Source organism: Streptomyces sp. NPDC001606, from assembly GCF_053596835.1.
The window spans coordinates 1-109,565 of sequence record NZ_JBSFHC010000024.1 but is presented as its reverse complement, the minus strand read 5'-3'; the positions used below and the strand labels follow the sequence as shown (position 1 = coordinate 109,565).

109 protein-coding genes, 1 tRNA gene and 6 pseudogenes (1 of these 116 running past the window's edge) are annotated in these 109,565 nt (G+C 73.1%); 64 read left to right on the top strand and 52 right to left on the bottom strand.

Translation table 11 applies throughout. The annotated features are described in order from the left end of the window. Positions 1-380, top strand: the end of a protein-coding gene (locus ACWCV9_RS33200; protein ID WP_450792172.1) for a collagenase. Its footprint begins 1,543 nt before the window's first position; 380 of the gene's 1,923 nt are visible here — the last part of the coding sequence; the start codon falls outside the window, past its left edge; its stop codon occupies positions 378-380. 73 nt (positions 381-453) lie between these two features. Here the strand turns inward: ACWCV9_RS33200 and ACWCV9_RS33195 are convergent, their stop codons facing one another. Beyond that, entirely contained in the window at positions 454-1,899 is a 1,446-nt protein-coding gene (locus ACWCV9_RS33195; RefSeq protein ID WP_385840959.1) for a glyceraldehyde-3-phosphate dehydrogenase, read from the bottom strand. Positions 1,900-2,084: 185 nt separating this feature from the next. On the opposite strand from ACWCV9_RS33195, the gene ACWCV9_RS33190 reads away from it, so the two are divergent. After that, positions 2,085-3,296 carry a hypothetical protein gene (locus ACWCV9_RS33190; protein ID WP_450792170.1) on the top strand — a complete coding sequence of 404 codons (1,212 nt, stop codon included), beginning with the start codon at positions 2,085-2,087 and terminating at the stop codon, positions 3,294-3,296. A 191-nt stretch (positions 3,297-3,487) separates the two neighbouring features. Here ACWCV9_RS33190 and ACWCV9_RS33185 read toward each other — a convergent pair whose 3' ends face one another. Beyond that, positions 3,488-3,802, bottom strand: a complete 315-nt coding sequence (locus ACWCV9_RS33185) for a hypothetical protein (protein ID WP_450792169.1) — start codon at positions 3,800-3,802, stop codon at positions 3,488-3,490. A 299-nt stretch (positions 3,803-4,101) separates the two neighbouring features. Here ACWCV9_RS33185 and ACWCV9_RS33180 point away from each other — a divergent pair, with 299 nt between their 5' ends. Further along, a complete protein-coding gene (locus ACWCV9_RS33180) occupies positions 4,102-4,932 on the top strand; it encodes a PP2C family protein-serine/threonine phosphatase (protein ID WP_450792167.1) in 831 nt (276 codons plus the stop codon). A 121-nt stretch (positions 4,933-5,053) separates the two neighbouring features. Then, complete coding sequence (locus ACWCV9_RS33175; RefSeq protein ID WP_450792166.1) at positions 5,054-6,064, top strand: MASE1 domain-containing protein; 1,011 nt, start codon at positions 5,054-5,056, stop codon at positions 6,062-6,064. 15 nt (positions 6,065-6,079) lie between these two features. Here ACWCV9_RS33175 and ACWCV9_RS33170 read toward each other — a convergent pair whose 3' ends face one another. Next, positions 6,080-6,430 carry a hypothetical protein gene (locus ACWCV9_RS33170; RefSeq protein ID WP_450792164.1) on the bottom strand — a complete coding sequence of 117 codons (351 nt, stop codon included), beginning with the start codon at positions 6,428-6,430 and terminating at the stop codon, positions 6,080-6,082. Between the two features lie 510 nt (positions 6,431-6,940). On the opposite strand from ACWCV9_RS33170, the gene selA reads away from it, so the two are divergent. After that, on the top strand, positions 6,941-8,248 hold the full coding sequence (selA, locus tag ACWCV9_RS33165; RefSeq protein ID WP_450792210.1) for an L-seryl-tRNA(Sec) selenium transferase: 1,308 nt from the start codon (positions 6,941-6,943) through the stop codon (positions 8,246-8,248). Next, positions 8,248-9,990: pseudogene (locus ACWCV9_RS33160) on the top strand (SelB domain-containing protein); the annotation flags it as partial. The gene selA and the pseudogene ACWCV9_RS33160, both read left to right, overlap by 1 nt. Before the next feature lie 35 nt (positions 9,991-10,025). Here ACWCV9_RS33160 and ACWCV9_RS33155 read toward each other — a convergent pair. Further along, positions 10,026-10,118 (bottom strand) — tRNA-Sec (locus ACWCV9_RS33155). Positions 10,119-10,155: 37 nt separating this feature from the next. Between ACWCV9_RS33155 and selD the strand changes: the two are divergent. Beyond that, positions 10,156-11,176: pseudogene (gene selD, locus ACWCV9_RS33150) on the top strand (selenide, water dikinase SelD). 18 nt (positions 11,177-11,194) lie between these two features. Here selD and fdh read toward each other — a convergent pair. After that, positions 11,195-14,455: a formate dehydrogenase gene (fdh, locus tag ACWCV9_RS33145; protein ID WP_450792163.1), complete on the bottom strand. Its 3,261-nt coding sequence runs from the start codon at positions 14,453-14,455 to the stop codon at positions 11,195-11,197. 268 nt (positions 14,456-14,723) lie between these two features. Between fdh and ACWCV9_RS33140 the strand changes: the two genes are divergently transcribed. Continuing rightward, positions 14,724-15,410 carry a haloacid dehalogenase type II gene (locus ACWCV9_RS33140; RefSeq protein WP_450792161.1) on the top strand — a complete coding sequence of 229 codons (687 nt, stop codon included), beginning with the start codon at positions 14,724-14,726 and terminating at the stop codon, positions 15,408-15,410. Between the two features lie 45 nt (positions 15,411-15,455). Here ACWCV9_RS33140 and ACWCV9_RS33135 read toward each other — a convergent pair whose 3' ends face one another. Continuing rightward, positions 15,456-16,574: an FAD-dependent oxidoreductase gene (locus ACWCV9_RS33135; protein WP_450792160.1), complete on the bottom strand. Its 1,119-nt coding sequence runs from the start codon at positions 16,572-16,574 to the stop codon at positions 15,456-15,458. Positions 16,575-16,627: 53 nt separating this feature from the next. Here ACWCV9_RS33135 and ACWCV9_RS33130 point away from each other — a divergent pair, with 53 nt between their 5' ends. Continuing rightward, a complete protein-coding gene (locus ACWCV9_RS33130; protein WP_450792158.1) occupies positions 16,628-17,317 on the top strand; it encodes a TetR/AcrR family transcriptional regulator in 690 nt (229 codons plus the stop codon). Positions 17,318-17,327: 10 nt separating this feature from the next. Here the strand turns inward: ACWCV9_RS33130 and nrfD are convergent, their stop codons facing one another. The 4 genes from nrfD to ACWCV9_RS33110 form a co-directional block, all read right to left on the bottom strand. Continuing rightward, positions 17,328-18,383: an NrfD/PsrC family molybdoenzyme membrane anchor subunit gene (gene nrfD / locus ACWCV9_RS33125; protein WP_450792156.1), complete on the bottom strand. Its 1,056-nt coding sequence runs from the start codon at positions 18,381-18,383 to the stop codon at positions 17,328-17,330. Then, positions 18,380-19,399: a 4Fe-4S dicluster domain-containing protein gene (locus tag ACWCV9_RS33120; RefSeq protein WP_450792155.1), complete on the bottom strand. Its 1,020-nt coding sequence runs from the start codon at positions 19,397-19,399 to the stop codon at positions 18,380-18,382. Before ACWCV9_RS33120 ends, nrfD begins: the two co-directional genes overlap by 4 nt. Positions 19,400-19,552: 153 nt before the next feature. Next, the gene (locus ACWCV9_RS33115) at positions 19,553-19,996 is read right to left on the bottom strand and encodes an ATP-binding protein (RefSeq protein WP_450792153.1); all 444 of its coding nucleotides are present in this window, start codon (positions 19,994-19,996) and stop codon (positions 19,553-19,555) included. 191 nt (positions 19,997-20,187) lie between these two features. Then, the gene (locus ACWCV9_RS33110; protein WP_385840942.1) at positions 20,188-20,361 is read right to left on the bottom strand and encodes a CsbD family protein; all 174 of its coding nucleotides are present in this window, start codon (positions 20,359-20,361) and stop codon (positions 20,188-20,190) included. Positions 20,362-20,691: 330 nt separating this feature from the next. On the opposite strand from ACWCV9_RS33110, the gene ACWCV9_RS33105 reads away from it, so the two are divergent. After that, on the top strand, positions 20,692-21,858 hold the full coding sequence (locus ACWCV9_RS33105) for an ANTAR domain-containing protein (protein ID WP_450792150.1): 1,167 nt from the start codon (positions 20,692-20,694) through the stop codon (positions 21,856-21,858). A 48-nt stretch (positions 21,859-21,906) separates the two neighbouring features. Here ACWCV9_RS33105 and ACWCV9_RS33100 read toward each other — a convergent pair whose 3' ends face one another. Both ACWCV9_RS33100 and ACWCV9_RS33095 read right to left on the bottom strand, forming a co-directional pair. Then, a complete protein-coding gene (locus ACWCV9_RS33100) occupies positions 21,907-22,554 on the bottom strand; it encodes a DedA family protein (protein ID WP_450792149.1) in 648 nt (215 codons plus the stop codon). Positions 22,555-22,574: 20 nt separating this feature from the next. Next, positions 22,575-22,742 carry a hypothetical protein gene (locus ACWCV9_RS33095; RefSeq protein ID WP_450792147.1) on the bottom strand — a complete coding sequence of 56 codons (168 nt, stop codon included), beginning with the start codon at positions 22,740-22,742 and terminating at the stop codon, positions 22,575-22,577. A gap of 222 nt (positions 22,743-22,964) precedes the next feature. Between ACWCV9_RS33095 and ACWCV9_RS33090 the strand changes: the two genes are divergently transcribed. Further along, on the top strand, positions 22,965-23,774 hold the full coding sequence (locus ACWCV9_RS33090; RefSeq protein ID WP_450792145.1) for a chitosanase: 810 nt from the start codon (positions 22,965-22,967) through the stop codon (positions 23,772-23,774). Positions 23,775-23,783: 9 nt separating this feature from the next. Here ACWCV9_RS33090 and ACWCV9_RS33085 read toward each other — a convergent pair whose 3' ends face one another. Beyond that, a complete protein-coding gene (locus ACWCV9_RS33085) occupies positions 23,784-24,338 on the bottom strand; it encodes a DUF4328 domain-containing protein (RefSeq protein ID WP_450792144.1) in 555 nt (184 codons plus the stop codon). A 213-nt stretch (positions 24,339-24,551) separates the two neighbouring features. Here ACWCV9_RS33085 and pgm point away from each other — a divergent pair, with 213 nt between their 5' ends. Next, positions 24,552-26,192: a phosphoglucomutase (alpha-D-glucose-1,6-bisphosphate-dependent) gene (pgm, locus tag ACWCV9_RS33080; RefSeq protein ID WP_450792143.1), complete on the top strand. Its 1,641-nt coding sequence runs from the start codon at positions 24,552-24,554 to the stop codon at positions 26,190-26,192. Positions 26,193-26,249: 57 nt separating this feature from the next. Here pgm and ACWCV9_RS33075 read toward each other — a convergent pair whose 3' ends face one another. Next, a complete protein-coding gene (locus ACWCV9_RS33075) occupies positions 26,250-27,167 on the bottom strand; it encodes an SGNH/GDSL hydrolase family protein (RefSeq protein WP_450792141.1) in 918 nt (305 codons plus the stop codon). Positions 27,168-27,291: 124 nt separating this feature from the next. Continuing rightward, positions 27,292-27,546: a DUF5133 domain-containing protein gene (locus ACWCV9_RS33070; RefSeq protein ID WP_450792139.1), complete on the bottom strand. Its 255-nt coding sequence runs from the start codon at positions 27,544-27,546 to the stop codon at positions 27,292-27,294. Positions 27,547-27,781: 235 nt separating this feature from the next. On the opposite strand from ACWCV9_RS33070, the gene ACWCV9_RS33065 reads away from it, so the two are divergent. From ACWCV9_RS33065 to ACWCV9_RS33035, 7 genes and pseudogenes are all read left to right on the top strand, one after another. Next, on the top strand, positions 27,782-28,435 hold the full coding sequence (locus ACWCV9_RS33065; protein ID WP_450792137.1) for a maltokinase N-terminal cap-like domain-containing protein: 654 nt from the start codon (positions 27,782-27,784) through the stop codon (positions 28,433-28,435). Positions 28,436-28,794: 359 nt separating this feature from the next. After that, positions 28,795-30,054: pseudogene (locus ACWCV9_RS33060) on the top strand (M1 family metallopeptidase); the annotation flags it as partial. 88 nt (positions 30,055-30,142) lie between these two features. Further along, positions 30,143-30,979 carry a lysozyme gene (locus ACWCV9_RS33055; RefSeq protein WP_450792136.1) on the top strand — a complete coding sequence of 279 codons (837 nt, stop codon included), beginning with the start codon at positions 30,143-30,145 and terminating at the stop codon, positions 30,977-30,979. A gap of 103 nt (positions 30,980-31,082) precedes the next feature. Further along, positions 31,083-32,258 carry a PP2C family protein-serine/threonine phosphatase gene (locus ACWCV9_RS33050; protein WP_450792134.1) on the top strand — a complete coding sequence of 392 codons (1,176 nt, stop codon included), beginning with the start codon at positions 31,083-31,085 and terminating at the stop codon, positions 32,256-32,258. A 137-nt stretch (positions 32,259-32,395) separates the two neighbouring features. Next, complete coding sequence (locus tag ACWCV9_RS33045) at positions 32,396-33,088, top strand: hypothetical protein (protein WP_450792132.1); 693 nt, start codon at positions 32,396-32,398, stop codon at positions 33,086-33,088. Between the two features lie 85 nt (positions 33,089-33,173). Continuing rightward, positions 33,174-33,596, top strand: a complete 423-nt coding sequence (locus tag ACWCV9_RS33040; RefSeq protein WP_450792131.1) for a hypothetical protein — start codon at positions 33,174-33,176, stop codon at positions 33,594-33,596. Further along, positions 33,593-34,342 carry a hypothetical protein gene (locus ACWCV9_RS33035; protein WP_450792129.1) on the top strand — a complete coding sequence of 250 codons (750 nt, stop codon included), beginning with the start codon at positions 33,593-33,595 and terminating at the stop codon, positions 34,340-34,342. Before ACWCV9_RS33040 ends, ACWCV9_RS33035 begins: the two co-directional genes overlap by 4 nt. Before the next feature lie 14 nt (positions 34,343-34,356). On the opposite strand, the gene ACWCV9_RS33030 is transcribed toward ACWCV9_RS33035, so the two are convergent. The 3 genes from ACWCV9_RS33030 to ACWCV9_RS33020 all read right to left on the bottom strand — a co-directional run bounded on the left by ACWCV9_RS33030 (position 34,357) and on the right by ACWCV9_RS33020 (position 36,598). Then, the gene (locus ACWCV9_RS33030; RefSeq protein ID WP_450792208.1) at positions 34,357-35,541 is read right to left on the bottom strand and encodes an RNA polymerase sigma factor; all 1,185 of its coding nucleotides are present in this window, start codon (positions 35,539-35,541) and stop codon (positions 34,357-34,359) included. Between the two features lie 8 nt (positions 35,542-35,549). Continuing rightward, the gene (locus tag ACWCV9_RS33025) at positions 35,550-35,957 is read right to left on the bottom strand and encodes a YciI family protein (protein WP_450792128.1); all 408 of its coding nucleotides are present in this window, start codon (positions 35,955-35,957) and stop codon (positions 35,550-35,552) included. Between the two features lie 104 nt (positions 35,958-36,061). Continuing rightward, positions 36,062-36,598 carry a GNAT family N-acetyltransferase gene (locus tag ACWCV9_RS33020; RefSeq protein ID WP_450792126.1) on the bottom strand — a complete coding sequence of 179 codons (537 nt, stop codon included), beginning with the start codon at positions 36,596-36,598 and terminating at the stop codon, positions 36,062-36,064. A 119-nt stretch (positions 36,599-36,717) separates the two neighbouring features. Here ACWCV9_RS33020 and ACWCV9_RS33015 point away from each other — a divergent pair, with 119 nt between their 5' ends. After that, positions 36,718-37,239 carry a GNAT family N-acetyltransferase gene (locus ACWCV9_RS33015; RefSeq protein ID WP_450792125.1) on the top strand — a complete coding sequence of 174 codons (522 nt, stop codon included), beginning with the start codon at positions 36,718-36,720 and terminating at the stop codon, positions 37,237-37,239. Positions 37,240-37,268: 29 nt separating this feature from the next. Here ACWCV9_RS33015 and ACWCV9_RS33010 read toward each other — a convergent pair whose 3' ends face one another. Continuing rightward, on the bottom strand, positions 37,269-39,218 hold the full coding sequence (locus ACWCV9_RS33010; RefSeq protein ID WP_450792124.1) for a WD40 repeat domain-containing protein: 1,950 nt from the start codon (positions 39,216-39,218) through the stop codon (positions 37,269-37,271). Between the two features lie 114 nt (positions 39,219-39,332). On the opposite strand from ACWCV9_RS33010, the gene ACWCV9_RS33005 reads away from it, so the two are divergent. The 4 genes from ACWCV9_RS33005 (at position 39,333) to tpg (ending at position 42,937) form a co-directional block, all read left to right on the top strand. Then, positions 39,333-39,728, top strand: coding sequence for a VOC family protein (locus ACWCV9_RS33005; protein ID WP_450792123.1), 396 nt, complete (start codon positions 39,333-39,335; stop codon positions 39,726-39,728). A gap of 32 nt (positions 39,729-39,760) precedes the next feature. Continuing rightward, positions 39,761-40,126, top strand: a complete 366-nt coding sequence (locus ACWCV9_RS33000; RefSeq protein WP_450792121.1) for a VOC family protein — start codon at positions 39,761-39,763, stop codon at positions 40,124-40,126. Between the two features lie 102 nt (positions 40,127-40,228). Next, positions 40,229-42,364, top strand: a complete 2,136-nt coding sequence (gene tap / locus ACWCV9_RS32995) for a telomere-associated protein Tap (protein ID WP_450792120.1) — start codon at positions 40,229-40,231, stop codon at positions 42,362-42,364. Between the two features lie 12 nt (positions 42,365-42,376). After that, positions 42,377-42,937 carry a telomere-protecting terminal protein Tpg gene (gene tpg, locus ACWCV9_RS32990; RefSeq protein ID WP_450792119.1) on the top strand — a complete coding sequence of 187 codons (561 nt, stop codon included), beginning with the start codon at positions 42,377-42,379 and terminating at the stop codon, positions 42,935-42,937. 254 nt (positions 42,938-43,191) lie between these two features. Here tpg and ACWCV9_RS32985 read toward each other — a convergent pair whose 3' ends face one another. Next, the gene (locus tag ACWCV9_RS32985; protein ID WP_450792117.1) at positions 43,192-43,926 is read right to left on the bottom strand and encodes a dienelactone hydrolase family protein; all 735 of its coding nucleotides are present in this window, start codon (positions 43,924-43,926) and stop codon (positions 43,192-43,194) included. Between the two features lie 249 nt (positions 43,927-44,175). After that, on the bottom strand, positions 44,176-46,158 hold the full coding sequence (locus ACWCV9_RS32980) for a heavy metal translocating P-type ATPase (RefSeq protein ID WP_450792116.1): 1,983 nt from the start codon (positions 46,156-46,158) through the stop codon (positions 44,176-44,178). Positions 46,159-46,265: 107 nt separating this feature from the next. On the opposite strand from ACWCV9_RS32980, the gene ACWCV9_RS32975 reads away from it, so the two are divergent. From ACWCV9_RS32975 to ACWCV9_RS32960, 4 genes are all read left to right on the top strand, one after another. Continuing rightward, complete coding sequence (locus tag ACWCV9_RS32975; RefSeq protein WP_450792114.1) at positions 46,266-46,670, top strand: ArsR/SmtB family transcription factor; 405 nt, start codon at positions 46,266-46,268, stop codon at positions 46,668-46,670. Between the two features lie 36 nt (positions 46,671-46,706). Further along, positions 46,707-47,108, top strand: a complete 402-nt coding sequence (locus ACWCV9_RS32970; protein ID WP_450792112.1) for a YkvA family protein — start codon at positions 46,707-46,709, stop codon at positions 47,106-47,108. Positions 47,109-47,223: 115 nt separating this feature from the next. Continuing rightward, positions 47,224-48,051, top strand: coding sequence for a ZIP family metal transporter (locus tag ACWCV9_RS32965; RefSeq protein ID WP_450792110.1), 828 nt, complete (start codon positions 47,224-47,226; stop codon positions 48,049-48,051). A gap of 90 nt (positions 48,052-48,141) precedes the next feature. Beyond that, entirely contained in the window at positions 48,142-49,251 is a 1,110-nt protein-coding gene (locus ACWCV9_RS32960) for a DUF4037 domain-containing protein (protein WP_450792109.1), read from the top strand. Between the two features lie 54 nt (positions 49,252-49,305). Here ACWCV9_RS32960 and ACWCV9_RS32955 read toward each other — a convergent pair whose 3' ends face one another. Then, positions 49,306-49,815: a DinB family protein gene (locus ACWCV9_RS32955; protein ID WP_450792107.1), complete on the bottom strand. Its 510-nt coding sequence runs from the start codon at positions 49,813-49,815 to the stop codon at positions 49,306-49,308. 118 nt (positions 49,816-49,933) lie between these two features. On the opposite strand from ACWCV9_RS32955, the gene ACWCV9_RS32950 reads away from it, so the two are divergent. Then, positions 49,934-50,440: a molybdenum cofactor biosysynthesis protein gene (locus tag ACWCV9_RS32950; protein ID WP_450792105.1), complete on the top strand. Its 507-nt coding sequence runs from the start codon at positions 49,934-49,936 to the stop codon at positions 50,438-50,440. Between the two features lie 20 nt (positions 50,441-50,460). Here the strand turns inward: ACWCV9_RS32950 and ACWCV9_RS32945 are convergent, their stop codons facing one another. Next, the gene (locus ACWCV9_RS32945; protein ID WP_450792207.1) at positions 50,461-51,558 is read right to left on the bottom strand and encodes a carboxylate-amine ligase; all 1,098 of its coding nucleotides are present in this window, start codon (positions 51,556-51,558) and stop codon (positions 50,461-50,463) included. 419 nt (positions 51,559-51,977) lie between these two features. Here ACWCV9_RS32945 and ACWCV9_RS32940 point away from each other — a divergent pair, with 419 nt between their 5' ends. Both ACWCV9_RS32940 and ACWCV9_RS32935 read left to right on the top strand, forming a co-directional pair. After that, the gene (locus tag ACWCV9_RS32940) at positions 51,978-52,952 is read left to right on the top strand and encodes a magnesium transporter CorA family protein (RefSeq protein ID WP_450792104.1); all 975 of its coding nucleotides are present in this window, start codon (positions 51,978-51,980) and stop codon (positions 52,950-52,952) included. A gap of 17 nt (positions 52,953-52,969) precedes the next feature. Continuing rightward, positions 52,970-53,557, top strand: a complete 588-nt coding sequence (locus tag ACWCV9_RS32935; RefSeq protein WP_450792103.1) for a dihydrofolate reductase family protein — start codon at positions 52,970-52,972, stop codon at positions 53,555-53,557. 24 nt (positions 53,558-53,581) lie between these two features. Here the strand turns inward: ACWCV9_RS32935 and ACWCV9_RS32930 are convergent, their stop codons facing one another. Then, positions 53,582-54,787 (bottom strand): AI-2E family transporter, encoded by a 1,206-nt coding sequence (locus ACWCV9_RS32930; protein WP_450792102.1) that lies wholly within the window; start codon positions 54,785-54,787, stop codon positions 53,582-53,584. A gap of 172 nt (positions 54,788-54,959) precedes the next feature. Between ACWCV9_RS32930 and ACWCV9_RS32925 the strand changes: the two genes are divergently transcribed. Then, positions 54,960-55,154, top strand: a complete 195-nt coding sequence (locus tag ACWCV9_RS32925; protein ID WP_450792101.1) for a hypothetical protein — start codon at positions 54,960-54,962, stop codon at positions 55,152-55,154. A 9-nt stretch (positions 55,155-55,163) separates the two neighbouring features. Here ACWCV9_RS32925 and ACWCV9_RS32920 read toward each other — a convergent pair whose 3' ends face one another. The 3 genes from ACWCV9_RS32920 to ACWCV9_RS32910 all read right to left on the bottom strand — a co-directional run bounded on the left by ACWCV9_RS32920 (position 55,164) and on the right by ACWCV9_RS32910 (position 56,671). Next, entirely contained in the window at positions 55,164-55,514 is a 351-nt protein-coding gene (locus ACWCV9_RS32920; RefSeq protein WP_450792099.1) for an ANTAR domain-containing protein, read from the bottom strand. A 123-nt stretch (positions 55,515-55,637) separates the two neighbouring features. After that, positions 55,638-56,072, bottom strand: a complete 435-nt coding sequence (locus ACWCV9_RS32915; RefSeq protein WP_450792098.1) for a DUF2267 domain-containing protein — start codon at positions 56,070-56,072, stop codon at positions 55,638-55,640. Between the two features lie 107 nt (positions 56,073-56,179). Then, positions 56,180-56,671 carry a DUF1360 domain-containing protein gene (locus ACWCV9_RS32910; protein WP_450792097.1) on the bottom strand — a complete coding sequence of 164 codons (492 nt, stop codon included), beginning with the start codon at positions 56,669-56,671 and terminating at the stop codon, positions 56,180-56,182. A gap of 237 nt (positions 56,672-56,908) precedes the next feature. On the opposite strand from ACWCV9_RS32910, the gene ACWCV9_RS32905 reads away from it, so the two are divergent. The 9 genes from ACWCV9_RS32905 (at position 56,909) to hypE (ending at position 66,109) form a co-directional block, all read left to right on the top strand. Then, positions 56,909-57,436, top strand: a complete 528-nt coding sequence (locus ACWCV9_RS32905) for a hypothetical protein (RefSeq protein WP_450792095.1) — start codon at positions 56,909-56,911, stop codon at positions 57,434-57,436. 313 nt (positions 57,437-57,749) lie between these two features. Continuing rightward, a complete protein-coding gene (locus ACWCV9_RS32900; protein ID WP_450792094.1) occupies positions 57,750-58,118 on the top strand; it encodes a hypothetical protein in 369 nt (122 codons plus the stop codon). Between the two features lie 66 nt (positions 58,119-58,184). Further along, positions 58,185-59,894, top strand: a complete 1,710-nt coding sequence (locus tag ACWCV9_RS32895; protein WP_450792092.1) for a hydrogenase maturation protein — start codon at positions 58,185-58,187, stop codon at positions 59,892-59,894. Continuing rightward, positions 59,891-60,472 carry a hydrogenase maturation protease gene (locus ACWCV9_RS32890; protein ID WP_450792091.1) on the top strand — a complete coding sequence of 194 codons (582 nt, stop codon included), beginning with the start codon at positions 59,891-59,893 and terminating at the stop codon, positions 60,470-60,472. The genes ACWCV9_RS32895 and ACWCV9_RS32890 overlap by 4 nt, the downstream gene beginning before the upstream one ends. A gap of 58 nt (positions 60,473-60,530) precedes the next feature. Further along, on the top strand, positions 60,531-61,268 hold the full coding sequence (gene hypB, locus ACWCV9_RS32885) for a hydrogenase nickel incorporation protein HypB (RefSeq protein ID WP_450792089.1): 738 nt from the start codon (positions 60,531-60,533) through the stop codon (positions 61,266-61,268). After that, positions 61,265-63,610: a carbamoyltransferase HypF gene (gene hypF / locus ACWCV9_RS32880; protein WP_450792087.1), complete on the top strand. Its 2,346-nt coding sequence runs from the start codon at positions 61,265-61,267 to the stop codon at positions 63,608-63,610. The genes hypB and hypF overlap by 4 nt, the downstream gene beginning before the upstream one ends. A 3-nt stretch (positions 63,611-63,613) precedes the next feature. Beyond that, the gene (locus ACWCV9_RS32875; RefSeq protein WP_385840894.1) at positions 63,614-63,904 is read left to right on the top strand and encodes a HypC/HybG/HupF family hydrogenase formation chaperone; all 291 of its coding nucleotides are present in this window, start codon (positions 63,614-63,616) and stop codon (positions 63,902-63,904) included. Next, the gene (hypD, locus tag ACWCV9_RS32870) at positions 63,901-65,043 is read left to right on the top strand and encodes a hydrogenase formation protein HypD (protein ID WP_385840893.1); all 1,143 of its coding nucleotides are present in this window, start codon (positions 63,901-63,903) and stop codon (positions 65,041-65,043) included. The genes ACWCV9_RS32875 and hypD overlap by 4 nt, the downstream gene beginning before the upstream one ends. Beyond that, positions 65,036-66,109, top strand: a complete 1,074-nt coding sequence (gene hypE / locus ACWCV9_RS32865; protein WP_450792086.1) for a hydrogenase expression/formation protein HypE — start codon at positions 65,036-65,038, stop codon at positions 66,107-66,109. The genes hypD and hypE overlap by 8 nt, the downstream gene beginning before the upstream one ends. Before the next feature lie 19 nt (positions 66,110-66,128). Here hypE and hypA read toward each other — a convergent pair whose 3' ends face one another. The 8 genes from hypA to ACWCV9_RS32825 are packed head-to-tail and all read right to left on the bottom strand — an operon-like array spanning position 66,129 to position 72,508. Further along, positions 66,129-66,485, bottom strand: coding sequence for a hydrogenase maturation nickel metallochaperone HypA (hypA, locus tag ACWCV9_RS32860; RefSeq protein WP_450792084.1), 357 nt, complete (start codon positions 66,483-66,485; stop codon positions 66,129-66,131). Between the two features lie 7 nt (positions 66,486-66,492). Beyond that, on the bottom strand, positions 66,493-66,669 hold the full coding sequence (locus tag ACWCV9_RS32855; RefSeq protein WP_385840889.1) for a hypothetical protein: 177 nt from the start codon (positions 66,667-66,669) through the stop codon (positions 66,493-66,495). A 41-nt stretch (positions 66,670-66,710) separates the two neighbouring features. Then, positions 66,711-66,917 (bottom strand): hypothetical protein, encoded by a 207-nt coding sequence (locus tag ACWCV9_RS32850; protein ID WP_450792082.1) that lies wholly within the window; start codon positions 66,915-66,917, stop codon positions 66,711-66,713. 25 nt (positions 66,918-66,942) lie between these two features. Further along, positions 66,943-67,539, bottom strand: coding sequence for a DUF5947 family protein (locus ACWCV9_RS32845; protein ID WP_450792080.1), 597 nt, complete (start codon positions 67,537-67,539; stop codon positions 66,943-66,945). Further along, the gene (locus ACWCV9_RS32840) at positions 67,536-68,087 is read right to left on the bottom strand and encodes a NifU family protein (RefSeq protein ID WP_450792078.1); all 552 of its coding nucleotides are present in this window, start codon (positions 68,085-68,087) and stop codon (positions 67,536-67,538) included. The genes ACWCV9_RS32845 and ACWCV9_RS32840 overlap by 4 nt, the downstream gene beginning before the upstream one ends. Continuing rightward, positions 68,080-69,873, bottom strand: coding sequence for a nickel-dependent hydrogenase large subunit (locus tag ACWCV9_RS32835; protein WP_450792077.1), 1,794 nt, complete (start codon positions 69,871-69,873; stop codon positions 68,080-68,082). The genes ACWCV9_RS32840 and ACWCV9_RS32835 overlap by 8 nt, the downstream gene beginning before the upstream one ends. Before the next feature lie 59 nt (positions 69,874-69,932). Then, a complete protein-coding gene (locus ACWCV9_RS32830; protein WP_450792075.1) occupies positions 69,933-71,021 on the bottom strand; it encodes an NADH-quinone oxidoreductase subunit B family protein in 1,089 nt (362 codons plus the stop codon). Next, a complete protein-coding gene (locus ACWCV9_RS32825; protein ID WP_450792074.1) occupies positions 71,018-72,508 on the bottom strand; it encodes a hypothetical protein in 1,491 nt (496 codons plus the stop codon). Before ACWCV9_RS32825 ends, ACWCV9_RS32830 begins: the two co-directional genes overlap by 4 nt. A 304-nt stretch (positions 72,509-72,812) precedes the next feature. Here ACWCV9_RS32825 and ACWCV9_RS32820 point away from each other — a divergent pair, with 304 nt between their 5' ends. After that, on the top strand, positions 72,813-73,472 hold the full coding sequence (locus tag ACWCV9_RS32820; RefSeq protein WP_450792073.1) for a glycoside hydrolase family 11 protein: 660 nt from the start codon (positions 72,813-72,815) through the stop codon (positions 73,470-73,472). Positions 73,473-73,487: 15 nt separating this feature from the next. Further along, a complete protein-coding gene (locus tag ACWCV9_RS32815; RefSeq protein ID WP_450792072.1) occupies positions 73,488-74,177 on the top strand; it encodes a polysaccharide deacetylase family protein in 690 nt (229 codons plus the stop codon). A 53-nt stretch (positions 74,178-74,230) separates the two neighbouring features. On the opposite strand, the gene ACWCV9_RS32810 is transcribed toward ACWCV9_RS32815, so the two are convergent. From ACWCV9_RS32810 to ACWCV9_RS32800, 3 genes are all read right to left on the bottom strand, one after another. Continuing rightward, a complete protein-coding gene (locus ACWCV9_RS32810; RefSeq protein WP_450792070.1) occupies positions 74,231-74,809 on the bottom strand; it encodes a hypothetical protein in 579 nt (192 codons plus the stop codon). Positions 74,810-74,891: 82 nt separating this feature from the next. Beyond that, a complete protein-coding gene (locus tag ACWCV9_RS32805) occupies positions 74,892-76,097 on the bottom strand; it encodes a PP2C family protein-serine/threonine phosphatase (protein WP_450792068.1) in 1,206 nt (401 codons plus the stop codon). Further along, on the bottom strand, positions 76,094-77,281 hold the full coding sequence (locus ACWCV9_RS32800) for an FUSC family protein (protein ID WP_450792066.1): 1,188 nt from the start codon (positions 77,279-77,281) through the stop codon (positions 76,094-76,096). Before ACWCV9_RS32800 ends, ACWCV9_RS32805 begins: the two co-directional genes overlap by 4 nt. A gap of 276 nt (positions 77,282-77,557) precedes the next feature. On the opposite strand from ACWCV9_RS32800, the gene ACWCV9_RS32795 reads away from it, so the two are divergent. Further along, the gene (locus ACWCV9_RS32795) at positions 77,558-79,090 is read left to right on the top strand and encodes a hypothetical protein (protein ID WP_450792206.1); all 1,533 of its coding nucleotides are present in this window, start codon (positions 77,558-77,560) and stop codon (positions 79,088-79,090) included. 65 nt (positions 79,091-79,155) lie between these two features. Here ACWCV9_RS32795 and ACWCV9_RS32790 read toward each other — a convergent pair whose 3' ends face one another. Both ACWCV9_RS32790 and ACWCV9_RS32785 read right to left on the bottom strand, forming a co-directional pair. After that, positions 79,156-79,353, bottom strand: a complete 198-nt coding sequence (locus ACWCV9_RS32790; protein WP_450792064.1) for a hypothetical protein — start codon at positions 79,351-79,353, stop codon at positions 79,156-79,158. 157 nt (positions 79,354-79,510) lie between these two features. Beyond that, a complete protein-coding gene (locus tag ACWCV9_RS32785; protein WP_450792062.1) occupies positions 79,511-79,924 on the bottom strand; it encodes an SRPBCC family protein in 414 nt (137 codons plus the stop codon). 235 nt (positions 79,925-80,159) lie between these two features. Between ACWCV9_RS32785 and ACWCV9_RS32780 the strand changes: the two genes are divergently transcribed. Beyond that, on the top strand, positions 80,160-81,965 hold the full coding sequence (locus ACWCV9_RS32780; RefSeq protein ID WP_450792060.1) for an alkaline phosphatase family protein: 1,806 nt from the start codon (positions 80,160-80,162) through the stop codon (positions 81,963-81,965). Positions 81,966-82,060: 95 nt separating this feature from the next. On the opposite strand, the gene ACWCV9_RS32775 is transcribed toward ACWCV9_RS32780, so the two are convergent. Continuing rightward, the gene (locus ACWCV9_RS32775; protein ID WP_385840873.1) at positions 82,061-82,291 is read right to left on the bottom strand and encodes a response regulator transcription factor; all 231 of its coding nucleotides are present in this window, start codon (positions 82,289-82,291) and stop codon (positions 82,061-82,063) included. Positions 82,292-82,443: 152 nt separating this feature from the next. Continuing rightward, positions 82,444-83,256, bottom strand: a complete 813-nt coding sequence (locus tag ACWCV9_RS32770; protein ID WP_450792058.1) for a serine hydrolase — start codon at positions 83,254-83,256, stop codon at positions 82,444-82,446. Between the two features lie 213 nt (positions 83,257-83,469). Here ACWCV9_RS32770 and ACWCV9_RS32765 point away from each other — a divergent pair, with 213 nt between their 5' ends. Further along, the gene (locus ACWCV9_RS32765; protein WP_450792056.1) at positions 83,470-84,489 is read left to right on the top strand and encodes a permease; all 1,020 of its coding nucleotides are present in this window, start codon (positions 83,470-83,472) and stop codon (positions 84,487-84,489) included. Continuing rightward, positions 84,486-85,214, top strand: coding sequence for a TIGR03943 family putative permease subunit (locus ACWCV9_RS32760; RefSeq protein ID WP_450792054.1), 729 nt, complete (start codon positions 84,486-84,488; stop codon positions 85,212-85,214). Before ACWCV9_RS32765 ends, ACWCV9_RS32760 begins: the two co-directional genes overlap by 4 nt. Positions 85,215-85,224: 10 nt before the next feature. Here the strand turns inward: ACWCV9_RS32760 and ACWCV9_RS32755 are convergent, their stop codons facing one another. After that, complete coding sequence (locus ACWCV9_RS32755) at positions 85,225-85,377, bottom strand: hypothetical protein (RefSeq protein ID WP_385840868.1); 153 nt, start codon at positions 85,375-85,377, stop codon at positions 85,225-85,227. 165 nt (positions 85,378-85,542) lie between these two features. Here ACWCV9_RS32755 and ACWCV9_RS32750 point away from each other — a divergent pair, with 165 nt between their 5' ends. After that, positions 85,543-86,667, top strand: coding sequence for a hypothetical protein (locus ACWCV9_RS32750; RefSeq protein WP_450792052.1), 1,125 nt, complete (start codon positions 85,543-85,545; stop codon positions 86,665-86,667). Positions 86,668-86,678: 11 nt separating this feature from the next. Here the strand turns inward: ACWCV9_RS32750 and ACWCV9_RS32745 are convergent, their stop codons facing one another. The 3 genes from ACWCV9_RS32745 to ACWCV9_RS32735 are packed head-to-tail and all read right to left on the bottom strand — an operon-like array spanning position 86,679 to position 88,371. Beyond that, on the bottom strand, positions 86,679-86,870 hold the full coding sequence (locus ACWCV9_RS32745; RefSeq protein ID WP_450792050.1) for a hypothetical protein: 192 nt from the start codon (positions 86,868-86,870) through the stop codon (positions 86,679-86,681). A 44-nt stretch (positions 86,871-86,914) separates the two neighbouring features. Beyond that, positions 86,915-87,616 carry a response regulator gene (locus ACWCV9_RS32740; protein WP_450792049.1) on the bottom strand — a complete coding sequence of 234 codons (702 nt, stop codon included), beginning with the start codon at positions 87,614-87,616 and terminating at the stop codon, positions 86,915-86,917. A 56-nt stretch (positions 87,617-87,672) separates the two neighbouring features. Further along, a complete protein-coding gene (locus tag ACWCV9_RS32735) occupies positions 87,673-88,371 on the bottom strand; it encodes a CBS domain-containing protein (RefSeq protein WP_450792047.1) in 699 nt (232 codons plus the stop codon). A gap of 309 nt (positions 88,372-88,680) precedes the next feature. On the opposite strand from ACWCV9_RS32735, the gene ACWCV9_RS32730 reads away from it, so the two are divergent. The 5 genes and pseudogenes from ACWCV9_RS32730 (at position 88,681) to ACWCV9_RS32710 (ending at position 92,707) form a co-directional block, all read left to right on the top strand. Further along, positions 88,681-89,586, top strand: a complete 906-nt coding sequence (locus ACWCV9_RS32730; protein ID WP_450792046.1) for a universal stress protein — start codon at positions 88,681-88,683, stop codon at positions 89,584-89,586. 25 nt (positions 89,587-89,611) lie between these two features. Next, positions 89,612-89,890, top strand: a pseudogene (locus ACWCV9_RS32725) (alcohol dehydrogenase catalytic domain-containing protein); the annotation flags it as partial. A 44-nt stretch (positions 89,891-89,934) separates the two neighbouring features. Next, positions 89,935-90,810, top strand: coding sequence for a universal stress protein (locus ACWCV9_RS32720; RefSeq protein ID WP_450792044.1), 876 nt, complete (start codon positions 89,935-89,937; stop codon positions 90,808-90,810). A gap of 8 nt (positions 90,811-90,818) precedes the next feature. Then, positions 90,819-91,072, top strand: a pseudogene (locus tag ACWCV9_RS32715) (phosphoketolase family protein); the annotation flags it as partial. A gap of 33 nt (positions 91,073-91,105) precedes the next feature. After that, entirely contained in the window at positions 91,106-92,707 is a 1,602-nt protein-coding gene (locus ACWCV9_RS32710; protein WP_450792042.1) for a PQQ-binding-like beta-propeller repeat protein, read from the top strand. Positions 92,708-92,752: 45 nt separating this feature from the next. Here ACWCV9_RS32710 and ACWCV9_RS32705 read toward each other — a convergent pair whose 3' ends face one another. Next, on the bottom strand, positions 92,753-93,325 hold the full coding sequence (locus tag ACWCV9_RS32705) for an Rv1733c family protein (RefSeq protein WP_450792041.1): 573 nt from the start codon (positions 93,323-93,325) through the stop codon (positions 92,753-92,755). A gap of 110 nt (positions 93,326-93,435) precedes the next feature. Further along, positions 93,436-93,831 carry an STAS domain-containing protein gene (locus ACWCV9_RS32700; RefSeq protein ID WP_450792040.1) on the bottom strand — a complete coding sequence of 132 codons (396 nt, stop codon included), beginning with the start codon at positions 93,829-93,831 and terminating at the stop codon, positions 93,436-93,438. Positions 93,832-94,062: 231 nt separating this feature from the next. Between ACWCV9_RS32700 and ACWCV9_RS32695 the strand changes: the two genes are divergently transcribed. The 3 genes from ACWCV9_RS32695 (at position 94,063) to ACWCV9_RS32685 (ending at position 97,021) form a co-directional block, all read left to right on the top strand. Next, positions 94,063-94,932: an alpha/beta hydrolase family protein gene (locus tag ACWCV9_RS32695; protein ID WP_450792038.1), complete on the top strand. Its 870-nt coding sequence runs from the start codon at positions 94,063-94,065 to the stop codon at positions 94,930-94,932. A gap of 264 nt (positions 94,933-95,196) precedes the next feature. Next, positions 95,197-96,267 carry a zinc-dependent alcohol dehydrogenase family protein gene (locus ACWCV9_RS32690; protein ID WP_450792036.1) on the top strand — a complete coding sequence of 357 codons (1,071 nt, stop codon included), beginning with the start codon at positions 95,197-95,199 and terminating at the stop codon, positions 96,265-96,267. Positions 96,268-96,325: 58 nt separating this feature from the next. Next, positions 96,326-97,021 carry a helix-turn-helix domain-containing protein gene (locus ACWCV9_RS32685; protein WP_450792034.1) on the top strand — a complete coding sequence of 232 codons (696 nt, stop codon included), beginning with the start codon at positions 96,326-96,328 and terminating at the stop codon, positions 97,019-97,021. A 47-nt stretch (positions 97,022-97,068) separates the two neighbouring features. Here ACWCV9_RS32685 and ACWCV9_RS32680 read toward each other — a convergent pair whose 3' ends face one another. Together ACWCV9_RS32680 and ppdK are read right to left on the bottom strand one after the other, a co-directional pair. Then, positions 97,069-97,524 carry a pyridoxamine 5'-phosphate oxidase family protein gene (locus ACWCV9_RS32680; RefSeq protein ID WP_450792032.1) on the bottom strand — a complete coding sequence of 152 codons (456 nt, stop codon included), beginning with the start codon at positions 97,522-97,524 and terminating at the stop codon, positions 97,069-97,071. A gap of 191 nt (positions 97,525-97,715) precedes the next feature. Beyond that, positions 97,716-100,403: a pyruvate, phosphate dikinase gene (ppdK, locus tag ACWCV9_RS32675; protein ID WP_450792030.1), complete on the bottom strand. Its 2,688-nt coding sequence runs from the start codon at positions 100,401-100,403 to the stop codon at positions 97,716-97,718. A 190-nt stretch (positions 100,404-100,593) separates the two neighbouring features. Between ppdK and ACWCV9_RS32670 the strand changes: the two genes are divergently transcribed. From ACWCV9_RS32670 to ACWCV9_RS32660, 3 genes are all read left to right on the top strand, one after another. Then, positions 100,594-102,318: a GAF domain-containing protein gene (locus tag ACWCV9_RS32670; protein WP_450792028.1), complete on the top strand. Its 1,725-nt coding sequence runs from the start codon at positions 100,594-100,596 to the stop codon at positions 102,316-102,318. A 108-nt stretch (positions 102,319-102,426) separates the two neighbouring features. Continuing rightward, complete coding sequence (locus ACWCV9_RS32665) at positions 102,427-103,128, top strand: CBS domain-containing protein (RefSeq protein WP_450792026.1); 702 nt, start codon at positions 102,427-102,429, stop codon at positions 103,126-103,128. 33 nt (positions 103,129-103,161) lie between these two features. After that, the gene (locus tag ACWCV9_RS32660) at positions 103,162-103,764 is read left to right on the top strand and encodes an Rv1733c family protein (RefSeq protein ID WP_450792024.1); all 603 of its coding nucleotides are present in this window, start codon (positions 103,162-103,164) and stop codon (positions 103,762-103,764) included. Between the two features lie 93 nt (positions 103,765-103,857). Here ACWCV9_RS32660 and ACWCV9_RS32655 read toward each other — a convergent pair whose 3' ends face one another. Both ACWCV9_RS32655 and ACWCV9_RS32650 read right to left on the bottom strand, forming a co-directional pair. Further along, entirely contained in the window at positions 103,858-104,511 is a 654-nt protein-coding gene (locus ACWCV9_RS32655) for a CBS domain-containing protein (RefSeq protein ID WP_450792022.1), read from the bottom strand. A 41-nt stretch (positions 104,512-104,552) separates the two neighbouring features. Next, the gene (locus ACWCV9_RS32650; RefSeq protein ID WP_450792020.1) at positions 104,553-105,011 is read right to left on the bottom strand and encodes a cyclic nucleotide-binding domain-containing protein; all 459 of its coding nucleotides are present in this window, start codon (positions 105,009-105,011) and stop codon (positions 104,553-104,555) included. Positions 105,012-105,476: 465 nt separating this feature from the next. On the opposite strand from ACWCV9_RS32650, the gene ACWCV9_RS32645 reads away from it, so the two are divergent. From ACWCV9_RS32645 to ACWCV9_RS32625, 5 genes and pseudogenes are all read left to right on the top strand, one after another. Next, positions 105,477-106,160, top strand: a complete 684-nt coding sequence (locus ACWCV9_RS32645; protein WP_450792019.1) for a beta-glucanase — start codon at positions 105,477-105,479, stop codon at positions 106,158-106,160. Between the two features lie 210 nt (positions 106,161-106,370). Then, on the top strand, positions 106,371-107,243 hold the full coding sequence (locus ACWCV9_RS32640) for a trypsin-like serine protease (protein WP_450792018.1): 873 nt from the start codon (positions 106,371-106,373) through the stop codon (positions 107,241-107,243). A 348-nt stretch (positions 107,244-107,591) separates the two neighbouring features. Further along, positions 107,592-108,140 carry an FAD-binding oxidoreductase gene (locus ACWCV9_RS32635; RefSeq protein ID WP_450792017.1) on the top strand — a complete coding sequence of 183 codons (549 nt, stop codon included), beginning with the start codon at positions 107,592-107,594 and terminating at the stop codon, positions 108,138-108,140. Between the two features lie 302 nt (positions 108,141-108,442). Beyond that, positions 108,443-108,958, top strand: a complete 516-nt coding sequence (locus ACWCV9_RS32630; RefSeq protein WP_450792015.1) for a BBE domain-containing protein — start codon at positions 108,443-108,445, stop codon at positions 108,956-108,958. A 278-nt stretch (positions 108,959-109,236) separates the two neighbouring features. Continuing rightward, positions 109,237-109,565, top strand: a pseudogene (locus ACWCV9_RS32625) (LCP family protein); the annotation flags it as partial.

Genomic DNA, 109,565 nt, shown 5'->3' with positions numbered 1-109,565 from the left:
ACCAGCAGGTCTCGGTGCCGGACGTGTGGTGGATCGAGGGTGTGGCCGAGTACGTCTCCTACAGCTACCGCAACCTGCCCGACGAGCAGGCGGCCCAGGAGGCGGCCAAGCACACCTACACGCTGAGCACGCTGTTCGAGAACACCTACGCCAACAGCGACGTGACCCGCACCTACCCGTGGGGCTACCTGGCCGTGCGTTACATGGCCGAGCGGCACCCCGACGACATCCAGCGCATGCTGGCCCGGTTCCGCGCCGGTGACTACGCCGGCGGCTACGCCGTCTACCACGACGGCATCGGCACCCGCTACGACGCCGACTTCGACCAGTGGCTCACGGCGTGTGCCGCGGGCGCCTGCGCCCGGCCCGCCAGGGCCTGAGCGCACGCGCCACAGCACGGCGGCCGCCGACCGGGACCCCGGTCGGCGGCCGCAGCGTGCATCGGGCCCGGCGTCAGACGGCCGTCGCCGGGTACGTCGGGTACTCCACGCCCGAGACGTGCTGGACGACCCGGACCACCTGGCAGGAGTAGCCGAACTCGTTGTCGTACCAGAGGTAGAGGATCGCGTTGTCGCCGTCGACCTTGAGGGCGCCGGCGTCCACGATCGAGGCGTGACGCGAGCCGATGAAGTCGCTGGAGACCGCGTCGGGCGCCGTGGTGAAGTCGATCTGGCGCTTGAGCGGCGAGGTCAGCGACACCTCGCGCAGGTAGTCGTGCACCTCTTCCTGGGTGGCCTCGCGGGCCAGCTGGAGGTTGAGGATCGCGATCGAGACGTCCGGCACCGGCACCCGGATCGAGCTGCCGCTGATCTTCGCCTTGAGGTCGGGCAGCGCCTTGGCGACGGCGGAGGCGGCACCGGTCTCGGTGATCACCATGTTGAGCGGCGCGGAGCGGCCCCGGCGCTCGGACTTGTGGTAGTTGTCCAGCAGGTTCTGGTCGTTGGTGAACGAGTGGACCGTCTCCACGTGGCCGCGCAGCACGCCGTACTCGTCGTCCATGGCCTTCAGCGGCGGCACGATCGCGTTGGTGGTGCAGGAGGCGCAGGACAGGATCTGCTCGTCCGGCTTGATGGTGTCGTGGTTGACGCCGTGCACGATGTTCGGGACGTCGCCCTTGCCGGGCGCGGTCAGCACGACCTTCTCGATACCGGGGCGCAGGTGCTTGGACAGACCCTCGCGGTCGCGCCACTTGCCGGTGTTGTCGATGAGGATGGCGTCCCGGATGCCGTACTCGGTGTAGTCCACGGCGCTGGGGTCGTCGGCGTAGATCACCTTGATGGCGTTGCCGTTGGCGACGATGGTGCTCTCGGCCTCGTCCACGGTGATGGTGCCCTGGAACTGGCCGTGGATGGAGTCGCGGCGCAGCAGCGAGGCGCGCTTGACGATGTCCTGGGCGCCGCCGCCGCGGACCACGATGGCGCGCAGGCGCAGCCCGTTGCCGGAGCCGGCCTTCTCGATGAGGAGGCGGGCGACGAGCCGGCCGATGCGGCCGAAGCCGTACAGCACGACATCGCGCGGCTCGCGGCGCTCGATCTTGTTGGCGCCGGTCGCGCCGGCGACGGCCTCGGCGGTGAACTCCTCGATGCTCAGGCCGCGGTCGTCGGCCTGGTACTGCGTGGCGAGCATGCCGAGGTCGATCTGGGAGGGCCCGAGGTCGAGGGTGGTGAGGGCCTTCAGGAACGGCATGGTCTCGGTGACGGACAGCTCCGCGCCGGCGATCTGCCGGGCGAAGCGGTGCGTCTTCAGGATGCTGACCACCGACTTGTTCACCAGGGAGCGGCTGTGCAGCAGGACGGTCACGTCCTGCTCGCGGTGCAGCTTCCCGATGAGCGGGATCATCGACTCCGCGATCTCCTCGCGGATCTTCCAGTTGGTGAACGAGTCGTCGTTGACAGTCACAGATCCATCTTTCGAGCTAGGCAGCGCTCAGATGATAACAACACCTCGGAGGGCCCCCGCGGGGGGTGTCCGGGAGCCGGGAGCGGGCCGGGAAGTTTGCCCCGATTCCTGAATCGGGGTGGAAGTGTGTAAGAAACCCGGGTCGCGGTTTGCTCGTCTTACCCGGCGTGTTCAAGGTCAAGAGTGTGACCACCTCATCCGTACCCCGGCCCGAGCCGACCGCCCCGTCCGGTCCCCTCCGCCGTCCACCGGCCCTGCCCCGGATCGCCCGGCGCGGGATCCCCGAGGGGGCACTCCCGGCCCTCGCCCTGTTCGCGGCCGTCCGGCTCGCCGGGGTGCTCACGGTGATCCTCACCAACGCGGCGCGCGGCCACCCGCTGGTCAAGAACCTCGCCCACTCCTGGGACTCCCGCTGGTATCTGCACATCGCCGGCCAGGGCTACGGCCATCTCATCTGGATCACGCCCGAAGGTGCCGTCCAGGTCGACTGGGCGTTCTTCCCGCTGTATCCCGCCCTCATCAAGGCGCTGATCACCGTCCTGCCGCTCACTCCGGGCCAGGCCGCGATGGTCATCGCCTGGATCGCCGCGGGCGTGGCGGCGTACGGCGTCTACGTCATCGGCCACCACCTGTACGGGCGGGGTGTCGCCACCGTGCTGGTCGGGCTGTGGGCCGTCATGCCGCACGCCGTCGAACTGACCATCGCCTACACCGAGTCGCTGTTCGCCGCGCTCGCCGTCTGGTCCCTGTACTGCGTGCTCACCCGCCGCTGGGTGTGGGCCGGTGCGCTGGCCGCGGCCGCGGGCCTCTCCCGGCCCAGCGGGTTCGCGCTGGCCGGCGCCGTCATCCTGGCCGCCGCCGTCGAGGTGGTGCGGCAGCGCGGCCGGGTCCCGGCACGGCTGTGGGCCGGTGCGCTGCTGGCCCCCCTGGGCTGGTTCGGCTATGTGCTGTGGGTCGGCAGCCAGACCGGCGACGTGTTCGGCGGCTACTTCACGGTGCAGAGCGCCTGGGACTCGCGCTTCGACTTCGGTGTCGGCGCCCTGCGCTTCGTCAGAGCCCTGCTGCTGCACGGCGGCGGCGTCGTCTACCCGGCCGCCCTGATGATCGTCGCCGTGAGCCTGCTGCTGTTCGCGCTGCTGTGCCTGGACCGGGCCCCGCTGGTCCTGGTGATCTTCACCGGGATCCTGATCCTGCTCGTGCTCGGCGGATCCGGCTCCTTCTCCTCCAAGCCGCGGTTCCTGCTGCCGGCCTTCCCGCTGCTCATCCCGATGGCCCGCGCGCTCACCCGGACCTGGCGGGTGCGGCCCGCCCAGGCGGTGGTCGTGTACGGCGCCCTCACCGTCGTGTCCCTGCTGTTCGGCGCCTATGTGATGGCGGTGGCCCACTCGCCGCTGTGAGCCGCGCCGGCCCCCGTCCGGTCGTACCGACGGGGGCCGGCGCCCTCCAGCCGCCGAAACGAGGAAAGCCACCGGACGGCCGGTGGCTGGTGCCTGGATTTCCCAGGGCCGGAGGGCACGACACGGGCGGCACGCCGACGCGGGAGCGTCCACGTGCCGCCCGGTTTCCCGGCGGAGCCGGGCCGCGCCGGTCAGCGAGGGTTGAACACCACGCTGGCGAAGTGCCTGCTGTCGGGCGCCGCATGGCCGGGGGCGAGCCGCAGCGCCGCGCCCTGGCACTTCTTCTTCGTGTAGACGACGAGCGGCTTCTTCGTGGAGTTGCGCGGGCCACGCGCCTCCTGGCCCATGTCGAAGCACTTGTTGTCCGGCGGGCTGTCGATGGCGTACGCCTTGCCCTGGGGGCCGATCCACACGAACGTGCCGTCCGCGGCGAGCGCGGAACCCATGGTGGTCACGGAGAGGACGAGCCCGCCGAGGACGGCGACGAGCGGACGACACAGACGCATGGAGATGTCCTTCGTGGTCCTTCGCGCGTGATCCCGCGCGAAAGCGAATGAGTGGGGGAAGCGGTCCGGGGCCGGACCGGGGAGCCGGCCGGGACCGCCACCGCCATCTCACACCCACGGCCCCGCGCATCCCCGGGGCCGACACGGATACGTCCACCGTTCGGGTGAGGACCCACGGCGGGCCGCGCCCGGCCGAGATCGTCCCCTATGGGCGTGATCATCATATATAGGTAAAATCGAGGCGTTTGCCGAATGTTCAGGCGGGTGCTTCCCGGGCCCCGCCCTGTCGGAAGTGACCGATGCCCCGCAAGCGCTCCACGGACGACGGCGACGAGCTGCTGGCCAGACTCGGCTCGCTGACCGCCCAGGCACGTCAGCGCGCGGAGCTTCAGCGCACCCAGGTCGAGCTGGCCATCGCCCTCCAGCGCGGCATGCTGCCCCGGGACCTCCCCACCGCCCCCGGGCTGCACCTCGCCGTCCGGTACGCGCCGGCCAACCTCGGCCTCAACGTGGGCGGCGACTGGTACGACGCGTTCACCCTGCCCGACGGCAGGATCGGGCTGTCCATCGGCGACGTCCAGGGGCACAACATCGAGGCCGCCGCCTTCATGGGCCAGGTCCGGGCCGGGCTGCGCGCACTCGCCACCGTCACCGGTGAACCCGGCGAGCTGCTGGCCCGCACCAACGAGCTGCTGCTCGCGCTCGGCAGCGACCTCTTCGCCACCTGCACCTTCATGCGGCTCGACCCGGAAACCGGCGTGCTGGAGAGCGCCCGCGCCGGTCACATCCCCTTCGTGTGGGCCACGGCCGACGGAAAGTCCGGCGTCGTCGACGACGAGGGCGGACCGCCGCTCGGCATCGAGCGGGGCTTCGAGTACCCGGTCACCCGGCACCGGCTCACCACCGGCGGAGTGTTCGTGCTGGTCACGGACGGAGTGGTGGAGGGACCCTCGCTGGCGATCGAGGCCGGCCTGGACCAGGTGGTGCGCCTCGCGGGCATCGCCGCCGTCGCCGGTCTGGCGGCCCCGGCACTGGCCGCCGCCGTGATCAAGGGCGCCGAGAGCGTCGGACACGAGGACGACGCCGCCGTCCTCGTCGTGGGCCTCGACGGGCCCGGCACGCATCCCTGAACGGGCCGAGGCCGCCCGCCCCGGATCCGCCGCCCGGGCCGGGCGCCGGGTCCACCCATAGGGCCGGACCACCGCGTCTCTCGCCTCGCCGACCCGCGCCCGGCGGTGTGAGATTGCTGCTGTGGTGGGTATCGAGGAACTGCGCCGGCCGGGCGCCTATGCCGTCCAGGTGCTGGCCGTCGCGGCCTGCTACTACGTGGCCGGCCGGCTCGGACTGCTGCGCGAGCTGTCCGTCGAGGGCGCCGTCGTCACCCCCATCTATCCGCCGACCGGCGTAGCCGTCGCCGCCCTGCTCATCCTCGGGCTGAGCTGCTGGCCCGGCATCACGCTCGGCGCCTTCTTCGTCGTGCTCTCCCTCACCACCCCGCACCTCGATGTGATCGGCGTCCTCTTCGGCAGCACCGCCGCACCGCTGTGCGCCGCGCTGCTGCTGCGCCGGGCCCGTTTCCACCCCGACCTCGGCCGGTTGCGCGACGGCGTCGCCCTGGTGTTCCTGGGCGCGCTGGGCGCGATGCTGATCAGCGCGACGGTCGGCGTCGGGCTCCTGGTGCTCACGGACAAGCTGGCCGCCCAGAGCTTCTGGCCCGTCTGGCTCGCCTGGTGGGTCGGCGACGCGATGGGTGTACTGATCGTGACGCCGTTGCTGCTCCTGCTGTACGGCGCGCGTCGGCTGCCGCCGCTGGGCCGCTGGAAGGAGGCGACCGCACTCACGCTGGTCACCTGCGCTCTCGTCCCGCTGGCCGCCTTCAGCCCGATCAGCCTGCTGTTCCTCGTCTACCCGTTGCTCATCTGGGCCGCCCTGCGCTTCCAGCTGGTGGGCAGCGCACTGTGCGCCCTGCTGACGTCCGTGCTGGCGACGGTCGCCGCCACGGACGGCGTCGGCGCCTTCGCCGGGCTCGACCGGATCGAGACCATGGCGAAGCTCCAGGCGTTCAACGGCTCCATGGCCCTCACCGCGCTGCTGCTGTCCGCCCTGATCACCGAGCAGCGCAACACCCGCAACTCGGTGGAGAAGGCTTGCCAGGAACTGGTCGAGGTGCTGGAACACCTCACCGCCGGCGAGCCCCCGCCCCCACGCCCGCAGCCCGGCACCGACGAGCCCTTCGACCGCCCCTGGCCCGGCGGCCCCTAGCGTCCCCCGCCCGGGTCACCGCCGCGAGCGGTTCACCGGCCCCTCGTCGTCACCGCCCGGCTCCGCCGAGCCCGTGCCTTCGGGAGCGTCACCGGACCGCCGTACCGGCGGATGCGCGGACCCGGTCGCGCCGGGCCGACCGCCGCCGGTCGTGCCGTAGCCGCCCGGGATACCCGGCGGCATGTCCGCGGCGGCCTGCGCCTCGCTGACCCGGCGCCGGGCCCGCACCCCCGGCCGACGCTCCGGGTACGGGTACTCGAACGGCTCGGCGGAGGCCCGTGCGCTGTCCGTCTCACGCTGCCGGCGCGCGGCACGCTCGGCAGCGCTCGCGTCGTCGCCCTGTCGGTTGCGGTGCTTGTCGTCCATGCCGCGCCGGGTACCCGGGAGCGCCCGCCGCCAACGCCTCACGGCGTGTCGAACGGCCGCCCGGGGGCACTGGGAGACGATGGAAAGGCCCGGCCACGGGCACGGGCCGGACCGGAGAGACAGGGGCGGCATGGACCAGCGGCGGATGGCCTCGCCTGGTGGCGGGCCTGTGCATCGGGCCGCGCGTGGAGACGGCGGGCGGGGGACCGGCCACGGCAAGGACTGGCAAGCGCCCCCGGCGCCGTGCCTCTACCCCCGGGGTCCGCTGGCGGTGACGGCGTGGTAGATGAGTCCGGCCCGGGCGGCGGCCCTTGGCCTGTGGGCTCCGCCCACGGGAAGGGGCTGGCAGGCGCCCCCGGTGCCGCGCCTCTGCACCCGGGCGGGTCGCAGGCGGGTTCCGTCTCGGGTGGTGCCGCGGGGCGGGCGGCCCGGGACTCCGGTGCGCCGGAGGGCGCCGAGGGGAGCAGCGGGCGTACGCCGTCGGGCCGCGGGGGAGGGGACGTGCGTCGGATGATTCCGCGGACCGATGCGCTGCTGCGTGATCCCCGTCTCGCCGCTGCCGTGGAGCGGCTCGGTGGAGGCGTGGTCAAGGCGGCTGTCCGGCAGGCGCAGGAGCGGGCCCGGGCGGGCGGGATCGCCCCGGGGCAGGTGGCGGAGGCCGCCCTCGCCCTGCTGCCCGTCACCGCGAGCGGTCTGCGGCCGGTGGTCAACGCGACCGGGGTGCTGCTGCACACCAACCTCGGCCGGGCCCCGCTCTCGGCCGCGGCCCGCCGGGCCGTCCAGGAGGCCGCCGGGCCCACCGACGTGGAACTCGACCTGGACACCGGCGTCCGGGCCCGCCGGGGCCGCTCCGCCCTCGCCGCCCTGCGCCAGCGGGTACCAGCCGCGGGCGCCGTGCACGTCGTCAACAACGGCGCGGCCGCACTCGTCCTCGCCGCCACGGCGCTCGCGGCCGGCCGGGAGATCGTCGTCAGCCGCGGCGAGATGGTGGAGATCGGCGACGGTTTCCGCCTGCCCGACCTGCTGGTCTCCACCGGCGCCCGGCTCCGCGAGGTCGGCACCACCAACCGCACCACCGCCGCCGACTACGCCGACGCGATCGGCCCCGACACCGGCTTCGTGCTGAAGGTGCACCCCTCCAACTTCCGCATCACCGGCTTCACCCGGTCCGCCACGGCAGCCGAGCTGACCGGTCTCGGGGTACCGGTCGTCGTCGACATCGGCTCCGGCCTGCTCGCCCCGCACCCCGCGCTGCCCGAAGAGCCCGACGCCGACACCCAGCTGCGCGCAGGCGCCGCCCTGGTCACCGCGAGCGGCGACAAGCTGCTCGGCGGATCCCAGTGCGGCCTGCTCCTCGGCGACCAGGACATCGTCCGCACGCTCGCCCGGCATCCGCTGGCCCGTGCCCTGCGCGTCGACAAGCTCACCCTCGCCGCGCTGGAGGCCACCCTCACCGGGCCGCCCACCCCGACCGCCCGCGCCCTCACCGCCGACCCGGCCCGGCTGACCGCCCGCGCCGAGCGGCTCGCCGCCTCGCTCACCGCCGACGGCATCGACGTACGGGCCGTACCGAGCACCGCCACGGTCGGCGGCGGCGGCGCCCCCGGCGTCACCCTGCCCAGCGCGGCCCTCTCCCTGCCCGAGCGGTATGCCACGGCCCTGCGGACCGGACCGGGCCCGGTGGTCGGACGGCTGGAGGCCGGGCGCTGTCTGCTGGACCTGCGCGCGGTGCCGGAGGAGGACGACGAACGGCTCGCCGAAGCCGTACGGGCGGTGCACGCGCGGTGCGCCGGCCCGGCGGCGGAAGGGCGGACGTGATGCGGGTCCTCGCCACCGCCGGCCATGTCGACCACGGCAAATCGGCCCTGGTCCGCGCCCTCACCGGGATGGAACCCGACCGGTACGAGGAGGAACGCCGCCGCGGCCTTACGCTCGACCTGGGCTTCGTCTGGACCCGGCTCGGCCCGGACGGCGAACACCTCGCCTTCGTGGACGTCCCCGGGCACGAGCGGTTCGTCGCCACCATGCTCGCCGGGGTCGGACCCGTGCCCGCGGTGCTCTTCGTGGTCGCCGCCGACCAGGGCTGGCAGCCGCAGTCCGAGGAACACCTCGCCATCCTCGACGCGCTCGGCGTCCGGCACGCCGTCCTCGCGATCACCCGCAGCGACCTCGCCGACCCGGCACCCGTGCGCGCCGACGCCCTCGAACGGCTGGCCGCCACCTCCCTCGGCACGGTGCCCGCGGTGGCGGTGAGCGCCGTCACCGGCCGCGGACTGGACGCTCTGCGCACCGAACTCGCCCGGCTGGCCGAGGAGTTGCCCGCACCCGACCGGGACGCAGACGTACGGCTCTGGCTGGACCGGGCCTTCACCGTCCGCGGCCACGGCACCGTCGTCACCGGCACCCTCGGCGCGGGCACGCTGCGCGTCGGCGACCGGCTGGCCACCGGGGACGGCGGCGCCGGCCTGCGGGTCAGAGGGCTCCAGAGCCTGCACGAGGAGCGCACCGCGGTCGGCGCCGTCGCCCGGGTCGCCGTCAACGTGCACGGCCCCGGCGACGCGGCCCTGAGCCGCGGGCAGGTGCTGCTCACCCCGGACCGCTGGCGGTGCGCCGAGCTGATCGACGTACGGGTCACCGGCGAGCCCACGGCCGACCTGCCCCGCCAGGTCACCCTGCACATCGGCACCGCCGCCGTCCCGGTGACCGTCCGCCCGCTCGGCACGGACACCGCCCGGCTCACCCTCTCCCGCGCCCTGCCGCTGCGCGTCGGCGACCGGGCCGTGCTGCGCGAGCCCGGGGGCGGCCGCAGGCCCCGCGCGGCCACCGTCCTCGACGTACGGCCGCCCCGGCTGACCCGGCGCGGTGCCGGCCGGGCCCGCGCGGCCGAACTGGCCACCATGACCGGCCGGCCCGACGGCACCGCCGAACTCGCCCGCCGCAAGCTGATCCGCCGCGCCGAACTGCGGGCGATAGGCGTCCCGGTCCCCGCCGAACCCGTGGCCGGCGACTGGCTCGCCGACCCGCACCACTGGGACACCCTGAAGGACCGGCTCACCACCGAGACCGAGCGGCACGCCCGCGCCCACCCGCTCGACCCCGGGCTGCCCACCGAGGCCGCCCGCCGACTGCTCGGCCTGCCGGACCGCGCGCTGGTCGACGCCCTGGCCACCGCCACACCCGGGCTGCGCGCCCGCGGGGGCCGGCTGTACCCCGCCGACCGCGCACGGCCCGGGCTGCCCCCGCCCGTCCGCGCGGCCGTGGACGCGGTCCGCCGCGACCTGGCCCGTACGCCGTTCCGCGCGCCCGAGGCCGGCCGGCTCGCCGAACTGGGCCTGGACCGCAAGGCGTTGGCGGCGGCCGTGCAGGCGGGGGCGCTGCTGCGGATCGCCGACGGGATCGTGCTGCTGCCCGGCGCGGACACCGCGGCCGCCGCCGTCCTGCGCGAGCTGCCCGAGCCGTTCACGCTCAGCGAGGCACGCCGGGCCCTGGACACCACCCGCCGGGTGGCCGTACCGCTGCTGGAGTTCCTGGACGCCCGGGGACACACGGAACGCCTGGACGACCAGCGCAGGCGCTGTCGCCGGGACGGGACGGACGGAGGCGGACAGGAATCGAACCTGCCTGTCCGAGCTGCTCGGACACCTCGGTTTTGAAGACCGGGAGGGCCACCAGGCACCCACACGCCTCCACCACCCGTCAGGCTTCTGCCCCAGGAGACCACCGCCATGTCAAAGACTTCGGTACCGACCCGCCGGGCGCCCGTCCGGCTCACGCAGTTCGCCCATGGCGGCGGCTGCGCCTGCAAGATCCCGCCGGGGGAGCTGGAGGAGGTGGTCGCCGGGCCTGACCGCACCGGCACTCGCCGGGGGCGACACGCCCCTGCTCGTCGGGCTCGCCACCGGGGACGACGCGGCCGTGGTCACCCACCGGGGCACGGCACTCGTGTGTACGGCGGACTTCTTCACCCCGGTCGTGGACGACCCCTACGACTGGGGACGCATCGCCGCCGCCAACGCCCTGTCCGACGTCTACGCGATGGGCGGCCGGCCGGTCCTCGCCGTCAACCTGCTGGCCTGGCCGCGCGACCGGCTCCCCTTCGAACTGGCCCGCGAGGTGCTGCGCGGCGGACTCGACATCGCCACCGAGGCCGGCTGCCATGTCGGCGGCGGGCACAGCGTGGACGATCCCGAGCCGAAGTACGGCATGGCCGTCACCGGCCTCGCCGATCCCGACCGGCTGCTCCGCAACGACACCGGCCGGCCGGGGCAGCCGCTCTGCCTGACCAAGCCGCTGGGCTTGGGCGTGCTGAACAACCGGCACAAGGCCACCGGCGAGCGCTTCGAGCAGGCCGTCGCCACCATGACGGCCCTCAACCGGGACGCCGCCGAGGCCGCCCTCGCGGCCGGGGCCCGCTGCGCCACCGACATCACCGGCTTCGGCCTCCTCGGCCATCTGCACAAGCTGGCCCGCGCCTCGAAGGTGACCGCTGTCATCGACACCGCCGCCGTGCCGTACCTGGACGGCGCCCGGGAGGCCGTACGCGACGGCTACGTCAGCGGCGGCACCCGGCGCAACCTCGAATGGGTGGCCCCGCACACCGACTTCGGGGACACCGACGACGGCACCCGGCTGCTGCTGGCCGACGCGCAGACCTCCGGCGGTCTGCTGGTCGCCGGGGAGGTGCCCGGGGCGCCGGTGGTGGGGGAGCTGGTGCCGCGCGGGCCCCACTCGATCGTGCTCCGGTAGGGGTTCGACGGCCAGGGCTCAGGGCTCCGTGCCCGTGCGCTCGTCGATGCCCGCGCGGATCCGGTAGGCGCGGACCAGCGCCAGGGAGGCAGGGCCGCGCGGCCTGCGCCCCGGGCGGATGTCCACGGCGAACGCCTTCGACTCCTGGATGTGCGTGTTCGGGTCCAGGGACAGATGCAGCAGCTCGTTGGCCGCGTCCCCGGTGCTGTACCCGTTCGGGCCCCAGTGGTACGGCAGGCCCACCTGGTGCAGCCGGCGCCCGTGCACGGTCAGCGGCGCCATCCGGTCCGTGACCAGCACCCGGGCCTCGATCACCGCGCGGGCGCTGACGATCGTCGCCCACCCGGTGTGCGTCAGGCCCCGCTCCGCGGCCAGCTCGGGGGAGACCTCGCAGAAGAACTCCGGCTGGAGCTCGGCCAGATACGGCTGCCAGCGCGACATGCCGCCCGCGGTGTGGTGCTCGGTGAGCCGGTAGGTGGTGGCCACGTACGGGAACACCGCGGAGCCGGGCTCGTCACCGCTCGGCTGGTAGCGGTTGTCCGGATGCGGCGGCAGCAACTGACGGACCGGGTTGCGCTGTTGGTCGTACAGGAGGTTGGCGAACGGCGAGTCCTGCGGCTCGTAGTGCGTGGGCAGCGGGCCGTCGGTGAGCCCGGACGGCACATACAGCCACGCCTTGCCGTCGGCCTGCATGATGAACGGATCCCTGCCCGACAGGGCCTCCGGGCCGGTCGCGCCCTCGGGCGGCTCGTGACCGGGCTCCTTGTCCTTCTTGAAGTCGGGTACGTCGTGCCCGGTCCACTCACCCCGCTCCGCGTCCCACCACACCAGTGCCTTCCGCTCGCTCCACGGGCGGCCCTCGGGGTCCGCGGAGGCGCGGTTGTACAGGATCCGGCGGTTGGCCGGCCAGGCCCAGGCCCACTCGGAGGCCACCCAGTCCTGCTCCCGGCCGGGCTTGCGGCGGGCGGCCTGGTTGACACCGTCGGCGCGGACACCGCAGTAGATCCAGCAGCCGCAGACGGTCGAGCCGTCGGACTTCAGCTCCTCGTACGAGGAGAGCGCGGCGCCCTCGGCGTCATGGCCGTTGATCTCGGCGAGGACGGCCTCGGCGTCCGGTTCGGCGAGTGCGCCCTTCGTCGGGTAGTCCCAGGCCAGGTCGAGCAGCGGCCGGTCCATCTCGTCGGCGGACCCCGCCAGCTTCTCCCGGATGATCCGCCCCAGGTGGTAGGCGAACCACAGGTCGCTGCGCGCCTCCCCGGGCGGTTCGACCGCCTGGTGGTGCCACTGCACCAGCCGCTGGGTGTTGGTGAAACTGCCGTCCTTCTCGGTGTGCGCGGCGGCCGGCAGGAAGAACACCTCGGTGCCGATGTCCTCGGTGCGCAGCTCACCGGTGGCGATCTCCGGGCCGTCCTTCCACCAGGTCGCCGACTCGATCAGCGAGAAGTCCCGGACGACCAGCCAGTCCAGGTTGGCCATGCCGAGCCGCATCAGCTTGGAGTTCGCGTTCCCCACGGCCGGGTTCTCGCCGATCAGGAAGTAGCCCTTGCAGACACCGTCCAGCTGGGCCGTCGTCGTCTCGTACGTCGAGTGCGAGCCGGTGAGCCGGGGCAGGTAGTCGAAGCAGAAGTCGTTCTCCGGGGTCGCCGCGTCACCCCAGTACGCCTTCAGCAGGCTCACCAGGTAGGCGCGCATGTTGCCCCAGTAACCCTTGTGGGCCGCCTCCGCCTCGACGAAGGCCTCCAGATCCTGGTTCTGGTGGGCGTGCGGCATCGGGATGTAGCCCGGCAGCAGGTTGAACAGGGTCGGGATGTCCGTCGAGCCCTGGATGGAGGCGTGCCCGCGCAGCGCCAGGATGCCGCCGCCCGGCCGGCCGATGTTGCCCAGCAGGGTCTGGAGCACCGAGGCCGCGCGGATGTACTGCACGCCCACCGTGTGCTGGGTCCAGCCGACCGCGTAGGCGAAGGCCGTGGTGCGGTCGCGGCCGGAGTTCTCCGTGACCAGCTCGCACACCTGCCGGAACAGCTCCTGCGGCACCCCGCAGACCTGCTCGACCAGCTCCGGGGTGTAGCGCGCGTAGTGCCGCCTGAGCACCTGGAAGACGCAGCGCGGATGGGTGAGCGTCTCGTCCCGCTCCGGCTCGCCCTCGCCGATCACCGCGCCGCCGGAGCCGTGCGCCTCGCCGCGCGCCGCCTCGGTCACCGAACTGCCGCCGCCGGTGCGCTCCTCGTACTCCTGGTCGCGCTCGCCCGAGGCCGCCTGCACCTCGGTGCCCTCGTACTGCCAACTGGCGTTGTCGTACCTCCGGTTGCGGGCGTCCAGGCCGGAGAAGACGCCGGCCAGGTCCTCGGTGTCGTGGAAGTCCTCGCGCAGGATCACCGGCGCGTTGCTGTACGCCACCACATAGTCGCGGAAGTACTTCTCGTGCTCCAGCACCTCGTGGATGATCCCGCCGAGGAACGCGATGTCGGTCCCCGCGCGCAGCGGGACGTGCAGATCGGCCAGTGCGCTGGTGCGGGTGAACCGCGGATCTACATGGATCACCTTGGCGCCGCGCGCCTTCGCCTCCATCACCCACTGGAACCCGACCGGATGGCACTCGGCCATGTTCGAGCCCTCGATGACGATGCAGTCGGCGTGCTGAAGGTCCTGCTGGAAGGTGGTCGCGCCGCCGCGTCCGAACGAGGTTCCCAGACCGGGAACGGTGGAGGAGTGTCAAACACGCGCCTGGTTCTCGATCTGGATCGCTCCCAGCGCGGTGAACAACTTCTTGAGCAGGTAGTTCTCTTCGTTGTCGAGCGTGGCCCCGCCCAGGCTCGCGATGCCGAGCGTGCGCCGGGTGCGGTTCCCGTCGGCCTCCCACTGCCAGCCGGCCCGGCGCGCCGCGATCACCCGGTCCGCGATCATGTCCATCGCGGTGCCGAGGTCCAGCCGCTCCCAGTCGGTGCCGTGCGGGCGCCGGTACAGCACCTGGTGCTCGCGGGCGTCCCCGGTGGTCAGCTGGAGGCTCGCCGCGCCCTTGGGGCAGAGCCGGCCGCGCGAGATCGGGGAGTCCGGGTCGCCCTCGATCTGGGTGACCTTCCCCTCCTGGACGTACACGTTCTGGCCGCAGCCCACCGCGCAGTACGGGCACACCGACTTCACCACCCGGTCGGCGGTGGCCACCCGCGGCGTCAGCCGCGCGCTGCGCCCGCTCCGGGCGGCGGCGCCCCGGCCCAGCGGGTCGGTGCCGGTCAGCTGCCGGTAGACCGGCCAGGAGTCGATCCAGGTGCGCACACCCATGCCCCGCTCCTTCCGCTCCGTCCTGCCCCGATTGTCCCGCGCCCGGCCGCCCCGGGCATCTTCCGGTGGGCCGCGGAGTACCCGGGCGGACGGGGGTCAAACGGCCGGTCCGCCGGTTCCGGCCGCCGCCTGGCCGCTGTCATCGCCGCCGCGCACGCGGCAGAGGGGCTTGCCATGATGGTCGGCAGGCGGGCCGTCGGCAGTGCCGCGGTGCCGCTCGCCCGGCTGCGGGTGGGTCTCGCCCGCGTCGCCCACGGAGGTGATCCGCTTGCTCGCCGACCGCCCTCGCGTCGTGCTGTTCGACGTCAACGAGACCCTCACCGATCTGACCCCGCTCGCTGCCCGCTTCGAGTACGTCGGCCTCCCCGGCCACCTCCTGCCGGCCTGGTTCGCCGGGGTGCTGCGCGACGGGATGGCCCTGACCCTCGCCGGGGGCCGGGCGTCCTTCGCGGCCGTGGCGGGGGACGGGCTGCGGACGCTGGCGGCCGGCGAGGAGGGCGCGACCGATCCGGAACGGGCCGCCGTACACGTCCTCGCCGGGCTCGCGGAGCTGCCCGTGCACCCCGACGTGCCCGCCGGAGTACGCGCCCTGCACACGGCCGGGTACCGCCTCGCGACCCTCACCAACGGCTCCGCCGGCACCACCCGCGCGGTGCTCGGCAGGGCCGGGCTCACCGACTGCTTCGAGACCCACCTCGATGTCGAGGCCGCGGGCCGCTGGAAGCCGGCCGGGGAGGCCTACGCCCACGCCCTGCACACCCTGGGCGTCGCGGCCGGCGAGGCACTGCTGGTCTCGGTGCACCCGTGGGACATCGACGGCGCCGCCGGGGCAGGGCTGGTCACCGCGTGGCTGCGCCGCACCTCACAGCCGTACCCCTCGTCCCCGCGGCACCCGGCGCTGACCGCCGTCTCGCTCCCGGACCTGGCGGCCCGGCTGGGCGCGGAGGGCCCGTAGACCGCGGCACCGAGCAGAACCGGGCCCTCGGAAGGCGCCCGGCGGTCAGGACGGCTGGACCTCGTCGAAGAGAGCGAGCGCTTCGGCGGGGTCAGGGCCCACGAGGCGTTCCAGACCGGCTGTCGTGATCTTCGCCCACCTGCCGGCCCGCGCCCACATCCGCTCCTCGAAGGCGTGGACGATGTCGTCCGGCTTGTCGGGGCCGGCGGCGATGGCCTCGGCGAGTTCGGCGCCGTCCAGCATCGCGAGGTTCGCGCCCGCCCCCAGCGGAGGCATCAGATGGGCGGCGTCGCCCAGCAGCGTCACCCCGCGGACATGGGTCCAGGTGTGGCTCACGGGCAGGACGTACAGGGGGCGCTGGACGAACGCGGTGCCGTGGTGGAGCAGGTCGAGGACGGGAGCGGCCCAGCCGTCGAACAGCGCCAGCAGACGCGCCCGCACGGCCTCGGCGTCGGCCGGGTCCAGGTCCGCGTGCCAGTCCAGCGGCGCGCGGAACTGGGCGTATACCTTGACGTGGCCGCCGCTGTTGCGCTGGGCGACGAGACTCCGGTTCACGCCGTACACCCCCATGGAGCCGTCGCCGACCAGCCGGGCGAGGCCGGGGTGGCGGGTGTCGACGTCGTCGAGGGACGTCTCGACGGAGGCGACGCCGGTGTACTGCGGGGTCGCCGGCGAGACCGCGGGGCGCACCCGGGACCACGCGCCGTCCGCGCCCACCACGAGGTCGAACGTCTCCTGCCGCCCGTCCTCGAAGTGGACCAGGACGCCGTCGGGGGTCCCCGGCACCACCCGCGTCACACCCCGCCCCCACTGCACGTCGAGGGGGCCGAGCAGCAGGTCACGAAGGTCACCGCGGTCGATCTCGGGATTGGCCCGCTCGTCCGGGCGAGGCCGCCAGTCGCGCAGGACGGTCCCGTCCGGATCCAGGATGCGCATGGCCTGACCCTCGGGCCGGGACAGCGCCTGGAACTCCGCCAGCAGCCCCGCCTTCCGAAGCGCGAGCTGACCCTGCCCTTCGCGCAGGTCCAGCGTGCCGCCCGGGGGGCGGGCGTCGGGGCCGGGGTCGCGTTCGAGGACCGTGACGGGGTGGCCGTGGCGGTGCAGGACACGGGCGAAGGTGAGGCCGGCGGGGCCGCTTCCGACCACGGCGATGCGATGTCTCATGTCGATACACTGTATTTTCTCGATACGCCGTATCGCAACAGTACGATGTGGCCATGACTGTCTGGGACCGGCCGGAGCCGCCGACTCGCCCCGTGCCGCTCGACCGGGAGCGAATCGTCGCCGCCGCCATCGCACTGGCCGACGAGGGCGGGCTGGAAGCGGTGTCGGTGCGCAAGGTCGCCGCCCGGCTGAACGCCGGCCCGATGCGGCTGTACGGCTACATCTCCACCAAGGAAGAGCTGTTCGACCTCATGGTGGACGAGGTCCAGGCCGAGATCCTCCCCGAGGAACAGCCCGGCGACTGGCGGGAGGCGCTGCGCGACCTCTCCCACCGCACCCGGCAGGCCGCTCTGCGCCACCCATGGCTCGCCGACCTGCTCGGCGGCCGCCCGAGCCTCGGCCCGAACGGCCTCGCCGTGACCGAGGCCAAGCTGGCCGCCCTCGACGGGCTCGCCGACATCGACACCGTCCTGCGCGCCGTCGAGACCGTCAGCGCCTACTGCACCGGCGCGATCAGGCGCGAGATCGCGAACCTGCGGGCCGAGCGCACCACAGGCCTGTCCAAGAGCGACTGGCAGCGCGCCTCCGGCCCGCATGTGACGAGAATGCTCGCCACAGACCGCTTCCCCGCCCTCGCCAAGGCGGTGCACGACGGCACGCACGTGGACGCCGACACATCCTTCGCGACCGGCCTGGACTGGGTCCTCGACGCCGTGGCCGCAAGACTCACCCGGCCGGAGTGACCGTGGCTCGCTAGCCGCCGTCCGTCAGCCGCTCCCGCTGCGGCAGCACCGTGTACCGGGGGTCCTCCGCCGAGGCCACCCCGGCCTGGAAGACGCCGAAGCGGACGGCCGCCGAGCCGCTGAGCAGCGCGAGACCGGCCGCCAGGGCGAGGCGCCGGTCCCGCCCGGCGGCCAGGGCGAGGACGGCCCCGCCCGCGGTCAGCGCCTCCGCCGCGTGCAGCAACAGCCGCGGCCCGCCCTGCTCGTAGGGCTCGGCGGCGGTGCCCATGCGCCGCTTCATCGCCCGGAAGGCGCCCACCTCCAGCGCGGCTCCGAGTGCGGCCATCCGCCGGGCCGGTGCCGTCTGCGCCGCCGGAGCGGCGGCGAGAGCCAGTCCGGACGCGGCCGTCGCCGCGGAGCCCGCGAAGACGAAGGGCAGCTCGCGATAGCCCTCGTGCCACGACGGCACCGCCGTGTCGCAGACCAGCACCGCGGTGTACGTCGCCACGGCCGGGCCGAGCACCGCCGCGCCCGCCGTGGCCGCCGGCCCGAGCGGCCGCAGGCACCGCGCCACCGCCGCCGCGACCCGGCCGGCCGGCCGGCGGCGGCCCGCCAGCTCGGTCGCCGCGGCGGTGAGGGCGAGCGGTACGTATCCGGCCAGCAGCCAGGAGCCCACGCTCATCGGTGAAGTGGGCTTGACCACCCGGAGCATGTTCAGGAAGCGGGCCGGGCGGCCCAGGTCGTGGACGAGCGCGGCCAGCGACAGCGAGATCGCCCCGGCCGCCCCGAACTTCGCCGGCGCGGCGAGCCCCGGCCGGCCGGTGGCCTGCCCGCCCGCCGCCAGCAGCGAGGACGCCCCGGCCAGGCCACCGAGGTACAGGTACCCGGCGATGTCCAGTGGTTTCCAGGGCGGCTTCTTCAGCACGGGCCTGCCGTAGTACGACGAGAACTCCGCGTCCGGCACCATCGGCTGCTCGCCCCGGCCACCCCGGCCGCGCCGCCGACGGCCCCCGGCCGCGCCCGTCGGGGCTTCCCGGCCGGGCCGCGCGCCCCGCACCCCGTCCCGGGTGACGTCCGATTCGCTCATCGCGGCCTCCGTACGAAACTGCCGAGGGCGAGGGCGGCCAGCGAGACGGCGGCCAGGGCCGCGTGCCGCCACATGTCGGGCAGGTCCCGGGTGGTGACGACGGGGTCCGGGGGCAGGCCGTAGACCTCGGGGTCGTCCAGCAGCAGGAAGAACGCGCCGGCCCCGCCGACGCCGTCGTCCGGACTCTCGCCGTAGAGGCGGGCGTCGGCCACCCCGGCCGCGTGCAGCTGCGCCACCCGCTCCCGGGCCCGCTCCCGCAGCTCCTCCAGCGGGCCGAACTGGATGGACTCCGTCGGGCAGGACTTGGCGCAGGCGGGCTCCATGCCGACGCCGAGACGGTCGTAGCACAGCGTGCACTTCCACGCCCGGCCGTCGTCCTCGCGCAGGCCGATCACGCCGTACGGGCAGGCGGGCACGCAATAGCCGCAGCCGTTGCAGATGTCCTCCTGGACGACGACCGTGCCGAACTCGGTGCGGAACAGCGAGCCGGTCGGGCACACGTCCAGACAGGCGGCGTGCGTGCAGTGCTTGCACACGTCCGAGGCCATGAGCCAGCGCAGCTCGGTGCGGCCGTCGGGGGCGACCGGGGAGATCCGCCCGGCCGGCGCGCCCGCGGGGGCCTCGCCGGGCGGGGGAGTGGTGACGCCCGGGCCGGGGGAGGCGGCGTCGGTGCCGAGCCGTGCGGCGGCGGCGAAGACGTCCACGTCCTCGTGTCCGACGCCGGGCTCCTGCCCGCCGAACGGCTTGCGCTGTTCCACGAAGGCCACATGCCGCCAGGTGTCGGAGCCGAGGCTCTGCGTGTTGTCGTACGACGTCCCGGACAGCTCCAGGCCGTCCTCCGGTACGGCGTTCCACTCCTTGCAGGCCACCTCGCAGGCCTTGCAGCCGATGCACACCGATGTGTCGGTGAAGAAGCCCATCCGCGGTGGGGCGTCGGACCAGCCGGCGGCACCGGCCACATCGGGCTGCGGGCCGGACAGCTGGTGTCGCCCGCGCACCGCGTCGCCGTCGCTCATCGCCGTACCTCCTCGCCCGCGACGTCCCGCCCACCCGCCGCCCGGCCGTCCCTCCAGCCCCCCGGCCGCTGGTCGCGCGTGTGCGGTGCCCCGTCTCGAGCCTGGCACGGGTGCCCGTGTCGCGCGCCCCGGAACGGCCGCGCGGCCCGGTCCTCAACGGCCCGGCCCGGCGGCGAGCGGCACGATCGCGGCGACCCGCTTGCCCCGGACCAGCCGGGTCACCCGCACGTCGGCGGCCAGCCGGAACACCAGGTGCAGTCCGTGGCCGCCGACCCGGCCGGGGTCGGGAGGGCGCCGGCGGGGCGGTTCGGGGGAGGTGTCCGTGACGGTGATGCGCAGCGCGCCGCCGCCGGGCAGCAGGTCCAGGCCCAGCGCGCACGGGCCGGGCGCGTGCTGGGCCGCGTTCGTGACCAGCTCGCTCACGACCAGCTGCGCGTCCTGCACCGCCTGCCGGGCCGGTGCGGGGCGGGCCCGGGCGAGCAGGTCGGCGACGGCGTCCCTGGCCTCGGCGATGCTGATCAGGCCGCTGGCCCAGGTACGGCTGTAGCGCGGGGCCGCGGTGCGGGGCTGTGCCGACGCGTGCGTCCTGAGCTGCATGTCCATACCTCGTCCGCCCTTGCCCTCGGGGAGCTGCCATCGGGCTTCGGTTACCCGCTGGACCGCCGGTCAAGGGGACATCCGGCCCGAATCCTTCGATTGCCCGGGGACGCCTGGTCAGCGAGGGGCCCGGACCGTCCGGCGCTGCCGGGACGATCCGGGCCCGTTCCTCGGTGAAGGAGAGGCCTCGCTCAGTGCTTGCCGATGTCCTTCGCCTTCTCCTTGGCCTGGCGGGCGTCGCCGCGCGCGCCCTCCATACGGCCCTTGGCCTCCAGGCTCTCGTTGCCGACGGCGCGGCCCGCGGCCTCCTTGGCCCGGCCCTTGACCTGCTCCGCCTTGCCCTTGGCCTTCTGGCTGCCAGCCATGGGTGTCACATCCCAACGTCTCGACTGTTCTCCGTTCGCCCTCCGGTTTACCGCTGTGCGGCCGGCCAAACCGGACCGGAGCGTTCACGAGGAAGCTCCCCCAGCACTTCTCCGAACCGAGGGAGCCTCGGACCGACGACCACACGGTCGGCCGGTCTTCCCTCCGGGTGCTCCTCGTGAGACGGGGGAAACGTCGACTTGCCGGCTCGGGTGCTTGCGTCTTCGCAGCGTGGGGGAACAAGGTGGGACCAGACGAGGTGCGGCTGGGGAGTGCGCACCGGCCGCGGTGCGAGCCGCGAGGAAGCGCGCGAAGTCCGCAGGTGGTGCCCAGTGACGGGAGACGTCACCGTGACCGTGCAGCCGGTGGCCGACCGGGCGGCGGTGGTGCTGCACCTCTCCGGAACGCTCGATGCCCGGAGCGTCGATGTACTCGGTCGCGAGCTGGAGCTGCGGCAGGCGGGCGGGCACCATCCGCTGCTGGTCCTGGACATGTCCGGTGTGTGCCGGGTGACCGGAACAGCGGTCCGCGCCCTGGACACGCACACCCGGCACCTCGCGGCCGGTCCCGTCCTGGTCATCGGTGCGGCACCGCCGGTCCGCGTGGCGCTGACCAGGAGATCCCTGCCCGGCATCCGTCTGTGCCCGAACCTGGACAGTGCCCTCGCGGCCCCGCGCGCCGCGGCCGCCGCGAACGGCCCGTACCTGCTGCCGGCGAGCCCGAGCGAGGTCTTCGGTCTGCGGGCCAAGGCCCGCACCAGCGGGATCATCGGCATCGCCCAGGGCATCCTGATCGCCCGCTACGGCCTGTTCGGTCCGGCGGCCGCCTTCACGCTGCTGCGGGACGGCTCCCAGCACCACAATGTGCCGGTGCGGGTGCTGGCCTCGGCCGTGGTGACCGCTCCGCCGCCGCTGACGGCCACGGAGTGGTTCCCGGGGCGCCGGCACACCCCGCCGCCCACCGGCGGGCTGCTGGCCGAGGCGGACCCGCGTGACCGGCTCCAGGTGCTGAAAGTCGCCGTGTACATGGCGGTGACGCTGGCCGACGCCGACGCGGTCGAGATCCATCTGGCCGACCGGGTGCAGGACGAGGCGCTTGTCCTGGAGGCCCAGCACGGCCTGGACGAGGCCTACCGGGACTGCCTGGCCCTGGTGCTCGGGCCGCCGGCGGTGTGCGCCCGCGCCCAGGCCGAGCGCCGTCCGGTGACGGTCGCCGACGTGGCCGCGGACCCGGAGCTGGCCGGCCATCCCGTCGGCCGGGCGGCCCTGGCCGCGGGCAGCCGCGCGATCCGCAGCACGCCGCTCCTCACGGCCGACGGCAGCTGCTCCGGTGTGCTCTCGGTGCACCGGGCGGAGCCGGGCGGCTGGCTGTCCCCCGGTGAGGAGGCCGGCCTGGACGTGCTGGCGGGGGATCTGGCCGCGTGGCGGTCCTGGTACCGGCGCACGGTGGTCCAGGACGCCCTGGAGTATCTCCACACCCACGGCCCGTCGGCCGGCTGACCTCGATCGGCTCACCCACGGCCCCTCGGCCGGCTGATCGCCGTCGGCTCAGGACGGGTCGGGCGCGCGCCGCCGGCCCGCTTCGCGCCGGCGCCGCAGCAGCCGCCGTACCACGAAGGCCGCGAGCAGGGCGGCGGCGCCGACGAGGACGTACAGCTGGTAGTGCCGGATCTTGTCGTACACGGCGGTGATGTGGCTGCCCGCCAGGGCGGCCAGGGTGGTCCACAGGCCGACCCACAGGGCCGCGCCGAGCGCGTTGAAGGCGAGGAAGCGGCGCCAGGGCATACCGATGGTGCCCGCGATGATGCCGTTGGCCTGGCGCAGCCCCTCGACGAACCGGGCCACGGTCACGACCTTGCCGCCGTGCCGGCCGAAGAACTCCTCGGCGGCCTCCAGGCGCCGCGGCGTCAGGAAGACGTACCGGCCCCAGCGGTGGACGAAGGCGCGGCCGCCGGACCGGCCGATCAGGTACCCGACGTTGTCCCCGAGCACAGCCGCGGTGAACGCGATCACCGCCACCGCCACGACGTTCAGCCGGCCGGCGCCCGCGTAGACACCGGCCGCGAGGAGGATCGTCTCGCCGGGCGCGGGGACCCCGAAATCCTCCACGAAGACCACGGCCCCCACGGCCCAGTAGCCGTAATGACCGAGCAGCGGCGCCAGATGCGCCAGTGGACCCGGCAGCGGAGGGGCCATGGCTCCACGGTACGTCCCCGTCAGGCGCCGGCGTCGGAGTTCTGGACGAGCTGGCAGGTGTGGCACAGCTCGTGCCTGCCGTCGCGGGTGACGACGGTTCCCCAGCCGAGACAGTGCTCGCAGTCGCGGGCGCGCGTCAGGTCGGGGTGAGGAAGCGGAAAGGGGCTGCGGCGGGCTCCGTACGCCATACGGTGAGCGGTCCTTCATGTCGCGAACGAATACATATTCCATTATGTCTATTTTTTTGCATTTGTCACGTGTGGGGTCACGAAGGCGTGGCTCGTTGCGGTTGGGCGATCGTACGAAGTTGGCCTCCGCGGGGTTGTCGGTGGCGCTTCTGGTAGGAAACTTTCCTACCAGTTCGGGCGGCAGCCCGGGCTCGCCACCCCCCACGCCCACTTGGAGGCCCTGTGGTGCACGTCTCCCGCCGTACCGCCGTCGCCCTGCTCGGCGCGGTCGCTTCCGGCGCCCTGATCGGTACCCGCTCCGCCACCGCGGCCACGGCCGCCGCACCGGGACTGGACGACCCCGCGAAGAAGGAGATCGCGATGGAACTCGTGTCCAGCGCGGAGAACTCCTCGCTCGACTGGAGGGCCCAGTACAAGTACATCGAGGACATCGGCGACGGTCGCGGCTACACCGCCGGCATCATCGGCTTCTGTTCCGGCACCGGCGACATGCTCGAGGTCGTCCAGCTCTACACCGACCGCACCCCCGGCAACGTCCTCGCCAAGTACCTGCCCGCGCTGCGCAAGGTCAACGGCAGCGACTCGCACGAGGGCCTCGACCCCGGCTTCCCCGGCGACTGGCGCAGGGCCGCCCGGGACACCTCCTTCCAGCGGGCCCAGGACGACGAACGCGACCGCGTCTACTTCAACCCCGCGGTCGCCCAGGGCAAGACCGACGGACTGCGCGCGCTCGGCCAGTTCGTCTACTACGACGCCCTCGTCATGCACGGTGACGGCGACGACCCCACCAGCTTCCGCAACATACGCAAGCGCGCCCTGCGCAGCGCCAAGCCGCCCGCGCAGGGCGGCAAGGAGACCACGTACCTCGACGCGTTCCTCGACGCGCGGGTCTGGGCCATGAAGCAGGAGGAGGCCCACAGCGACACCAGCCGGGTCGACACCGAGCAGCGGGTCTTCCTGCACAAGGGCAACCTCGACCTGAACACCCCGCTCGACTGGAAGGTCTACGGCGACAGCTACCACATCGGCTGACCGGCGGCCCTACGGAGCCTGCGGCAGGCCGGCCGGCGCGGACACCGGGGGCCCGGAGTCCGCAGCGGCGGCCTGTCGTGCGGTGATCCGCTGGATCACGACGGTCACCAGGGCCGCGGCCAGCAGGTTCAGGGACTCCGCCGGCACGAGCAGCGGCAGCGAGGTCCCGCCGCCCAGCTGTGCGGCGGCCAGCGCCAGCACCGCGTGCCCGGCCCAGGCCCCCCACCACACGTTCACCAGGACGTCCTGGTCCGCCCCGGCCGGGCCGCTCGCCCGCTGGACGTCCAGCAGGAGTCCGCGCGGCGCCCACAGGTTGACCCCCGGTATCAGCCAGGCGGCGACGGCCCACGCGCCCGAGCCGCGCACCGCGCCGGGGGAGAGCAGCCCGGCGTTGCGCCGGCAGCGGGCGAACCACACGAGGAACAGCACCACCGCCGCGGTCATGACGTTCACGTAGATCGTCGACGCCCACCCGGACCGGATGGCGGCCGCCGCCGACGGATGCAGCAGAAGAGCGCGGATGTCGAACGCGCGGACCACCTCCGTGCCGGCGGCCGCACCCACGGCCACCTGTGCGCAACGAGCGAGGAGCCAGGGGGCTCTGACGGCGGATCCGGTCACGGTGGCAGGCCTGTCTGCGAAAGGCGCCCTGCGTGCAGGGCGGCACGGCGCGGTCGTCGGAGGCTCGGATCATACGCGCCGACTCGCGTGTCAGGGCCCTGACGAGGAAAGATGGGCGGCGAGCGAACCACACACCCATGCGGAGGATACGGACTCATGCCGCACGAGCGAGCCGGCCGGCCGGCCGGTCCCGAGGACCTTGTCGACGTGGCCCGGCTGGTCACGGCGTACTACGCCCTGCACCCCGACCCGGCCGACCCGGGCCAGAGGGTGGCGTTCGGCACCTCGGGGCACCGGGGTTCGTCCCTCGGATGCGCCTTCAACGAGGACCACATCGCCGCCACCAGCCAGGCCATCTGCGAGTACCGGGCCGCGCAGGGCACCGACGGACCGCTCTTCCTCGGCGCCGACACACACGCCCTGTCGGAGCCCGCCAAGGTCACCGCGCTGGAGGTGTTCGCCGCCAACGGGGTGACCGTGCTCGTGGACAGCGCCGACGGCTACACCCCCACCCCGGCCGTCTCGCACGCCATCCTCAGCCACAACCGGGGCCGCACCTCCGGTCTCGCGGACGGCGTGGTCGTCACCCCGTCGCACAACCCGCCCGCCGACGGCGGCTTCAAGTACAACCCGCCGAGCGGCGGCCCGGCGGCCTCCGACGCCACCTCCTGGATCCAGGACCGGGCCAACGAGATCATCACGGGCGGCCTGAAGGACGTACGCCGGATGCCGTACGCGCGGGCGCTCGCCGCGGACACCACCGGACGCCACGACTTCCTCGGTGCGTACGTCGGTGACCTGCCCAGCGTCCTCGACCTGGACGCGATCCGCGCGGCCGGGGTGCGCATCGGCGCCGACCCGCTCGGCGGCGCCTCCGTCGCCTACTGGGGCCGGATCGCCGAACAGCACGGCATCGACCTGACGGTGGTCAACCCGCACACCGACCCCACCTGGCGGTTCATGACCCTGGACTGGGACGGGCAGATCCGCATGGACTGCTCCTCGCCCCACGCGATGGCCTCCCTCATCGAGCAGCGCGACCGGTTCCGCATCGCCACCGGCAACGACGCCGACGCCGACCGGCACGGCATCGTCACCCCGGACGCCGGGCTGATGAACCCCAACCACTACCTCGCGGTCGCCATCTCCTACCTCTACCGCCACCGCGAGCAGTGGCCGGCCGCCGTCGGCATCGGCAAGACGCTGGTCTCCTCCACCATGATCGACCGGGTCGCCGCCGACCTCGGCCGGGAACTCGTCGAAGTCCCCGTCGGGTTCAAGTGGTTCGTGGACGGACTGGCCGGCGGCACCCTCGGGTTCGGCGGCGAGGAGTCGGCCGGCGCCTCCTTCCTGCGCCGGGACGGCTCGGTGTGGACCACCGACAAGGACGGCATCATCCTGGCGCTGCTCGCCTCCGAGATCACGGCCGTCACCGACAAGACCCCGTCCGAGCACTACGCCGACCTGACCGCGCGCTTCGGCGAGCCCGCCTACGCCCGGACCGACGCGCCCGCCTCCCGGGAGCAGAAGGCGCTGCTCGCCAAGTTGTCCCCGGCCCAGGTCAGCGCCGACACGCTGGCCGGCGAGCCGGTCACCGCCGTCCTCACCGAGGCGCCCGGCAACGGCGCGGCCATCGGCGGCATCAAGGTGACCACCGACAACGCCTGGTTCGCGGCCCGCCCCTCGGGCACCGAGGACGTCTACAAGGTGTACGCCGAGTCCTTCCTCGGCCCCGACCACCTCGCCCGGGTGCAGGAGGAGGCCCAGGCGGTCGTCCTCGGCGCGCTCGGCGGCTGAGACCCGCCGAAGGGGCGGCCCCCGCCAGCCGGAGGCCGCCCCTCGGCTCAGGTCGCGTCAGCCGCGTCCGCGTCCCTGTTCCAGCCGGTCCAGCACCGCCTGCGCCATGGCCTGTTCGCCCAGCGCGTTGGGGTGGGCGGGGGCGGCCGGAGCGGCCGGCCGGAGCGGCTCGATCCAGCGGTCGGCGGGCGCCTTGCACATGTCGTGGCCGACGGTGGGGCCGTAGGTGTCGACGTACTCGGCCCGGTTCAGGCCGGCCACCACGCGCAGCATCAGGTTGAGCCGCTTCTCGGTGTCCCGCAGATAGGCGAAGTCGCCCTGGGCGAAGGGGACCTGCGGGAAGCAGCCGCTGCCGTCGTCGGGCAGCAGGTCCGGATAGCCGACGACGACCACCCGCGCGTGCGGCGCCCGGGCGTGCACGGCCCGCAGCACTCCGGCCACCTTCGGCGCCGTCCGCAGCACGGCGAGGGTCAGTTCGTCCGCGCCGGACGCGGTGTAGGAGCGCTCGCACGGGTCGCCGGCCGGATCCTGGGCGGCGAGCCGGGCGCAGGTGGCGATGATGCTGCCGAAACCGACGTCGTTGCCGCCGATCTGCACCGTCACCAGATCGGTGTGCCGGTCCAGCGCGTCGAGCTGCGGCGGGTTGCTGCCCTGGGCCTGCCACATCTGCGCGGTCGTGGCGCCGCCGCAGCTGACGTCCGTGAACGCCGTCGCCGCCTGGTCGGCCGCCACGAGGGACGGGTAGTTGTGGTCGGAGCGGGCACAGTCGGCGTCCACCTGGCGGGGGATGCCGGGGCCCGAGGTGTAGGAGTCGCCGAGCGCCGCATACCGCAGGCCGTGGCCCTGTCCCTCGGGATGGGCGGCGGCCGGTGTGGTGGCCGTGGCGACCAGGGCGCAACCGCCCAGCGCCGCCCCCAGCACCGCGGCTGCCCGCCGGCCTCTCGCACCGTTCGCCGTGCGTCTTCCGTTCGTCATGCGTCCTCCCCCTGGGGCCGGCACATCGCGGCGGGGACCGCACCGCAGTGCGGTCCCCGCGCGTTCGACTGGGCCTGTATACCGCCCGGTAGGCCGCGCCGACCAGAAGCCGGAGGCGACGGGTTCAGACAGACGTGGTCTTCGTGGGTTCGGACGTCAGCAGCAGCGAGTCGTCCTCCGGACGCGCTCCGGAGAGCCGGTGGCGGGCGGCGATGAGGGCCATGTCGACGTCCTTGGTGCCGGTGGCCACGCACAGCGTGTAGGAGATGTCGGCGAGCCGCTGCCGGGCCTGCGGAGTGCTCTCGTCGGCACCGAGCAGGGTGAGGGCCTCGTACTGGGAGATGAGGTCCGTCAGTACCGCCGGGTGTGCCATCAGCATGTGTGTCGCCTTCCTGCGGTGGGGATGGATAGTTCCTCGTGGGTGGACGGGTGATGTGGCACCCGCATACCCGCGTCCGCCGACCGCATGCCCCCTCCATCGCGCACCGGCCGGAAGCAGCTGTTCCCGGCCGGCCCCCCAACCACGCGGCCGCGCCCGCCCGATGGCGAACCGTCCGCGCCGGTGTGGAAAAGTGACAGGGTTCGTTTCCGTGCAACGGGAGGAAGCCGTCGGTATGGCCGTCATCCACCACACCACCCTCAAGCCCACGAAGCTCGAACTGCTCACCGACTGGCTGCCGACCCGGCCCTGGTACCGCGGCTCGGGCGCGCCGGTCCTGGAGAAGTCCGGCGGCTTCCGGCTGGACGACCCCGAGGGCGAGGTCGGTATGGAGTTCATGGTGGCCACCGACACCTCCACCGCCGAACCCACCGCCTACTTCGCCCCGCTGACCTACCGCGGCGCGCCGCTCGACGGCGCCGAGCACGCCCTCGTCGGCACCATGGAGCACGGAGTACTGGGCAAGCGCTGGGTGTACGACGGCTGCCACGACCCGGTGCTGGTGACCGAGCTGCTGCGGCTCCTCGGGGGCACGGCGCAGCCGATGGCCCAGAGCGTGAGCGACACACCGGACCCCGAGGTGGTCGTCTCCTTCACCGGCGCCCCCTTCACCCCGGCCCCGTTCACCCCCGAGCCGGCCGACGGCCCGGAAGGCACCCGGCTGTCCACCCCGCACGGCATCGCGCTGCACGTCCACCGCGTGCCGCACCCGGTCGCGGGCCGCCCGCCGCTGCCCGCCGAGGGAGCGGCCGGCCATGTCGCCCGCGGCTGGACCGCCCCGGACGGCACCGAAGCCGCCGCGGTCCTCATCACCGTGCACACCGGCTGACCGATCCGGCCGGGGGAGCGCGCGGCGTCCGCCCCCGGCGCCGGCCCGGCAGGGCCACCGCACCGTCAATCCTGGCATGTGCGGGTCAAATCTGTCACTCTTTCGGCAGTCGGCGCCCCGACCCCATGGGGGCGCCTGACCGCACCACCGCACAGCGATCACGCACGCCCCACACCAGGCCGCCCCCGGCGCTACCCCGCCGGCCGCGCGGTCACCGAGCAGGCCGGGACCCCGGCCGCCGCAAAGGAGCTTCCGTGAGATCGACCCCCCACAAGGCCCTCGGTGCATGGGCCTTCGCCGTCGCCGCGCTGGCGGCGCTTCTCCTCCCCGGCACCCCGGCCGCCGCGCAGACGGCCACCGACACCACCCGCAGCCCGGGCACCCCGTCGTACACCGTGAGCCTGAGCAGCAACACGAGCGGCACCGTCTGGACCGGGCACGAGAGCGTCACCTTCACCAACACCTCCGCGACGGCGCTGAACGAGGTGTACCTGCGGCTGTGGGACAACTACCACGGCACCTGCGACGCGATGCCCGTCCAGGTCGGCAACGTCACCGGAGGCACCGCGGGCGCGCTCTCCGTGGACTGCACCGCCCTCCAGGTGTCCCTGCCCAGCACGCTCGGCCAGGGCCAGAGTGCCACCATCGGCTTCGACCTGGGCATCACCGTGCCCAGCGGCGCCGACCGGTTCGGCCACGACGGCGCCTACAGCTTCATCGGCAACGCCCTGCCCGTCCTCGCCGTCCGCGACGGCGCCGGCTGGCACCTCGACCCGTACACCGACAACGGCGAGTCGTTCTACTCCCTGGCCGCCGACTTCAAGGTGACCCTCGACCACCCCAGCACCCTGCTGGTGCCCGCCACCGGCACCTCCACCGACACCCCCGGCTCCAGCGGCCGTACCGTCACCACGGCCACCGCCTCCCAGGTCCGTGACTTCGCCTGGGCCGCCGGACCCTTCACCAAGATCTCCGGCACTTCCACGGCGGGCGTCCGGGTGAACGTCTACTCCGTCTCGGGCATCAGCTCCTCGAGCGCCCAGTCGATGCTCAGCACCGCCAAGTCCGCCGTCGACGCCCACGCGGCACGCTTCGGCGCCTACCCCTACGGCGAGCTGGACGCCGTCCTCGACAACAACTACTGGTTCGGCGGGATGGAGTACCCCGGCTTCGTCCTGGACCTGGTCAGCACCACCGCGCTCACCCATGAGATCGGCCACCAGTGGTGGTACGGCATCGTCGGCGACGACGAGTACAACAGCCCCTGGCTGGACGAGGCGTTCACCGACTACGCCACCGACCTCGCCCTCGGCAAGACCGGCAGCAACTGCTGGAGCAGCGTCTCCTGGTCCTCCAGCGCGGAGAAGATCACCAACTCGATGGCCTACTGGGACGCCCACCCCTCCCGGTACTCCACCGTCGTCTACGGCTACGGCAAGTGCGCGCTGCACGACCTGCGGCGTGTCCTCGGCGACACCGCCATGGCGAAGCTGCTCAAGGACTACGCGGCCGCGCACTGGTACGGGGTCTCCACCACCGCCGAGTTCAAGGCGGCGGCCCAGGCCGCCACGAGCACGGACCTGACCTCCTTCTGGAGCCAGCACCGCATCGCGGGCTGACCCGGCCGCACCCACATGGCGCAATCACCGGCCGCGGACGGGCTCTTCGGGCGCACCCGGAGTGCGGAACGACCCGATGCCGGGTCAGATGGATTCCGTGCGAAGCTCCATATCCCGATTCCGCGGCCGGTCCAGCCTGTGCCTCGTCGGCACCCTGACCGGCCTTCTGCTCCTTGTCTCCAGCCCCCCGGCCGCCTCCGACGGCGCCGGGGGCGCACCCGTGCGCGGCAGCGCCTACATGGGCATCGGCGTCCTCGCCCACGACGGATTCTCCGGATCACCACCGCTGGCCGGCCGGGCCACCCAGACCGAGGGCGTGGACGTCTCCAGCTACCAGGGCGACGTCGACTGGGCCACCCTGTGGGGCAGCGGCGCCAGGTGGGCCTACACCAAGGCGACCGAGGGGACCTACTACACCAACCCCTACTTCACCCAGCAGTACGAAGGCGCGTACGGCGTCGGCATGATCCGCGGCGCCTACCACTTCGCGACCCCGGACACGACCGGCGGCGCCACCCAGGCCGACTGGTTCGCGGACCACGGCGGCGGCTGGTCCAAGGACGCCAAGACCCTCCCCGGGGCCCTGGACATCGAGTGGAACCCGTACGGCGACGCCTGTTACGGCAAGTCCCAGAGCGGGATGGTCAGCTGGATCCGGGACTTCCTGAACCGCTACAAGACCCGCACCGGCCGTAACGCGGTCATCTACACGGCCACGAGCTGGTGGACCCAGTGCACGGGCAACTACGGCGGCTTCTCCGCCAACCCGCTGTGGATCGCCCGGTACGCCACCACCGCCGGGACGCTGCCGGCGGGCTGGTCGTCGTACACGATGTGGCAGTACACCTCCACCGGCCCCACGGTCGGCGACCACGACCGGTTCAACGGCTCCCAGGACCAACTGCGCACCCTCGCCACCGGCTGAGGGCCGGGGCCCCCGGGTGGGGGAACGCGGGCTGCACGGCCCGGGATGCGATGTGAGAGTGGGACTGCTGGGACGACGACCGGTCCGGGGTGGTGATCAAGAGGTGACGGCAGAACCGGGCAGTGCGCCGCTGGAGGAGTTCCTCGCCGATCCCGTCAGCTGCACGCTCGACCTCACCGCCGCCGTCGCCCACTGCGCGAAGGCGATCGGCCTGCGGCACGCCGTGGTCTACCTCGCCGATCTCCAGCAGCGCCACCTCGTGCCGCTCACCGACGTGACCGCGAGCCTGCCCATCGACGCATCGTGCGCCGGCTGGTGCTACCGCACCCAGTCGCTGCGCGTGGAGGAGTCCGACCGGGACGGGATGACGGCCTGGTTCCCGCTGCTGGACGGCGCCGAGCGGCTCGGTGTCCTCGCCGTGCACACCCACTCGCTCACCGCGGCCTCGCTGCGCCAGGGCCGGGCCCTGGCCGCGCTGCTGGCGATGATGATCACGTCGAAGCGGGCGTACAAGGACTCCTTCGTACGGCGGACCCGCACCGAAGCCATGCACCTGCCCGCCGAGATGCTGCGCGCCTTCCTCCCGCCCCGCACCATCGGCAATCTCCAGGTCGTCTCCACCGCCGTCCTGGAACCCGCGTACGACATCGGCGGCGACGCCTTCGACCACTCCCTCACCACGACCTCGCTGCACGCCGTCGTCCTGGACGCCATGGGACACAACCTCGCCTCCGGGCTCACCAGCGCGGTGGCCCTCGCGGCCTGCCGCAACGCCCGGCGCACCGACGCCGACCTGCGCTCGCTCGTGGACGGCGTGGACGCAGCGCTCGGCCAATGGCTGCCCGACCAGTTCTGCACCGGGATCCTCGCGCAGCTCGACTTCTCCACGGGGGTGCTGGAGTGGAGCAACTGCGGCCATCCCGCGCCCCTGCTCATCCGCGATCAGCGGCTCATGGTCGACGCACTGGTCCGCGAGCCGGATCCGCCCATGGGTCTGCGCTCCCTGCTGACCGGGCGGGAACGCAGGATCCACGAGGCGCGGCTGCGGCCCGGCGACCGCGTACTGCTGTACACCGACGGCGTCACCGAGGCGCGGATGGCCGACGGCAGGCTGCTCGGACTGGAGCGGTTCGCCGACTATGTCATCCGGGCCACCTCCACCGGCGAACTCCCACCCGAGACGCTCCGCCGACTGATCCATTCGCTGCTCGACTCCGAGGACAGCAGGCTCCGTGACGACGCCACCATCCTGATGTTCGAGTGGCAGCCGAACCGCTGACCGCCTCTTCCGGCGGAGCGCACGTTTCACGCCGTTTCGCATGGTTCGCCGGACGAGTCACGGATGCGCGGCTAGCGTGTGCCCGCGTGTCCGCGAGCCCGCGGACGCCGCGTCGTATGTCACAGGGGGGTTCGTCCATGGAGCAACTGGAGCGCCTGCGCAGATCCCTGGCCCGGCTGACCGTCGCCCTGCTCATGGGGGCCGGGCTGGTCCTGGCCGGTGCGCAAGGGGCGAACGCGACCGCGAGCGCGGACATTCCGGCCGCCACCGAGGGCGGTGTCTCGGCCACCGTGACCTTCCACGGCGCCGTGGTCCCACAGCCGTACCGGCCGGATCCCACGGCCGCCTTCGGCGACCACAAGTGCCAGCTCATCTACCACGACTACGATCCGACGCCCGGCTGCGGCGGCTTCAAGCTCGACTTCACCCTGCACAACGTGCGCAGCCAGCCCGGTTACACCGCGGGTCTGAGCAGCACCGACTACTGGTTCACCGCCTACGCCGACACCGCCCGCACCTTCGGCTGCCTGCGCCCCGACGGGACCTTCGACCACGACACCGCCTTCGTGGCGCGCACCGAACACCAGCAGCTGACGCGGGTCTACTACCTCACCGAGGCCAACTGGGTACTGTCCGCCCTGCGTTCCGACACGACCCGGGACACGGGCCCGTACTTCTTCATGAACTTCCCTGCGGTGCAGGTCGCCTGCCCCGACGGCATGACACCGACCCAGTACGGGCTGAAGGTCACGAACATCAGCCTGACCATCGCCGACGACAACGTCTTCGGCCACACCACGTGGAGCACTCCCGGGCCCTTCTACGCCTAGGGGCCGTGGACTGTCGGTGAATGCGGCACCTCTCAACCGCCGGCGACGCTACCGTGAGTGGACGTTGCGAAGAGGGAGGCGACGCATGCTCGACGAGGCGGCAAGTGTGATCGCGGCCGGCATCTTGCAGGCGGCCGGAACCGACGCGTGGGCCGTGCTGCGGGCACGGCTCGGCCGGCTGCTGGGCAGGGGAGACGCACAGCGGGAACAAGCGGAGCTGATGCGCCTCGACCAGACGACAGCGGACCTGGCGGACACCGAACTGAGTGACGACGAGAGGGAGTTGCTCCAGCAGTCCTGGCAGGTCCGACTGAGAAGGTTCCTGGAAGGTCTTGACGAGCGAGAGCGCGCACAGGTGATCACCGAACTGCGCGCGCTCATGGCACCGTTCGGCGAACCGGACCCGGCCACCGGCGCTCTGGTCCAGGGCAACACCTTCGAGGGTCCTACGGCGTTCCAGATCGGCGCCCACACCCGGCAGACCAACCACTTCGGGTCGGGGGCATGACCGAGAGGAGAGGCGACGAGGGCGGGGTGGCCGGGAACACCTTCCAGGGAAACACGGCCGCGCAGAGCGGCCCCCAGTCCACCCAGTACAACCTGTACCTCGGAGAGCAGCGAGGCGGCCGTGGGCGACCGCGGCTCATCGCCGTGCTTCTGGTGGCGGCGCTGGCCGTCGGCGCGCTCACCTGGGGGCTGGTGGAACTCTCCGGGCGGGGCGGGTCGAGGGCGGCGGGCAAGGGCGGGCCCGGGCCGGTTCCTTCCGGTCCGACATCGCCTTCGACCAGCGCCTCGCCGCACTCGGCGGACTCCCAGCCGTCCCGGACGGCCGGTCAAGGGGATGTTCCCGCGCCCTCTGCGTCGGTGTCCTCGCCGTCCAACAGCATCCAGTGGACGGGCAGTGTCCGCATCTCCGAGTACGGGCCGATGCTGGACAAGAACCCACCCGGGCGCAGCCGGTACGGCTTCGAGGCCGACGTACAACTGGGGCTGGTCGATCCGCCACGCCTCAGCAGCGACGACCCCACCCTGGCCCTGTGGTCCGGGCACGGGATGCCGACGAGGCAGGACTGCTCGGACCTCGTGAACACCAAGGGCGTCACGATGGTCGAGGCAAAGGTGGGATCGGTGATCTGCCTCACCACGAAGGAGGGCCGTACGGCTGTCCTGACCATCACCTCGATCAGCAACAAATTCAGCACCGGAGTGCTGGCCCAGGCAAGCGTGTGGTCCGAGGCGGGCTCAGGTGCCTGACCAGGTGCAATCCCTCAGCGAGATCGGCCGGTGTTGAGCCGGGCGGCCTGACGTGTCAGGTGGTCGCGCTCGGCCAGGTTGGGCGCCTTGTGGGCGGCCTCCGCGTACAGCCGTGCCGCCGTGTCCAGGTCGCCGTCGCGCTCGTGCAGGTAGGCCGCGACCGCGGTGTGGCGGGGCAGTGAGGCGTCCAGCTCGGCGAGCGCGGCCAGGCCGGCGCGCGGTCCGTCGGCCTCGCCGACGGCGGCCGCCCGGTTGAGCCGGACGACCGGACTGTCGGTCAGCCGTGTCAGCTCGTCGTACCACTCGACGATCTGCACCCAGTCGGTCTCGGCGGCGCGCGGCGCGTCGGCGTGGAGGGCGGCGATGGCGGCCTGGGCCTGGAACTCGCCCAGCCGGTCACGGGCCAACGCCGCCTGCAAGATCTCCACCCCCTCGGCGATCAACGCGGTGTCCCACCGGCCGCGGTCCTGCTCGGCGAGCGGCACCAGGCTGCCGTCGGGCGCGGTCCGGGCCGCGCGTCGGGCGTGGTGCAGCAGCATGAGGGCGAGCAGCCCCGCCACCTCGGGGTGGTCGACGGCGGCCGCGAGCTGCCGGGTGAGCCGGATGGCCTCGGCGGCGAGGTCGACGTCCCCGGAGTAGCCCTCGTTGAAGACCAGGTAGAGCACCCGCAGCACGGTGGCGACATCGCCGGGCTGGTCGAAGCGCACCCCCGACACGGTGCGCTTGGCCCGGCTGATGCGTTGCGCCATGGTCGCTTCGGGCACCAGATAGGCCTGGGCGATCTGGCGGGTGGTGAGCCCGCCGACGGCACGCAGGGTGAGCGCGACCGCGGACGCCGGGGTCAGCGACGGGTGAGCGCACAGGAAGTAGAGCTGGAGCGTGTCGTCCACCGCGGGTGCCGGCCCGGGCGCCGGCTCCTCCGCGACGCGGTCCTCACGCCGCCGGCGGGCGGCCTCGGCGCGCGTCGCATCGAGGAACTTGCGCCAGGCCACGGTGACCAGCCAGCCCTTGACATCCCTGATGGGATCTTCCCCGCCCGGCCGCAGCCGGGAGTCCGGGGACGGGCCGGCCGCCCCGACCCGCAGCGCCTCCACCAGCGCGTCCTGTACGGCGTCCTCGGCCGCCGCGAAGTCGGCTCCGCGGCGGACGAGGACGGTGAGCACGCTCGGCGTGAGGCTCCTGAGCAGCACCTCGTCCATCGGTGACGTCACTCCGTGATGGTGGGCGGCGCGGCGAGGAACGGGCGCACCTCCAGCCACTCGTGGATCGGCCTGCCGCCGGCCCCCGGCGCGGCCGACAGCTCCCCGGCCAGCTGGACGGCCCGCTCGTAGCTGTCGACGTCGATGATCATCCAGCCGGCGATGAGGTCCTTGGTCTCCGCGAACGGTCCGTCGGTGACCGGCGGGCGCCCCTCACCGTCGTAGCGGACCCACGCCCCCTCCGGGGCGAGCGCCTGACCGTCGACGAACTCGCCGGTCTTCTCCAGCCGGGCCGCGAAGTCGTGCATGTACTGCATGTGGGCCGAGATCTCCTCCGGGCTCCACTGGTCCATGGGCACGTTGTTCACCGGAGCCGGGGCGCCGCGGTAGTGCTTCAGCAGCAGGTACTTCGCCATCGTGGTTCTCCTCGGTGTTCGTGCGACCCATTCTGGTCGCGCTCACCCCTGGGACGGAGCCGGTCACGGGTTCTCGACATCGTCGGAGAAATATTTTTTCGGCCTCAGCCCGGTGTGCCGCCGGACCGCTCCGCGCGGAGCATGGAGAAGATCACCTGGTCGTGCCACCGGCCGCCGCGCCACTGTGCGGAGCGCAGCACGCCCTCCCTGACGAAGCCCGCCTTCTCCAGCGCACGCTGCTCGGCGAGGTTGGCGCAGTCCGTCCAGGCTTGCAGCCGCTCGGCCCTGGTGTGGTCGAAGAGGTACTCGGCCAGCAGCCGCTGGGCCCGGGTGCCTATGCCACGGCCGTGCGCGGCCGGCACCAGGCCGATCGCCAGGCTCCAGCAGGTGGAGGTGGCGGGCCGCCCCCAGGCGCCGGCGAACCACTCGACCCGGCCCACCGTCCGGCCCGCCTCGGCGACGGACAGCATGCCGCCGTCAGGGCCGAGCAGTCCGGTCTCGGCGAACTGCCGGCGCAGACCGGCCGGTGAACCGAAGCCGAACCACTGGTACGGGCCGGCCCCTTCCGGCCCGTTGAACTCGCGCTCGAACAGATCGAGATCGTCGGCGGTCACCGGGCGCAGCGTGATCTCCTCAGACATGGAACGGCTCCTGGTCCTCTCGGGTTCGGCCTTCGTACGACCTCCTGGGCGACGGCGGTTGACTCTTTCACACAGCAAGCCGGGCGAAATCGCGTTGCCACGCCGGCCCGCCGCTCGTCATGCTCGCTGCCATGAGCACTGCACACGGCTCCACCGATGCGACCCTCGTCGTACCCGTCGGTGTGCGCGATCTGCTGCCCCGAGACCTGCCCGCATGTACCTGGTCCGGGTCGGCCACCCATCTGCGCCACGTGGAGCGGGAGTTGGCGCGAGCCGCTGTCGGCGAGGTGGACTACCTGGCCGTATGCACCGCCGCGGATCTGCCGGTGGCGATCGGCGGCGTCGACTACCAGGTCTCCGAGGGGGCCGGGACCCTGTGGCAGCTCGCTGTGCTTCCGGCGCTCCAGTCCTGCGGCCTGGGCACGATGCTGATCCGAGCGGCCGAACAGCGGATCAGAGACCGCGGCCTGCGCAGGGCCGAACTCGCCGTGGAGGATGACAACCCCCGTGCTCGGGCTCTGTACGAACGCCTCGGCTACGTCGCGTACGGCCACAAGCCGGACGCCTGGGACGAGGAAGGGCCCGACGGGGTGATCCGTCGCCACGAGACGATGTGTGTTCTCCTGCGCAAGGATCTGTGACCGCCGGGCCGTCGGCAGTTCCCGCTCTCCTATTCCACTCCCGGCCGTGGTGCACAGTGCTTCTCCAGCTCCGCCGCCGCCCACCGGATCGACGGCAGCGGATCGTCGTGCAGATAGCGCAGGGCGGGCAGGACCGCCCGTACCGCCGCCCGGTTCTCCGCGCTGTCGCAGTTGGCGATGTCCGCGATGAGCAGCAGCAGGGTGGGACGGGCCTGGTTGTCGGGGTCGGTCATCAGCTCTGCCAGGAACGGCACCGCGGGTGCCGCCGCAGTCAGCCCCGAACTCTTGGAGACCAGCAGCCGGTACAGGTCGTGCACCGCGTCCATGGCGGTCTTCTTGTCGTCGGATGCCACCTGGCCGATCAGACCGGGTACCGCGTGCGCGGGACCGCGTGCGGACCAGTACGAGCCCCAGTCGACGTCGTCCAGCCGCAGCTGGAGTTCGCGGTGCGGCCACAGCCGTTCCGGGTCGAGGCGCAGCGCCACCGGGCCGGACGCCCCGGTGACGTGCAGCGTGCCGTCGCGCTCCAGGGCCAGGTCCGTGATGCCGGTGCCGAGCCGAAGCCGGGCCACCGCGCCGGAGTCCAGGTCCCAGATGCGGACCAGCCCGTCCGCCCAGGCGCAGGCCAGCGCGGGGCCGGTGGCCAGGCCGGCGGATGTCAGCGCGGTGACCGCCGTACGCCGTCGGTCGAAGGGGAGGGGCCGCGGGGCGCGGTCCGTTCTCCAGTAGCGCAGCACGCCATGGGCGTCGCCGCTGACCACGGCCCGGTGGGCGTCGTCCAGCCGGACGCAGGCGAGGGCGGTCACCGGGGCGCGGTGCAGCGGCTTGCCGACGGCCGTGGTCGGCTCGCCGGGGGTCTCCTCGGCCGGGGCCTCCCACAGGTGGACGCGGCCTTCGGCGTCGCCAACGGCGGCCAGGGTGGCGTCCTCGGCGAGGGCGACGGCGGTACGGCCCGGCAGGGAGCGGAGTACGGCGGGGGCCGTGAGGGCGGCGGGGGCGGCGCCGGTGGACTCCACCCGCCACCGCCCGCGGTCGTCGGCGTCGCCGTCGCCGACCGCGAACGGGCCGAGTTCCTCCAGGGGTTCGGGGACCTCGCTGGGCGGCTTGATGTCCTTGTCGGTGCAGGCGATCTCCAGGGTCTCGACGGCCTGGAGCAGCGCTTCACGCGTCCGGCCGCGGATCACCAGGGCGAAGCCGGCGCCCGGGCCGCGGCCGTGGGAGATGAGCACATCCGGCCCGCCGTACATCAGCGCATCGCAGCCCAGCTCCTGCCACGGCAGCAGTCCCACCTCGCGGTACGAGGCCCTCAGCCGCTCCAGGACCGCCGGGGCGCCCTCGATGTCCGCGCGGCCCACCCTGAGGGTCCAGCCGTACGTTCCCGGCAGCCGTTCCAGGGCCAGTTGGACGAAGAACTCCGAGAGTGAACGGCTTTGCAGCTGCCAGCCGCTGCCGGTGCTGACCAGCACCCGGGGGTCGGGTTCGGAGGCTTCGGCGGCGAGGTAGCCCCACTGGTTGCAGTACTGGTACTCGGACATGAAGACGCAGATGCGCCGGTCCGGGGCGTCCGGTGGCAGGAACGGGTTGTCCTTGGGCAGTCCGTCGGCCCGCGCCGGGTCCAGGTGCGCGTCCAACTCGGCGTCTTCGTCGTAGGAGTCGTCGTCCTCGTGAAGGTCCCGCTCGCCGTACTCGTCGACCCAGATCTTCGGCGGCCACTGGGTGTGCGTCCAGTACAGCCGTGGCCGGAACGAGAAGGAGTTGACCGGGGAGTCCCACCACTCGGCGAGCGCCGCGGGGACGGGCAGGCTCGTGTCGATGCCGTAGGTGGAGTTCTCCCCGCCCCACCGGGAAGCGACCGGCTCGCCTCCCGGGTCCTCGTATCCCCACTCCTGCTGCACCGCGTCGAGCAACTCCCAGCGCCCCGTGCTCTGTTGGCGCCGGAGTCGCTCCGCGAACCGTCCGTAGTCGATGATCCCTGCCACGCAGGCATCGTACGGTGGCGGCCAGTTCCGCCATGCTGCCGGGGAACCCGGCGGCTGTCGGCGCCACGGAGATCAACGGAGATGGCGACGGAGTGCCCCTGTTAGGGTGCGCCCGTGTCGATGATCAAACAGTTCCAAGTCACCTTCGACTGCGCGGAACCCGAGCGCCTCGCTCGCTTCTGGTGCGAGGTGTTGGGGTACGTCCCCGCGCCGCCACCGGAGGGGTCGTCGGGGGACCAGGGTTCATGGTTCGCTTGCAGTGATCCTTCGGGTGTCGGCCCGCGCCTGTTCTTCCAGCGCGTTCCCGAGGCCAAGGTCGTCAAGAACCGGGTGCATCTCTGTGTGCGGGTCGGCACCGGGCTCACGGGTGAGGAGCGCCTGGCCGCCCTCGAAGCCGAGTGCGCCCGGCTGCTCCCGCTCGGCGCGGTCCGCGTACGACTGCTGTACGACGGCCACGACTCGTGCATCGTGATGCAGGACATCGAGGGCAACGAATTCTGTCTCGACTGAGCGTCCGTTGAACCGCCGACTTGGGAGCCTCCATGCAGATGGAATTGGTCGCGATCACACTCGATTGCCCTGATCCGCTAGCTCTGGCGGCGTTCTATCAGCAGGCCACCGGCTTTGAGCCGCACCCGAAGTCGGACTCCGAGTTCGCCGGTCTCAACCGTGCGGACGGGCTCTTCATGGGCTTCCAGCGGGTCGAGAACTACCGGGCTCCGAGCTGGCCCGACCAGATCGTTCCTCAGCAGCTTCACATCTGCTTCAAGGTCACGGACAGCCTGGACGAGGCCGAGGCCCGGCTGCTGGAGCTGGGCGCGGGCAAGCCGGATCACCAGCCGCACCCGGACAAGGCGCGGATCCTCACCGACCCTGCTGGACATCCCTTCTGCATCCTCACGCGCTGAGGGGGCGTCGATGGCTGCCGTGCGCCAAGCGAACGCGTTTCGTACGCTGAACGTACGCGATATGTCCGGTTCATGGGGTAGCGTAGGGCGTGGAGGTGCTCCATGTCCGAGTTGTTCGACGCCGTCGACGCGCTCCTCGCGTCCCGTGCCGCGCTGCCGCCGCCGGCCGAGCGGAGGCGGCTGCGTCAGGCGCACGGTCTGACGCTGGACGAGGTGGCCGCCGCGCTGAAGGTGCGCCGGGCCACGGTCAGCGGCTGGGAGGCCGGCCGGACCGAGCCCCGCCCGCCGGAGCGGGACGCGTACGCCCGACTTCTCGACGGCCTCGCCCAGCTCTATCCCGCCCCGGCCGAGCCCGCCGAGGTGGACGCGGACAAGGACACGGCGGTGCCGGAGATCGCCACGGGCCCCGCGGCCCCGGCGCCGGAGCCCGCTCCCGCTTCCCCCTCCGAACCCGCTGCCCCGCCCACAACGCGCCGCCCCGCCGCGAAGGAGGCGGCCCCGGCCGACGCCCGCGCGCGCTTCGAGAACGGCCCGCTCGCCGTCGTCGACGTCGAGGACGGTCAGGTGCTGGCGTACTGCACCGGCGGCCTGGTCCTGGACGTACCCGCCAAGTCCCTCCCGGCGCTGGTGGAATGGACGCTCACCGAGGGGAGGCTCGGGCAGCCGAAGCTGTCCGGTCCGGGCAAGGACGCCGACCCGCTGCTCGTCCTCACCGAGGCCGCCTTGCAGCGCTACGGTCTGCCGGTCACCCTCACGGACGAGGAGCGGCTGGCCGGGCGGATCGCGGAGAACCACAAGGTCGTCAGGCAACTGGCCCGCGCCGACTGGAAACTGACCAAGCGGGGGTTCGGGCCATGGGCGCGGATCTACCGCCCGGCCAGCGGCTCGGAGCGGGCCTGCGTGCAGCTGTGCATCCCGTCCTGGCACGCCCTCGACTCCCGGCACTGGGGCCACGCCGCCCAGCTCCCGCCGGCCGGCCTCGCCCGCGTCCTCGGCGTGTACGCGTCCCGCGTGATGACGCCACGCGGATCCACGGCCGTGACCGGTCTGGAGCTGATGACCGCGCTGCACCCGCCGACCCGCGCCTCCGCGCCCGACGCCGACGGCCACCGGCACTCCGAGCACAACCCCGGCTCCCTGGGCAAGGACCCGGTGGACCCGGCGCCCTGCGAGGCCCCGGACGGGCACCCGCTCCTCGCGGACCTGCCGCGTTTCCACGTCCGCGGCCCGGCGGAGAAGCTCGTCGAGGAGGCGTACGACTGGGCGCGGCCGATGACCGATGCCGAGTGCACCCTGCGCCACCTGGTCGGCATCGACGTCAACCTCGCCTTCGGCGCCGGCGCCAACGGCCTGATCGTCGGACTCGGCGCGCCCACGCACGTCAAGAGTCCCGTGTTCGACCCGAAGCTGCCCGGCTCGTGGCTCGTGGATCTCTCCCATGTCGACCTGTCCCGGGTGAAGGCCGGCAAGGAGTGGGTGCGGCTGGACGGCGAGCTGCTGCCCTCCCCGTTCACGCCGAGGGGCGAGCGCCCGGAGGGCCCGGCCTGGTACGCGACGCCCACCGTGGCGTACGCGGTGGAACTGGGCTACGAGGTGCGCCCGGTCGAGGCGTACGTCCGCTATGAGAACGGCCGCTACCTGGACGGCTGGTACACCCGCCTGCGGGACGCCTACCTCGCCACGATGGCCGACCTCGGCGTGCACCCGGACATGGCACCGGCCGACTTCCTCGCGGCCATGGACGGCTACAAGGAACGCGACCCGGAGCTGGCGATCGTCGTCTCGGCGGTCAAGGCCACGATCAAGGGGGGCATCGGCAAGCTGCGCGAGCGGCCCCGGGGCGAGGGCTGGCGGCCGGGCCGGCCGTGGCGGGCGCTGTCCCGTCCGACGTGGCGGCCGGACATCCGCGCGGCGATCATCTCCCGCACCCGGATCAACCTTCACCGCAAGATCGTCAAGCACGCGGCCTTCACGGGGCAGTACCCGGTCGCGATCCTGTCCGACTGTGTCGTCTACGCGGCCAACGGCGAGTCGCCGCTGGACTTCCTGCCGTACCGGGAGGGCAAGCCGCTGCCCGGCGGCTTCAAGCTCGGCGTCAACCCCGGCCTGGTCAAGCATGAAGGCACCCAGAGCGTCCTGTGGGGCGAGGAGGTCCGTGAGCGGTTCAACACCCCGGAACTCAACCTCGCCCGGTACATCAAGGACGGCACCGTCAGCGACGTCGACACCGGAGAGTAGGAGAGGGCGACGATGAGCCTGTTCGGGGACGGCCTGGACGCCGCGGTGCAGAAGTCGTTCACCCGTCCGGCGCCCAAGAGCGCGGGCGCGCAGATGCGGTACCTCGTCAAGCAGCTCAAGGGCACCAGGGCGGTCGCCCAGATGCTGCGGGTCTCCCAGCGCACCGTCGAGCGGTATGTGAAGGACCAGCTCAAGAAGCCCCGGCCGGACCTCGCCGCGCGCCTCGAGCGGGAGGTGAAGAAGCGGTGGCAGCCGCAGGTCCGGGCCAGGGCGCGGCAGAGGGCGGCGACCACCGGCGGCATCGTCATCGACACCCGGGCCCGGATCGGCTACACCGCGCCGATCGGGTCGACGGACGAGGACCGCGTACGGCACCTGACCGTCGCCCTGCCACCGCAGTACGCCGCCCGCCTCTTCGACGCCCGGCAGGCCGGCGCCGGTGACCAGCAGCTCAGGGAGATCGCGGCAGAAGGGCTCAAGGAGGTGTACTTCCAGGACAACGGCCGCCGCGCCGGCCAGCTGGAGGAGGTCCGCTTCACGGACGTCGAACACGTGGAGTTCGACCTCTCCTGACCGTTCTCTGCCGGTACGGCGCAGGGGGTCGAGGACGGTGTCGTCCGCGACCCCGCACGGGGGGCCGGGCCGCCCACCCGGCCGACGTCAGCCGACGGACGAGGCCGGCACGACACTGGTGGAGGGCCACCCCAGAACCGTCAACTCGGGCCACTCCTTCAGCCACCGCGCAGCCTTGGTCTATACCCGGGCAGCTCCAGCCATCATCGGCCCTGCCTACCACAGCTCGCCGGTCGTGCGCCCTCCACCGATTCTCAGCTCTTGGTCAATGCGTGGCCGAGAAGGGGCAACAGACGGTTCCAGTGAAGCTGCAACGCGACGGGGTCGAAGGCATCGGTGTCGGACATGGTGAAGCCGTGGGCGGTGCCGGGGTAGATCTCGGAGGTGTAGCCGACACCCGTCGCGTCCAGGGCCTGGTCGAGTTCGTCGAGGGCCGTGGGCGTCATGTCGCTCTCGGCATGGCCGAAGTGGACCTCGGCGGTCAGCTGGGAGAGGCGGTCGGGCCCGTCGGCTCCCACCGGGGCGTGGAATGCGGCGAGGGCGGCTACCTGGCCGGGGTGGGCCGCGGCGGTGCGCGTCGCCAGGAGGCCGCCGATGCAGTAGCCGGTCACCGCGACCGGGCCGGCGCTGACCTCCGGCTGAGCGGTGAGAAACGTGAGATAGGCGTCGGCGTCGCGCAGCACACGTTCTGTGGTGTGCTCCTCGATCAAGGGCATCAACTGGGCGAAGACCGCGGGTCGTTCCTCTTCGCCGATGTACTCGGGGAGTTCGATCACCGGTGCCGGGCCGTGCCGGTAGAAGAGGTTGGGGACGAGTACGTAGTACCCGTGCTCGGCCAGTTCGCGGGCCATCTGTCGAAGCACCGGCCGGATGCCGAAGCCGTCCGGGTACATCAGCACCCCCGGATGCCGCCCGCCACCGTCGGGAAACGCGGCGAACGCGTCGGCCTGGCCGTCCACGGTCGGAATCTGAAGCGTCGTGATGGGCATGGGTTCTCCTGTCGCGGTTCACGTGTCGAGGCTGTGATCAACACGACGGAGGCGGAGCCCGAGCGGCAGCGCGACCTCCTCGGTCCAACAGCGGGCCGGCACCGGCCCGTACGGCGCTCAGAAGAGCACCGGGTCACCAATCCGTGTGTGGCGCAGTGCCGTCCCGGTCGTCATGGCTGCACAACCTAGCCCACCGGTCAAAGCCAAGGCCAGTCGTCAGGCGCGGTGTGAGCCCGTGGCCGCGGCGGCTCACTGGCCGGTCCCGCTGTGGGCGCGGCGCCAGGCGCCGTCGGCCAGCAGGCGCAGGCCGTTCAGGCCCACGATGACCGTTGAGCCCTCGTGCCCGGCCACGCCCAGCGGCAGCGGCAGGGTCCCGGCCAGGTCCCAGACGACCAGGCCGGTGATGAAGACCGCGGCGATGACCAGGTTCTGCACCACCAGTCGCCGCGCGCGGCGGGAGAGTGCGACGACGGTGGGGATGGTGGCGAGCTCGTCACGGACCACGACGGCGTCGGCGGTCTCCAGGGCGAGATCGGAGCCGGCCCGGCCCATGGCGATGCCGGTGTGGGCGGCGGCGAGTGCGGGAGCGTCGTTGACGCCGTCACCGACCGCCAGCACCTTGCGCCCGGCCGACTCCAGCTCGTGGACCGCAGTGACCTTGTCCTGCGGGAGCAGTCCCGCCCGGACGTCGGTGATGCCGACCTCCCTGGCGAGGCGGGCGGCGGCGCGCGGGTTGTCGCCGGTGACCAGCACCGGAGCGGTGCCGGTCAGTACGGTGAGGGCGGTGACGGCGGCGGCAGCCTCCGCCCGCAGCCGGTCGGCGATGCCCAGCACCCCGGCCGGGGTGCCCTCGATCTCGACCAGGACAGCGGTGCGGCCCTCGTCCTCCAGCCGGGCGGTGACCACGGCAGCCGGGTGGTCGACCCGGCCGTTCAGGAGCCGGGCGGGGCTGCCGACCGCGACGGCCTTGCCCTCGACAGTGGCCGTGACTCTGGTGCCGGGCGCGGAGGTGAAGTCCTTCGCCACGGGAATGTCCAGGCCGCGGGTGCGGGCGGCTTCCACGACGGCGCGGGCCAGCGGGTGCTCGCTGGGGTGCTCGGCCGCCGCCGCGATCCGCAGCAGCCTCTCCTCGCTCAGGCCGGAGGCAGCCAGCGGGCGGATGTCGGTCACCCGCGGGGTGCCCTCGGTCAGCGTGCCGGTCTTGTCCAGCGCCACCGCGTCGACCTGGCCGAGCTGCTCCATCACCACAGCGGACTTCACCAGCACACCGTGCCGCCCGGCATTCGCGATCGCGGACAGCAGCGGCGGCATGGTGGCCAGCACCACCGCACACGGCGAGGCCACGATCATGAACGTCATCGCCCGCAGAAGCGTCGGCTGCAACGCCGCACCGAACACCAGCGGCAGCGCGAACAGCGCGACGGTGGCGGCCACCATCCCGATCGAATAGCGCTGCTCGACCTTCTCGATGAACAGCTGGGTCGGCGCCTTGGTCCCGGAGGCTTCCTCGACCACGGCCACGATCCGGGCGATCACCGAATCGGACGGGTCGCGCTCGACCTTCACCCGCAGCACGCCGGTGCCGTTGAGCGTGCCGGCGAACACCTCGTCGCCCTCCTGCTTGGCCACGGGCAGGGGCTCGCCGGTAATGGTGGCCTGGTCGACCTCGCCGGCGCCGTCCAGGACCCGGCCGTCGGCGCCGACCCGCTCTCCGGGGCGCACCAGGATCGCGTCGCCCACGGCCAGTTGCCCGGTGGGGACCGTCTCCTCGGTGCCGTCGTCCCGCAGGCGGGTCGCGGTGGCGGGGGCGAGGTCGAGCAGCCCGCGCACCGAGTCGGCGGTGCGGGCGGTGGCGATCGCCTCCAGGGCGCCCGAGGTGGCGAAGATGACGATCAGCAGCGCGCCGTCCAGAACCTGACCGATCGCCGCCGCCCCCAGCGCCGCGACGACCATCAGCAGGTCCACGTCCAGTGTCTTCTCCCTGAGCGCCTGCAAGCCGGCCCAGCCGGGCTCCCAGCCGCCCGTGGCATAGGTGAGGGCGAACAGCGGCCCCCACGCCCACGCCGGCGCCCCCAGCAGGTACAGCGGGAGCGCGCTCAGGAACAGCACCAGGGCGGCCGCCGCCCAACGGGCCTCGGGCAGCGTGAGGATCCGGGTGCGGCGCCGGGATGCGACCACGTCCCACAGGGCCGCGTCGCCGGCGGAGGTCGGGTGGGTGAGAGCGGAAGACATCGAAAGACGGGTCCTTAGACAGACGTGAGCGGAGAGTCCGCCTCCACCGTAACAGGAACAGATGAACAAAGATTCATGTGTTCATGGGGGCAGTGTAGGATGACCGTATGGGTCATGGAGCCGCCACCCCCGCCGACCGCGTCCCGCGCACCCGCCTCACGGCGGACAACGCCGTGAAGGTGGCCGCCACGCTTCAGGCGCTGGCCACCCCCTCGCGACTGCTGATCCTCTCCCGCCTGCGCGAGGGACCGCTCCCCGCGACCGAGCTGGCCGCCGAGGTCGGCATGGAGCAGTCGGCCTGCTCCCATCAACTGCGCCTGCTGCGCAACCTCGACCTGGTGGTCGGCACGCGCAAGGGACGCTCGGTGGTCTACTCGCTGTACGACAACCACGTGTGCGAACTGCTCGACCAGGCCCTGTACCACGTCGAGCACCTGCGGCTCGGCCTGAGTGACACCGCCGCAGCCGTCGCCGAGCCGGAACGGGAAGCTGTGGCCGCCCCCGGCACCTGATCACCTTTGGCCGGGGGCCCGAGTCCGATGACCGGCATGTGGCAGATCCTGACCGGGCTCGCCGCCGCCCTGCTGGCCTGCTGGCTCGTGCTGTTGGCGGCCCTCGCGCTCGCCAGACCCAAGGGCAATCTGCTCACCGAGGCGGTGCGACTCCTGCCCGACCTGGTGCGCCTCGTCTCCCGGCTCGCCCGCGACTCCACCCTCCCGCGCCGCGCCCGCTGGCTGCTCTGGGCGCTGGCCGGCTATCTGGCCCTGCCCGTCGACCTCGTCCCCGACTTCATCCCGGTCCTCGGCTACGCGGACGACGCCGTCGCCGTCGCTCTCGTCCTGCGGGCCGTCATCCGGCAGGTGGGCGCCGATGCGCTCGACCGGCACTGGCCCGGCACCCCCGACGGGCTTGTGGTCGTACGTCGGCTCGCGGGTCTCCCCGTTGCCTAGCGAGCGCAAGGAATTCGCCAAGGTTTCTCAAAAACGACCCCCGGATGGCTATTAGGTAAGCCTTACCTGATCTAGGTTCGGGGTGTTCTTCCGCTCATCCGACTGGAGTCCCCCTATGTCCAGTTCCCAGGTAACCCTGCTCGGCGCCATCGCAGGGTTCACCATCTACCTCGGCCTGCCGCTCGGCCGGCTGCGCAGCCCGAGCGCCCGGCTGCGCGCCGGCCTGAACGCCGTCGCCATCGGCATCCTGGTCTTCCTGGTCTGGGACGTCCTGACGCATGCCTGGGAGCCGGTCGACGAGGCGCTGGGCAAGCACGACTGGGGCACCGTCGCCTCCGGAGGCCTCACCCTGGCCGTGGGCCTGGCGGTCGGGCTGATGAGCCTGGTGTACTACGACGGCTGGATCGCCCGCCGCGCGGCCTCCGCAGGGCGGCCCGCCGGCCCCGGTGCCGCCGCCTCGGCCGAGCTGGCTCCCCGGGTCCGCAGCCAGGCGAGCTCGCTCGCGCTGATGATCGCCACCGGCATCGGCCTGCACAACTTCGCCGAGGGCCTGGCCATCGGCAACTCCGCGGCGCAGGGGGAACTCTCCCTCGCCCTCCTCCTGATCGTCGGCTTCGGCCTGCACAACGCCACCGAAGGGTTCGGCATCGTCGCCCCGCTGGCAGCCGAGGGCGAGCGCCCGTCGTGGGGCACGCTGGTGCTGCTCGGCCTGATCGGCGGCGGACCGACCTTCCTCGGCACCCTGGTCGGCCAGCACCTGGTCAACGACACGGTGTCGATCGCCTTCCTGGGCCTGGCCGCCGGTTCGATCCTGTACGTGGTCATCGAGCTGCTGGCCGTCGCGCGCAAGGCCGCCCTGAAGACGCTGACCACCTGGTGCGTCCTGCTCGGCCTCGTCCTCGGCTTCGCCACCGACGCCGTCGTCACCGCCGCCGGCGCCTGAGGTTCCGCACCAGCCGTGGCCGAAGCCCGGGGGCGACCCGGGGCGGATATCCGGTGGCCCCGGGGTGATCAGGTCCAGCACAGTGGGGCCATGACGATCTCCGGGGCCCCGTTCCTGCCGGGCATCGAGTTGTCCGAGGCCTTGTACGAGGAAGCGGTAGGACCGGTCCTGCGGGACGCGTTTCCGCGGCTGCGGTACACGGCTGCGCGGATCGGCAGCGGCTCCGAGGTGCTGGGCTTCGACACACCGCGGTCGGCCGATCACGAGTGGGGTCCGCGGCTGGAAGTCTTCCTGACGGCCGAGGACCAGGCCCGGCACGGTGCCGCGGTCCGCCGCACCCTGGCGGAAAGGCTGCCGAAGGACATTCGGGGCTGGTCCACCCACTTCGAGGAGAGCGGCGATCCGCTGGATCCGGTCGGCCGTATGCAGCCGACCGACGGCCCGGTCAACCACCGCGTGGGCGTGTACGACCTGGACGGATGGCTGACCGAACGGCTCGGGGTGCGTTCGGCCGGTGCAGAGCCGACCACGCGTGAGTGGCTGGGGATGCCGCAGCAGCGGCTCGCCGAGACCACCGGCGGAGCGGTGTTCCATGACGGGCTGGGTGCTCTCACCGACGTCCGGCGGCGGCTGGCCTGGTACCCGGACCAGGTGTGGCGTTATCTGCTGGCGTGTCAGTGGCAGCGCCTCTCGCAGGAAGAGGCGTTCGTGGGCCGCTGCGCCGAAGTCGGCGATGACATCGGTTCGGCCGTCGTGGCCGCTCGTCTGGTGCGTGATCTCATGCGCCTCTGCCTGTCGCTGGAGCGCCGTTACGCCCCCTACGGCAAGTGGCTCGGCAGTGCCTTCGGCCGGCTGGCGGCGGCGAAGTCGCTCGGGCCGGCGCTGCGCGGGGCGCTGGCCGCGACGGATCACCGGACCCGTGAGGCGCATCTGTGCGATGCCTATGAGGTGGTCGCTGCTCTCCAGAACGCATCAGGGCTCAGCGCGCCGGTGGACCCGAAGCGGCGGCCCTACCACTCGCGCCCGTTCCAGGTTCTGCGCGCCGAGCGTTTCGCGCAGGCTCTTGCGGAGACCGTCACGGACCCGGACCTTCGCACGCTGGGGCTCGTGGGAAGCGTGGACCAGTGGGCAGACAGCACGGATCTGCTCAACCAGCCCCGAGCCGTTCAGGCCGCAGCGCACGCTCTCGGATCTTGCTGAGAACACCGGGACCGGGCGTCAGCTGCCGGCCGCCCCGGGCTCGTTCCCTTGGGCTCAGGCCCCCACGGTCCCGTCGACACCCTCACGCAGGAAATCGGCGTGTCCGTTGTGGCGGCCGTACTCCAGGAGCACATGCACCATCACCATCCGCAGCGACACCTCCTCCTCCCACCGCGGCTGATACCCGGCCTGGTCCAGGGACTCGGCCTCCCGCTCGATACGGCGGGAGTTCTCGACCTCGGCCTCCCAGGCTCCGAACGCCTCCTCCCGGGTCGACGTGCTCGCGTCGTACGCCGCCTGAAAGTCGATCTTGTCGGACCAGACCATGGGCGCGTCGTGGTCCTCGAACACCCGGCGGAACCAGGCACGTTCCACCTCCGCCATGTGCCGCACCAGACCGAGCAGCGAGAGCGTGGACGGAGGCGTCGACTTCTGCCGCAGCTCCTCGTCGGTCAGGCCTTCGCACTTCATGGCGAGGGTCGAGCGGTGGTAGTCGAGGAAGGCCCGCAGCATCTCGCGTTCGCTTCCGAAGGTGGGCGGTCCTATGCGGTTGTCGCCGGTCACTTGGCTGTGCTCCTCTTCCGTGCCTGCATGGAGGGCCAGTATCCCCGTCCGTCGGCCGTCCCCGGCCAGGGCTCGGGCCGCAACAGGCCCCCGCCGCCGCTCCCGTACGCTCAAAGGCGTGGCACGCGTCGAGATCCTCCAGTTGCTGGTGTCCCCGGTGCACCGGCTCGCCGGCCGGCCGGGCGACGGGGTGCCCGAACTGCCGCCCGCCGACCTGGTGACGCGGGCCGAGGTCCGTGCCGGGCTCGGCATCGTCGGCGACCGGTACTTCAACAAGGCCGCCCACCGCAACGCGTCCATCACCCTCATGGCGGCCGAACGGCTGCCGCGACCGGGGCCGTACGAGGCGGACCTGCTGCGCACCCGGCGCAACGTCCTGCTGCGCGGGGTGGACATCGACGCCTACATCGGCGCGACGGTGTACCTCGACTGCGGCACCGGTCCCGTGGAGCTGGAGGTGCGCAGCGCTGCCCGGCCCTGCGCCTGGATGGACCGCACGCTCGGCCCCGGCGCCCAGCGGGCGCTGCGCGGGGGCGGGGGAGTCCGCTGCCGCCCGCTGACGGACGGCGTCCTCACAGTGGGTCCGGCCGAGTTCGGGGTACGGGAACCGGGCACCGGCGCCTGAACGTGCGCAGGAGTGACCGGTCAGGGAGCCGTGGCGTCGCCGGGGAGGGCCGTGGCGACCAGGTGGTCGACGACGTCGGTGAGGACGGTACGGCGCCCGTAGGCGGCGCGCTGGCGGTCGGCGCCGCAGCCTTCGGCACCCAGGCGCTCCCAGCCCGCACGGACGACGTCCGTGTCACCGTGGCCCCGAAGGGCCGGGCCCAGCCAGGCGAGGAGCCGGCCGACCTGCGCACAGGCGGGTTCCAGACGGCCCGTGGCCAGGTCGATGGCCTCGCCGGACAGACCGTCGCGCGCCGCCCGCCAGCAGGCCGCGCGCAGCATCTCCGCTTCCGGCCGGAACGGCGGTTCGCCCGCACCGATGGCCTGCTGGGCGGCGGCCACCATGGCTCTGACGATCGCGGCGAGCAGGACGGTGTCGTCGGCGGCCGTGCTCGCGTCGGCGATCCGGAACTCCAGCGTGGGCACATGGTGGGACGGCCGGATGTCCCAGTACAGGCCGCCGCGGTCCAGCACGCTGCCGCTGGTGACCAGCCGGCCCACGAGATCCTCGAAGTGGGACTCGGACTCGAAGTAGGGCGGCGGACCGGCGACCGGCCACCGCCCCCAGGTCGTCGTGCGCCAGCTGGCGTACCCGGTGTCCCGCCCCTCCCAGTAGGGCGAGTTGGCCGTCAGGGCGATGAGGGCGGGGATCCAGGGACGCACATGGTTGCTGACCCGTAACGCCGTGGCCAGGTCGGGAACGCCGACGTGGACGTGGCAGGCACAGACGATCTGATCGTCGTCCAGGGCGCCGAAGAGGGCGGTGCTGCGGGCGTAGCGGGGGCCCTCGGTGAAGGACACCGTGGCCGGCCGGCCGAGAACGGGTGTTCCGCCGGAGATGATGCGCAGGCCCTGCCGGGCGGCGGCACGTGCGACCGTGACCCGGGTGGAGCGGATCTCCTCGGCCAGCGCGGCGATGTCCACCTGGGGGTGGGTCTGGATCTCCACCTGGTAGGACGTCAGCTCCGTGGTGACCCGGTCACCGAGTTCCGCCGCCGCGTCGAGGACCACCTTTCCCGCCTCGGCGCTCACCTCACGGGACACCGGGTCGACCAGGAGGTACTCCTCCTCCACTCCCACCGTCAACGGGGTTCCGCCCGCTGCGACGCTGCTGCTTGCCGCCTGGTCCCCGCCCGCCGATGCCGACGGACCGCCCGGCCCATGTCCTCGCCCTCGCACTCCCATGGTGACGATGCTGTCACAGGCGGTAAGTGGCGGGCAGAACGCAAAAACGACATCATTCCCTGGCATTCAGCCTCGCGGCGGCCGGGCAGGATGCCCGCGTCGGGCGAGCTCACCGCGCCGACGCCGCGGCGCGATCACGGCAGCCCGGGGCTGCGGAGAGCTGTCGGGGCGGCCGAGCGGTGGCCGGAATGGCACGCGGAAATCCGTCATCCGTTCGGGGCACCCGCTGGCGCACCTGCGTGCCTGCGCGTGCGGGGGCGGCGCGGCGCATGGACGCTGGATTCCGCGAGGTCCGGCACGGATGGCGAGGGACGATGATCGTAACGGTGGTGTCGATGCCGGAGGTGGCCGTCACCCGTACGGATGTGGCGGAGGCGCGCGACCGGCTGGCCACCGACGATTTCGTGCTGGTCGACGTCGAGCTGGCGATGGAGGGGCAGGAGGAAGCGGAGTCGGTGGCCGAACGGCTGGGCCTGGACATCGAGGGCCTGGACTGGTTCGGCAGGGAGGACGAGCCCCCGCGGGCCGAGTTCCGGGGGGATAAGGCCGGTTTCGTCGTGCCGGTGGTCCACGAGGAGCGGATCGCCCACATCCATGTGGTGGTGACCGAACGCTTCCTGGCCACCGTGCACCGCGGCCAGGCCAACCTGGCGAAGACCCTCACCGACGCGCTGCGGCACGAGCGGCCGTCCGACCCCGTGGTCGTACTCTTCCTCCTGCTCGGCGAGGCTCTGGGCACCTTTCGGCGGGCCGCCGTGCAGGCCCTACTGGAGACCGAGGAACTCGAGGACGGCATGTTCGAGGAGCGTCACCCCGAGCAGGTCTACCGGCTGGCGCAGCTACGACGCCGTTCCGCCTTACTGCACCACTTCCTGCGGCCCTTCCTCGAGGTGACCGACGAGATCCTGACCCGGCGGATGATGAACCCCGCCTTTCCGGAGGAGCGGCAACGGTTCGCCCGGCAGTTCCAGACCAGCGGACGACTGGTGCTGGCGGACATCGAATCCCTCCAGGAGGCCACCCGACGGGCGTTCGCCAGCTACTCCTCGCTGATCGCCGGCGAGCAGAACGGCGTCATCAACCGGCTGGCCATCGTGTCGGTGATCTTTCTGCCGTTGTCCTTCCTGACCGGGTTCTTCGGCATGAACTTCACCTTCCTGACGGACAAGATGGAGAGCAAGGACGAGTTCTGGCTGCTCGCCGTGGGCTTGCAGGCGCTCGTCGTGTTCGTGTCCCTCTATGTGCTGCACCGCACCCGGATCTGGCGGAGGCTGAGGGAGGACGACTAGATCCGTGGGGGTTGTGGATGCGCAGCGTGACCTGTTCGATGGGTGTCTCGCTCGACGGTTACATCAGCGGGCCGGACGGCCGCTTCGACTGGACGGAGCCCGACGAGGAGCTGTTCCGCTTCTTCACCGGTCAGCTCCGGCAGGTCGGCGTCCACCTCCTGGGGCGGCGGCTGTACGAGACGATGCTGTACTGGGAGACCGCCGACCAGGATCCGTCGCTCGACGACTCACGGCTCGAGTGGGCCGCACTGTGGAAGCCGCTGCCGAAGGTGGTGTTCTCCACCACGCTGTCCGCGGTGCAGGGCAACGCCCGGCTGGCGTCCGGTGGTCTGGCCGAGGAGATCGAGCGGCTGCGAGCCGAGCCGGGGGAGGGCGACATCGCGATCGGCGGCGCGACTCTCGCCGCGGAGGCGGCCGGGTCGGGTCTGATCGACGAGTACCGGCTCAGGATCCACCCGGTGCTGGTCGGCGGCGGCACTCCGTTCTTTCCCCGGCGTGAGCGCCGGGCGGACCTCGAACGCATGGAGACCCGTACCTTCGGCTCGGGAGTCGTCTACGTCCGCTATCGCGTGATCCGGTCGCACATGCCCTCCGCCGGCCACTGACAGAACACCTGATGCCCTGTTCGATCAGGGTGGCGGCACCGCGCGCAGCGCCCGCAGCACCGCCCACACCACCGAGACCAGCGGCACCGCCACCACCGCGCCGATCACCCCGCCCACGATGCTGCCCGCGATCACGGAGACGGCGACGACCAGCGGATGCAGCCGCACCGCCCAGCTCATCACCAGAGGGTGCAGCACATGTCCCTCCAGCTGGCCGATCACCACGATCAGCACCAGGACGCCGAGGGCGGTGAGCGGGCCGCGGCCGGCGAGCGCCACGATCGTGGCCACCCCGAGCGCCACCGGCGAGCCCACCAGCGGCACGAACGCGGCGAAGAACTCCAGCAGCGTCAGCGGCAGGGCGAGCGGCACGCGGAGCACCAGCAGGACGACACCGACCAGGATCGCGTTGGTAGCGGCGATGATGATGATCCCGCGCGTGTATCCGGCGAAGGTCTGCCAGGCCGCCCGGCCGCCCCGGTCCCAGGCCGGACGCGCACCCGGAGGCAGCAACTGGTCGCGCGCCCAGCTCCACAGGTGTTCTCCCGAGTGGATGAAGAACACCGAGGCGAACAGTGCCAGTGCGCCGCCCGTGATCAGTTCCACGAGTTGGCCGAGGCCGCTGACCGCGCTGCTCAGCAGACGCGACCGGTGCGCGGTGACGTAGTTCGTCACCTGGTGTTCCAGATCGGTGAGCCGGCGGGGGCTGAGCCGGAACGGCGGCCGTTGCAGCCACTCCTCGATCCGTTGCACACCGCCGCGGAACTCGCCCACCAGCCGGGGCGACTCCACGGCCACCGCGTTGCCCACCAGGGCGAGCAGGCCCAACAGGATCAGCAGGCTTCCCACCAGTGCCACGGCGACGGACAGCGGCCTGGGCAGCACCCGGGCGAGCAGATCGGTCAGCGGGCGCAGCACCGACGTCACGACCAGCGCGAGGAACAGGGCGACGGCGATGAGCTGGAAGCTGCCGAGGACGCTGAAGATGCCGTAGACGACCGCGCCGACGAGGATGAGCCGCCAGGAGTAGGCCGCCGCGATCCGCAGCCACGGCACCGTCCGCTCGGCCACCGGCGCGCTCGGCTCGGGACGCGGGGAGACCGCGAGCCGTACGGAGTACGCGGGCCGGCTGCCCAGCACCGCGCGCGGAACGCCACCCGGATCGGCCGTCCGCCGACGCCGCCCATCGCCCACCGCGCCTCCCGCCTCCGTGTCGTCACCGACGGTCACGTCTAGAGAACCGTAAGCGCACGCCCACGGAGGCGCCCGCCGCAACGCGCCCGCGCGGACCCCTCGGAGGCGGAGGGCACAAGGGTGGGCACAGGACCTTCACATGGGGAGCGGGTGGGGGAGGGTGGACGGGGCACTCGCGGGGTGTCGCCCCCCGGAGGGAGCACCTCCTGTGATCATTGTCGCGTCTCTGCTGCTGCCCGTCCTCAGTCTGCTGCTGTTCGGGCTGGACCGGGTCGAGGACCGCTGGGTCGTCCGGCCCCCGTCCTCCCCCCAGGACCGGCCTGCCGCCGGCCAGGCACGGTCCCCGGCTTCCCGTCATGCCCGGCCACGGCGCCGACGCCGCTTCGGCATCGGCCGTCACTGACCGTCGCGGTCACTGGATGCCGTCGGCACACCGCCGGTAGCGCCCGACAGCCTTGGCGAGTTCGAGCCGCTCGGGTTCGGGCAGCGGACCGCCCTGGACATAGTCGAGGATGTGTTCGGCGACCGTACGCAGCTTGGTGTTGGTGCGCTGGGAGACGTCCCGCAGCGCCCGCCATGCCTCCTCCGGGGCGATCCGGCCGAGCACCACCACGGCCCCGATCGCCTGGTCGATGACCGCGTGCGAGGTCACCGCCTGCTGCAACTGCTCGTTCTCCGCCAGCAGCCGGTCGTACTCGGCCGCCAGATCGGTCGCCGACAGCAGGTCCAGCGGCCGATGCCGCGAGAGGGTGAAGAAGGCCATGGAGCACCTTTTCGGGATGGGGGGCGTCACAGCTACGCCTGCCCCCGATGTGCGCGTGCACACGCATGGAAGCAGCAGCTCAGCCCCGCTCCCGGTGCGGCGGGCCGTGTCGCCGCCCCCGGCTCAGGCGGTCTCCTCGCTGTCCTCGGTCGCCCGGCCCACCGGCAGCAGCGCGCGGATGTCCGAGGGCAGCGCGCCCGCCATCCGCTCGGTCAGTTCCGGCGCCAGGGCGGCGTCCAGCACCTCCATGACGGCGGCGGCGTCCCGCAGGGCCGTGTCCTCGTCGGTGCCCGCCCGCACCGCTATCCGGCCCGCGAAGGCGGTCAGCCCGAACCGCTCGGCCGCGGTGCCCGAGTCGGCCCCGGCGGCAGCGTCCACCGCCTCGCGTATCGCCGCCGCCATGTCGGGCGGCAGCTGGGCCGCCACATGCCGGGCGAGACCGGACGGCAGCCGCTCCGACAGGGTCGCCACGACCGCGTGCGCGGCCCGCTCGGCCGATCCCCGGTCGGGCAGCTGGGCGAGCGCCTGGACCTTTCCGATCATCTCGTCGTGCCGCATGGGCCCGGCCCCCTTCGTCGTGAGGTCCCCGATGAGATCGCGCCGGCATGCCGCGCCCCGAGCGGGCCGGCCGGCCCGCACCGAGTACCCCTGCCGTGCTCGTGTTCTCAGTGCTCCGCGGTCTGCTGCGTCCACGTCCACGCGTACTGGAGCCAGTCCGCCACGGTGACCGCGCCGAGACCGCTGCTGACCAGCCGGGTGAACCGGGGGGCGGCGGTGTAGCAGCAGACCAGCGCGCCGGCCGCCCACGCGGAGGTGCAGAACGGGCAGGTCAGCAGGGAGCCGACGGCCCGTCGCAGCCCGCTGCCGCGCGGCTCGTCCATGACCTCGTTCGCCTCGCCGTCACCGGCCCGGCGGGTGAACGGCGCCCGAAGAAAACTCGTGACCCGGTCGCGGGACAGCAGCCGGGACGCCTTGTACGTCGCCACGCCGAGCAGGACCACGTCCCACGGCGGGACCTGCTGCGGCAGCCGCACGCCCCGGCGCCGGGCGAGCAGCGCGAAGGTACCGGTACTCGCGGTGAACACGGTGGCGAGGACGGCGTAGCCGGCGAGCGGGACCTCGCCCCGCTCGTCGTAGTGTGCGGCGTCCGGCGTCATGGAACCTCCTGCGGTGTCCGGCCACCCGGGCCCCTGGGCAGGGGCCGGGGGTGCGGTGGCCCGCTCCGGGTTCCCCGGCGCCCGGGGGCGACACGCGTGCGCCGGTCCGCCGCGCCCGCCCGGTACGACGTGGGCGAAGCCACATATGACCTGGTTCGCACCCCTCCCGGTGACGGCCCGCGCCGGGCTACCGTGGCGTCGAGCCCCTCTTCCCCTCGCCCCTCGGACGGCCCGGCTGTGCTCACTGACCTGTCCCCCCTCATCTCCGCGACGACGCGCTGGCTGACCCTCGCCTACCCGCCGAGCGGCGGCGCGCTGGCCTCGGCCCTGTGCGAGGCGCAGGCCCGGCAGGCCGTCACGGTCGCCGCGTGGCTCCGCTATCCCACCGAGATCGACGCGGGCCTGGTCACCCTGGCCGGTCCCGGGGGCGCCGTCCGCCTGGACTGGATCACCGGCGCGGAAGCCGCCGTCGACGAGGCGGCCGAGGAGTGGGCCTGGCGCACCTGGGTGGACGAGGTCGTGGTCAGCTGGGCGGCGGGGCTGCTCACCGATCCGGAACTGGCCGCGCTGGCCGTCGCCGCCCTCGCCGAGGGCGAGCACACCGCCGCGGCACCGGTCGAGTTCCGCCGCCTGCTCGACCCCGACGACGGCGACCGGCGCGCCGCCGCCCTGCTCCGCCACCCCGACCTGCTCGCCCCCGTGACCGAACTCCACCACGGCCAGCTCCTGGCCCGCCTCAGGCCCGACCGCACCCTGGCGGCCTAGCCCGTCACCCGGCCTCCCGTCGAGGACTGCCGCCCGCCCGCCGGCGCCGGGGCCTGCGGTGTCGTACCACCCCAGCTGGGTACTGCGGAGCTGAGCGCGCGGGCCGCCCCCGCCGGACGGCGGCAGGAGGCGGCGACGAGTGCGCAACCGGATGACGCGACGGCCGGCGGCGGCGCGTATGCCGCCGGTGCCGGGGCACGGGGGTGGGCGGCCCGGGACCGGATCCGGGCCGCGGCGCAGGCCGCCGTACGACGCCCGGGCGGAGACGGCCGCCGACACGCCGCCTGCGCCCGCCGAACGGTAGGGCTCGGCCATGACCTTCAAGAATCCCGTGCACCGCGGCGGCGACCGCCGCGGCCGGTTCGAGCAGTTCGCCGAATACGCCTCCAACTTCACCAGCTCCCCGGTCTTCTTCCTCTTCTGCCTGCTGCTCGTCGGCTTCTTCGTCGCGGCCCACGTCGCCCATCTGCGCCTGGAACTGCTGCTGCTCGCCGGGGAATCCATGACGGCGGTCACCCTGCTCCTGCTGGCGCTGCTGAAGAACGCCGAGATGCGGGCCGAACACGCCATCCAGCGCAAGCTCGACGCGATCGCCGGCGCCCTGCTGGAGCTGCGCGGGGACGAACACAGCCAGGCCTTCGAGGACCTGCGCAACGCGATCCGGATGGAGGAAGAGACCTGACGGGCGGGGACGAAACGCCGCGGCGGTCCTTCCCGGAACCCGCTGCGGGGACGACGATGCCGTGTCATGAACATTCTGCTCGTGGCCAGCGCGTTCAACAGCCTCACCCAGCGCCTGTACGCCGAACTGTCCGACGAGGGACACCACGTCGACGTCGTCCTTGCCACCCACGGCCCCGACCCGGTGCGGGCCGCCGTGCGCGAACTGCGGCCGGAGCTGGTGGTCGCACCCATGCTCAAGACGGCGCTGCCCGAGGACGTGTGGCGGGAGCACACCTGCCTGATCGTGCATCCCGGCCCGCCCGGCGACCGCGGCCCGTCCTCGCTGGACTGGGCCATCGCGGGGCGGGCAGCGGAGTGGGGCGTGACCGTCCTCCAGGCCGAGGCGGCGATGGACGCGGGCCCCGTCTGGGCGGCGGAGCCCTTCCCCGTGCCGTCCGTCGGCAAGAGCGACCTGTACCGCAACGAGGCCTCCGACGCCGCCGTGACCGCCGTCCACACGGCCGTACGGCGCTTCGCGGAAGGCTCCTACAAGCCCCGCCCGCAGACGGACGAGTCGATCGACGTCGTCTGGCGCGACCTCTTCCGGCAGGAGCGGCGGCGCATCGACTGGGAGCACGACGACACCGGGACAGTCCTGGCCAAGCTCCGCGGCGCCGACTCGCAGCCCGGCGTCCTGGACGAACTCCTCGGCCGGGAGGTGTTCCTGCACGGCGGCCACCCCGAGGACCGGCTGCGCGGCCGCCCCGGCGAGCTGCTGGCCCAGCGGGCGGGCGCGGTCTGCCGGGCCACCCGGGACGGCGCCGTGTGGATCCCGGAACTGCGGCCCCGCAGGAACTCCGGCGACCCCGCGCCCTTCCGCCGCCCCGCCGCCACCGTCCTGGCCGCCCTCGAACCCGCCCTCGGCCTCCCGGAGGACACCGTCCCGCTGGAACTGCCCGCGGACCGGCGCACCTTCAGCGACATCCGCTACCGGCAGCGCGGCGACGTCGGCCTGCTGACGTTCTCCTTCCCCGGCGGCGCCATGAGCACCGACCAGTGCCGCCGGCTGCTCGCCGCCTACCGGCACGCGCTCACCCGCCCCACCCGGGTGCTGGTGCTGGGCGCGGCCCGCGACTTCTTCTCCAACGGCATCCATCTCAACGTCATCGAGGCGGCCCCCGACCCCGCCCAGGAGTCCTGGACCAACCTGTGCGCCATGGACGACCTGGTCGAAGCGGTGCTGCGCACCACCGACCGGCTCGTGGTGGCCGCGCTCGGCGGCAACGCCGCCGCCGGCGGCGCCATGCTCGCCCTCGCCGCCGACGAGGTGTGGTGCCGTACCGGCGTCGTCCTCAACCCGCACTACCGGCGCATGGGCCTGTATGGCTCCGAGTTCTGGACCTACACCCTGCCGCGCCGCGCCGGCGCCGCGTGCGCCGAACGGCTGACCGGCGACGCCCTGCCGGTCAGCGCCGCGTCCGCCGCGCGGCTCGGGCTCGTGGACCGGATCGTCCCGGCCGCCCCCCAGGACTTCACCGCCGCCGCCGAACGGCTCGCGGCCGACCTCGCCGCCGATCCCGGCCTCGACCGCAGGATCGCCGCCAAGGCGGCCGCGCGCGCCGCGGACGAGCGGGAACGCCCCCTCACCGATCACCGGCAGGCCGAACTGGACCGCATGCACGCCATCTTCTTCGACCCCGCGGCGCCCTACCACGCCCTGCGCTCGGCCTTCGTCCGCAAGACCCCGGCCGGCTCGCCGCGCCCGCTCGACCCGCCGACCGGGACCCTCCGGTGACGGCGGAACTGCTGGTGGCGGGCGTCGGCAACATCTTCCTCGCGGACGACGCCTTCGGCCCCGAGGTGATCCGCGCCCTCGACCACCGCCCGCTGCCGCCCGGCGTCCAGGTGCGCGACTTCGGCATCCGCGGCCTGGACCTCGCCTACGCCCTGCTGGCCGGCTGCGCCACCGCGGTCCTGGTCGACACCGCCCGGCGCGGCCACCGCCCCGGCACCCTCACCCTCCTGGAGGCCGAGCCGCCCGACGGCACCGTCGTGCCCGAGGCGCACGGCATGGACCCGGCCACGGTGCTGGCCCTGGCCGCGCACCTGGGCGAGGAACCGCTGCCCCGGGTCCTCGTCCTGGCCTGCGAACCCGCGGTGCTGCCGGCCGGGGACGAGGACATCCTGCCGGGCCTGAGCGAACCGGTCCGCGAGGCCGTCGACCGGGCCGTGGACGCGCTGCACACCCTCGTCCCGGCCCTGCTCGCCGACCCGGCCGCAGCACCGCCCCCGTTGGGCCGCCCGATGGAATCCCGCCCCCCGCACCCGGCTGCGCTGCCCGTCCCCGCGGCCGACGGCGCCGAAGATCGGTGAGCACCCGGGCCGCGTCCGGCGGCCCGGACCCCGCCGCCGTATCCGAGGAGCTGCGCCCATGTGCCGGTCCGACGTGGAACAGGCCGTCAAAGAAGCCGTCCTGGCGAAGAACGACGACCTGGCCGCCACCCTGCGCGGCGACCTCGCCCGGCAGGGCGTGGCCGTCGTCAACCTGCTGTCCAGCCCCGGCAGCGGCAAGACCGAACTCCTCGGCCGGGTCCTGGCCCGCGCCGTGGAGCGCGGACTGCCGGTCGCCGCACTGACCGCCGACCTCGCGACCGAGAACGACGCCGTCCGGCTGGCCCGCTCCGGGGCCCCCGTACAGCAGCTGCTCACCGACGGACTGTGCCATCTGGAGGCCCGCCAGGTCCGGGCCCGGCTGGACGGCTGGCTGCCGCCCGGCACCCGGGTGCTCTTCGTGGAGAACGTCGGCAACCTCGTCTGCCCGGCCGCCTACGACCTGGGCGAGACCCTGCGGATCGTGCTGATGGCGGTCACCGAGGGCGAGGACAAGCCGCTGAAGTACCCCACCGCCTTCGGCTCCGCCCATCTGGTCGTCGTCACCAAGACCGACCTCGCCGAGCCGGCCGGCTTCGACGAGGCCGCCTTCCGGACGAACGTGCACCGGGTCAACCCGGGCGTGGAGATCGTCCGCACCTGCGCCCGCAGCGGCTCCGGGGTCGGCACCCTGCTGGACCGGGCCCTCGCCGCCCGGGACGGCGGCCCGGCCCACCGTCCGCCGCTCGCCCCGCACCCGCACGGCCACCACCACAGCGCACCCGCCCCCGCCGTATGACGGCCCCTGCGACCGGCCTGGTACGCCGTCGGCTCACCGTGCGCGGCACCGTGCAGGGCGTCGGCTTCCGGCCGTATGTGCACCGCCTGGCGGCAGAGCTCGGGCTGGCCGGCTTCGTCGGCAACACCGGCGACGGCGTCATCCTCGAGGTAGAGGGACCGGCCGGCGAGGTCGACCGGTTCTGCACCGTCCTGGCCGAACAGCCGCCGCCGCTCGCCACCGTGACCGGCGTCGCCGGCGAGGAGCTGGCCGCCACCGGCGACACCACGCCCTTCGCCATCCGCACCACCGAACGGGCCGGCGGCCGCACCCAGCTGCCGCCCGACACCGCGACCTGCGCCGACTGCCTGCGCGAACTCGCCGACCCGGGCGACCGCCGGCACCGGCACCCCTTCATCACCTGCACCCACTGCGGCCCCCGCTTCACCATCGCCACCGCGATGCCGTACGACCGCGCCGTCACCACCATGGCCGGCTTCCCCCTGTGCCCCGCCTGCGCCCGCGGGTACGGCGATCCCGCCGACCGGCGCTTCCACGCCCAGCCCGTCGCCTGCCCCGACTGCGGGCCACGCCTCGCCCTCGTCCCCGCCGACGGGCTCGGCATCCGCCCGGCCCGCGACGCGGAGGCCCTGACCTCGGCGCGGGCGCTGCTCGCCGCCGGACGGATCGTGGCCGTCAAGGGCATCGGCGGCTACCACCTGGCCTGCGACGCCACCGACGCCCGCGCCGTCGCCACCCTGCGCGCCCGCAAGGAACGCGGCGGCAAGGCCTTCGCCGTGATGTGCGCCGACCTCGCCACCGCCGAGCGGATCGCGCTCCTCACCGACGCCGAACGCGCCGAACTGACCGGCCCCCGGCGCCCCATCGTGCTGCTGCGCAGACACACCCCGGCGGACGGCCCCCGGCTCGCCGGCCAGGTCTGCCCCGGCAGCCCGCACATCGGCGTGATGCTGCCCTACACTCCCGTGCACACCCTGCTGTTCGGGCTACCCGGCGATCCGCCCGGCCCCCGGGTGCTGGTCATGACGAGCGGCAACCGCTCCGGCGAACCCATCGTCACCGACGACACCGAGGCCCTGACCCGGCTCGCCGGCCTGGCCGACGCCTGGCTCACCCACGACCGGCCGATCGCCTCGCCCTGCGACGACTCCCTGCTCCGGGTCCGCGCCGACGGCACCGCACAGGTCCTGCGGCGCTCCCGCGGCTGTGTCCCCCGTCCGGTGCGGCTGCCGGTCCCGGTCCCGCCGGTGCTCGCCGTCGGCGGCGACCTGAAGAACGCGCTGTGCCTGGGCGAGGGCGAACACGCCTGGTTCGGGCCGCACATCGGCGACATGGGCGACCTGGCGACGCTGGCGGCGGCCGAGCGCGCCGAGCGGCACCTGAGCGGCCTCACCGGAGTCGTCCCCGGGCTGCTCGCCGCCGACCGCCACCCCGGATACCACTCCACCGCGTGGGCCCGGCGGCGCGCCGGGCGGCTGCCGCTGCGGCTGGTCCAGCACCACCACGCCCATGTCGCCTCCGCCATGGCCGAGCACGGCCTGGACGGCACCACCCCGGTGATCGGCGTCGCCTTCGACGGCACCGGCTACGGCGACGACGGCACGGTGTGGGGCGGCGAGGTCCTGCTCGCCGACTACACCGGCTACCGGCGCTTCGCCCGGCTGGCCCCCGCCCCGCTGCCGGGCGGTGACGCCGGTGTGGCCAACCCCTGCCGACTGGCCCTGGCCCGGCTGTGGGCGGCCGGACTGCCCTGGGAGCCGTGGCTGCCCAGCGTCCGGGCCTGCACGGACACCGAGACCACCGTACTGAGACGGCAGCTGGAGCGGCAGCTGGCCTGTGTGCCGACCTCCAGCATGGGCCGCCTCTTCGACGCGGTGGCCTCCCTGGTGGGCGTCTGCCACCGCGCGGGCTACGAGGCGCAGGCCGCGCTGGAACTGGAGGCGGCCGCGACCGAGGCGCGGGACGCGGACGCGGTGGCCTACCCCTTCGGCCTCACCGGCGGCGGGGAGCTGGTGTACAGCCCCGCGCCGATGCTGGAGGCCCTCCTCGCCGACCAGCGGCGCGGCACCCCCGCCCCCGTCCTCGCGGCCCGCTTCCACCGGGGCGTGGCCCGGGCCGTCGCCGAGATCTGCCGCCGCGCCCGCACCGCCACCGGGCTCACCACGGTGGCCCTCACCGGCGGGGTCTTCGCCAACGCCCTGCTGGAAGAGGAGTGCGCCGCCCTGCTGGCCGCCGACGGCCTGACGGTCCTGCTCCACCGCGACGTCCCCCCGAACGACGGCGGGCTGGCGCTCGGCCAGCTCATCGTCGCGGGGACGGCAACCCACCACGAGACGGAGTGACCCATGTGTCTGGCAGTGCCCGGCAAGGTCGTGTCCATCGACCACCGCGCCGACCCCCTCACCGGCCTGATCGACTTCGGCGGCGTACGAAAACAGGCCTGCCTGGAGTACCTGCCCGACATCCGGGTGGGGGAGTACGTCATCGTCCACGTCGGCTTCGCGTTGCAGCGCCTGGACGAGGAATCGGCCCGTGCCTCCCTGGAGCTGTTCGAGCAACTGGGCCTGCTGGAAGAGGAGTTCGGTGACGCCTGGGAGCAGGCGGCGCGGCAGGAGAGCGGGAGTGAGGCCCCGTGAAGTACATCGACGAGTTCCAGGACCCCGCCCTCGCCCGGCGACTGCTGGACGAGATCCACGCCACGGCCACCCGGCCCTGGGCCCTGATGGAGGTCTGCGGCGGCCAGACCCACTCCATCATCCGGCACGGTATCGACCAACTCCTGCCGGAGAACGTGGAGTTGATCCACGGGCCCGGCTGCCCGGTGTGCGTCACCCCGCTGGAGGTCATCGACAAGGCCCTGGAGATCGCCGCCCGCCCCGAGGTGATCTTCTGCTCCTTCGGGGACATGCTGCGGGTGCCCGGCACCGACCGGGACCTGTACCGGGTCAAGGGCGAGGGCGGTGACGTCCGGGTGGTGTACTCGCCGCTGGACGCCCTCGACCTGGCCCGCAGGAACCCCGACCGGCAGGTGGTGTTCTTCGCCATCGGCTTCGAGACCACCGCGCCCGCCAACGCCATGGCCGTCCACCAGGCCCGCCGCCTCGGCCTCGGCAACTTCAGCCTGCTGGTCTCCCATGTCCGGGTCCCCCCGGCGATCGACGCGATCATGACCGCGCCCGAGTGCCGGGTGCAGGGATTCCTCGCCGCCGGACACGTGTGCAGCGTGATGGGCACCGCCGAGTACCCGGACCTGGCCGAGCGGCACCGCGTCCCCGTCGTGGTGACCGGCTTCGAGCCGCTGGACATCCTCGAGGGCATCCGCCGCGCCGTCCACCAGCTGGAGCGCGGCGAGCACCGGGTGGAGAACGCCTACCCCCGGGCCGTACGCGACCAGGGCAACCCGGCGGCCCTGCGCATGCTCCAGGAGGTCTTCGAGGTCACCGACCGCAACTGGCGCGGCATCGGCCCCATCCCGGCCAGCGGCTGGCGGCTGTCCGAGGCCTACCGGGCCTACGACGCCGAGCACCGCTTCGACGTCAGCGGCATCCGCACCGAGGAACCCGCCGTGTGCCGCGCCGGCGAGGTCCTCCAGGGGCTGATCAAGCCGACCGCGTGCGAGGCCTTCGGCACGGCCTGCACCCCGCGCACCCCGCTCGGCGCCACCATGGTCTCCAGCGAGGGCGCCTGCGCCGCCTACTACCTGTACCGCCGGATGAACGCCCCGGCCCCCCAGGGATCCCGCATCCCGCAGGAGGAGATGAACACCGTTGGCTGACCTCGCCACCGAAGCGGCCGTCGACCCCGCGAACTGGACCTGCCCCGCCCCGCTGCGCGACCAGCCGGTCGTCGTCATGGGCCACGGCGGAGGCGGCGCCCTCTCCGCCGAACTGGTCGAGCACATCTTCGCCCCCGCCTACGGCAACCCCACCCTGGCCGCCCTCACCGACTCCGCCGTGCTCGACCTCGGCGGCGCCCGGCTGGCCTTCTCCACCGACTCCTACGTGGTACGGCCGCTGTTCTTCCCCGGCGGCAGCCTCGGCGACCTCGCCGTCAACGGCACCGTCAACGACCTGGCGATGAGCGGAGCCCGGCCCGCCTATCTCTCCACGGCCTTCGTCCTGGAGGAGGGGGTGGAACTCGCCGTCGTCGAGCGGATCGCGCGGGCGATCGGTACGGCGGCCGAGGCCGCGGGCGTCTCCGTGGCCACCGGCGACACCAAGGTCGTCGAGTCCGGGCACGGCGACGGCGTCTATGTCACCACCGCCGGCGTCGGCCTCGTACCGGACGGCGTCGACATCCGCCCGCAGCGGGCCCGCCCCGGGGACGTCGTCATCGTCAGCGGCCCGATCGGACTGCACGGTGTGGCGATCATGAGCGTGCGGGAGGGGCTGGAGTTCGGCGTCGAGATCGCCTCCGACACCGCGCCGCTGGCCGGGCTGGTGGCCGTCATGCTCGCGGTCACCCCCGACATCCATGTGCTGCGCGACCCGACCCGGGGCGGGCTGGGCGCCTCCCTCAACGAGATCGCCCGCGCCTCCGGCACCGGCGTCCGGCTGCACGAGCGGGCCGTCCCGGTGCCGGACGAGGTCGTGAACGCCTGCGGCTTCCTCGGCCTGGACCCGCTGTACGTCGCCAACGAGGGCCGGCTGGTCGCCTTCGTGCCCCCGGAGCACGCCGAGGCGGTCCTCGCCGCGATGCACGCCCATCCGCACGGCACGGGAGCGGCCGTCATCGGGGAGTGCGTCGCGGACCACCCGGGCATGGTCGTCGTCGCCACCGGCCTCGGCGGCACCCGGGTGGTGGACCTGCCGCTGGGGGAGCAGCTGCCCCGCATCTGCTGACCGGAGCCCGGCCCCGCCGTCAGCGCGGGGCCGGGGCCGGCGCCACCTCGGTGATCTCCAGCTCCCGCCCGCGGCGCAGCTCCTGCGAGGGCCGGTCGCAGCGCGGGCACCAGAAGAACGGCGGCATGCCCACCGGGAACTCCTCGGTGCACCCGCCGCACCAGGCCAGCGCGGTCACCTGTTCCACGACGAGGCAGGCACCGGCGAGCGCCGTGCCGTCCCGGGCCACCTCGAACGCGAAGTGCAGCGCGTCCGGCACCACCCCGGCCAGCTCGCCGACCCGCACGGTCACCGAGGACACCCGGTCCGACCCGTCCGCACGGGCGATCTCCTCGGCCCGCTCCACGATCGCGGTCGCGATCGACAGTTCGTGCACGGCCGGCTCAGGGATAGCGACGGGCGGCCCGCAGCCCACCGGTCATCCGGTAGATACGCAACTCGCGCACGATCCCCGGGAGTTCCTTGACGAACACGGCCGCGAACAGGGCGCCGACGACCGCCGCCTGCGCGCCCAGCAGCTGACGCCCGGACATCCCGGCCCGCCTGGTCCTTCTTCTCATGCCAACCTCCTGGAGGGTCACGTCCTGCCGGTCCCGCCGGGTCATCCCGGCGAGATGTTCGGCATCTCCTTCACCAGCGCGTCATGCCGCTTCCAGTGCACACCGGTGGAGCGGCGCGCGTCGGACGTGCCGTCCGCGTGGTGTCCGGTCTGGTGCTGGTAGGGGCCCTTGTTGCCCTGGTGCAGTCCGCGCACATGGGTGGGGGTGTCGGGCTTCGCCTGGGGTCGGCCCACTCGGATGCTGCCCATAACGGTTCTCCTTCCGGTCCGGTCCTCAGGACCGCTCGGTCAGTTCCCTGAAGAACTGTTCTACGGCCGGCCACACCCGGCCGCCACCGGACAGGCCCCGCCACTCCCGGCGGACCAGGGCGATCATCCGGTAGCAGTCGTCGACCGGCACGATCCAGTGTGCGTCGGCGCCGCGCACGGTGTTCACCAGCAGCGCCTCCACATCAGGTGTCATCCCGGCCAGCTGCGGGACCTCGGCGGCGAGCCGCCGCCAGGCCGCCGCGTCCACCTCCCAGCGCATGGCCCCGGCCGGGCTCGGCCCCTGCGCGGTCACCGTGCCGTCCGAGCCCGGCACGAAGAACACCAGGCCCACCGGGACGCCGAGCACCGCCGTGTCGACGGGCGGCAGCCGCAGCCGCCGCCGGGGCACCAGCCGGTACCGGCCCTCGCCCGCCGCGCCGTCGGCGAACAGCACCGAGCAGGGGCGGCACACACACCGCAGCTCGGCGGCACCGGTGTCGTACAGATGCGGGTGTTCCCCGGCCATCCGGGCGGCGCACAGCTCACACACCTCCGCGGCGGCCTCCGCCGCCCGGTCGGCGGCGGAGCGGATGACCCGGGCGAGCGCTCCGTCCACGCTCACCGCGCCTCCCGGACCAGCAGGGAGTCCAGCGGCACGAACGCCGGACCGGCCGGGCGGGCGGCGCCGGACACCGTCTCCACATCGGTCAGCTCCGGGGCGACGGCCAGCACCGCGTCCCGGACCGCCGCGGCGACGTCCGAGGAGCCGCCGCCGCTGCCGCAGCCGGAACCGCAACCGCCGCCGCTGCTCAGCCGTACCCGCGCCACCTGTCCTTCGACACCCGCCCACTCCAGATCGCCGCCGCGCTCGCGCACCGCCGGCCGCAGCTTCTCGACCGCGCGGGCGGCCCGGCGCTCCGGCGGCTCGGGGTGGATGTCGTGCAGGACCAGCAGATGCCCGAGCAGCTCGTCATCGGCGAGCCGCTCCTTCAGCGGCCCGTCCGCGTGGTCCAGCACCCGGGCCAGTGCCTCGCCGTAGACCTCGGTCAGCAGCCGTACCGCCTCCAGGGCGGGCCCGGGCGCCGCCTCCAGCCCGGCGAGCACCTCGTCCAGCCGGGCCAGCCGTGCCTCCACGGCCGGGTCCGGCAGCCGCACGGCCGGGTCAGCCATGGTTCGCTCCGTACGTCGGCGAGTGGACCGTGGTCAGCGTCTTGCCCTTGCCCATGTACATGTGGACCCCGCACGGCAGACAGGGGTCGAAGCTGCGCACGGTGCGCATGATGTCGACGCCCTTGAAGTCGTCGGGACCGTTCTCCTCGAAGATCGGCTGCCCCTGGACGGCGTCCTCGTACGGGCCGGGGGTGCCATGGATGTCACGGGGGCTGGCGTTCCACGGGGTGGGCGGGTACGGGTGGTAGTTGGCGATCTTCTTGTCCCTGATCACCAGATGGTGGGAGAGGACACCGCGGACCGCCTCGTGGAAGCCGCAGCCGATCGACTCGTCCGGCACCTCGAAGTTCTCGTACACCTTCGTGTCGCCGCTCTTCAGCATGCCCATCGCCTCCTCCAGGAACTGCAAGGCCATGGCGGCGGCGTAGGCGATGAAGTACGGCCGGGCGCGGTCCCGTTCGAGGGTGTTGCTCCACTTCGGGATGCGCCACTCCAGGGTGGTCTCCGGCAGCCGCTCGCCCTTGGGCAGGGTGATCCGGATGGCGCCGCCGGTCGCCTTGACGTACGGCGTGTCGACCAGGCCGCTCAGCGCCGTCGACCAGAGCCGGGCGAGCGGCCCGCCGCCGGTGTCCAGGGCGAGGTGCTCGCCGGTCTGCGGGTGGTACCAGCGCGGGCTCATCACCCAGCTGTAGTTGCCCTCGAATTCCCGTTTCTGCGGCACCGGGACCGTGGTCTGGTTCCAGGGGTGGCGCATGTCGATGGGATTGCCGAGCGGGTCGTGGGTGACGAACGGCTCCTCGTTCACCCAGTCCTCGTAGAAGGAGCTGCCCAGCATGATGCGCAGGCCGAGGTTGATGTCGATCAGGTTGTTGGTGACCAGCTTGCCGTCGACGATGATGCCCGGGGTGACGTACATCGCCCGGCCCCACTCGTTCATCGTCGCGTAGCGGTAGTCCACCACGTCCGGGTTCTGGAAGGCGCCCCAGCAGCCGAGCAGAATGCGGCGTTTGCCGACCTCCTCGTAGCCCGGCAGGGCCTCGTAGAAGAAGTCGAAGACGTCGTCGTTCATCGCCACCGCCTTCTTGATGAAGTCGATGACGCGCATGAGCCGGCTGAGGTAGTCGGTGAAGGTGCTCGGCTGCGGCATCGTGCCGACCCCGCCCGGGTACAGCGTGGAGGGGTGCACATGCCGCCCCTCCATCAGGCAGAACATCTCCCGGGTGATCCGGCTGACCTTCAGCGCCTCCTTGTAGACCTCGCCCTCGAAGGGGTTGAAGGCCTTCATGATGTCGGCGATGGTGCGGTAGCCGTGGATGTCCCCGCGCGGTGCGTCGGTGCGTTCGGCGCGGGCCAGCACACCGGGGTTGGTGGCCTTGACCATCGCTTCGCAGAAGTCCACGAACACCAGGTTGTCCTGGAAGATCGTGTGGTCGAAGATGTACTCCGCCGCCTCGCCGAGGTTGGTGATGTGCTCGGCCAGCTTGGGCGGCTTGACCCCGTAGGCCATCTGCTGCGCGTAGTTGGAGCAGGTGGTGTGGTTGTCACCGCAGATGCCGCAGATCCGCGAGGTGATGAACCCGGCGTCCCGCGGGTCCTTGCCCCTCATGAACACCGAGTAGCCGCGGAACAGCGACGAGGTGCTGTGGCACTCCACGACCTCCCGGTTGGCGAAGTCGATCTTCGTGTAGATGCCCAGGTTGCCGATGATCCGGGTGATCGGATCCCAGGACATGTCGACGATCTGGGCGGGCTTGCGTCCCGTGGCCCGGGACTCGGTGGTGGTCATCTGCGGTGCTGCCCCTCGCTGTTCGGGTCGGGCGGGTGGAGGTGGGGTCCAAGGGACGGTCAGGCGCGCCAGTGGGGGTCGTAACCGCTGGTCAGCTTGCGCTTGTTGTGGCGCCACCTGGGCTCGTGGTTCACCAGGTCGTTGGTCAGGCCGCGCAGCCGCCGGATGACCGCCCCGTACGGCCGGATCACCGCCGACGACAGGGTGCCGCCCGGCGGTTCGTCCATGAACGGCATGAAGGCGTCCGGGAAGCTGGGCATGGTGCAGCCGATGCAGATGCCGCCGACATTGGGGCAGCCGCCGATGCCGGCCATCCAGCCCCGCTTGGGGACGTTGCAGTTGACGACCGGACCCCAGCAGCCCACCCGGACCTGGCACTTGGGGGAGTTGTAATCCTTCCCGAAGTCGCCCTGCTCGTAGTACGCGGCCCGGTCGCAGCCCTCGTGCACGGTCTTCCCGAACAGCCACTGGGGGCGCAGCATGTGGTCCAGCGGTGGCGGGGGAGCGGTGCCGGCCGCGTGCTGGAGCACCCAGACCAGGGTCTCCATGAAGTTCTCCGGCTGGATCGGACAGCCCGGCACGTTGACGACCGGCAGCCCGGACCGCGCCGTGAAGTCCCAGCCCAGGTAGTCCGCGAGGCCCATGCAGCCGGTCGGGTTGCCGGCCATGGCGTGGATGCCGCCGAACGTGGCACAGGTGCCGGCGGCCACCACCGCCCAGGCCTTGGGCGCGAGGTCGTCGATCCACTGGTTCAGGGTCTGCGGCTGACCGGTGTCGGGGTCGTTGCCGAACGACGTCCAGTAGCCGTCCCCCTCGATGATCCGCTGGTTCGGGATCGAGCCCTCGATCACCAGGATGAACGGCGCAAGCTCGCCGCGCGCCGCCGCCCGGTACGGGGCGAGGAAGTCCTCGCCGCCCAGGCTCGGCGACAGCACCTTGTTGACCAGGTTCACCTTCGGCAGACCCGGGATGAGACCCAGCACCACGTCCTCGATGGACGGCTGGCCCGCCGCGGTCAGCGACACGGTGTCGCCGTCGCAGCTCATGCCCTCCGAGATCCAGAGGATGGTGATCTCTTCGAAGCCGTCGTGCGCTTCGGCCCGGCCGGACTCGCCGGGGGCTTCGGTGGTACCGCTCCGTGTGCTCATGTCTGCGGCCTCCGTCGCAGTCGGTCGTGGGCCGGGCCGGGGGACACCGGCGGGCCCGTGGGGACGAGGGGTTCGACCTCGTCGGGCCGGAAGTAGTGGAACCGGCCGTACCAGTCGTGCAGTTCGGCGGCCGGATCGTCGTCGACCGTGACGGCGAACCTGACCCCGCCGTCGACGTCGTGGAAGACGGCGGCGACCCGGGCGGTGCGCCCGTCCAGGAACATGTCCTGCGCGTCCGCGCCGCGCAGCCGGGGACGCAGCCGCACCGGGCTGCCCGCGCCCACGGCAACCCCGGCCACGAGGACGGTGTCGGTCGTCGGGGACAGCCCGTCGTCGCCGCCCTCCTGCCACCAGGCGGGACGCTGCGGGCGGGCCGGCGCCCCGGCCGGGGCCAGGGAGCGGATGGCGCCGTGCAGGCGGCCGAACACCTCGTCCGGCATGGTGTCGACCCGGTCGAGGATCTGCGCGGCCCGTGGATCGGTGGCCCGGGCCTCCGCCTTCTCCTCGTCGGTCAGCAGCATCGTGCGCAGCGTGAGAATCTCGTCGATCTCCGCCGCGTCGTGCAGATCGCCGGGGCTCTCCGGCGCCACCTGGGGGTGGTCCGGCAGGATGATGGGGGCGGACAGCATGACGGGTGCGGTCGCCCCGTCCGCGCCGGCGTCGGCGTGGGCGCTGGGTGCGCCGCCCAGCACCGGGAACGTGAACGCGTTACGGCAGCCCCGTGCCGCCTCGCGCAGCGCGGCCGGCGGATCGATCAGGGAGACGAACTCCACGCCGTCGCCGCCGAGCAGGGTGTGCGTGGCGATCAGCGCCCGCTCCAGCACCGCCCCCCGCGGCGCGTGCGGATCCGGGGCGGCGCCGGTGTTCTCGATCCGCACCCGCAGCCGGTACAGCTCGGGCCGGTCTTGCGGTTCGGCGGCGGGCGGTTGGGCGGAGAGCAGTCCGGCGGGGAGTGGTTCGGCGGCGACCGTCAGGGCCGCTTGCACCTCCTGCCGCCGCCGGACCGTGCGGCCCGCCCCGGCCGGCAGCGGCTCGCAGTCCGCCCCGGCGGGCGCGTTCACGCAGACGGTGTACGGCCCGCGCAGCAGGTCCGCCGGAGCCAGCGTGACCTCGGCCTCCCGCTCCACGGCCTCCTCGAAGGACAGATGGCGGGTGCCGTCCTCCGCCCGCAGCGACTCGACCGGCCGGTGTCCGCCCGCGCCGTCGGCCGCCTCCACCTGCTTGTGCTGGAGCTGGAGATAGCGCACCCGCACCCGTACGGCCGCGTCCGGGCGCCGTACCCGCAGCAGGCACTCGGTCTGCTGGTACCAGGAGTCCGCGGAGCCGGAGATGCCGGGCGTGACCGGCCCGTCCCGCTCCACCCAGTCCCGGGGCAGCAGCACCCCGAACTGCCAGCGGACCCGGTTCTTCGCGGAGGAACGGCGATAGGGATACAGCAGGTACCCCTCGTACAGCACGGCATCGGCGACCGCGCTCATCGACTCCATCCCGCCTCCTCGACTCCGGTGCACCGGCGGATGCCTCCCACCACGGTCACACCCCGCAGGCGACCGCGCCCCTCGGACGCGCGGTCGTTGGGCCGGTCAGGGGACACCGGTCAACACTTCGAAACTTTCGAAGCCGGTAGCCGGTGAAAGTCGATCAGGCAGCCCGGCACTCCGAACGCTTTCGACGCATCACTGCTGGTGTTCACAGGTACGAACGTTTCGAAATATCGACCGAAACTGTTGACAGTGGATCGGCCCGCTCGGACACTCATCGGCGTCAGCGGGCGATGAGGAAGGAAGCGTCGTGGAACGGTTCGTGCTCTTCGTACGAGGCGCGTGCGCCATGGTGCTGGTCGCCGTCGGAGCGTTGCTGCTGCCCGGCACCGCGCAGGCCGACACGGTCATCACCACCAACCAGACCGGCACCAACAACGGCTACTACTACTCGTTCTGGACCGACGGAGGCGGATCCGTCTCGATGGGTCTCGGCTCCGGAGGCAGCTACAGCACCTCGTGGAGCAACAGCGGCAACTTCGTCGCGGGCAAGGGTTGGAGCACCGGCGGCCGCCGCACCGTCAACTACAACGGCAGCTTCAACCCGTCCGGCAACGGCTACCTCTCCCTGTACGGCTGGACGACCAACCCGCTGGTGGAGTACTACGTCGTCGACAACTGGGGCACCTACCGGCCCACCGGCACCTACAAGGGCACCGTCACCAGCGACGGCGGCACGTACGACATCTACGAGACGACCCGGGTCAACGCCCCGTCGATCGAGGGCATCCGGACGTTCAACCAGTACTGGAGCGTGCGGCAGACCAAGCGGACCGGCGGCACCATCACCACCGGCAACCACTTCGACGCCTGGGCCCGGCACGGCATGAACCTCGGCACCTTCAACTACATGATCCTGGCGACCGAGGGCTACCGCAGCAGCGGCAACTCCAGCATCACGGTGAACTGAGGGGAGGTGGCACCCATGCGCAGCGAACCCCGCCGGGCCGTACGGCCCCTCGTGGCGACGCTCGCCGTGGCCGCACTGGGCATCACGGGCAGCCTCACCCTCGGCGCCACACCGTCCCGTGCCGCAGGCTGCTCCGGGTATGTCGGGCTCACCTTCGACGACGGTCCGTCCGACGCCCACACCCCGGCCCTGCTCGCCGCGCTCCGGCAGAACGGGCTGCGGGCCACCCTGTTCAACGAGGGCCAGTACGCGGCCGCCTATCCCGCACAGGTCCGGGCCGAGGCCGCGGCGGGCATGTGGATCGGCAACCACAGCTACACCCATCCGCATCTGACCCAGCTGAGCCAGGCGCAGACCGACTCCGAGATCGCCCGCACCCAGCAGGCGATCGCGGCGGCCGGCGGCGGTACGCCGGTGCTGTTCCGGCCGCCCTACGGCGAGACGAACGCCACCGTGCAAGGGGTCGCGGCCAAGTACGGCCTGACCCAGGTCATCTGGGACGTCGACTCGCAGGACTGGAACGGCGCGAGCACCGACGCCATCGTGCAGGCGGCCGGCCGGCTGACCAACGGTCAGGTCATCCTCATGCACGAGTGGCCCGCGAACACGCTCGCCGCGGTGCCGCGCATCGCCCAGGTGCTGGCGGCCCGCGGGCTGTGCGCCGGCCGGATCTCCCCGCAGACCGGTCGGGCCGTGGCGCCCTGACAGCGGGCGGCCGCCGGGCCATGCGCCCGCCGGCCGCCCCCACCCGCCGCGGCTCAGCGGAGCAGCAGATAGCGGGTGACCAGCGAGCGGGCCCGGTCGGGGGCGATGCCGAGGGCCCTGCCCAGCGACTCCCACTGCCCTGCGCTGTCCTCCTCGATCATGCAGGCCGCCTCCCGGCCGACCCGGGCGGTCAGCCGGTCCAGCGCCGCCACGGCCCGCAGCGCGGCGGCCGGTGCGTCGTCGGCGAGCGCCAGCAGCCGTTCCTCCAGCACGCCCAGCAGCTCGGTCAGCTCCTCCGGCAACGGCACCGTGCGCCGCTCCACCGCCCCGATGTGTTCCCGCCAGTCCCGGTGCGGACCGGAGAGGTCCAGGTCGTCCAGGCCGTCCTCGTCCAGCTCCGCCCACGGCACCGGCACGCTCGGGCCGCGCCAGCCGCAACTGCACGCGGCCCGGATCGCGGCCGCCCGCGGCCTGCCCAGCCGGCCGCTGTACGCCCACCACTCGCTGGTCCGGTACATCTCGGCGCCGCTGCCGACGTCGAAGTACGCGGGCTTCGGTTCGCTGCCGTCGGCCAGCACGGCTCCGACGATGCCCTCGTGGGACTCCCCGAACTCCTCCGTCGTCCACGCCACGGGCGTCTCCCTCCCTCACCGGCCGTTCCATGGTTCCAGGCGGAGCGGCGCCGCGGGCCCGCCTTGGGCGAGGTCGGCCGGTTCACGCGTGTCCGGCCCGCGGTTCGTCGCCGTCGGAGCGCAGCCGTTCCACCGCCACCAGGGCCGCGTCGTCCCCGAGATCGCCGTGCACATGGCGCAGCAGGTCGCGGCGGAGGGCCGCCACCATCGCCGCCGGCGGCCGGCCCGCGTGCGCCCGTACCCGGCCGGACAGGTCGTAGAACCGGCCGTGGCGGTCGCGGGCCTCGATGAAACCGTCGGTGTAGAGCACCAGTCGGTCGCGGGCTGTGAACGGCACCGTCTGCGCGACCGGCCGCGCGTCCAGCAGGTCACCGAGCCCGAGCGGCGCGCCCGGCTGCTCCGGCCGTACCGGGCGCGGCCGCCCGGCGTGTACGACGTACGGCTCGGGGTGGCCGCAGTGCACGATGCGGGCCACCGCCTCGCCGGGCGGGAACTCCACCAGCAGCGCGGTGGCGAACCGCTCCGTGAACAGGGCGCCGCCCGCACCGTCCGTGCCCCGTCCGTCCGGGGTCCCGTCCAGCGCCGCGATCTGCTGCCGGGCCCGCTCGTCCAGGTGCGCCGCGACACGCGTCAAATCCGGCTCCTGGAAGGCGAGTTCACGAAAGGCGCTGAGCAGGGTCGCCGAGGCACCGACGGCCGTCAGGCCCTTGCCGCGTACGTCGCCGAGGAGGACCCGGGTGCCGTACGGCGTGCGCAGCGCCTCGTAGAAGTCGCCGCCGATCCGGGCCTCCGACTCGGCCGGCAGATAGCAGCCGGACAGGGCCAGCGAGCCGATCCGGCCGGGGAGCGGGTGCATGAGGGCGCGCTGTGTGGTCTCGGCGACCGAGCGGACCTGGCGGAGCTGCCGTTCCCGGCGCCGCCGCAGCGCGCACGCGCCGAGCGAGGTGAGCCCGACGACGAACAGTGTGCCCAGGGTGACGTCCGAGTCCGGGCGGCCGCACGTCCCGGCGTCCAGCTGGAGCAGCAGCGTGACCACGAGCACGGCAGCGGCGAGGGCCGCCGTCGCCGGGCACGGCAGCAGTACGGCGGCCAGGACGGGTACGGCGGCCAGCACCGGCGCGACATGCAGCCAGTCCGGGGTGAGTACGTCGACGAGGACGACCACCGCCATCAGCAGCGCGGGTGTGGAGGACAGCAGCACCCGGGAGCGGGCGGACCGGCGCCCAGTGTCCTGGCCGGTGGGGGTGGGGTGCTGGTGCGGGAGTTCGGTGGAGGGAGAAGAGGTCATCGTCGCGATGCGGGCCGTAGGGGAGCGAGGACGCGGTGCGGCCGGGCGGGCCGGGCCGGCGCGGGCGCGGCCAGACAGGCGAGGGCCGCGTCGAGCTGCCGGACGAGACGCCGCTCGGCGCCGCCGGGGGCCGGTGGAGTGGTGCGGGGATCGGTCACGGTGCCCGGTGCCGGTGGTTCGGTACGAGGGTGAGCGTCCCGGGCTGATGGATCGGTACCCGGCGCGGTGCCGGGGGCCGGTTCGTCGAGCCGGGCCAGCGCGTGCCGTGCGGCGGGCAGCGCGGGATGCGGGCGGCCGCCGCCCCGGCAGGAGTAGACGCACAGGGCGGTCGTCCGCAGCAGGCGCGCGTACCGCTGGTCGAAGGGGGCGGTGGGGCCGCCGGGGTGCGGGCGGTGCCCGTCCAGCAGCCGGCCCGTCGCCGTCGCCTGTTCCGCCACTTCGCCCAGTGTGCGCAGCACCCGGTGGTCCAGGTGCCAGCGGCGGCGCCGGGCGGCCGGCCGGACGTTCCAGCGCACGCTCTCGTGCGCCTCGTCCACCGTGCCGCGGGCCCGAGCCACGGCGGTCTCCAGGTCGCGTTCCCAGGCGGCGCCGAGCACCTGCCGCGGTGGTTCACGCCGTACGACCGCGTCGGCCAGCGCGTCCAGGTCCCGGGCGATCAGATGCCGCAGCTCCGCCAGGGCCCGCTCGGCGGAGCGCACGCGCACCGCCGGGAACAGCAGCGCGCTGCACGCCAGACCGAAGGCGATGCCCAGCACGATCTCCGTGAGATGGGAGGCCAGCTCGCCGGGGTGGCGGCCGCGGACCAGGGCGAAGGTGATCAGGGCGGTGGTCGGCACATGGAGGCCGTGGTGACCGAGGAAGCCGTGCCGGACCGGCAGCACCGAGGCGAACACCACCAGGGCCAGCCCCACCATCCCCGGGTGCACATACAGCGCGGCCGGTACCGCGAGCAGGACACCGAGCAGACAGCCGGCGGCGTACCGGGCCGCGGCGGCGACCGTGCGCACCACCGTCGCCTCGACCGTGAGCAGCGCGGCGACGGCACCCGGGTACGGGTCGGGGGAGTGCAGCAGGGTCGCACATATCTGCCAGGTCAGTCCGGCGGCCACGGTCGCGCGCGCGGCCCCGACGCAGTCGGTCCGTCCGATCCTCTCGGCGAGGGCGGACCACCGTGCGCTGAGCATGTCGAGTGACCTCCTTTGTCCGGGTTCCGGCAAGGCCGCCCAGAATAATCGGACAAACCAGGCATGTGGCAAATAAGGAACGTGTAGGCGTCAGGTGTTCGAACCTCTGTCGGGTTCTGTGTCAACGCACGTAAACTGCTCATTCCGCAGTGGTGCGGGGGGAGTTGAGTGGGGGGAGCCACGATGTCCGAGGATGCGTACGGCCCTTATCCGGGTGGGGCACATCAGAACAATCCAGACCAGGGCGCTTCATACCCCGGGTTCGGCGCGCCGTCGATGCCGCCGGTGCCGCCGATGCCGGCGAGTCCCCCGCCCGTGCCCGCGGATCCGTGGCGCGCCGCAGCGGTCGCCCTGCTCAACCTCAGCGGACTGGGCCTCGGCTACGCGCTGCTGCGGCGCCGGCTCCTCACGGCCGTCTGCTGGGCCGCGACCGCCGTGCTGCTGTTCGTCGCGCTGCCCGCGGACGCCGACGGGATCCCCGGGGCGGCGCTCGTCGGATACGGCCTGGTGTTGCTGCTCGCCGCCGTCCACGGCGCCGTCACCGCACTGCGCACCCGGCTGGTGTGGCCGGGCAGAGCGCCGCTGGCGCTGCTGCTGGGCGTGGTGCTGCTCGCCGTACCGGCCGGTGGTGCCCTCTGGTACCAGGGCGCCCACGACGACGCCGTGGAACAGGCCCTCCTCGACCGGCTGGACCAGGCCGACCGCCAGGTCGCGGCCGCGGGCCGGCAGTCGTTCTCCACCGCGGAGCCGGACTACCGCAAGGCGCTGACGGTCTACCGGGACATCGCCGTCCATCACGCAGGCTCCCGTGCCGCCCGTCAGGTGCCCGACCGGCTGCACACCTTCTACACGACCGTCGGCGCCGCCTACAGCCACCGGGACTACTGCGGCGCGGTGGAGCCCCTGAAGTACCTGCGCACGCTTCCCGACACCCTGCCCAAGTCCCAGCTGGGATCGCTGGCGGCCTGGCCCGACGACCGGCTGGCCACCTCGCTGTACGAGTGCGGGTCCGAGGGTCTCGCCGGCGGGTCGGCGGACTGGGTCACCCGCTACACCGACCTGCTGAACACCTTCCCGGACTCCCGCCAGGCCACCCAGGTGGCGCCCGCCGTGGACGCGGCGGTGACGAAGGCGGCCAAGGACGTCGGCGGCTCCGGAGCGTGCGCGGCCGTGGACCGGCTGCGCACCCTCAACACCAGCATCGCCGACCTGGCGAAGTCGGCCGACGACACGGGCGGCAGCCTGGCGAAGGCCGCCGACCGCGCGGACCGCAGCGGTAACTCGGGGGAGTACGCGTGCGGTGTCGAGCAGTACAAGGACAAGGACTTCGCGGCGGCGCAGAAGACCATGGAGCAGTTCGTCGACGACAACAAGAACGACCGCAACCGGGACCGCGCCAAGAAGGTCGCGATAGCCGCCGAGGTCGCCCAGACACTCCCTGCGGCCGGCGGCAAGCTCCCCACCACCGCCTCCGGCGGCGGCATCTCCGTCACCGTCAAGAACGACAGCCCGGACGACATCACCGTCCTCTACACCGGCCCGGTCACCGGCAGCTTCACCCTCAAAGCCTGCGGCGACTGCAAGGCGTACATGCTCGCCGAGACGCTCCTGACCGGCTTCAAGCCGTGCAACGGCGGCAAGGACTACCCGCAGCGCACGATCAGCCTGCCCCCCGGCACCACCTACTTCGTGCACAAGTCCCACAGCAGCAGCTCCACGACCCCGGCCTCGGACACCGCCAAACTCCGGTACGGCTACATCTACACCGAGTGCGCCTACTCGACCCGCACCTTCGGCTCCACCTACTGACGCACCCCACAGAGCCTCCCCCGCCCAACCCGGGGGAGGCTCTTCGCGCGGGTTAAAGAAAGGCCCTAGTCGTTCCCCGGGCGCTCGCCCTTCGGGCCGCGGCCGCGGGCGGTCTTCGGGCCGCCGCTCCGCTGGGCCGGGTCCTCCTGGAGCGACTCGTTCGCGGCGGTGTTCGCGTCCTGGTCGGAGATTCCGGAACGCTCCGCCTCCTTGCGGAGCCTCGCCCTGCGGGTGTCGTACTTCTTGCTGCCGGGTTCGGGCACGACGTTCACCTCCTGCCGCTTCCGTCCACGGGTCCCCCTCGCCTCCCGGGGCAAACGGCGAGTGCGGGTCGTCGTCGGGGTACCGTGCGGCAGGCCGACACCATGATCAAACAGCTGTCGCCGCAGGTGCTGACCAGCGTCTGAGCGTTCAGTGCCCTCAGCCGGCCGCGTTGTCGACGCGTAGCCGCACCTGCTCCTCCAGTCGCCGCAGGCTGTCCTCGAGGGCGTCGGCGACCGCGTCCTCGCCCGGGTCGTGGCGGTCGTCGAAGAAGGACAGATGGACCGTTACCTCGCTGGCGCCGCTGCCGATGCCGGCGACCTGGAGCCAGCCGGCGTAGGCGCCCTGTTCGCGGGTGCCCCATTCCAGCCGCATCTGCTCCGGCCGGGCGCGCAGCAGCGCGGGCTGGTCCGTGCCCGAGCGGTCCTCGTGCACGGTGACGGCGGGTGGCTCCTCGACGTCCACGTGCAGGGCGTCCGGGAGCCAGGCGCCGAGCTGGTCGGTGTTGGCCGCCTGGTCGAAGACGTGCTCGGGCTGTGCGGGCATCGTGCGGGAACGTTCGTACTCGGTCATCGCGACAGCGCCCCCTTGGGCTCGGAAGCCGTACCCGGACCGCGTGCCCCGTCTGCGCCAACCGAAAAGCGGTGACGGCCCCCTCTCGCCTCGGCCGTTCACTTGTCTGGTCAAGTTTGGTCATGGTTCTTCCGTTGGACAGTGAACACCAGTACTCATGTCCCGTTCGTTGCGCACAACCAGGCCGTGAGGTCCGTATCTCCCGGCACCCTCACCAACGGGACGAGGTACACGTATGCGACTGCGCTGGAGATCCCTCGGCGGGCTTCTCGCCCTCCTCGGCGCACTGATCGTCTCCGCTCCGGCCCCCGCCCAGGCGGCCGTGAGCAGCGGCAACCTGATCGTCGACGGCGATGCCGAGAGCGGGGGTTACTGCACCGGCGACTGGGCGGCGGCCGGCACGGTGCCCGGCTGGACCACCGAGGCGGGCGGCCCGAACGCCATGTGCTACACGGTCGGCTCCTTCGGACTGCCCAGTGACGGCAACACGCCCGGCAAGGCCTTCTTCGGCCCGAGCAACTTCGGCGACGGCGCGATGACACAGACCGTCGACGTCTCCTCGGCGGCCACGGCCATCGACGGCGGCACCGTGCACTACAACCTCTCGGGCTGGCTCGGCGGCTGGACCGTCTACGGCGGATATGTCGCCGTCTCCCTGCACTTCCACGACGCCGCCGGCCGGCCGATCGGCGCCACCGCCAAGCTGCCGACCGTCTCCGCGAGCGACCGGGGCCTCGCCACCAAGTTCCTCGCGCGCAGCACCAGCGGCGCGGTCCCGGCCGGCACCCGCTCCCTCCAGGTGGAGGTGCAGTTCCTGTCCACCTCCCACGAGACCGGCTACCTCGACAACCTCTCCCTCACCCTGGACACCCCGGTCGCCGCACCGGCCCCGCCCGCCCCGCCCGTCTCCAAGGTGCCGGGCTACGACCACGTGTTCATGGTCATGATGGAGAACACCGACTACGCCGAGGTCATGAACGACCCCGCGGACACGCCGTACATGCACAGCCTGATGTCCCAGGGCGCCACCCTGACCGACTACCACGGCGTCTACCACCCGAGCGACGAGAACTACCTCGCCATCGCGGGCGGCGACACCTATGCCAAGGGCGCGACCTACTACCCGAACATCAACTCCCCGCAGCGCAACCTCGGCGACACCCTCGAGGCGGCCGGCAAGACCTGGAAGGCCTACGAGCAGGGCATGGGCACGCCCTGCAACACCAAGAACACCTACGACAGTTACTACGAGCCCGACGACGCGCCCTTCATCAACTACACCGACATCAGCGGTGACGCCACCCGCTGCGCGGCGCACCTGTTCGACACCACGCAGCTCACCACCGACCTGAAGTCGGCCTCGACGACCCCGAGTTTCTCCTGGATAGCCGCCGACGACTACTACGACGGCGAGGCCTCCGGCAACGGCAGCAGCACCAGCCTGAAGACCCAGGACGGCTGGCTGAAGCAGACCCTCGACCCGGTGCTGGCCTCCCCGGCCTGGACGCAGTCGCGCTCGCTGCTGATCCTCACCTGGGACGAGAGCCAGAGCGAGGCCTACAACCACGTGGCCACCATGGTCCTCGGCTCCCAGGGCACCGTCCCGGCCGGCACCAGCAGCCCGGTCCACTACGACCACTACGGCATCGCCCGCACCATCGAGTCGGCCCTCGGCCTGCCCGGCCTCACCGCCAACGACACCTACGCGACCCCGCTCAACGCCGCCTTCGCACCGTCCACCGCGACGGCACCGACGCTCACCGGCACCCTGAATGCGGTTGCGGACGGCGGCAACGCCACCGTCCGCTACACCCTGCCGTCCGCCGCGCAGGCCAACGCCAAGAACTGGGTCGGCATCTACCCGGCGGGCGCCGTGCCGGGCAAGCAGTCCTCGCTGACCTGGGCGTACGCCCCGAACGCCAGCGGCGCCCTGACCTTCTCCACGGGCAAGCTGAGCGGCCCGGGCACCTACGACGTGTACTACCTCGCGAACGACGGCTACACGGCCTTGGCCGGGCCGTTCTCCCTCACCGTCGGCTGAACCACCCCGCAGCGGGTCACCTGCGCCGCAGCAGGCGGCGCAGGTGCAGGGTCGTCGGCAGCCGCCGGACCGGTCGTGCGGGCCCGGGTCCGGGGTCACAGCCCCAGCGCGATGGCGACCCGGGTCAGCTCGGCGGTGCTGCCGATGTTGAGCTTGGCCCGGATGCGGCGCAGGTATGCGTCCACCGTGTGCGTGGACAGGCCCATGTGGCGGGCGGTCTGGAGGTAGGTGCGGCCGGCGGCGATGTGCCGGAGCGTCTCCCGCTCGCGCGGAGCCAGCGCGGTGGCGGGGGCTGCGGGGTGCGAGGGGGCGAGGGTGGCGCTCATGGGATGTCCTCCGGCGGTCTCTGACCGTTCGGGCGATTTGCCCTGTTTCATCAGAGTGGGTGCCGGATTTCATGGGACTGTCCGTCGATTGTCACAGGCGCGTCACAGGGGCCCGGAGGTGGTTTGCGGCCTGCGGCGGAGGGTGTGGCCGCTCAGGTCGTGGCCTGCCGTGCCGTGTGCTCGACCAGGGTGACGCCGTCGCTCATGGAGGCGCTGCCGTTCGACAGGACGGCGACGAGATACCGGTGCCCGCGCACGGTGACCTGGCCGATGCTGTTGACGTCCCACAGGCCGGTGGTGGTGCGCTGGAGCCAGCCGTTCTTCAGCAGGCGCGGCGAGCCCGGGCCGCCGGCCGCCGGGACTCCCCAGGTCTGCTCGGGGATGACGCGGCCCATGAGGCTGCGCAGATACGCCCGGGAGTCCGCGTTCAGCACGGGGGAGCCGCCGCCCTGTGTCCGTCCGTCGGCGAACACGGCCCGCAGCAGTCGGATCTGGTCCGTGGCGGTCGTCCGGGTCAGCCCCCACCTCGCGTCCGGGCCGCCGGTGGTCGAGGTCAGGCCGAGGCGCTTGTTGGCCGCCGCGAGACCGGGTGCCCGGCCGATCTCCTGCCACAGGGCGTTCGCGGCCGTGTTGTCGCTGCGCTCGATCATCGGCTCGGCGTGCCCCCGCTCCGCGGCGGTGAGCTGCCGTCCCGCGTCCTGTGCCTGGAGCAGCAGGGTGGCGAGGATGTCGACCTTGACGATGCTGGCGGTGTCGTACGCCTCGTCCGTGCCGTGGACGACGGGTGTGCCGCCGGTGCCGTCCAGGTCGAGCACCGCGGCCGTGGCGTGCGGTGCCGGGGCCGGTGCGGGCGCCGTGGCGGCGGCAGCTGGGGCGGGGCGCAGTGCCATCGCGGAGACGAGGACCGCCAGCGAGGCGAGGAGCGTGCGTGCGGTGGCGGGGGAGCGGTGCGGCGTGCTGGGCATGGGTCACGAACGTAGCCATCGGACGGTCCCGGTGACATGGCGCGGGTCACTCCGGCCCGCTGTTCGGCCGTTTTGTGAGAAGAGCCACCGTTGGGGCGCTTTGCCGTACATGGGTTGTTCCGGTGGCGGCGTGTACGCGTGGCCGAGCCCGGCTCCTCGCTTATCGTCGGCCAGACACCGACATCCGGAGTGAAAATGCAAAAAACGGATGAAATGGTTGATGTGGTCGAGGGTGTGGCGGTCGTCCCCGTCGCCCGGCCCGGGCGCCGCATCCGGCCCCGGCCGCTCGGCGCCGCGCTCGCGTGCGCGGCGGCCGCCGCGGCCGTCCCGCTCCTCGCCGGCACCCAGTGGCTGCACCAGCCGGCCGTCCAGGCCTGGCGCACCGTCTGCCTTGCCATCACCGTCCAGGCGCTGCCCTTCCTGCTGCTCGGCACCGCCCTGTCCGGGGCCATCAACGCCTTCGTGCCGGCCGGCCTGTTCACCCGGGTGCTGCCGAAGCGGGCCGCCCTCGCCGTGCCCGTCGCCGGAGTCGCGGGCGCGGTCCTGCCGGGCTGCGAGTGCGCCTCCGTACCCGTCGCCCACAGCCTGATCCGCCGGGGCGTCACGCCCGCCGCCGCCTTCGCCTTCCTGCTCTCCGCGCCCGCCGTCAACCCGGTCGTGCTCACCGCCACCGCCGTCGCCTTCCCCGGCAACCCCGCCATGGTCGCCGCCCGGCTGCTCGCCTCGCTCGCCACCGCCGCCGTCATGGGCTGGCTCTGGCTCTGGCTCGGCAACGAGAAGTGGCTACGGCCCCTGCTGCGGCACCACCACACCGGGCACCGGCCCGGCCACAGCCGCCGGACCGAGTTCCGGCTCGGCTTCCAGCACGACTTCCTGCACGCCGGCGGGTTCCTCGTGCTCGGCGCCATGGCCGCCGCCACCTTCAACGTCGCCGTGCCGCGCTCCGTCCTCGACGCCTTCTCCGGCTCGACCTGGCTGTCCGTGCTCTTCCTGGCCGCCCTCGCCGTGCTGCTGGCCGTCTGCTCCGAGGCGGACGCGTTCGTCGCCGCCTCCCTCACCGGCTTCTCGCCCCTCGCCCGGCTCGCGTTCCTGGTGGTCGGCCCGATGGTCGACCTCAAGCTGATCGCCCTCCAGGCGGGCACCTTCGGCCGCGCCTTCGCCTGGCGCTTCTCCACGGCCACCACGGTCGTGGCCGTCGCCGCGAGCGTGCTGATCGGAGGGGCACTGCTGTGAGACGCCCCGCCCAGGCCCTGCTCCTGACCCTCACCGGCGCCGGCCTGCTGCACGCCACCCTGCTGACCGACACCTACCTGCGCTACGTCAAGGCCGGACTGCGCATCCCGCTGATCGCCGGCGGAGCCGTCCTGCTGCTGCTCGGCCTGGCCGCCGCGGTGAGCCGGGCGGGCGAGCAGCCTCCCGCACACGACGGCCACGACCACTCCGGCACCCCGCGCGTCGCCTGGCTGCTGTTCCTGCCGGCCGTCAGCCTGCTCTGCTACGCCCCGCCCGCCCTCGGCGCCTACACCGCGGCACGCTCGAACAGCAAGCCCGTCACCGTGCAGAAGGCGGCCTTCGCACCGCTGCCCGCGACCTCACCCGCGCCGCTCACCCTCACGGACTTCACCCGGCGCGTCCAGCAGGACCGCAGCCATGCCATCGCCCACCGCACCGTACGGCTGACGGGCTTCGTCACCCCGGACCCGGACGGCGACGGCTGGTACCTCACCCGGATCATCTTCACCTGCTGCGCGGCGGACTCGCAGACCGTCAAGATCCGCATGTACGGCGGTGAGGCACCCCCCGCGGACACCTGGCTGGCGGTCACCGGCACCTGGCACCCCCGCGGCGCCCTCGGCACCCGCACCGCGCAGCCGGCCCTCGACGTCCGGCAGGCCCAGCCCATCGCCCAGCCCGTGAACGCCTTCACCGACGACCTGCCGCTGACCCCCTCTGCCTAACCCTGCCTGCCTAGCGGTCCTTCCGCGGCAGGCCGCTGACCGGCTTCCCCTGGACCTTGCGGACCAGCACCACCAGCAGTGCGTACAGGCAGATCAGCGCGATGCCCGCGAAGGCCGCGAGCAGATGCGCCACCTCGGGATTGAGCTGCAACAGCCAGTTCATCGCGGCGCCACCTCCCGACGAGGTTCCTCACCCCAGCGTCGTACCGCGGCGCTCGGCACGCCAGCCCGAGAGGGCGTCGAAGTCGCCGAAGACGCAGACGAAGCGCAGTATCGGAGCAAGATCGATCCACGGCCCGAGGCGGTGAGAAGCGAGGTGCGGCGTCGCTTGTTCGGGAACGCGGTGCGCCGCCGGGCATGGCCCGCGCTCGCGGTCTACGGCGCCTCCACGCTGCTGCATCTCGTCGTGCTCGCCGTGATGATCCCGCCGGGCGGCCCCAGCCTCGGTGACCGGCTGCTCGCCTGGGACGGCCGGCTGTACACACAGATCGCCGCACACGGCTACCCCGGCGGTCTCAGCCACACGCCCACGGGCGAACCGACCGGCAACAACCTCGCGTTCTTCCCGCTGTTCCCGCTCCTGATCCGGGCCGTCCACACCGTCACCCGCCTGGACTTCGGGACCGCCGCGATCGTCGCCGCCAACCTCGCCTTCGCCGCCGCGCTGATCACCGTCGATCTGCTGCTGACCGAGCTGTACGGACGGCGTACGGCCGTCATCGCCGTCGTGCTGCTGGCCGCGGCCCAGCCCATGTCCCTCGTCTTCGTCATGGCCTACAGCGAGTCACTGTTCCTCGCCCTGTCCGCCGGCACCCTGCTGGCCGCCCGACGCGAGGCATGGCTCACCGCCGGTGCCGCGGCCCTGCTGGCCGGTCTGACCCGGCCGGCCGGGGTGGCGGCCGTGGCCGCGCTCGCCGTCGCCGTCGCCCTGTCCCTGGCACGGACCCGCCGGCCCGCCTGGCGCCCCCTCGCAGCCGTCGCGCTCGCCTGCCTCGGCACGCCCGCCTACCTGTGGTGGGTGGGCCGGCGGGCGGGCCGGCCGGACGCCTGGTTCGTCATCGAGAAGGCCGGCTGGAACACCCGCTGGGACAACGGCAGTTCCTTTCTCCACTTCCTCGGCGAGACACTGGCGCACGGCGAGGGATGGGTCCCGGTCAGCACCGCGGTCCTGCTGCTCGCCCTCGTCGACGCCACCGGCGTCACCTGGCGCCGGACCACCTGGCCGCCCCTGCTCTGCTACGGCACCGGCATCCTGGTGCTCACCCTCGGGGAGAGCAGTTTCTACCACTCCAAGCTGCGTCTGGTGGTCCCCGCCGTGCTCTTCCTCGTCCCCCTCGCACGCGCCCTCGCCCGGGCCCGCACCCGCACCGTCGCCCTCGCCGTGGGCGGCGGATCCCTGTTCGGCTGCTGGTACGGCGCCTACATGCTCACCGTCTGGCCGTACGCCATCTGACGACCGGGCGGTCAGCCGAACAGGCTGCGGACCCGGATCGTCTCCACCCGCCGCCAGACACCCCCGGGCAGCAGGACCCAGTCGTCCTTGGAGCCGCGGGCGCGCCGCCGCCCGGTGGGCGCATGACGGGAGCTCCGGCGGGTCGGCAACGGGGCACCGCACCGCGACGGGTTGGTACGGGGCTGCACGGTCTCCTGCGTCATGACACCTCCCTGGGACGGGCGGGGTGCTTCCCCCGCCGCGCCGCCTACCGAGCGGGGTGGTCCGGCGATCCCTGCGGCTCCACATGGGAGGCGAGCACCGCCGCCTGGACCCGGCGCTGCACCCCCAGCTTGGCCAGCAGCCGCGAGATGTGGTTCTTCACGGTCTTCTCCGAGAGATACAGCCGCTTGCCGATCTCCCGGTTGGTCAGACCGTCGCCGATGAGGACCAGGATGTCCCGCTCCCGCGGCGACAGGCTCGCCAGCTCGGGCGGCAGGGCCGGGTCGTCACCGGGCTCGGACCGCAGCGAGCGCATCAGCCGGGCCGTCGTCGCCGGGTCGAGCATCGACTGCCCGGACGCGACGGTCCGTACCGCCGCCACCAGGTCCGAGCCCTTGATCTGTTTCAGGACGTACCCGGACGCCCCCGCCATGATGGAGTCCAGCAGGGCGTCCTCGTCGTCGAACGAGGTCAGCATCAGACACGCCAGCTCCGGCATCCGGTCGCGCAGCTCCCGGCAGACCGTGATGCCGTCGCCGTCCGGCAGCCGTACGTCGAGCACCGCGACGTGCGGGCGCAGGGCGGGGCCCCGGGCCAGCGCATGCTCCGCGGTGTCGGCCTCCCCGACCACCGTGATGTCCGCCTCCGCGTCGAGCAGGTCCGCCAGACCGCGCCGGACGACCTCGTGGTCGTCCAGCAGGAACACCCGGATCGGGTGCTCCTCGGTGAAGGTGCGCATCTCGGTCATGGCGGCCTCTCGTTCCCCGGGAAAGGGAGCGGCTGCGGGCGGTCCCACGACGCCGATCATCCCTCCGCGGCCCCGGACGGACCAGGGCCGACCGGCCCTGCTCCTTCATGATGGTCGCGTGCGAGGTCGAACGTCACATCGACCACGCCCTCGACGGCCCGGATCAGCCGGGCGGCGACCGGGACCAGGGACCGGTCGCGGATCCGGCCGACGAGGGTCACGACCCCGTCCGCCACCTCGACCCGGACGGCCGAGCCCGGCAGCGGGAAGAGGTAGGACACCACCTCCCGCCGGACCTCCTCGGCGATGTCCTCGTCCTCGCGCAGAAAGACCTTGAGCAGGTCCGCCCGGCTCACCACCCCCTGCAACACGCCCAATCCGTCGACCACCGGCAGCCGCTTCACCCTGCTGCGGGCCATGGTCCGGGCCGCCTCGGCCAGGGTGGCGTCCGCCGGCACGGTGACCGCCGGCGACGACATCAGGTCCCCCGCCGTCAGCCCGTCGGCCTTCGCCAGGTCGGCGGGGCGGCGCAGCCGCAGATACCCCTCGGCCGGGCCGTCCCGCAGCTCCTCCTTGGGCAGCAGGTCCGCCTCGGACACCACACCGACCACCCGGCCCTCTCCCTCCAGCACCGGCAGGGCGCTGACCTGCCAGTCCTGCATCAGCTCCACGATCTCCTTGAAAGGCGCCCGCCGGCCGACGGCGGCGACCGTGTGGGTCATGACATCGCTGACGATGTGCGGCGTGCCGTACATGGTGACTCCGTGGGTCCTCGGGTCCTCGGCGGACGGTCCTTGCGCCTCCAGCGTGGGCCGGACGGAAGCGGGCCGCACAGGGGCCGCCCGGCCCTCCGGCGGGCCGTTCGGCCGCACGCCGCACGCCCGGCCCGGTCCCGGTGGCACACCGCTCCGGGCCCCTGGAGGGCCGGGACGGTCGGCCTCGGCGAGGGACCTGCGGCCCCTGACCCACCCAGCCTCCCGCCACCAGGCTGGAGGCGCATCCCTCGAGCCGGATCCCGCACCCGGACCGCTCGAGCCGGATCCCGACCCGGAGGTGGACACCCCATGCCCCGAACCGTCACCGTCGGACTCGACGGCACGCCCGAGAGCCGCGCCGCCGCCGCATGGGCGGCCCGCGAAGCACGGCTGCGCGGCCTGCCGCTGCGGATCCTGAACGTGTGGGAGCCCGCGCCGGAGCCCCTGGCCGAAGCACGGCTGCCCGGCGCCGAGACCCGGCAGCACGGGACCGGGCGGACTCCGCGCGAGGCGGCGGAGACCGTACGGCTGCGCCACCCGGACGTCGAGGTGGTCACCGCCCAGCTGGACGGAAACCCGGCCGACGTCCTCACGGAGGAAGCCCGCACGGCGGAACTCCTGGTGCTGGGCTCACGCGGGCTCGGCGGGATCAACGGCTTCGTGATCGGCTCGGTCGGCCTGTCCGTCATCGCCCACGCCACCCGTCCGGTCGTCCTGGTCCGGGCCGGCGAGCAGGCCGCCGACGAGCACCGGCCGGGCCCGGCCGGTGCCGCCTCGGCCGCGACCCCCTTCCGGCCCGTCGTGCTCGGCCTCGACACCGCCGACCCGGCCGCCGAGCTGCTGGAGTTCGCCTTCGACGCCGCCACCCGCCGGCACACCGCGCTGCGGGTCGTGCACGGCTGGAACCTGCCGGCCTCCGCGGTGTACGCGGCAACCACCGGACGCGACCTCTCCGAGAACTGCGCCCGCGGCGAAGCGGCTGCGCTGGCCGAGGCCCTGCGTCCCTGGCGCGAGAAGTACCCCGACGTGGACGTGACCGAGGAGTGCCGCAACGGCGGCGCCGCGGCGGTCCTGGTGCCCGCCGCCCAGGACGCCTCGCTGGCCGTCGTCGGCCGGCGCATCCGCACCAGCCCGCTCGGCGCCCACATCGGACACGTCACCCACGCCGCCCTGCACCACATCACCGCCCCCGTCGCCGTCGTCGCGCACGGCTGAGCCCCCGGCCCCGAGGAGACACCCCATGAAGGCAGCGGTCGTACGAACGTTCGGCGCACCCCTGGTCGTCGAGGACCGCCCGGACCCCGGCCCCGGCCGTATCCGGGTCCGCGTCGAGGCGTCCAGGCCGTGCCACACCGACCTGTCCGCGGCCCGCAGCGAGTGGCCGGTCCGGCCCCACCCGCCGTTCGTGCCCGGCCACGAGGGCGTGGGCCGCGTCGAGAAGCTCGAAGACGGCGTCGCCCAGCCGGTGCCGCACGGCGTCGACCCTGCCGACGCCGCCCCGCTCACCTGCGCCGGCGTGCCGGTCCGCGTCGTCTTCGGCCCGCGCACGGAAGGCTGAGCATCATGGACCTGCCGATCGTCGTCGGCGTCGACGGCTCCGAGCCGAGCCTGCGCGCCGTGGACTGGGCGGCCGACGAGGCCGCCCTGCATGCCGCCCCGCTCCGCCTGGTGTACGCCTCCCTCTGGGAGCGCTACGAGGGCGCCCTGATCGCCCAGGAAGTGCACCGGCCCGCCGAGGAGGTGATGCCCAGGGATGTCGTCGGCCCCGCCGAACAGCGCGCCCGCCGCCGTCAGCCGGGCGTGCCGGTCGGCACCGGCGTGCTGGCCGAGGAGCCGGAGTACGGGCTCGTCCGGGAGAGCCGCACCGCCCGCGCCCTGGTCGTCGGCTGCCGGGGCCGCAGCGGCCTCACCGAGGCCCTGCTCGGCTCCGTCGGCGTCACCGTCGCAGGCCATGCGCACTGCCCCGTGATCGTGGTGCGCGGCGCCCACGACAACCGGATCCACCCCGGCATCCGGGGCCGTGTCGTGCTCGGCGTCGACGGGAAACCGGCCGGCTCGGCCGCCGTACGGTATGCGATCGAGGAGGCCGCGCTGCGCGGCGTACCGCTGGTGGCCGTACGGGCCTGGCGGCGTCCCGCACACACGGCCGGTCGGCACCCGCTGCTCAGCGGCGAGCCCGGCCACTTCCAGGAGGAGGACGCCGCCGAAGCCGTGGAGGCGGCGCTCCGGGACGTGCCCGAGGACCTGGAGGTGTACCGGAGCGTCGTCGAGGGGCATCCCCGGGACGCGCTGCTCGCCGCCTCCCACGACGCCGGTCTGCTCGTCGTCGGCGCCCGGCGGCGCAGCGGCCTGCACTTCGGGCTCCAGCTCGGCCGGGTCGCCCACGGCGTACTGCACCATGCGGCCTGCCCCGTGGCCGTGGTGCCGGAACCCGCCTGAGCCCAGGCCCACCCCAGGAGGTGCCCGCAGCGGCCCGGCTGCTCCGCCGGCACCTGGCGGATCTCGCGCTGCGCGGGTCGACGTGGTCGACCTGAGCCGGCCGCTGCCGTACGAGGAACACCCGGACCGGGTGCCCTGCCTCGCCGTGCGCGGCGCCGCCGTACGCCAGACGATGGCCGACGCCCGCACCCGCCACCACGCCTGGATCCGCACCCACGGCACCGACCTGCCCGAGGTCGCCGACTGGAGCTGGGGCAGCTGAACGAGCCTGCGCCGTGTCGGCGATGATGGGCCGGTGCCCGACTCCCTGACCGTCCGCCGCGTCCTCGGCGACCGCCCCTTCGCCGAGACCGGCACGCCCTCCGCCGTCGCCCTCAGCCGGGAACGGGGGATCGCCGTCGTGGCCGGCGACCTGGGGCACCTGAAGTGGCCCGGCGACAGCGCCGCCGGATACGGATGGCGGCCGTACCGGGTGGGCGTGTACGGCACCGACGACCTGCGCTGCCGCCGGCTCGTGGAGTCCCGCTGGCCGGTGCATTCCCTCGCCGTTCATCCCACGCTCCCGCTGGTGGCCGTCGGCACCGGGGACTTCGACCCGGACATGGCCTTCGAGGGCGAACTGCTGCTGATCGACCTGGAGTCGGGGCGGTCACGCTCGATGATGCGCACGCCGCGCGAGGTGCTGCGGGTGGAGTGGGAGAGTCCCCGGGCACTGCGGCTCAAGGTGGCCCCGACGTACGAGGACAACGTCGACGAGCCGGAGGCCCAGGCGTACGACGTCCTCGTGGAGCGCCCCGACTGGGGCGCCGCGCCCCGGGGTTCGGTGCAGCAGAAGGAACTGCGCGGTCCACTGGTCGCGTTCGAACGGACCCGGGCCGACGGGGCGGCCGTCGAGGCCGTCGCGGAGCTGTCCGGCCGGCCGTGGCAGCCGCGCCGCCAGGTCTGGGACGTGCGCGGTCTGCCGGACGGGCGGGTACTGGCCTGTCTGGACCGGGTGCTGGCCGAGGCCTGGCTGCCGGACGGGCGTCTGGACTGGCGTGTCGCGGACGCGGAGGGCGGACGGCAGCTGATCGTCCGCCCGCTCGACGCCTGGGTCAACGTGCCCCGGCGGGCGACGCGCCCGCCGGGCGGGGACCCGGGCACCGAAGCACCGTTCGTCGCCCGGCTGTCGCTCGCGGACGGCACGACCCTCGGCACCCTGCCGCTGGACTCCACCGTCACCATCGCCACCCGGAGGGACGGCTGGCTGGCGCTCCGCCCGGCCGGCCCGGGCACGCGGTACGACCCACGGCCCGTCGCCCTCGTACCGCCCGGCAACGAGGCCCCCCAGCACAGCGTGAACCTGGGCGGGTTCGCCCCCGGCAACCACACTCTGCCCGTCCGGCACAGCAGCCGGCTGCTCTTTCTCCAGGGCAAGGAGACCGAGCCCGTGCCCCACACGTGGGTGGTCGAGGTCGATCCGGACGGGTCCGCGCCACGACACCTGTTCCCGCTCGACTGGCGGACACCGGCCCGGCACCTCTTAGGCGGCCCCGGCATCGAACTCGGCCCCCCGGACGGCCCGGACCTGGTCCATGCGGGAACCACGTACACCCCCGGCCCGGCGTTCGGCGCGTTCGTCGTGCGGCGCAGCCTCGCCGGCGGAGCGGTCCGCTGGGAGTTCACCGCCGACTGCCCCGCGACCGCCATGGACGGCGACGAGGACACGGTCTACGTCGCCTTCAACTCCGGTGAGGTGGTGGCGCTCGACGCGTCGGACGGGACGGTCCGCCGACGGCACCGCCCGACGGTCGGCGGCCTTCCCGTCGTACCGCTGTCCGTCCAACTCGCCGGCCCGGACCGGCTGCTGCTCGGCACCGTGGACGGACGCGTCCTGGACTGTTCGGTGGAGCGGTAGCGCACCCGGGGCCGGCCTCGCCCCGGGCCTGGCGGGACACCCCGGTCAGCCCGTGCGGTGGCTCCAGCGGGGCCCCACCTGCCGCCACTCGCGGTCCCAGGCCGCGAGCCGCCGGCGGTCGAGGCGGTGACGGGCCAGCGCACCGGCGCCGTACACCGGACCGGCGACGCCCAGGGCCGCCGCCAGGCCGAAGAACCCGGCCTCCATGGTGCCCTCGACGCGTCCCGTCGGCTTGGCCGGCGCGAGCCGCCCCCGGCCGTCCTCCCACACCGTGACCCGGCTCCCGGCGGGGAGACCGGCGTCCACGAAGGTCTCTCCGGTGTGTGCGCCGCCGTCCGGAGCGGTCCACCGCACTCGTGCCCTGACCCGGCCGTCGTCGGAGCGGATCGCGCCGGCGCCGGTCGCCGCCGCGTCGAGCAGCACCGCCCGGACGGCGTGCCGGTCGGCGCGCTGCCGGGCGAAGACATCCGCCGCGGCATGCGCCGCGACCACTCCGGCGACGGCACCGCCGAGCAGCACGACCGACCAGACGGCCAGCATGATCCAGGCCTCCACGACATCCTCGCTGCGGCACAGTGGGTTGCTCCGCAGCAGCCCCAGCCGCTGGCACGCCTTCATGGGATCAACCCCTCCTCGTCGCGCCGACGCCTTCGACGGTGCTCCCCGCGGCGGCCCGGCCACAGGGGCCGAGGGGCCCTGCCGGGGGCCGCTCGGCTCCCACGGCACGGTCAGCCGAGGCCGTCGGCCCCCAGCGCCGGCTCGGGCAGGCCCGGGTGCACCTCGAACACGTCCCCCAGTCCCGTCAGGCGCAGCATCCGCCGGAATCCGGCACTGTCCGCGACGAGGCGGAGCCGGCCCCGGCGGGCCAGCACCCGGTTGCGCACCCGGCACAACACGCCCAGCCCGGCACAGTCGATGAACGCGACCGGCCGCAGGTCCAGCACCAGATCAGGGTGCGGACGGTCGGTGAGGACATCGAGCCGCCGCACGAGGCCGGGCGCGGTGGCGACATCGATCTCCCCGTGCAGGGGGAGGACCGTGGCCGCGTCCGGGACGGGCAGGGCCTGGACCGCGGCCCGGCCGGCACCCTCGTCGGCCGTGGACAGCGTGTGATTGTCGGGCATGGAGATGAGAAAACCGGGACCGCGGGGGCGGGCGATAGGGCCGGTCGGCCCTGCCGGGGCGCCGAGCAGGTCGCGCACACCGGAGGGCGTCCGGCAGGAACTGGGGGCCTGCCTCGCCGTGCACGCGCGATCCGTCGGTTCGCCCACACGGTGTCTCCTACGTGAGGTGCGTCCATCACCGAGGCCGGGCACGCGCGATCACAGGACAGGCGGCCTCCCTACGATGTCGCCATGATGCTCACTGGACAGGGACAGCCGCTGATACGCGTCCTGCACGACGAGTCCCGACCTGACCTGCGGGAGCCGACTCGTCCGCGCCCGGTCCGTCTCTACCTGTGGGAGCCGAGCCGCCCACGGGCTGCCCGCGCTCCGCTGGTCGTCGTCTCTCACGGCACCGGAGGGTCGGGCAGCACCATGGAGTGGCTGGTACGACCGCTGCACGGGGCGGGCTTCCGGGTCGCTGCCCTTGATCACCACGGCAACAACTACGTCGACGGCTACGAGCCGGAGGGCTTTCTCCATGTATGGGAACGGCCCCGGGACGTCTCCTTCGCCCTCGATGTACTCGCCCGGGAACAGCCGCTCGGTCCGGTCGGTGTGGCGGGTTTCTCCCTCGGCGGCTACACGGCGGCGGCCCTTGCCGGGGCTCGTCTCGATCCGCAGATCGTGGGGTCTGTACTGACGGGAACGGTCCCTCTGCCGGAGATCCCCGAGTTCCCCGGCGCACTGGAGGCGCTGCGGAAGAAGCATCCACTGGACGAGTCGTCGCGAGGTGTGCTGGAGGCCGCTGCAGCAGACCTTTCGGATTCCCGAGTGCGGGCGGTCTTCCAGGTGGCCCCCGGAGCCGGCGGTCTGGTGACCCGGGAAAGCCTGGCGACTGTGCGGGTGCCTGTGGCCATCCGCTGGGGTGGAGCGGACACGGTCAACCCGTACGACATCGACACCCGGCCGTACCTGGAGCACATCCCCACAGCGAGTGGCAGCTCGGCCGGCCCCCACGTCCGTCACGACGACTTCTTCGCCCCGGAACCTGCCGACCCGGCCGTCCGCGTTCGAGTCGGCACGGAAGCGGCCGACTTCTTCCGGCAGCACCTGGGCTGACCCCGCAACTGCATGGCCCAGCCCAAGCCCCCAGCAGGTCTCCGGCGGTGTCGAGGCCGGTTGACGGGCCGGCTCACTGTTGAGGACGCCGGTCCTGGATACCCGGTCGCACTGGGCGACGCGTTCCGGCCGGACGGGCAGCCGGGGCCGGACGGCCCAAGCGCCATCCCCTGCCGCCCGCCCAAGCTGGACACGACGGGCGGCTCCGACGGCGCCCCGGTGCCGCGAGCAGCGGCGGGTGAGCGAGGAGGGTGAGGGCACGCCATGAAAGGCTTCGTCTTCCACGGCCCGGGACAGGCCGCCTGGCAGGACGTCCCGGACCCCGGCATCAAGGAGCCGACCGACGCGATCGTGCAGGTCGGCACCGTCATCATCTGCGGAACCGATCTCCACATCCTCAAGGGCGACGTGCCCGAGGTCCGCCCCGGCACCGTGCTCGGCCACGAGGCCGTCGGCGAGGTCGTCGAGACCGGCGGCGACGTGCGCACCGTGCGACCCGGCGACCGCGTGCTGATCTCCTGCATCACCTCCTGCGGCCGCTGCCGGTTCTGCCGGGACGGCTCCTACGGCCAGTGCCGCGGCGGCGGAGGCTGGATCCTCGGCCATCTGACCGACGGCACCCAGGCCGAGTACGTCCGCGTCCCACACGCCGACCTGTCCGTGCACCCGCTGCCCGGATCCCTGCCCGGCCCGGACGCCGTACTCCTCGCCGACATCTTCCCCACCGCCTACGAGGTGGGCGTCCTCAACGGGCGCGTACGGCCCGGGGACACCGTCGTCATCGTCGGCGCCGGCCCCATCGGACTCGCCGCGATCGCCACGGCACGGCTCTTCGCGCCCGAGCGGATCATCGCCGTCGACCTGGCCCCCGCCCGGCTGGAAGCTGCCCGGCGGTTCGGCGTGGACGCCGTCGCCGATGTCCGCGAGGCCCCGGACCAGCTGGTGGCGGACCTGACCGACGGGCTCGGCGCGGACGTGGCCGTCGAGGCCGTCGGCGTGCCCGAGAGCTTCGAGCTGTGCACCCGCGTGGTGCGGCCCGGCGGGCGCGTGGCCAACATCGGCGTCCACGGCAGGCCGGCCACCCTGCACCTCGAGGACCTGTGGAGCAGGAACGTGACCATCACGACCGGGCTGGTGGACACCCGTTCCACCCCGACCCTGCTCCGGATGGTTACCGCCGGCCGGCTGCCGACCGGGCCGCTGGTCACCCACACCTTCCCGCTGGCACGGATGGAGAAGGCGTACGACGTCTTCTCCGGCGCCGCCGAGACGGGTGCGCTCAAGGTGGTGCTCGGCGAGGAGCAGCACGCGGAAGTGGCCGTTCCCACGGCCTGAACCAGAAAGGGCCTGACCGGCAGAGACCCGGCCCAGGCCCGGAAGGGGCGTGACGGCCATGGCCGAACAGACCGAACAGAGGGAACAGCCGCAGCAGACGGAGATCCGGGCGGAGGCGCCGCTGGGCGACCTGGGCCGCCGCCTGGCCGCCCGCCGGGCCGAGCTGGGACTGACCCGGCGACAGGCTGCCACCCGGGCCGGCATGGCGCCCGCCTACCTCCGGTACCTGGAGGAGTATCCCGGCGCCGCGCCCGGCCCCGGCCCGCTGATCCGGCTCGCCGAGGCGCTGGACACCACGGTCACCGAGCTGACCGGGGGAGCCGTCGACGTGCCGCCCGGCCCTGCCCGCGCCGGACGCACCCCCCGGTTCGTCGAACTGGGCCCCGGCGAGTGCCAGGCCCTGCTCGGCACCCACGGAGTGGGCCGGCTGGCGCTGTCCACGCCCATCGGACCGGTGATCGTGCCGGTCAACTACAGCATCGTCGACGGCGCGATCGTCTTCCGGACCGCGCCGGGCACCACTCCCGCGCTCGCCGCCGGCAGCCGGGTCGCCTTCGAGGTCGACCGCATCGACGACGCCTTCAGCCGCGGATGGAGCGTGCTGGTCCGCGGCCGCGCCCGGGCCGTCACCGATCCCGAGGAGCAGCAGCGGTACACCGAGCGGGCGCACAGCACCCCCTGGGCGGGCGGCCACCGCGACCTGTGGGTCCGGCTCGACCCCAGTACCCTCACCGGCCGCCGGATCCTCGACTGACGCCGGACACGGAGAACTGACACCGAGAACCGACACGGAAGGACCGCTCAGGCCTGCTCCGGCACCCCTCCCGTCTCGGTCAGCAGCAGGCCGGTGACCAGGTCGGGCCGGATGCGCACCGCGTGGTCCAGGTCCTCCTCCTGCGGGGCCCACGGGGTCAGCAGCGCCCGCACCCGGGCCAGCTCGGCGGGGTCCGTGATCAGCCGGGCGAACCCCGTGACCACCACGCTCCACCCGAGGTGCGTCTCCGGGTCGATGGCGTCGGCCTCGTAGGCGACGACCACGCCTGTGCCGTCGGCCTGCCTGGCCTGCGAGGTCAGCGCCGCGCCCTCATGGATGCGGATCACTATGTCCCCGCCGTCGAGCACATGGTTGACCGGGCGGACGACGGGCAGCGCCTGCCGGGTGAAGACGATCCTCCCGAGGGACACGCTGCCCAGCAGCCGCAGCGCCTCGACACGGTCGAGGTCGACACGCCGGCGCGCCGGGTCGTTACGGGTCATGACGGGCTTCTTCGGGTGTGCGGGAACATTGTTCGGGCCGACTGCGACCGCGCGGCGCTGACACGGGCGCTGCACGGGCGGAGCGACACCGCGGGGGACCGGTGCCGCTCCTGGTCTCACTGTCACCCATGGCGTTCCGCCCTTCCAGTGCCGTTCGGTCCTCGACCGGGGGCCGTACGTCCCCGCCCACCTCAGCTGCTGTCCCCGGTGCCGACGCCGTCCAGCGCGGCCCGGCCCGCCTCCAGCCGGGCCACCGGGACCCGGAACGGCGAGCAGGACACGTAGTCCAGGCCCACGGCGTGGAAGAAGTGCACCGACTCCGGATCGCCGCCGTGCTCGCCGCACACACCGGTCTCCAGATCCGGCCGCACGGCACGGCCCTCCGTCACCGCGAGGCGGACCAGCCGGCCCACCCCCTCCCGGTCGAGCGTCTCGAACGGCGAGGCGGCGAACACACCCTGCTCCAGATAGGTGGAGAAGAACGCCGCCTCCACGTCGTCGCGGGAGAAACCCCAGGTCGTCTGGGTGAGGTCATTGGTACCGAAGGAGAAGAACTCCGCCTCTTCGGCGATGCGGCCCGCGGTCAGTGCGGCCCGCGGCAGCTCGATCATCGTGCCGACCGGGCAGCGCAGCGGGACACCGGTCTCCGCACCGACCTCGCCCAGCACCCGCACCACCTCCGCCCGGGCCAGGCGGAGTTCCTCGACGGCGCCGACCAGCGGCACCATGATCTCCGCCCGGGGCGCACCGCCGGCCCGGACGCGTGCGACGACCGCCTCCGCGACCGCCCGCACCTGCATCGCCACCAGCCCCGGCACCACCAGCCCGAGCCGGACACCGCGCAGCCCGAGCATCGGGTTCCGCTCGTGCATCCGGTGCACCGCGTCCAGCAGCTCCACGTCGTGCGCCTCCGGCCGGCCGCCCGCCGCCTCCGCGGCGGCGACCCGTACGGCCAGTTCGGTGCGGTCGGGCAGAAACTCGTGCAGCGGCGGATCCAGCAGCCGGATGGTCACCGGCAGGCCGTCCATCGCCGCGAGGATGTCCGTGAAGTCCTGCCGCTGGAGCGGCAGCAGAGCCGCCAGCGCCTGTTCGCGTGCGGAGTCCGTGCGGGCCAGGATCATCTCCTCGACCATCCTGCGCCGCTCGCCGAGGAACATGTGCTCGGTACGGCACAGCCCGACACCCTGCGCCCCGAACCGCCGGGCACGGGCCGCGTCCTCGGGCGTGTCCGCGTTGGCCCGCACCTCCAACCGCCGTACCACGTCGGCGTGTTCCAGCGCCCGGGCGACCGCCGCGACCACGCTGTCCGCCTGCTCACCGCACTCCAGGTAGCGCATCGTCCCCGACGCGACCAGCGGCGCCGCCCCCGCGTACACGGCACCCGTGGAACCGTCCACCGAGATGACCGTGCCCTCCCGGACGACCGTCCCGTCCCGGGCGGTGAACCGCCGGGCCGCGCTGTCGACGGCGAGGTCCTGCGCGCCGCACACACAGACCCGCCCCATGCCGCGCGCGACCACCGCCGCATGGCTGGTCTTCCCGCCCCGGCCGGTGAGCACCGCCTGGGCCGCGACCATGCCGGGCAGGTCGTCGGGCGTGGTCTCCTCACGCACGAGCACCACCTTCTCGCCGGCCGCGGACCGCCGTACGGCCTCGGCCGAGTCGAACACGGCCGCGCCGACCGCCGCACCAGGGGAGGCCGGCACCCCGTAGGCGAGCGCGGCACCGGTCCCGGAGGGGTCGAAACGCGGGAACATCAGCCGCGCCAGACCCTCGCCGCTCACCCGGACCAGAGCCTCGTCCGGGGTGATCAGCCCCTCCTCGGCCAGCTCGGCCGCGATCGCGAACGCGGCCTCGGCGGTGCGCTTGCCCACCCGGGTCTGGAGCATCCACAGGGTGCCCCGCTCGATGGTGAACTCGATGTCGCACAGATCGCGGTAGTGCCGCTCCAGCGTGCTCATGTGATCGCGCAGCCGGCGGTACGACCGGGCGTCGAGCCGCTCCAGCTCCGCGAGCGGCACGGTGTCCCGGACCCCGGAGACGACGTCCTCGCCCTGCGCGTTCGGCAGGTAGTCGCCGTACAGGCCGGGCCGCCCGGTGGCCGGGTCACGGGTGAAGGCCACCCCGCTGCCCGAGTCCGCGCCCAGGTTGCCGAAGACCATGCGCTGCACGGTCACCGCCGTGCCCAGGTCGTCCGGGATGTGCTCGCGCCGCCGGTACAGCCGGGCCCGCTCGGCGTTCCAGGACCGGAACACCGCGAGGATCGCCTGCTGCAACTGCGCGGCGGGGGACTGCGGGACGTCACGGCCGGTCTCGTCCCGGACCAGCCGCTTGTACGTCTCCACCAGCCGGGCGAGGTCGGAGGCGTCCAGATGCACGTCGTCCGGGGCCCCGCGGGCCTCCTTCAGCAGGGTCAGAGCCTCCTCGAACAGCGCCGGGTCCACCCCCATCACCGTGCTGCCGAACATCTGCACCAGCCGCCGGTAGGAGTCCCAGGCGAACCGCTCGTCGCCCGACACCTTGGCCAGGCCCGACACGCAGCCGTCGTTCAGGCCGATGTCCAGGACCGTCTCCATCATCCCGGGCATCGAGAAGCGCGCCCCGGACCGCACGGACACCAGCAGCGGATCCTCCGCCTGGCCCAGCCTCCGCCCGGTGGCCCGCTCCAGCTCCGCCAGATGCCGCGACACCTCGGCCGCGAGGCCCTCCGGCTCCTCACCGGTGGCGAGGAACGCCCGGCAGGCCTCGGTGGTGACCGTGAACCCCGGTGGCACCGGCAGCCCCAGCCGGGTCATCTCGGCCAGGTTCGCGCCCTTGCCGCCGAGGAGTCCGGCCATGTCCCGGCCGCCGTCGGCGAAGTCGTACACGTAACGGACCATGACGCCACCCCTCGGCCGAGCCGTCTGGACACACCCCAGCGTCGGCCGGGGGCACCCGGGCGGGGAGGTGCTCTGTGTCCCCGAGGGGTGGGCCGACCGGCCCGATCGGGCACGGGTGCTCTCCCGTACCGCGGCCGGGCCATGGCGGATACCGTGGAAGACGACCGCGCCCAGGCCATGCGGAGGAGTGGTGGCAGGTCCCGAGGAGCCCCGTGTACGACTGCCCCAGCTGAAGCTCGACGAGCTGCTGGAGGAGTTGCAGGCCCGCATCGACGCGGCCCGCGGCACCCGCGACCGCGTGCACAGCCTGCTGGAGGCGGTGCTGGCCGTCGGCCGCGAGCTGGACCTGGAACAGGCCCTGCACGCCATCGTGGAGGCCGCGGCCACCCTGGTGGACGCCGAGTACGCCGCCCTCGGCGTCATCGGCCCCGACGGCGAGACGCTGTCCGCCTTCCACACGGTCGGCGTGAGCGAGGAGCAGATCCGGATGATCGGCCCCTTCCCGGAGGGGCACGGCATCCTCGGCGAGCTGATCCGGGACCCGGCCCCGCTCCGGCTGCCGAAGATCTCCGAGCACCCCGCGTCGTACGGCTTCCCGCCCGGCCACCCCACCATGAACAGCTTCCTCGGCGTCCCGATCCGGGTCCGCGACCAGATCTTCGGCAACCTCTATCTGACCGAGAAGCGGGGCGGCGTGGAGTTCGACGAGGAGGATGAGTCCGTCCTGTCGACGCTGGCCGTCGCGGCGGGCGTCGCCATCGACAACGCCCGCCTCTACGAGGAGTCCCGGCTGCGCGAGCGCTGGCTGCTGGCCAACGCCGAGATCAGCCGCATCCTGATGTCCGGCAGCGCACGAGCCGAGGCGCTGGACCTGATCGCCGAGCGGGCACGCGAGATCACCGGCTCGGCGCTCGCGGTGGTCGCGATGCCGGTGCAGGACGCCGACACCGACACCCTCACGGTCGAGATCGCCGTCGGCGCGGAGGCGGACGCCCACCGCGGACTGGTGCTGCCCCGGGAGAGCAGCCTCATGGGCCTGGCCTACACCAGCGCCCGGCCGGTCACCAGCGACGACGTCGCCCAGGACCCGCGCATCTCCCCGGAACCCCCGCGCTTTCGCGGTCTCGGCCCCGCCGTGGCCGTCCCCATCGGCACCGGCGAGGGCGATGTGCGCGGTGTGCTTCTGCTGGCCCGCGAAGCCGGCCGGCCCCCCTTCTCGGAACACGAGACCGAGATGCTGCGGGGCTTCGCCGCGCAGGCCGCGATCGCCATGGAACTGGCCGAGCGGCGCCTGGACGCCCAGCAGATCGCGCTCCTGGAGGACCGCGACCGGATCGCCCGGGACCTGCACGACCTGGCCATCCAGCGGCTGTTCGCGACCGGCATGACCTTGCAGAGCGCCGGCCGCTTCATCGAGCACCCGGGAGCCGCCGAGCGGGTGCTGCGCGCCGTCGACGACCTGGACGAGACCATCAAGATCATCCGGTCGACGATCTTCGGCCTGCGGGCCCGCGCCGACACCGCGGAGAGCGGGCTGCGCGCCCGTGTGGTCCGGGTGGCCGGCGAGGCCGCCCCGGTCCTCGGCTTCACGCCCAGCGTGCGCATGGAGGGCCTGGTCGACACCGATGTGCCGCGCGAGATCGCCGACCAGATCGTGGCCGTACTCTCCGAGGCACTCACCAACATCGCCCGGCACGCACACGCCGACCGGGCCGACGTCCTGCTGTCCGCCGACCGCCAAGAGGTCCGGCTGTGCGTCGGTGACAACGGCGTCGGCATCCCGGCCGGGGGCCGCCGCAGCGGCCTGCGCAACATGGCCGAGCGGGCCGAGGGCCTCGGCGGCGATCTCCGCCTGACCGCCCCGGAGGCAGGCGGCACCACCCTGGAGTGGCGGGCCCCGCTCCCGGCGCGCTAGCGGGGGCCGGTGGGCCGGTGGCCGGGTCCGGTCGGCCCCTGGTTCCTCCGGTCCGGCGAGCCCAGGCTGAAAGTGTCGCAGTGACGGCATCCCACTCTGGAGGACGCCATGGACGGCACCCCGACCGTCGTGAAGGACGTGATGACCCGCACCGTCGTCGCCCTGCGCACGGGCGCGGCCTTCAAGGACATCGTCAGGACCATGAGCGAGTGGCAGGTCGGCGCACTGCCGGTGCTGGACGACGCGGGCCGGGTCGTCGGAGTCGTCTCCGAGGCCGACCTGCTGCCCAAGGAGGAGTACCGCGAGAACGGCCTCGACCGTTACGGCCGGGTGCAGCACCTCGCCGAGGCTCTCAAGGCGGACGCGGTGACCGCGGGCGAGCTGATGACCGCCCCGGCCGTCGCGGTGTCCCCGGGCACCACCCTCGCGCAGGCCGCCCGCATCATGGCGCGCACCCGGGTCAAGCACCTGCCGGTGATCGGCCGCGACGGCACCCTCAAGGGCATCGTCAGCCGTTCCGACCTGCTCAAGGTGTTCCTGCGCGACGACGCGGACATCGCCGAGGACGTCCGGCGCGAGGTCGTCACCCGTCTCTTCGGCGCCCATGACGCCGGAGTGCTCGTTCGGGTGCAGGATGGTGTGGTGACGCTCGGCGGCCGGATCCAGGAGACCGCACTGGTGCCGCTCGCCGTCCGCCTCGCCCGGTCCGTGCCGGGCGTGGTGGACGTGCGGTGCGCGCTCACCGGGCCGCCCCGGCATCCGGACCTCGACCCGGACCTGCCGGACGCCGAGCGGGCCCGTATCCCTTGAGCGGGGCCCGGCGTCCCAGAGGAGGCGGTGACGATGACCCGGACACCTCCCACGACGGCCGGCCCGGTGCGGCTGTGGCGCTGGCGGCGCAACGCGCTGCGCCGGCACAGCGACATCGTCGAGGCCTGGATCGTCCTGGCCACCTGGGTGGTGGCCGTGGGCGGCGGAGCCCTGGCGGGGGCCGCGGCGGCACAGACCTCGGAGGCGGCCTTCGCGGCGCGGCGGGCCGAGGTGCACGCCGTGTCCGCCGTACTCACCGACGACGCCGCGAAGACCCCGGCCGCGGCGAGCGGATACGACGACGGGCGGGTCTGGGCCACCGTGCGCTGGACCGAGCCGAACGGCTCGGTCCACAACGACCGCGCCAAGGTCTACCCGGGCGCCGCCGCCGGAACCCGCGTCACGGTCTGGACGAACCGCGCGGACCACGTGGTGTCCGCCCCGGTCACCGGCGCGGCGGCCGATCTCCAGGCCGCCCTGACCGGCGTGCTGGTCGCCCCGTCCGCCGCGGCCGCCGTCTGGGGCGCGGGCTGGATCGTCCGCAGCCGCCTGATCCGCCGCCGCATGGCGGAGTGGGACGAGGAGTGGCGCCAGATCGGCCCGCTGTGGGGAAACATCAGCGGAGGCCGAGGCTGAATCAGTGCGCATCAGCGCAAGGGCAGTGTGCAGGGCCCGTGCCGCCGCCGGCTCATCGCCGACGGCGGCACGGGCCCTGCACCACCCCGCGCTCTACCCCGCGTCGGCCGCGATGAGCCGGCAGTCCACCCCGACCACACCTTCGACGCCCTGCGCCATGCGCTGCGCGAGCGGGATGCGGCTGCCGTCCGGGACCCGCCCGGTCAGCGTCGCCACACCGTCGGCGACGTGGACGTGCACCGGCTCGACGGGCGCCGGGAACAGCACGTCCAGGACGTCCCGGCGGATCTCGTCGGCGAGTTCCTCGTCCGAACGCAGGAAGACCTTCAGCAGGTCGCCGCGGCTCACGACGCCTTCGAGCAGCCCCTCGGCGTTCACCACGGGCAGCCGCTTGACGCGCCGCAGCGCCATGATGCGGGCCGCCTCGGCGAGCGTGGCCTCCGCCCGCACCGTGACCGCCGGGGTGCTCATCACGTCCTCGGCGCTCACCGCCCCGGCCTTCGCCAGGTCGGGCAGCCGGCGCAGCTGGGTGAGCCGGTCGGGATCGCTGTCCCGGAACTCCTCCTTGGGCAGCAGATCGGCCTCGGACACCACCCCGATCACCCGGCCGTCGCCCTCCAGCACGGGCAGGGCGCTGACCTGCCACTGCTCCATCCGTTCGACGATGTCCTTGAACCGGGCCGCCCGGCCCACGGCGACCACGCCCCGCGTCATCACATCACTCACCCGTCGCGGACTGCCCTCCATGGCCTCTCCTCCCGAGCGCGGCGACGCCGGGACACCGGCGGTCACAGCAGCCCCCCGCTGCCGTACGGGGCGTACAGGTCGAGCAGCCGGATCCGGGCGGAGTGCAGCCGCTGGGCCGCCACCCGTCCCACCCAGGTCGCGATCGCCCGGCCGAACGCCGGGTCCTCGGCGCAGATCGCGCGCACGGAGGGGGCGTCGAACTCCCAGGCCCGCACCGGGCTCATGGTCTCGGCGCCCAGGTGCCAGGTGTACGGCGGGAAGTGCCAGGACCAGCCGATCAGTTCGCCGTGTCCGAGCGTCTCGATCACGGCGGGGCGACGGCCCGGCACGTGCAGGTCGAGGGCGACGGTGCCGGTACGCATGATCCAGAAGCGGTCGGCGTGCCCGCCCTCCGCGAACAGCCGGTGGCCGGTCTCGAAGGAGACCTCCCGGGCGAGCTGCATCAGCCGATCGCGGTACGTCGTCTCGAGCGCCGTCGTCATGGTGGTGGCGGAGGTCATCGCACCGGCTCCCTTCAGGGGCTTGTGCACCCGGCGCGGGGCGTCACGACGCGCGGTCCCGGCGGGCGTCACGTTCTCGTACCCCCAGCGTGGCGGCCCGCGCGTGCACGGCACCACGGGCCGCCCGGGTCCGCTCGAGGGGCCGTTCGGCCCGCGCGCCCGGTCCGGGCGGGCGGAAGGGCCCCGGCCGGCTCTGGTGGGCCGGGCCATTCCGTGGTGTGCTTGATGGTGACGGGAAGGACCGAGACAGACGCGGGGAAGCGGCCCGAAGCCGCGCACCGCGCAATCCGGATCCGCGAGAAGCGGGTGGCCCTTCCCGTCCTTCCCGCGCTTCCTGGCCCTCCGCCGCCTCCGTCGTGCGGGTACGGCTGCCGATCCTGCCCTTCGCCTCACTCGTACGGGTTAATTCGGCGCCCTGTGCGGGCCTGGGCGCATGGTCGGTGCCTGGCAGGCGAGACATCGAGCATGCAGACATCCGACATCGTGTTCACGGCGGACTTCGGCTCCGCGCGTCAGTGGGTCGCGGGCCGCTCCTGGGCCTATCCCGACGGCGGTCCGGTGAACCCCGGCGACGACAAACTCGACCACCTGGTGTCCGACCCCTCGTACTCCCGCTCCGGCGTCTTCCGCGCCACCCGACGGTCGGACGGCGACTGGGACACCGGCCTGCTGACCACCGAGGGCAGTGCCGAGGCGTTCATGGTCCGCACCGGTGACGTGCTGGAGGCCCGGGTGCGGCTGCCCCGGGAGAGCGGGGCGTGGCCGGCGATCTGGACCTGGCGCGACGGCGACCAGGAGATCGACGTCTTCGAGTACCACCCGGACCACCCGGACCTGCTGGAGTTCGCCAACCATGTGCGCGACTCCGGCGGCGAGTACCGGGCCGACGCCATCGGCCCCGGCGCCTGGGTGGACCTGCGCACCGAGTTCGGGGCCGGCTCGGTCAGCTGGTGGGTGAACGGCTCCCGGGTCCTCGCCGACCGGCGCGGGGTGGGCCACTCCTGGCACGCCTACCTCATCGTCAACCTGTCGGTGTGCGCGGGCCGTTACCACCCGCCGCCCGATCCCGGCACGACGGAGATGTCCTTCGAGGTGAGCAGTCTCGTCGTACGACGCGGCAGATCCCCCCGGACACCACCGCCGGCGTGACCTCAGCGTGGTCCCGCACTCCTGCCCGTCCCCCGGCAGGAGTGCGGGCCCGGCAGACCGGAGACGCCGGAGGACAGGCCGGCATGGGCGCCGGTCAGGGCACAGCAGGCACCGTGCGCACACTTGTGCCCCGCCGTCCCGCGCACTTCAATGCTGCCTACCTCCCACAGGAGAACGCCCGTCCCACACCACCGAGTGAAGGGGTTCTTCGTGACCCTCGTACGCGCCTCCGCCGTCACCGCGGCCGCCTGCGCCACCGTGCTCGCCGCCGCGCTGCCCTCCTCCGCGATCAACTCGTACAACGCCACTCCCGCGCCCGAACGCACCGAGGTCGGGGCGCTGTTGGCGACCTGGGACGACGACAACGACCCGGCGACCCCGGACCGCGTCGACTGGGTCTGCTCCGGCACGATGATCGACGCGAACACCTTCCTCACCGCCGCCCACTGCACGAGCGACTGGCCGGCCGGCGTCCGCTTCTACGTCTCGCTCGACCAGGACGTCCAGTCCGGGCTCGACGCCGCCGCCACGAAGTACCCCGGGAACCCCGCCGCCCAGGCGAACGCCGTCGGTGTCGAAGGCACCGCGCACACCCACCCCGACTACCCGGGCCCCTCCTCCGACCCGCACGACATGGCGGTGATCGAACTGCCCGCGGCGAAGATGGCGTCCCGCTGGTCCTTCACCCCGGCCACCCTGCCGACCGCGAACCAGCTGGGCGACCTCGGCCCGCAGGGACTCGACTCCACCGACTGGTTCGTCGCCGGCTACGGCACCCAGGAGGCGGCCAACGGGCCGGGCGGCCAGACCCACCCCGGCGGCGGCGTCCGCATGAAGGCACCGGTGACCTTCGACGCCCTGAACAACGCCTGGGTCCGGCTCGCCATGACCGCCCCGCAGGGCAACGGCGGCGCCTGCTACGGCGACTCCGGCGGCCCCGACTTCGCCGTCCTCGGCGGCAGGAGGGTCCTCGCCGCCACCACCATCACCGGCGACACCCCGTGCTATGCCACGAACGTCACCTACCGCCTGGACACCCCCGGCGCCCGCGCCTTCCTGGCACCCTTCGTGAAACTGCCGTGACACCCGCGGGCGGGGCGGCGCCGCCACCGCTGAACGGACCGGCGGCGCACACGTGCACCGGCGCGGCCCCCTCCTGGCGGGGCGCGCCCCGGCGTCCGCTCCCTGCCCGCTCCGGGCTTCCGCACGCCCGCCCGCCTCACCCGGACGGCGGAGCAAGCGACCGGCGTCGCATGGCTAACGTGCCGTGATCGACGCCGGTCAGCCACTGCGGAGGTGCCGCCATGTCCAGCCCGTCCATCCGCCCCGCTGCCCCCGGTCCGATCCGGGTGGGCCCGGGAGACCACCGGTACGAGGCGCTCCGCCGGGGCTTCAACCAGCGGTGGATCGCCACCCCGGACCAGGGTGGTGGTGGCCACCGGCACCGCCGACGTGGTGACCGGGGTGAACGACTGGCTGGCCCGGCACCCCGGCACCGGCACCCCGCCGCGTCGGATCACGGTCCGCTCCGGCGGCCACTGCTACGAGGACTTCGTCTGCGGCGACGACGTCTCCGTCATCATCGACGTCGGCGCCATGGACCGCGTGGCCTACGACCCCGACCTGGACGCCTGGTGCGTGGAGGCCGGCGCGAGCAACTGGCACATCGCCACCCAGTTCTACCGCCGCCACGGCCTCGCCCTGCCGGGCGGCTCCTGCTACTCGGTCGCCGCCGGCGGCCATGTCCCGGCCGGCGGCTTCGGCCTGCTGTCCCGGTGGTACGGGCTCACCGTCGACCACCTCTACGCCGTCGAGGTCGTCACCGTGCGCGACGGCACCCGGGCCGAGGTGACCCTCGCCCGCGCGGTGGTTCAGCTTGAGCAGGGTGAACATGTCCCGGTGGTCGTGCGGGCCCACGAAGCCGGTGGCGCCGCCGTTCTGCTCGCCCTCGAAGAACTCGCCGTACCGGCGCACCAGTGAGGAGAACAGCTCCGGGTCGTCCTCGAAGAGCTGCCACTTCCAAGGCAAGGTCGGTCTGATCGTCCAGATGGACGGCGACCGCGCCGACTCCCTGGAGCACGTGGCCCCGCGGGCCGACTACCCGACCTGCCCGCTGGACATGCGCTCGGGCGAGCATCCCGCGCTCGACAGCTTCTACATCCCCGACCCGGCTGCCCTGGCTGACGGCCACCCAGAACCTGAACGAGTCCGGCCCGAGCAGGTGCGGCAAGTACAAGTCGGCGTACCACACGGCGGGCTTCACCGAGCACCAGATCCAGGCGATGTACGACCACCTCACCGACCCGCGCTACACCAACGACCAGGCGCTGGTGCAGATCGACTCCTACGGGGGCCGGATCAACGACATCCCCCCGGACGCCACGGCCGTCGCCCAGCGCTCCTCCGTGCTCAAGCTCCAGTACCAGACCTACTGGACCTGGGACAAGGACGCCAACCACGACGGTGTCCACGACTACCGGGACGCCCTCGCCGACCCCTTCATCGCCGCCCCGCACCTGGACTGGATCCGCCGCTTCTACGGCGCCGTGTACGAGGGCAGCGGCGGCGTCCCGGCCGTACCCGACTCCGCCGGCCCGGGGCCCGGCCACACCACCGACGGCTGCTACATCGGCTACTGCGACGCCGACCTGAGCAACCCGGAGTTCAACCCGCCGGCCAACGGCCAGCCCTGGCACCGCCTCTACTACAAGGACAACTACGCGCGGCTCCAGCGCACCAAGGCCCACTGGGACCCGCGCGACATCTTCCGCCACCGCCAGTCCGTCCGCCTGCCGTAAGCCGCGGCCTACCCGTCTACTTGCTTCTTACCCTGGCTTACCGTGGCCGCGTACGCTCCCGTTGCCTGTCGTACCGACCCCTGTGCCCCGGGGCCACCGCACATGCCGCACCTGTGAAAATGGTGCGGATCCGTGCACCTTGGGCCAGAGGTTTGTTAGATTGCGCGCTCAGGCAACCGAGGTGAAGTGGTGCTTCACCGCCCTTGTACCGCCGCGCATGCCCGGCCACTCACCTCCCGGCCCGGCCTGACGGGCTCGACCGTTCATGGGAGTGGGAGATGAGCGACCCGTGGGACGGGCCGACCGGCCAGGCCACGCGCAGCCGCGGTGACCAGGTGCCCGGGCCGCGTGCGGCCGAGTCCGGTGCGGCGCGCCCTGCGGGAGGCCGGGCCGCGGCCCGGGCGCAGGGTGGGAAGCGCAGCCGCCGGGCCCGCCGGGCGGGCCGCGCACGGCGTGTCCTGAAGATCACCGCGATATCCCTGTCCGTGCTGATCCTGGCCGTCGCCGGGGTGGGCTGGTGGTTCTACGAGCATCTGAACGGCAACATCCACAGTGTGGCGCTGGACGGCAAGGGCGGTACGGAGAAGGCGGACGCGTTCGGCCGTAC

What these genes read in the sequence shown, in the direction of transcription:
- ppdK (WP_450792030.1), bottom strand. Translation starts at nt 100,403, where the DNA reads ATGGTCCGTTACGTGTACGACTTCGCCGACGGCGGCCGGGACATGGCC.
- nrfD (WP_450792156.1), bottom strand. Translation starts at nt 18,383, where the DNA reads ATGAGCGAATCGGACGTCACCCGGGACGGGGTGCGGGGCGCGCGGCCC.
- ACWCV9_RS32755 (WP_385840868.1), bottom strand. Translation starts at nt 85,377, where the DNA reads ATGAACTGGCTGTTGCAGCTCAATCCCGAGGTGGCGCATCTGCTCGCG.
- ACWCV9_RS32850 (WP_450792082.1), bottom strand. Translation starts at nt 66,917, where the DNA reads ATGGGCAGCATCCGAGTGGGCCGACCCCAGGCGAAGCCCGACACCCCC.
- ACWCV9_RS32795 (WP_450792206.1), top strand. Translation starts at nt 77,558, where the DNA reads ATGCCGCCGGTGCCGCCGATGCCGGCGAGTCCCCCGCCCGTGCCCGCG.
- ACWCV9_RS33045 (WP_450792132.1), top strand. Translation starts at nt 32,396, where the DNA reads ATGGAGCAACTGGAGCGCCTGCGCAGATCCCTGGCCCGGCTGACCGTC.
- ACWCV9_RS32745 (WP_450792050.1), bottom strand. Translation starts at nt 86,870, where the DNA reads ATGACGCAGGAGACCGTGCAGCCCCGTACCAACCCGTCGCGGTGCGGT.
- hypB (WP_450792089.1), top strand. Translation starts at nt 60,531, where the DNA reads ATGTGCCGGTCCGACGTGGAACAGGCCGTCAAAGAAGCCGTCCTGGCG.
- ACWCV9_RS32970 (WP_450792112.1), top strand. Translation starts at nt 46,707, where the DNA reads ATGTGGCAGATCCTGACCGGGCTCGCCGCCGCCCTGCTGGCCTGCTGG.
- ACWCV9_RS33180 (WP_450792167.1), top strand. Translation starts at nt 4,102, where the DNA reads ATGCCCCGCAAGCGCTCCACGGACGACGGCGACGAGCTGCTGGCCAGA.
- ACWCV9_RS33095 (WP_450792147.1), bottom strand. Translation starts at nt 22,742, where the DNA reads ATGGCGTACGGAGCCCGCCGCAGCCCCTTTCCGCTTCCTCACCCCGAC.
- ACWCV9_RS32825 (WP_450792074.1), bottom strand. Translation starts at nt 72,508, where the DNA reads ATGGAGTCGATGAGCGCGGTCGCCGATGCCGTGCTGTACGAGGGGTAC.
- ACWCV9_RS32650 (WP_450792020.1), bottom strand. Translation starts at nt 105,011, where the DNA reads ATGACCTCCGCCACCACCATGACGACGGCGCTCGAGACGACGTACCGC.
- ACWCV9_RS32975 (WP_450792114.1), top strand. Translation starts at nt 46,266, where the DNA reads ATGGGTCATGGAGCCGCCACCCCCGCCGACCGCGTCCCGCGCACCCGC.
- ACWCV9_RS33075 (WP_450792141.1), bottom strand. Translation starts at nt 27,167, where the DNA reads ATGACGAACGGAAGACGCACGGCGAACGGTGCGAGAGGCCGGCGGGCA.
- ACWCV9_RS32960 (WP_450792109.1), top strand. Translation starts at nt 48,142, where the DNA reads ATGACGATCTCCGGGGCCCCGTTCCTGCCGGGCATCGAGTTGTCCGAG.
- ACWCV9_RS32875 (WP_385840894.1), top strand. Translation starts at nt 63,614, where the DNA reads ATGTGTCTGGCAGTGCCCGGCAAGGTCGTGTCCATCGACCACCGCGCC.
- ACWCV9_RS32690 (WP_450792036.1), top strand. Translation starts at nt 95,197, where the DNA reads ATGAAAGGCTTCGTCTTCCACGGCCCGGGACAGGCCGCCTGGCAGGAC.
- ACWCV9_RS33035 (WP_450792129.1), top strand. Translation starts at nt 33,593, where the DNA reads ATGACCGAGAGGAGAGGCGACGAGGGCGGGGTGGCCGGGAACACCTTC.
- ACWCV9_RS32835 (WP_450792077.1), bottom strand. Translation starts at nt 69,873, where the DNA reads ATGACCACCACCGAGTCCCGGGCCACGGGACGCAAGCCCGCCCAGATC.
- ACWCV9_RS32985 (WP_450792117.1), bottom strand. Translation starts at nt 43,926, where the DNA reads ATGCCCATCACGACGCTTCAGATTCCGACCGTGGACGGCCAGGCCGAC.
- ACWCV9_RS33100 (WP_450792149.1), bottom strand. Translation starts at nt 22,554, where the DNA reads ATGGCCCCTCCGCTGCCGGGTCCACTGGCGCATCTGGCGCCGCTGCTC.
- ACWCV9_RS32915 (WP_450792098.1), bottom strand. Translation starts at nt 56,072, where the DNA reads ATGCGGCACGACGAGATGATCGGAAAGGTCCAGGCGCTCGCCCAGCTG.
- ACWCV9_RS32980 (WP_450792116.1), bottom strand. Translation starts at nt 46,158, where the DNA reads ATGTCTTCCGCTCTCACCCACCCGACCTCCGCCGGCGACGCGGCCCTG.
- ACWCV9_RS32775 (WP_385840873.1), bottom strand. Translation starts at nt 82,291, where the DNA reads ATGAGCGCCACCCTCGCCCCCTCGCACCCCGCAGCCCCCGCCACCGCG.
- ACWCV9_RS33120 (WP_450792155.1), bottom strand. Translation starts at nt 19,399, where the DNA reads ATGAGCGACGGCGACGCGGTGCGCGGGCGACACCAGCTGTCCGGCCCG.
- ACWCV9_RS33185 (WP_450792169.1), bottom strand. Translation starts at nt 3,802, where the DNA reads ATGCGTCTGTGTCGTCCGCTCGTCGCCGTCCTCGGCGGGCTCGTCCTC.
- ACWCV9_RS32705 (WP_450792041.1), bottom strand. Translation starts at nt 93,325, where the DNA reads ATGAAGGCGTGCCAGCGGCTGGGGCTGCTGCGGAGCAACCCACTGTGC.
- ACWCV9_RS32685 (WP_450792034.1), top strand. Translation starts at nt 96,326, where the DNA reads ATGGCCGAACAGACCGAACAGAGGGAACAGCCGCAGCAGACGGAGATC.
- ACWCV9_RS32665 (WP_450792026.1), top strand. Translation starts at nt 102,427, where the DNA reads ATGGACGGCACCCCGACCGTCGTGAAGGACGTGATGACCCGCACCGTC.
- ACWCV9_RS33030 (WP_450792208.1), bottom strand. Translation starts at nt 35,541, where the DNA reads ATGGACGAGGTGCTGCTCAGGAGCCTCACGCCGAGCGTGCTCACCGTC.
- ACWCV9_RS33135 (WP_450792160.1), bottom strand. Translation starts at nt 16,574, where the DNA reads ATGAGACATCGCATCGCCGTGGTCGGAAGCGGCCCCGCCGGCCTCACC.
- ACWCV9_RS33130 (WP_450792158.1), top strand. Translation starts at nt 16,628, where the DNA reads ATGACTGTCTGGGACCGGCCGGAGCCGCCGACTCGCCCCGTGCCGCTC.
- ACWCV9_RS33170 (WP_450792164.1), bottom strand. Translation starts at nt 6,430, where the DNA reads ATGGACGACAAGCACCGCAACCGACAGGGCGACGACGCGAGCGCTGCC.
- ACWCV9_RS32770 (WP_450792058.1), bottom strand. Translation starts at nt 83,256, where the DNA reads ATGCCCAGCACGCCGCACCGCTCCCCCGCCACCGCACGCACGCTCCTC.
- tap (WP_450792120.1), top strand. Translation starts at nt 40,229, where the DNA reads ATGTCCGAGTTGTTCGACGCCGTCGACGCGCTCCTCGCGTCCCGTGCC.
- ACWCV9_RS32840 (WP_450792078.1), bottom strand. Translation starts at nt 68,087, where the DNA reads ATGGCTGACCCGGCCGTGCGGCTGCCGGACCCGGCCGTGGAGGCACGG.
- ACWCV9_RS32680 (WP_450792032.1), bottom strand. Translation starts at nt 97,524, where the DNA reads ATGACCCGTAACGACCCGGCGCGCCGGCGTGTCGACCTCGACCGTGTC.
- ACWCV9_RS32735 (WP_450792047.1), bottom strand. Translation starts at nt 88,371, where the DNA reads ATGTACGGCACGCCGCACATCGTCAGCGATGTCATGACCCACACGGTC.
- ACWCV9_RS32655 (WP_450792022.1), bottom strand. Translation starts at nt 104,511, where the DNA reads ATGGAGGGCAGTCCGCGACGGGTGAGTGATGTGATGACGCGGGGCGTG.
- ACWCV9_RS33110 (WP_385840942.1), bottom strand. Translation starts at nt 20,361, where the DNA reads ATGGCTGGCAGCCAGAAGGCCAAGGGCAAGGCGGAGCAGGTCAAGGGC.
- selA (WP_450792210.1), top strand. Translation starts at nt 6,941, where the DNA reads ATGATTCCGCGGACCGATGCGCTGCTGCGTGATCCCCGTCTCGCCGCT.
- ACWCV9_RS33015 (WP_450792125.1), top strand. Translation starts at nt 36,718, where the DNA reads ATGCTCGCTGCCATGAGCACTGCACACGGCTCCACCGATGCGACCCTC.
- ACWCV9_RS32935 (WP_450792103.1), top strand. Translation starts at nt 52,970, where the DNA reads ATGCGCAGCGTGACCTGTTCGATGGGTGTCTCGCTCGACGGTTACATC.
- ACWCV9_RS32815 (WP_450792072.1), top strand. Translation starts at nt 73,488, where the DNA reads ATGCGCAGCGAACCCCGCCGGGCCGTACGGCCCCTCGTGGCGACGCTC.
- ACWCV9_RS32720 (WP_450792044.1), top strand. Translation starts at nt 89,935, where the DNA reads ATGGACCTGCCGATCGTCGTCGGCGTCGACGGCTCCGAGCCGAGCCTG.
- ACWCV9_RS33070 (WP_450792139.1), bottom strand. Translation starts at nt 27,546, where the DNA reads ATGCTGATGGCACACCCGGCGGTACTGACGGACCTCATCTCCCAGTAC.
- ACWCV9_RS33025 (WP_450792128.1), bottom strand. Translation starts at nt 35,957, where the DNA reads ATGGCGAAGTACCTGCTGCTGAAGCACTACCGCGGCGCCCCGGCTCCG.
- ACWCV9_RS32920 (WP_450792099.1), bottom strand. Translation starts at nt 55,514, where the DNA reads ATGGCCTTCTTCACCCTCTCGCGGCATCGGCCGCTGGACCTGCTGTCG.
- ACWCV9_RS32940 (WP_450792104.1), top strand. Translation starts at nt 51,978, where the DNA reads ATGATCGTAACGGTGGTGTCGATGCCGGAGGTGGCCGTCACCCGTACG.
- ACWCV9_RS32630 (WP_450792015.1), top strand. Translation starts at nt 108,443, where the DNA reads ATGTACGACCACCTCACCGACCCGCGCTACACCAACGACCAGGCGCTG.
- ACWCV9_RS32660 (WP_450792024.1), top strand. Translation starts at nt 103,162, where the DNA reads ATGACCCGGACACCTCCCACGACGGCCGGCCCGGTGCGGCTGTGGCGC.
- ACWCV9_RS32785 (WP_450792062.1), bottom strand. Translation starts at nt 79,924, where the DNA reads ATGACCGAGTACGAACGTTCCCGCACGATGCCCGCACAGCCCGAGCAC.
- ACWCV9_RS32730 (WP_450792046.1), top strand. Translation starts at nt 88,681, where the DNA reads ATGCCCCGAACCGTCACCGTCGGACTCGACGGCACGCCCGAGAGCCGC.
- pgm (WP_450792143.1), top strand. Translation starts at nt 24,552, where the DNA reads ATGCCGCACGAGCGAGCCGGCCGGCCGGCCGGTCCCGAGGACCTTGTC.
- ACWCV9_RS33040 (WP_450792131.1), top strand. Translation starts at nt 33,174, where the DNA reads ATGCTCGACGAGGCGGCAAGTGTGATCGCGGCCGGCATCTTGCAGGCG.
- ACWCV9_RS32700 (WP_450792040.1), bottom strand. Translation starts at nt 93,831, where the DNA reads ATGCCCGACAATCACACGCTGTCCACGGCCGACGAGGGTGCCGGCCGG.
- ACWCV9_RS32805 (WP_450792068.1), bottom strand. Translation starts at nt 76,097, where the DNA reads ATGACCTCTTCTCCCTCCACCGAACTCCCGCACCAGCACCCCACCCCC.
- ACWCV9_RS32895 (WP_450792092.1), top strand. Translation starts at nt 58,185, where the DNA reads ATGAACATTCTGCTCGTGGCCAGCGCGTTCAACAGCCTCACCCAGCGC.
- ACWCV9_RS32855 (WP_385840889.1), bottom strand. Translation starts at nt 66,669, where the DNA reads ATGAGAAGAAGGACCAGGCGGGCCGGGATGTCCGGGCGTCAGCTGCTG.
- ACWCV9_RS32965 (WP_450792110.1), top strand. Translation starts at nt 47,224, where the DNA reads ATGTCCAGTTCCCAGGTAACCCTGCTCGGCGCCATCGCAGGGTTCACC.
- ACWCV9_RS32765 (WP_450792056.1), top strand. Translation starts at nt 83,470, where the DNA reads ATGGTTGATGTGGTCGAGGGTGTGGCGGTCGTCCCCGTCGCCCGGCCC.
- ACWCV9_RS32800 (WP_450792066.1), bottom strand. Translation starts at nt 77,281, where the DNA reads ATGCTCAGCGCACGGTGGTCCGCCCTCGCCGAGAGGATCGGACGGACC.
- hypF (WP_450792087.1), top strand. Translation starts at nt 61,265, where the DNA reads ATGACGGCCCCTGCGACCGGCCTGGTACGCCGTCGGCTCACCGTGCGC.
- ACWCV9_RS32740 (WP_450792049.1), bottom strand. Translation starts at nt 87,616, where the DNA reads ATGACCGAGATGCGCACCTTCACCGAGGAGCACCCGATCCGGGTGTTC.
- ACWCV9_RS33065 (WP_450792137.1), top strand. Translation starts at nt 27,782, where the DNA reads ATGGCCGTCATCCACCACACCACCCTCAAGCCCACGAAGCTCGAACTG.
- ACWCV9_RS33000 (WP_450792121.1), top strand. Translation starts at nt 39,761, where the DNA reads ATGCAGATGGAATTGGTCGCGATCACACTCGATTGCCCTGATCCGCTA.
- ACWCV9_RS32695 (WP_450792038.1), top strand. Translation starts at nt 94,063, where the DNA reads ATGATGCTCACTGGACAGGGACAGCCGCTGATACGCGTCCTGCACGAC.
- ACWCV9_RS33020 (WP_450792126.1), bottom strand. Translation starts at nt 36,598, where the DNA reads ATGTCTGAGGAGATCACGCTGCGCCCGGTGACCGCCGACGATCTCGAT.
- ACWCV9_RS32910 (WP_450792097.1), bottom strand. Translation starts at nt 56,671, where the DNA reads ATGACGCCGGACGCCGCACACTACGACGAGCGGGGCGAGGTCCCGCTC.
- ACWCV9_RS32830 (WP_450792075.1), bottom strand. Translation starts at nt 71,021, where the DNA reads ATGAGCACACGGAGCGGTACCACCGAAGCCCCCGGCGAGTCCGGCCGG.
- ACWCV9_RS33055 (WP_450792136.1), top strand. Translation starts at nt 30,143, where the DNA reads ATGGATTCCGTGCGAAGCTCCATATCCCGATTCCGCGGCCGGTCCAGC.
- ACWCV9_RS33115 (WP_450792153.1), bottom strand. Translation starts at nt 19,996, where the DNA reads ATGCAGCTCAGGACGCACGCGTCGGCACAGCCCCGCACCGCGGCCCCG.
- ACWCV9_RS32780 (WP_450792060.1), top strand. Translation starts at nt 80,160, where the DNA reads ATGCGACTGCGCTGGAGATCCCTCGGCGGGCTTCTCGCCCTCCTCGGC.
- tpg (WP_450792119.1), top strand. Translation starts at nt 42,377, where the DNA reads ATGAGCCTGTTCGGGGACGGCCTGGACGCCGCGGTGCAGAAGTCGTTC.
- ACWCV9_RS32645 (WP_450792019.1), top strand. Translation starts at nt 105,477, where the DNA reads ATGCAGACATCCGACATCGTGTTCACGGCGGACTTCGGCTCCGCGCGT.
- ACWCV9_RS32900 (WP_450792094.1), top strand. Translation starts at nt 57,750, where the DNA reads ATGACCTTCAAGAATCCCGTGCACCGCGGCGGCGACCGCCGCGGCCGG.